Genomic DNA, 112,068 nt, shown 5'->3' with positions numbered 1-112,068 from the left:
TGCTCCGACAACACGCCGACGCCCCCGGACATCCGCCCCGAGAACACCCCGGAACGGGTCGAGACCGGCAACAGCGAGTGGCCGTCCCAGGTCCACAGGTGGATGTCGGTCGGGTCGCCGCCGCTCGCGCTGAACAACACGCTGTCGTGGTCGACGTCGAGCACCGACCGGACCTGGAGCGTGGGCGGCGTGACCGCCCGGTCGCCGACGAACAGCCGGTGGCCGCCCTCCGAGGTGGCCACCCACACCAGCGAGCCGTCGTCGAGGTGGGCGGGCACGCCGGTCACGATGTCGACCCAGGCGGGGTCGGCGTCCTCGCGGACGAGCGTGGAGACGCCGGTCGCCGGATCGACGGAGAACAGCCGCATCGTCTTCTGGTCGCGCGTCAGCGTCACGATCGACAGCGCGTGGTCGTCCCAGGCGGCCGTCGTCAGGTACTCCTCCGCGTACGGCACCGCCACCCGCGACCCGTCGAGCCCCAGCACGAACAGCTCCGTACGGGCGTTGGGCGTGCCGGCCGACGGGTAACGCTGGGCGTTCGCCGGACGGGAGGGGTTGGCCGGGTCGGCGATGTACCAGGTGTCGACCGGCTCCTCGTCGGCCCGCTCGACCAGCAGCGCGTCGCTCGACGGCGACCACCAGTAGCCGCGCATCCGGTCCATCTCCTCGGCGGCGATGAACTCGGCCAGGCCGTAGGTGACGGTCGGCGACTCCGGCGTGGCGAGCACCAGGCCGTGCCCGGAGGCGAGGTCCTGGACGTACAGCGCGCCGCCCGTGACGTAGGCCACCTGCCGGCCGTCGGGGGACAGGCGGGGGTCGATCACCGCGCCCGGCGTCTCCAGCCTGCGGGTCTCGCCGCTGGCCAGCTCGACGACGTAGAGCCCGCCGGACAGGGCGAAGGCGGCCCTGGTCAGGGCGGAGTCGGCGCCGTAGGCCACCACGCCGCCCGCGGCCTCACGGCTGCGCTCGCGCCGCGCGCGCTCCTCCGGAGGCAGGTCCTCCTCGTCGGCGTGGAGGGCGCGGGGGTCGACCACCAGGCGTTCGACGTGGGTTTCGGTGTCGAGCTCCCACAGGCAGGTGACCGGGTCGGTGCCCGACTTGGTCCGCAGGAAGACCACTCGTCCGCCGTCAGGGGAGATCGTGAACCCCCTGGGCACTCCCAGGGTGAACCGGCGGGTCCGTGCCGACAGTCGCGGGAAGCTCTCACTCATGGGCTCAATCCTGCCAGTATCCAGCCATTGTTACGCTCATGACTATGACTGATCGCCGCCTCCTGCTCGTGCACGCCCACCCGGACGACGAGTCGATCGGCACCGGCGCGACGATGGCCAAATACGTCGCGGAAGGCGCCCACGTCACGCTGGTGACCTGCACGCTCGGGGAAGAGGGCGAGGTCATCCCCGCCGACCTCGCCCACCTGGCGGCCGACCGTGACGACCTGCTCGGGCCGTACCGGATCGGCGAGCTCACGGCCGCCTGCCAGGCGCTCGGCGTCGAGGACCACCGCTTCCTCGGCACGCCCGGCCGCTGGCGCGACTCCGGCATGATGGGCGTGGCCACCAACGACCGGCCCAACGCGTTCTGGCAGGCCGACCTCGAAGTGGCGGCCGGCGAGCTGGTCAAGGTCATCCGCGAGGTGCGCCCGCAGGTGCTGGTGACGTACGACGCCAACGGCTATTACGGCCATCCCGACCACATCCAGGCCCACCGGGTGGCCCGCCGTGCCTTCGAGCTGGCCGCCAAGCCCGACTACGTCCCGGACGGGCGTCCCGGCCCCCGCCACGACGAACCGTGGCAGATCGCGAAGTTCTACCACACGGCCGTGCCCAGGTCCGCCATGCGGCGCACGGCCGAGGCGCTGCGCGACTCCGACACCGGCTACCTGGTGGAGGACGTCGACGACATCCCCTTCGGCAGCCCCGACGAGGACATCACCACCGAGATCGACGCCCGGCCCTGGGTCGGGAACAAGCGGGAGGCCATGCGCGCCCACGCCACCCAGATCAGCGTGGCCGGGCCGTGGTACGCCCTGTCCAACAACATCGGCCAGGAGATGCTGGGCGTCGAGCACTTCATCCTGGCCATCGGCGTCCCCGGACAGCCGGTGCCCGGACCGCCCGTCGAGGCCGGCGGGCTCGGCGAGCCGCAGAACCGCGAGAACGATCTCTTCGCGGGCATCCATTAACCTCGTTGCCCATGGAGCATCGCAGCCAGGCGGAGTCGGCGCTGGGAGGGGCGGCGTACGGCATGCTGTTCGTGCTGGGTGTCGTGCTCGGGGTCGTGGGCGGGTTCACGCACGCGCAGGGACCGCAGACCGCCGTGCCGTGGGCCGCGCTCGGGTGGGTGCTCGTGCTGTTCCTGGTGCCGCTGGGAGCGGGCAAACTCATGCGTACGAGGCTCGCGGCGTTCGCGACCGGGCTCGGCTGGCTGCTGGTGACGATGCCGTTCACGCTCCAGCTCAGCGCCGGGGATCTAGTGATCGCGCAGGGTTCGGCGGGGTATGTCTACCTCTATGGCGGATTGCTGGCTCTTGTGGCGGCGTTCATGTTTTCGCCCTCGTCTGGTGGGGGATCTTGGTTGTTGCGGGGATACCCTCCTCCAAAGAATCCGACGTAGAGGCATAAAGTAACGTCGTGCATTCCATAGAGCGGCATGTGGACCCGGGAAACTACCGCAAGGTCGTCGGCCGCTTCGCCACGGGAGTCGCGATCGTCACGACCCGGCTCGACGGCGTGGACCACGCGATGACCGTGAACTCCTTCACGTCGGTGTCGCTCGACCCCCTGCTCGTGCTCTTCTGCGCCGAGAAGGTGGCCCGCTTCCACGACGCCGTGGTCGAGGCCGGGGTGTGGGGGGTGTCGGTGCTCCACGCCTCCATGGAGGACGCCTCCCGCTTCTTCGCCCACCGCGGCCGTCCGCTGAACGGGCAACTGGCCCGGTGGGAACACCATCGCGGGGACTCGGGGGTCGCGCTGTTCACCGGCGCCCTGGCCACGGTGGAGGTCGCTACGACGGCGGTGTACGACGGCGGTGACCACTCGATCGTGGTGGGCGAGGTGACCGCCCTCGCCACCCCGGCGGAAGGCGCACCCCTCCTCTACCACGACGGCCGCTACAAGACCCTCTGACAGACCTGGGTGTTATTCAGCCAGGACGTTGATGACACCGCCGGTCGGGTCTCAGGATTCGGGTTCCGACTGCTTTGAACCCCAGCGGGCCTGCCGCCGGCTGTTCACCGGCAACGACGAGCGCGCCGCCGCCCTCGCTCCGGGCGCTCGACCACTACAACGATCGCCGTCGGCACAGCGCCCTGGGCGGACTCCCGCCGACAGGGACTCCCACCGACAGCACGTGCGCAACCAACTTGTGGGCTGAGTGCACCTCGGCCGCTTGGTCAAGCATGCCCGGCCCCCGGCAGCGCTTCGGGCCAGGCGTCGAGGGCCTGGCCCGAAGCGGGTGGTGGGTTTCGGCTACGGGGTGGGGGTGTCGGTGGAGTCGGACGGGGGCGGCGTGTCCGTGGGGACGCCGGTGTCCGACGCGGTCGGGGTCGGGGTCGGGGTTTCGGAAGGGACGTCCGTCGGCGGCGCGCACGTCGGGATGTCCGTGGGTACGTCCGTGGGCACGTCGGTCGGGACGCCCGTGGGAGTGTCCGACGGGACGTTCGTGGGCGTGTCGGTCGGGACGTCCGTTGGCGTGGGGGTCGGAGTGGGAGTCGGGGTGTCGGTCACCGGTGGGGTGATCTGGGGCTGGACGGAGTCCGAGACCGAAACCGACGGCGTGGCGGTCGGCGGCTCAGGAGGCGGGAGGGTGTCCGTCGGCGGGGCGGGCTGACAGGTGAACGTCACCGTCTCCGTCGGCCCCGGCACGGTCACCGTCGGACCGGGAACGGTCACGGTGGGACCCGGGACCGTCGCGGTCACCGTCGCCTGCTCGGTCACCGTGGTCGTCACGGTCGCCGTCGCGCCCGGCGTCGCCGTGGCGGTCGGGGAGACCGTCACCGTGCGGGTCGGCCAGGGGAGCGGCGTGACCTTGACGGCCGGCTTGCCTCTCGTCTTGTACGTGCCCTTGCCCAGCTTCTTCGTGCTCTGCCCGGCTCCGGTGGTGACGGGGAGCTGCGCGGTGGCGCTCTTGCAGGACTTGCTCCTGCACACCTTCTGCTTCACGGTGAAGCGGGCCGCCCCGTCGTACTTGACGGATACATTCAGGTACGAGACGCCCTTCTTCTTGACCACCTTCGTCGTCGCGGTGTAATCCCCGACCGAGGGCTTCGTCGACGGTGTCGTCGTCGGGGGCGCGGCGACGGGTAACGCCACCTGCGCGCCGGAGGGAGAGTCAGTGGAACGTAGGGGATCGGTTGCCGATGTCTGGGTGATCGCGAACCCGCCGGCTCCTGCCAGTGCGACGGTGCCGAGCAGCGCGCCCAGGATGGAAAATCTCATAATCCTGCTCTTGTGGGAGATTTCAGGACGCAGATCATTATTCCGACTTGTCAAGATTGGTCAAGACTGAGACGCATGAACAGGCGCTATCGGTTCCGGCGGGTGGTGAACTATCTGAACCTCGCCACCCCGTTCGGACTGCTGATCTCGATCATCGGCGGCGCGGCCCGCCGGCCCGGCCCCGACGGGCTCATCCTCGCCTTCGGCTACCGCTACGGATTCCCGATCGCGGGCGCGTTCACGGTGGGGAACGTCGTGCTGACCAGGCACGACTCACTGGACGACCGGCTCATCCGGCACGAAGGACGGCACGCCACCCAGTGGGCCTGCTGCGCCGGGTTGCCTATGCTCCCGCTCTACCTGCTGGCCATGCTCGTGTCGGTCGTCGTGTGCGGTCACCAGGCGTCGTACAACGTGTTCGAGCGCCTGGCCGACCTCGACGACGGCGGCTATCCGCATGCCCCCGTACGGTGGCGGAGGCGACGGCATATCGGCTGACCCAATTTCCGGACCTCAATGTTTCTCCTGGGCACGGCGGGGTCCGACCCGGCCCAGGACGATCGCCGCGATGGCGAGGCCCGAGATCGCCCCGGCCGACAGGACCGACGCCGTGGACGGCCCCACGACCGCGACCCCGGCCACGGCCAGGGCGGAGACCAGCGCGGCCACCGCGACGTACGCCCAGGTCGCCAGGCGTACGGCCCTCAGCCGCGCCGCCTCGGACGGGAGCGTGCGGGACAGCAGCCAGGACAGGGCCGGCAGCAGGAGCACCCCGTGCATGAGGACGGCGTGGGCCGGCTTGAGCGCGGTGGCCACCGTGTAGGCGAGCTGCTGATTGCCCGTCACCACCTGGACCACGCCCCGGGCGATCATGACGCCGCCGAAGACCATCGACGCCAGCAACGTGGCGAACCCGGCCCGCACGGCCAGGCGGGTGCTCGGCGCGACGCCGGGGGCCGGCCGGAAGGCGGCGACCGTCATGGTGATCGCGATGACGATGAGCACGCCGCCGAAACCGGCCAGCGTGCGGGCCACGGCCGTGTCGAAGGGGGTCTCCATGTTGAAGTGGGACGGCACGCCGCGCCGCGCCTGAAGGGTGATCAGGGCCACCTCGAACGTGGAGGCCACCGTGAACGCCCCGAGGACGAAGGCGCGGGCGCGCAGCCGTAACCACTGGGACACCCAGGTCAGGGTCAGCACGCTCAGCCCGAACGACACCCCGAACGTGAACGGCTTGCGCCACGACACGGCGCCCTCCCACGGGCCGCCGGCCACGACGAGCACGCCCAGGTGCACGAGGCCCACAAGCACCAGGAAGGCTCCGACGGAGTACCAGAGGCGGTTCATGCGGCCATGCTGGCAGGGCCGGTGCCGCCGGCGCGTCGGACCACGGGCTGGGTCGCGCCTACAACCACGGTCGTACGCCGCCCCTCGCCCCAGGAGCCCTCAGGGGGACGCACGGCCCCCGGACGGTCTATGGGGACGGGGCGGGGTGAGAGGACGGGTCAGGGGTGAGGGTGAGGGTGTGGGTGGCGGACTTCTTGACGGACTCGGGGTTGGAGTTCATGGGCAGCAGGTCGCCTCGCGCCCACGCCTCCGCCTGGTCCCAGTAGTTGTCGTGGAAGGCGTGCCCGGAGGCGCCCGTCAGGTTGATCCACCGGGACTTGTCCAGGTCCGACAGGTCGACGACCATGCGCATCGACGGCACCGCGGTGACCCCGTACCCCTTCTGCACGTTCCAGCCGGTCGCGTTCACCGCGTCCTTGTTGCCGGGTACGGCGAACGGGCCGCGGTTGAACAGCGCCTCCACCGGCGCCAGGCCCGAGGTGCCGAGCGTGCCGTTGACCAGTTCGAGCCGGTGCAGGTCCCCCCACTTCCAGGACCTGAACTCCGTGCCGAACATGTCCGCCAGCTCCTGGTACGCGGAGGCCATCGCCTGCCGCAGGATGTCGTCGCGGGTCTCGGTGAGGTCCTTGGTGGTCACGTCGTCCCAGAAGGGGTCCTCGGGGGTCGAGAGCAGGCCGGCGACCACGTCGTACCAGCGGTCGCCGCCGCCGGGCCACACCTGTTCGGGCAGGTCGTCGTCGAACGTCAGCATGAGCAGGTGCCGCCAGACCGCGTTGAAGTAGGCGGCGGGCGCGGAGTCGAGACCCTGGGAGTGGTCCCACGTGCGCAGCAGCTCGCGCGCCTCGCGGGCGGGCCCGGCCACGGGCACCTGCAGCAGCTCGGGCACCAGCGTCGCGGCGAACCCGTTGGAGGTGTCCTGCTGGATGTCCGACATCGTCCCGGTGTCGATCTTGCCCTTCCCGATCGCCTGCTTGACGAGCTCGCGGATGCGCTCGGAGCGGTAGCCGTAGGACCAGTCCTTGGTCAGCAGGGGCTTGTAGCGGCGGGGGTCGATGACGGCGTTGTTCGCCGTGACGATGAACCCTTCCGCCGGGTCCTCCACCGTGGGGAGCTGGTCGTAGGGGATGAAGTCGGGCTTCCAGTCGTACTCGCCCGTCCAGCCCGGAACCGGCCAGGTGCCGTCGCCGTTCTCCCGTACGGGGATGCGCCCGGGGGCCTGGTAGCCGATCTTGCCGGTGGTGTCGGCGTAGATCAGGTTCTGGGACGGCACCTCGAACAGCGCCGCCGCCGACCGGAACTCCGGCCAGTTGCCCGCCTTGTTGAGCGCGAAGATCGCGTCCACGGTCTTGCCCGGTGTGAGGGCGGTCCACTGGAGAGCCACGGCGTTGGCCTCGCCGCTGGGCTTGGCGTCCGCCATCACCTCGTTGATCAGCGGCCCGTGCCGGGTGCTCTTGACGGTGATGGTGACGGGGTCGCCGCCCGCGACCTTGATCTGCTCCTGCCTGGTCTCCAGCTTGACCTGCTCGCCCTTGTACAGGTACGTGTCACCGTCCACCTTCTCCAGGAAGAGGTCGGCCACGTCCGGCCCGAGGTTGGTGAACCCCCAGGAGATCTTGTCGTTGTGCCCGATGATCACGCCGGGCACGCCGGAGAAGGTGAACCCCGTGACGTCGTACGGACACTGCTGGGACATCTTCCTGCAGTGCAGCCCGGCCTGGTACCAGACGGACGGCATCTGCGGCGACAGGTGCGGGTCGTTGGCGAGCAGCGGCTTGCCGCTCGCGGTGTGCTGTCCGGAGACCACCCACGAGTTGGACCCGATGCCCTCGCGTTCCTCGCTGCTCATCGTGCTCGGCACGGCGTCCAGCGTCGCGGCGGCCTGGGAGAGCGCGCGCACGCCGCCGACCTGCGGCTCGGCGCGCTGGTCGTAGCGGCCCTGGGAGAGCGCGCCCTCGGTGACGATCGGGGTGTGCCGGTCGTACGGGTAACCGGGGTAGAGCTGGTCGACGCGCTCCTTGGGCAGCTTGGTCAGCGCCAGGGCGCGGTCGATCTCGTCCTCCATGTTGGAGCGCAGGTCCCACGCCATGGCCTTGAGCCAGGCGACGGAGTCGACCGCGGTCCACTTCTCCGGCCGGTACTCGCCGTTCTGCAGCTTGAGCACCGAGTACTCGAGGCTCCGGTCGGAGGCGTTGGGGTTGGCGTCCAGCCAGGCGTTCACACCCTTGGCGTACGCGGCCAGGAAGTCCTGGGTCTGCCGGTCGAGTCCGGGCAGCTCCTGCTCGGCCACCCTGCGCCAGCCCATGGTCCTGAGGGCCTTGTCATTGCCGAGCGTGGCCTTGCCGAACAGCTCGGACAGCCGTCCCGCGGTGGTGTGGCGGCGGAAGTCCATCTCGAAGAACCGGTCCTGGGCGTGGACGAAGCCCTGCGCCATGAACAGGTCGGCCGCGGTGTCGGCGTAGATGTGTGGAATTCCCGATTTATCGCGATAAATCTCCACGTTCCCCGTCAGGCCCGGCAGCCGCAGCGTCCCGTCCACCTGCGGGAACGACTTCCGCACGGTGTACACCAGGACCCCCGCCAGCACGAGCGCCAGCGCGACAAGCACGGTCAACACCCGAGCGAACCACCGCAAAGGCCACGGCATCCACGCAAAGGGTCTCACCGATACCTCCATCTTGCCGAACTTGAACAAGTCTGGCAGCCCTGACTCACTGCTCCGGCCTTTTCAGGTGGTCGGAGGGCCAGGGTGGAGGATCGCCGCGGCTACGCGGGCCGGATCACAGGGCCCAGCTCTGCCCCTCGGGGGTGTCGGTGACGGTGACCCCCAGCTCCGCGAGCTCGTCCCGCAGCCGGTCGGCCGCCGCCCAGTCGCTCGTCTCCCGCGCGCGGGCCCGCCGGTCCAGCAGCTCCCCGGCCCCGGCGGGCAGCACCCGGGGCTTGCCGATCTCCGTGGACAGGTCGAGCGCCAGCACCTGGTCCAGGTGCAGGAACGTCTCGAACTTCGACCCCGGCGCCACCGACTCGTCCTCCTCCAGCTCCCGCAGGATCCGCAGCGCCGCCGGGGTGTCCAGGTCGTCGTCGAAGGCCGCCTCGACGCGTTCGGCGTACGAGGAGGCCATGGGCGCGCTGGGCGACTCCGACCACTCGGCCACCCGCGCCCGCCACCGCCGGACCGTCCGGTCGGCGGCCCGCAGGGTGTCCCACGTGAGGTCGAGCGGCTGCCGGTAGTGGTGTTCGAGGAACGCCAGCCGCACCGCCAGCGGGTCGAGCCCGGCCGCGACCACGTCGGACAGCGGCACCGCGGCCCCCGCATCCCCTGCGGACCCGGCCATCTCGTGCCCGTCGAACAGCACACGCCCGCCGTGCACCCAGTGTCGTACCACCTCGTGGCCGGTCGCCGCGTCGGACTGGGCGCGCTCCTCCTCGTGCTGCGGGAAGAGCAGGTCGGCCGCGCCGACGTGGAGGTCGACGCGCTCGCCGAGGAAACGCAGCGACAGGGCCGAGCACTCGACGTGCGGGCCGGGAAGCCCCCGTCCCCAGGGCGCCTCCAGGCCCGGCTCACCGTCGGCGGGCCGCCACAGGGCCCAGTCGGCATGGAAACGCCCGTGCGGATCGGCGGGTTCGAGCTCGTCCAGACGTTTGCCGGAGATCTCCCCGTACGCCGGGAACGTCCGTACGTCGAAGTACACCGAACCGTCCGGAGCCGCGTACGCGTGCCCGCGTTCGACCAGCTTGGCGATCAGCTCGATCGTCAGGCCGGCCGGCTCGCCCGCGCGCGGCGTGTGCTCCGGCGGCCGGAGGTTGAGCGCGGCCGAGTCGTCCCTGAAGGCGTCCTCGTGACCGCGGTCCGGGCCGCCGGCGTCGGCGTCGATGAGGTTCCGGCAGACCACGACCCGCGTCCGCCGCCGCTCCAGGACCCGCCTGATGAGGTCGGACAACACGTACGTCCGCAGGTCGCCCACGTGGGCCCGGCGGCGGACGGCCGGCCCGCACGTGTACACGCGCACCGCCCGCCCACCTGGGAACTCCTCGATCCGCCCGGCCCGAGTGTCGTAGATCCGCAACATCACCCGAGCCTAGCTCTCACCCGCCCAGGAAACCGAGGATGTCCCTGTCCCCGCGCTCGCGGAGCCTGGCCAGCACCTCCTCGCGCGCGGCCGTGTCGGGCATCCCGATGCGGGCCCCGATCAGCCGCAGCCCCTCCATCTCGGAGTGCACGGGAGCGGTGTAGCCGATCAGGTAGAGGGCCCGGTTCAGCGGCGGCATCGCCACGGCGGCCGCGGGCAGGTAGCGGGTCAGCAGCTCGCCGCCGTCGGAGACGGTCAGGAACACGTGGTCGCCCTCGCTCGCCTTGAAGTCGGCCAGCACGTTGCGGATCGACCCCATGGTCGGCTGGTTGTGCCAGCTGATCACCACGTCGCCCGACGGCGTCGAGGCGGTCAGCGACCCGCCGGGAGCCATCCCCAGATAGGCGGCGAACCCGGTCGGCAGGGGCGAGCCCGACCCGCGCAGGTGCTCGGCGTTGACGTCCACCCGGTGCCACCAGCGGCCGTCGCGGGAGCGGAAGCTGCGCCGCGTCTCCGAGACGTCCTTGCGCGGCTGGTACGGCTCCGACTCGCCGGTCGGCGACGTGCCGGCCACCCTGATCCAGCCCCGCTGCGTGCGCTCGAACCCGGGGCCGCCCGAGTAGGCGCGCACCGAGCTCTCGCTCACGTCGTAGCGGGAGGTCAGGTTGGTCACGATCGTGCTGACCGAGGCCTCGCCGCCGGCCCGCTCGATCTCCCTGGCGATCATCTCCCTGATGCCCAGGTACTCGTCGCCGCCCCACCTGGTCAGCCCGTACTTGTTCCGGTCCACCCGGCGGAAGCGCTCGTCGGCGGTGAGCTGGTTGCGGATGCCGACCAGGCTGTAGTCCTCGCCGATGCGTTCCTGGATCTCCTCGGGAGCCAGCGGGGTGCCCGCCACCGCCAGCACGGCCTCGGCCTTCTCGTTGATGCTGCGCGGCCAGGGCACCACGTGCCGGCCGAGCACACGAAGCTGCGGCACGGCCAGGATCCACCGCTCGGCGACGTCCTCACGCACGCCGAGCTGGGCCACCATGGTCACCGCCTCGTCGAGCGGACGCGGCCCGTCGGTGAACAGTTGCCGCGTCTTCTCCCTCAGCTCGTCGGCCCCGCCGGAGACCAGCCAGCCGTCGGCCTGCTCGTAGCCGCTGAGCAGCGTACGCACGAACCTCCACACGGGGATGCCCAGCGTGCGCAGCTCGCCGCGGTGCCACGGGACGGCGGCCGCGAGGTCGTCGGCCGGAACCGCGGAGCCCAGCCTGCCGCGCAGCCACGACACGTGTGCCGCCAGCGGCGCCGCCTCCGGCGAGCCCAGCCATGCCTCCACGTGGTCGCGCAGGTCCCGCTCGATCTGCCTGATCCGCTCGCGGGTGACCGAGAAGCGCTGCGCCAGCTCGTCGAGCGTGGCGCGCTGCGCCGCGTAGAGCCGGTCGCGGGCGATCGCCCGCTGCCGCTCGTCCAGGGCCGCGAACACCGCGTCGATCAGCTCGGGCAGGGGCTTGTCCGGCCGCGCCGGGACGGGTACGGCGGTGGGCGCCGGTTCGAGCAGCCGCTCGAACACACCGGCGAACAGCTTCTGCACCACGTCCTTGCCCAGCGTCTCCGGCGTGCGCTCGGCCTCGGCGGGGTCGGAGAAACGCAGCAGCGGAAGGATGTCGCCGAGCAGCAGGTGTCCCCAGCAGGCCACGGCCAGGTCGGCCAGATGTCCCGCCACGGTCTGCGTCCCGACGATCGCGCACGCGCGGTCGAGGGGGATCGCCTGCCACCAGGCCTCGGGCAGCTGTGGCTCCTCCACGATCGGCGCGATCTGACCAGGGGAGGTCCAGCGCAGGGGTGGCGCGAGGTCGCTCAGGCTGAGGTTCATTGAGGTCCAACCGGCAAAGGGAAGATATCCGCAGTTCAGACTATGTGATCAGGGGGACAGAAATGGGCTCCCCCTTCCGGAATGCGAGATATAGAGCATGGATCGGGCCCGTGTACAGGCGACGAACAATATGCTCCGCTCGCGTTGCAGCGCCCGAGCCCGCGCGGCGGGCTCCTCGGGCAGCGGTCCGGGCACCACGCCCTCCGCCACGCCGACGAGCGCCACCCGTTCGAACTCCAGCCCCTTGAGGTGCTGGAAGGTCGCCACACGCACGTCCAGCCCGTCCAGCGCCTCTCTGGCGGCGCGAGCCAGCGCGGGAGTGCGCGCCCCGACGGCGATCTCGCCCTCGGGCACGCCCTCCGCGAGCCACGCGCCGACCGTGGCGCGCAGGCCGGCCAGCTCCGACTCGGGCGTGTCGTACGCCCTGACCACCGGACGCCGGCCGTTGTGCGTGGCGCGGAAGCCGTACATCTCGGCCACGCCTCTGACCAGGCCGTTCGCCGGGCCGCCGCCGCGCAGCCGGACCACGAAGGACAGGACCTCCTGCGGCAGCCGGTAGGAGATCCGCAGGTCGTGCCGGGCCGCCGGGATGCCCACGGCGCCGAGCGCCACCCGCGTGTCGGTCACGCGCTGGTGCGGGTCGCCCACCACGAACAGGTCGTCGTACGCGTGCGGCGCCGCCGCCCTCAGCAGCCGCCACTGCGCCGGGCTGATGTCCTGCGCCTCGTCCACCACGATGTGACGGTACGGCTTGCGTCCCGGCTCCACGTCGTCCAGCAGGTCGCCGGTCGTGATCGACAGCAGCCTGATCGCCTCGTCGGTGAGCTGGGCCAGCGACCGGGCCCCCGGGCCGACCAGGGCCGGACGGCGTCCCTCCGCGTCGGTCACGATCCGTACGGCCAGGCGTTCGGCGTTGTCCACCTCGACCCGCTTGCGTACGCTCTCGTCGGCGATCAGCACGTCCAGGCGGTTGGACAGCTCCTCGGCCAGACTCTGCGAGAACGTCACCAGCAACACCGGGCCGCTGCCCCGCGCCGCCAGGTGGGCCGCCCGGTGCAGGGCAATGACCGACTTGCCGGTGCCCGCGCCGCCCACGACCAGCACCGGCTGCTCGTAGCGTCCCGCCCTGGCCAGCCGGTGCTGCGTCGGATGCAGGAACGTGCACCAGTCCGGGGCGCCCAGCACCCGGTCGAGCTCCACCTTGTCGGCGGCGAACACCGCGCGGTCCGGGCTGCGCAGCAGCGCCGCGTGCAGGTCGTCGGGGTCGATCGCGCCGGGCTCGTCGTCCCTGGCCCGCCAGGCGTCCAGCTCGCGCCACGCCTCCGACAGCGTGCCGCCCCTGGCCAGCACGGCCAGCGGCGTGTGCTGGGTGGGCGGCAGCAGCGGTTCGAGCGCGGCCACGTCGGCCTCGGTCGAGATGAGCCTGACCAGGGGGAGCGCGTGCACGTCGATGCCGAGCGCGAGCAGGTCGCCGTCGCAGATCGGGTCGAACAGCCGCGACGGGCGGGCCGATCGGCGTAATGCGGGCTCGACCCGTTCCAGCGCCTCGGCGTCCCACTCCTCGACGACGCCGAGCACGGGGTTGACGCCGTACCGGTGGCGCTGGGCGTACGACCAGGCTTCCGGGTCGGGGCGTACGGACAGCAGCCAGTAGACGTCGTGCTGTCGCACCACCACGCCGCGATGCCCGTCGGCCAGGCGCAACGTGGCGACCCTGCCGTCCCGGCCGCCCCGCACCCGCTCGGGGTGCGGGCCGCCGGAGACGTTCAGCAGGAACCGGCGCAGCGCGACCACGGCGTCCCTGCGCACCGGCTGAGCCAGTGCGCCGAGTTCCCCGGGAAACTCAGGGCCGATCGCGAGCCGCGGCACGGGCGGTCAGTCCAAGAGGGCGAGCAGGTCGCGGTCGCCGCGTTCGCGGAGCCTGGTGAGCAGATCCGGCAGGCCGACCGGGCCGGTCAGGCCGATCCTGGTCGCGATCACCCTGGCCGCCTGGTCCCGGGTGCCGCCCGGCGCCGTGTAGCCGACCAGGCGCAGCGCCTTGGTGATGCTCTCGGCGTTCTGCGCGGCGACCGGCAGGTGGCGGGCCCGCAGCACGCCCTCGTCCGACAGGGTGAGGAACAGGTGGCCGCCCTCCTTGGCGCCGACGTCCACGAGCAGGCGTTCGATGGACTCCAGCACCGGCCTGCCGTGCCAGGTCATGGTCAGCTCGCCCGCGGCGCTCCTGACCGCCCTGCTCTCGCCCGGCGAGAGGCCCAGGTAAGCCGCGAAGCCCGTCGGCAGGGCACACTCGCCGCCGGCCAGCTGCTCGGCGGTCACGTCGATCCGCAACCACCAGCGCCCGTCCGGCTGGCGGAAGCAGCGCCTGGTCTGGGAGACGTCCTTGAGCGGCTGGTACGGCTTGTTCTGCTCCGACCCGCCGTTGGCCTCCTCGGGCGCCGGCGTGGCCGGCGTGAACGCCTGGAACTGCGGCGGCCCGGGTGGCGGACCGGGTGGCGGCGGGGGCGGCTGCGGCACCGCCCCGAACGCCGAGTGCGGCTGCTGGAACTCCGCCGGCGGCTGGGCCGGCGGCTGGGCCGCCCGGGGCTGGGCGGGCATGGTCGCCAGCACGAACTGCCAGGCCGGGACCTCCAGCGCGCGGATCTCCGTGGCGTGCCAGTCGGCCGCGCCGATCAGCTGCTCCTTGGGGGCGGCCGGGCCGAGCGTCCTGCGCAGCTCGTCCAGGTGGGCGCGGTACGGCGCGGCCTCCTCGCTGCCCAGCCACTGGTCGAGGCGGAGGCGGAGGTCGTGCTCGGTGGCGGAGATGTCGGCCGGGGGGACGGCGAACAGCTTGGCGAGCTGGTCGATCGCGGAGGGCTCGTCGGTGAAGATCCGGTTCTGCGCCACGGCCCAGCTCTTGTCGTCGAGCCCGGCGAACGCGGCCTCGATCAACTCAGGCAACTCCTGCTCGGACTGCTCAGGCTGCTCGTCCTGTTCGGACTGCTCGGCCTGCTCACCGTGCGGACCGGCCTCGGCGTGCTCCTGCTCGGCGGGCTCCGACGCCTCGGCGGGTTCGTCCTGCTCGGACGCCTCGGCCTTTTGGGCGGATTCGGCCTGCTGGGCCGCCTCGAAGGCGTTGGCCGCCCCGAAGGCGTGCCCGGCCGCCGCGAAGGCGCCGGCGGGGTGGACGGGTTCGCCCGGTACGGCGGGTTCGTCGTGCTCGTCCGGGGCGGTCGGCTCCCCGGCCTCCGCGACCTCCGCGACCTCGGGGGTCTCCGCGAACGCGGGGGCCACGGGCTCCGGCTCCTGGCCGACACCCTCGGCCTCCAGCGCGGACGCCTCCTCGGCGGCGGGCTCGGGCGCGGGCTCGTCGGCGGCGTCGAGCACGATGTCGGGCTCGGACGGCAGCCCCTCCTCGACGATCGGCTCCACATCAGCGTCGAGCACCGGCTCGTCCTCGCGCCCCGCGGACTCCTCCTCGGCCACGCCCTCCTGGAACGCGCCCTCCTGCGAGACGCCGTCCTGAGGCTCGCCGTCCTCAAGGGCGGCGTCCTGGGAGGCGTCCTCAAGAGCGGCGTCCTGCGAGGCGGGCTCCTGGGGCTCGGCGTCGTAGTGCGCGGGCTCGGGGGCGACGGGTTCGGCGGCCGCCTGCTCGGAAGCCGCGCCGCCGGACACCTGAGGCTCCGGGACGGCGGCCTCGTGGTGGTGGGCCTCGACGTGCCGGGCAGCCGCGTGCGGATGCGCGAGCCGTACGAGAACGGCCGAGAACAGCGTGTTGAGCACCGGGCGAGCCTGGATGAACGGCTGGTCCACCAGCTCCCGCCCGGTCAGCGAGAGCAGCCCGGCCCACGACCCGGCACGGTCGAGCGCGATGGCGACGGCGGGTTCGTCGGCCTCGTCCGGGTCCAGGACGTGCAGCGCCGGCAGGACGTCACCGACGGCGGCGGCCGGCCACTGCTCCAGCGTGATCTCCGTCAGCAGCTCGCCCAGCGACTCCGGGCCGATGGCCGTGAGCACCAGCGGCATGGGCAGGCTTCGCCACCACGCGTCCGGCAGATCCGGTTGCCCGGTCAGTAGCGTGATCGTCGACGCGTCGCTCCACCTCAAGGGTGGAACGAGGTCGCTCAGGCAGAAGTTCATCCCGTTCCGTTCACCAGCCCCTCACGCCGCCGAAGCGGTGCAGCCAACATCTCGCCGCCCACGGAACAGACCATAGTCCGGCAAAACAGCCCTACGCATCATGCACTACGCATCAGCGCCGAACAGCGGCAAAGCGTAGACGCACGTAGTCGGCCATCCACCCCGTCTCCCTGCGCAGCGCGGGTGCGGCCAGTTCGTTGACCCGTCCGAGCAGGGGTTCCACGATCTCCGGCGGCAGTCCTTCGAGCACGGCCGGGGCGAACATGCGCACCCAGTCGGCGGCCCCGCCGGGAGACTCGTCGAGGGGGGTCGGCCGGTCGAAGTACTCCAGCAGCCGGACCACGAAACCCTCCCGCTCCAGCCGGCGCGCGTACTCGGCGGGCGTGGGGAAGTACCAGGGCAGGTCGGGCTCGCGCAGGCCGTACTCGCGCCAGGCGGTCAGCATCGCGGCGGTCAGCTCCGCGCAGTTGCCCGCGCCGCCCATCTCGGCGACGAACCGGCCGCCCGGCTTCAGCGCCTCGCGGACGCTGGCGATCACGGCGGCGGGATCGCGGCTCATCCAGTGCAGGGCCGCGTTGGAGAAGACGGCGTCGTACGGGTCGACCACGGTGAAGTCGTGCCCGTCGCCGATGATGAAGTCGATGCCCGGGTACTGGGCCAGCGCCTTCTCGATCATGGCGGCCGAGCCGTCGATGCCCAGGACGTCCGCGCCCCTGAAGGCGATCTGCGCGGTCAGCACCCCGGTGCCGCACCCGAGGTCGAGCACGCGCTCCCCGGGCTGCGGGTCGAGCAGGTCGACCAGTGGCGCGCCCTGGGTGGAGACGTACCCGAAACTGCTGTCGTAGGCGCGACTGTTCCACCGCTCCAAGCTCGGTGCGTCGTATCGCAAGACGATCAGCTCACATTCGTCAGACATCGGGCCCCCGTGGCCGTGCTGTCCGTTCACTTTAGAGCCTGATCGTCCCTACGACATATCAAGTCACAACGGACTCATCCCACACTCTTGCTCCATTCCCGCTTGAGGTACGCCTTCGCGGCGTCCGTCTGCGGGATCGTCATGAGCACGGGAGGCCCGGCGGCCTTGGGCAACCGGGCGGCCTGCTCGGTGTCGAGCTTGCCCTTCATGAGCATGGCCTCGCCGCGCGCCGGGCGGGCGTAGCCCTTCTGGAGCAGGTTCTGGCCCTCGTCGGAGAACAGGAACTCCTGCCACAGCCGCGCGGCGGCCGGGTGCGGGGCGGCCTTGCTGATCGCCTGGACGTGATAGCCCCCGAACGACGCGTCGCGCGGGATCGTCACCTCCCAGGAGTCGGTGTGGTCGGCGCTGCGGGACGCGTTCAGGTGGTCCCAGTCGATGATCACGTTGGCCTTGGCCGGCTCGGTGAGCTGCCCGGCCTGCTTGAGCTTGGCGAACAGGTCGACACCCTGCCTGGCGTCCGGCGCGGAGCCGCCCTTCATGGACGCGGCCATCACGCCGCCGAACGCCGCCGCCGAGCGCAGCGGGTCGCCGTCCAGCGCGACGCGGTAGCCGGGCTTGAGCAGGTCGGCGAAGGAGGCCGGGGCCTTGACCTCGCGCGGGTCGTAGCCGATCGACATGTAGCTGCCGTACGCGCCGTACCAGGCGCCCTTGGGGTCCTTGACGTCGTCGGGCAGGTCCTGCCAGCCCGTCACCTTGTACGGCGCGAAGTCGCCGGCCCCGTACACGGCCATGTCGAGAGTGAGATCGAACACGTCCGGCTTGAGCTGGTCGGCGGCGTCGAGCTCGCGCTTGCTGCTCGCGTTCGGCTCCAGCTCGTTGACCTTGATGTCGTACTTGTTGGAGAAGGTCTCGATGATCTCGCCGTAGTTCACCCAGTCGTGCGGCAGGGCGATCACGTTGAGCTGGCCCTCGTGCTTGGCGGCCTCGGTGAGGCGGCCCATGGTCCCGAAGCCCTGCTTCAGTGAGGCGGCCCGGACGTTGAGCGGCGGCAGGCTCTTGGCCTCGTCGGACGTGGACTGGGAAGTGGACGCGCCGCATCCGGCGCTGGCGAGAATGGCTGCTGCGGCGGCGCAGGTACGTACGGTCACACAATGAATACTTACCGTTACATCGGCCGAGGTCGAGGAGGCGCGACCGGAACGACCTTGGCCGCGACCAGCGTTTTCTCGTCGATCTCCACCAGGGTGCCGTCCCGCTTGCGAACGCGCAACACGCCGTCCTGCCAGGCTTCGAGCACTCCGACGGCGTCCCGAAAGCCCTCAGATACGCGTCTTCGAGTGGTGATCCGTGCGCCTATGTCCTGAGTTGTGATGGCGATGACGAGGCGTGCGGCCATGAGTTTGCCACCCTCCGTTTCGGCCAGCTGGCAAGCACGGCAATACTAGGGCGTAGCAAACCGCGGTCAGTGTCATGCCATGGTGCGGAGAAAAAGGAGCTCGAGGTGACCTACGTCATCGCGCAGCCTTGCGTGGACGTCCTGGACAAGGCGTGCATCGAGGAGTGCCCCGTCGATTGCATCTACGAGGGCGAGCGCATGCTTTACATCCACCCCGACGAGTGCGTGGACTGCGGCGCGTGCGAGCCTGTGTGCCCCGTCGAGGCCATCTTCTACGAGGACGACCTTCCCGAGCAGTGGAAGGACTTCTACAAGGCGAACGTGGACTTCTTCGAGGACCTCGGCTCGCCCGGAGGCGCCTCGAAGGTCGGCAAGATCGAGAAGGACCACCCGGTGGTGGCCGCCCTGCCGCCGCAGGGTGAGGACCACTAGCGAGTCGCGTACGACACGTGCGCCGGGGCCGTCCACACCGGACGGACCCCGTCCGCACGTGTCCACGTCAGGCGTGTTCGGCCAAGAGCGACCCTGGAGAACCGTGAACAAGCTGCCCGACTTCCCCTGGGACCGCCTCGAACCGTACAAGGAACGTGCCCTGGCGCATCCCGACGGCATCGTCGACCTCTCGGTCGGCACGCCCGTCGATCCGGTGCCCGAGGCCGTCCAGCAGGCGCTCAAGCAGGCCGCCGACAGCCCCGGCTACCCGCTGACCCACGGCACGAACGCCCTGCGCGAGGCCGCCGCGGGCTGGTTGCGACGCCGCCACGGCGTCACCGTCGACCAGCGGGACGTGCTCCCGCTGATCGGCTCCAAGGAGTTCGTCGCCTGGCTGCCCACCTACCTCGGCGCCGGGCGCGTGGTCTTCCCCGAGCTGGCCTATCCCACCTACGACGTGGGCGCCAGGCTGGCCGGCGCGACCGCGACCGCCTCCGACAGCACCCTGTCGGTCGGTCCCGAACACGTCGACCTGCTGTGGATCAACTCCCCGGGCAACCCGACGGGCCGCGTGCTGCCCGCCGAGCACCTGCGCAAGGTGGTCGCCTGGGCCCGCGAGCGCGGCACGGTCGTGGCCTCCGACGAGTGCTACATCGAGCTCGGCTGGGAAGAGCAGCCGGTCTCCATCCTCCATCCCGACGTCTGCGGGGGCTCCCACGAGGGGCTGCTCGCCGTCCACTCGCTCTCCAAGCGCTCCAACCTGGCCGGTTACCGGGCCGGGTTCGTGACGGGTGACCCCGTCCTGGTCAAGCGGCTGCTGGAGACGCGCAAGCACGCCGGCATGATCATGCCGAAGCCGGTCCAGGACGCGATGGCGGTCGCGCTCGGCGACGACACGCACGCCGAACGCCAGCGCGAGCTGTACTCCGCGCGCCGCGCCGTCCTGCGTCCCGCGCTGGAGCGGGCCGGGTGGACCATCGACCACTCGACGGCCGGTCTGTACCTATGGGCGTCGAACGGGCAGAACGCCTGGGATCAAGTGAGTAAACTCTCCGAAATCGGCATTTTGGTCGCGCCGGGAGACTTCTACGGATCAGCTGGTGAACGGCACATCCGCGTAGCCGTCACCGCCACCGACGAACGCATCAGTGCGGCGGTGCGCCGCCTCCAGTAGGATCGCCCGTCGTAACGCACGAACAAATTGATAAAGGCGTCTGCCGAGACAGACCGCGAGTGGAGCGAGCTGATCGATGAGCATGACCTCCATGGTCGTACTCGGGCTGAGCATCGCCACCGTCCTGTTGCTGCTGGGGGCGTTCCTGGCCACCATGCGGCAGGACAGGAGGGGCCGGGCGAGCGCGCCGCCGCCGCCGGTGCCGGTCGAGACCGCTCCGGTCGAGACCCCGCTGCCGGCGCCGGTCGACGCTCCCGGGCATGCCGGCACCGACTACGCCGACCCTCGCACCATCCAGGTCGGCGACCGGATCGAGGTCCACGGCACGCCCTACCGCGTGCTCGGCGCGATGTTCGTCTCCTGGCAGGGCCAGCAGTGGATCGAGTATCTGCTGCGCGACGTCGCCCGCCGCCGCCTGTGGCTCTCGGTCGAGGTACGCGAGGGCAGGGCCGCCGGTGAGGCGTCCCACCTGGAGGTGCTCCTGTGGACCGAGGTGCCCGCACAGGGCATGGTCCCGGCGAAGAGCATGCTGATCATGGAAGGCGTCGAGTTCTTCCCCATCCAGCGGGGCACCGCCGCCTTCAGGAGCGAGGGCGAGACCGACACTCCCGAGCGCGGGCTGCTCGACTTCGCCGACTACCACGCCTCCGACGGGCGCCTGCTCTCCTTCGAACGCATCCAGGGCCACACCTGGAGCGCCAGCTACGCCCAGCCGCTGCCGCCGGGCTCCATCACCATCGTCACCCGCGCGACCTGACGCCCGCCCCTACGACAGCTCGACCGCCGCGTCGCCGGCCTGGCCGGCCTTCTTCCAGCCGTCCGCGTCGACCGCGTTGACCCAGGTCGCGCCGCTGTAGCCGACACGGCGCAGGCGGAACTTCTCCGCATGCGCCACCGACCAGGACGCCACCAGCCAGCCCCGCTTCTTCGTGGTGATCGTCGTGTCGCCGAGCGCCCTGGCGAGCTGCTTGCGTGCCTCGGCGGTCCTGGCCTGCGGCTCGGGCGTCTGCTTGCCCGGCGGGTACCAGCAGTCGACGGCCTTCGGGACGCGGCCGGTGAAGGCGGCGGCCAGGATCTTGGCGTCCTGCTCGTGCTGCGCGTACGCGTAACCGCCCGCCGAGCGCTGCACCGCCTGGGCGGCCTCGGCCATCGGCAGCTTGCGGTAGTTCTTGACCTTGACCAGCGCGGCGAAGAACTTGTTGGTGGCGTAGACCGGGTCCATGAGCTGCTTCTTGCGCCCCCAGCCCTGCGACTCGCGCTGCTGGAACACGCCCACCGAGTCGCGGTCGCCCCAGGCGAGGTTGCGCAGCTTCGACTCCTGCAACGCGGTGCCGTACGCGATCACCACGGCCCGCTCGGGCAGGCGGCGGCGGGCCGCGACGGCGGCGATCGTGGCGGAGATCTGCGCCTGCTCCGGATCGAGGGACAGGGCGCCCTCGGGCGTGCGCAGCGCGCAGTAGGCCTCCGGGAGAACCAGCGGCTTCGCCCGCTTGAGCAGGAGGTAGAGCCCCACGGAGACACCGACGGCGAGGACCACGACGATGATCGCGATGGTGATGACTCCACGGGAGAAGCGCAGGCGCACCCTGAAGAACCTACCCGGCCGGATAAGCTCCGGGGCCATGAGTCACGTGATGTCCCCGGTGGTGGACGAGCTGTGGGAACGACGCGCGGAGCTGTCCCCGGCCGACGTGGAGGCCCGTATCCAGGTGGTCGGCGCGGTCGACCTGCTGGACAGGGGCGAGGTGCGGGTCGCGCGTGTCGTCGGCGGCGAGGTCGTGGTGGACGAGCGGGCCAAACGGGCGATCCTGCTCAGCTTCCGGCTGCTGGGAATGGCACGTTCCCAGGTGGGCGACTTCCAGCACCACGACCGGGTGCCGCTGAAGACCTCCTTCGACGGGGTTCGCGTGGTGCCGGGCGCCATCGCCCGCTGGGGCTCCTACCTGGCGCCGGGCGTGGTGCTGATGCCGTCGTTCACGAACATCGGCGCGTACGTGGACTCGGGGACCATGGTCGACACATGGGCCACGGTCGGCTCCTGCGCCCAGATCGGCAAGAACGTGCACCTGTCCGGAGGCGTGGGCATCGGCGGCGTCCTGGAGCCGCCCGGCGCGGTGCCGGTCGTGGTGGAGGACGACGCGTTCATCGGCAGTCGTTCGATGATCGTCGAGGGCGCCCGGGTGGGCCGGGGCGCGGTGATCGGGGCGGGCACGATCCTGTCCGGCACGATCCCGGTGATCGACGTGCAGACGGGCGAGGAACTGGCCCGGGGAAGGGTGCCCGACTGGTGCGTGGCGGTCGGCGGCACGCGGCAGAAGGAGTTCCCCGGGGGCACGTTCGGATTGCCGTGCGTGCTGGTGATCAAGCGCCTGGAGCCGGAGCAGCGGCACGACAAGGCGGCACTCAACGAGGTGCTGCGCGAACATGGGGTGAACACCTGATGCTGGACCTGACGCAGGACGTACGCGCGCTGACCGCCGCGATCGTGGACATCGAGTCGGTGAGCGGCGGCGAGAAGGCCCTGGCCGACGCGGTCGAGCAGGCGCTCACCGCGCTGCCGCACCTGAAGGTGGACCGGTCCGGCGAGACCGTCGTCGCCCGCACCGGCCTCGGCCGCGCCGAGCGGGTGCTGATCGCGGGCCACCTCGACACGGTCCCGGTCGCCGCCAACCTGCCCAGCCGGGTGGAGGGCGACCTGCTCTACGGTTGCGGCACCTCCGACATGAAGGCGGGCGTGGCGGTTGCGCTGCGGCTGGCGGCCACCGTACCGGCCCCGAACCGGGACGTGACGTACGTCTTCTACGACTGCGAGGAGATCGAGGCCGAGCGCAACGGCCTGACCAGGGTCGCCAGGGACCACCCCGAGTGGCTGGCGGCCGACTTCGCGGTGCTGATGGAGCCGACCGACGGCGTGATCGAGGGCGGCTGCCAGGGCACCCTGCGCGCCGACGTCACCGTGACCGGCAAGCGCGCCCACAGCGCCAGGTCGTGGTTCGGCGTCAACGCCGTCCACGGCATCGAGCCGGTGCTGGCCAGGCTGAACGCCTACGAGGCACGCCTGCCGGTGGTGGACGGCCTCGAATACCACGAAGGGCTCAACGCGGTCGCGGTGCGCGGCGGCGTGGCCGGCAACGTGATCCCGGACGAGTGCGTGGTCACGGTCAACTACCGCTTCGCCCCCGACCTGACGATCGAGCAGGCCGAGCAGCACGTGCGCGAGGTGTTCGAGGGCTACGAGGTGAGCTTCCTCGACGCGGCGCCGGGGGCCAGGCCGGGCCTGACGCATCCCGTGGCCGCCGCCTTCACCGCCGCCGTCGGCGGCACCCCGAGGGCCAAACTGGGCTGGACGGACGTCTCCCGCTTCTCCGCGCTCGGCGTCCCGGCCGTGAACTACGGCCCCGGAGACCCGAACCTGGCACACCAGCAGGGCGAGTACGTGTCGCTGCCGAAAATCGTGGAGAGCGAGCGGGCCCTGCTGGACTGGCTCACAATATGAAAGTGGCTTTCCTCGCCGGCCATTTGGCGGGGAAAGCCACTTTCAGTCCCGAGCAGCACCCTCGGCAGTTAGACGCAGGGGGGTCGAAATTCGGTTCCCTGCTTTTCCCAAGTTTTTTTCGAGGGCTTCATCCGGCCTTCGACCTGGGCGTTCATCCTCAAGGCAGGTGCCTCGGGGGCAGCGGCCGGGGGCGGAAGCGGCGCGTCGGGCCGCGTACGGAGAGGACTAGCGTGACCACCATGGAACAGAAGCAACGAGCCGAACGCCGTCAGGGGCAGGCGGTCGTCCGCGGCAGTCTCGTGCCCAGCTCGACCCACGATCAGCGGCTGCTCGACCGGCAGGGGCCCTCCGACTGGGTGCACATGGACCCGTGGCGGGTGCTGCGCATCCAGGCCGAGTTCGTGGAGGGGTTCGGCCAGCTCGCCGAGCTGCCCGCGGCGATCACGGTCTTCGGCTCGGCCCGCACCCCCGAGGGCACCCCCGAGTACCAGATGGGCCGGCGACTCGGCCGGGCGCTCGCCGAGTCCGGCTACGCGGTGATCACCGGCGGCGGTCCCGGCGTGATGGAGGCGGCCAACCGGGGCGCCGTCGAGGTCGAGGGCGCGGTGTCGGTCGGGCTCGGCATCGAGCTGCCCTTCGAGCAGCGCATGAACGACTACGTCGACCTCGGCATCGAGTTCCGCTACTTCTTCGTGCGCAAGACGATGTTCGTGAAGTACTCGCGCGGCTTCATCGCGCTCCCCGGCGGCTTCGGCACGCTCGACGAGCTCTTCGAGGCGCTGACGCTGGTCCAGACCCACAAGGTCACCTCGTTCCCGGTCGTGCTGATGGGCTCGGAGTTCTGGAGCGGCCTGCTCGACTGGATCAAGAGCACCCTGCTCGGCACCGGCAAGATCGCCCCCCAGGACCTCGACCTGATCTCGGTCACCGACGACCCCGACGAGGCCGTGCGGATCATCGTCGACTCCGACCGGGCCCGCTCCCGGCAGCGGGAGGAGGAGCTGGAGGCCGCCGCCGCCCAGACCGCCGAGCCCCAATAGGCTGTCGGCCCGTGAACATCTGCGTCTTCTGCGCCTCCAGCCTCCGCATCGACAGGAAGTACGTAGACCTGGCCCGGGAGGTGGGCGCCGAGCTCGCCAGGCGTGGCCACACGCTGGTGAGCGGCGGCGCCACGGTCTCGTGCATGGGCGCGGTCACCGCCGCCGCCCGCGCGGCCGGCGGATTCACGATCGGTGTGATCCCGCAGGTGCTGGTGGACATCGAGGTGGCCGACAACGACTCCGACGAGCTGATCGTCACCGCCGGGATGCGCGAGCGCAAGGGCGTCATGGACGCCCGCTCCGACGCCTTCCTCGTGCTGCCCGGCGGCATCGGCACCCTGGAGGAGCTGTTCGAGATCTGGACGGCGCGGGTGCTCGGCATCCACGACCGCCCCCTGGTGATCCTCGACCCGTGGGGCCTGTACGAACCGCTCAGGAAACTCGTCACCGGCATGCACGCCGAGGGTTTCACCCGGGCCGACGTCTTCGACGCCATCTCCTGGACGACCACGGTCGAGGAGGCGTTCGCCCACCTCGAAGCACGTCCCCAGCCCGTACGCCCGAGCATCGCCGAACTGGGCGAGGCCACCGGCTGACCAGCACGCCCCGGATTGGGCGCACTTGTGGTAGATCGCTGAACGTGCTCCGCCATATGAGTACGATGCCAATGTGCTGGTCATACTCGCCATCGCCGCGATCGCCATCCTGGCCTGCGTGGTCCTGGTCTCCCTCGGCAGAGGCGGGGAGCTGACCGAGTTCCCGCCCGACGTGCCGCCGCTCGACCTGCCCGAGGCCGGTCAGCTCACGGCGGTCGACTTCATGGCGCTCCAACTGCCGGTCAACCTGGTCGGCTACCACACGCAGAGCGTCGACGAGACCCTGCGCCGGGCCGCGAACGCCATCAGCGCCCGCGACACCAGGATCGCCGTGCTGGAGCAGCGGGTGTCGGAGCTGCTGTCCAGCAGGCTGCACGCGCGGCAGGAGATCTACGCCGCGCCGGGCGCCGGGCTGCGCACCGACCACGAGCCGGAGGCGCCCACCACGCCGAGAGAGCTGCCCGAGACCGGCGACCCGGTCACGTCGAGCGGCGAGTCGGTGGTGTGGGAGGCCGAGCCCGAGCTGCGCGACCCGTCCGAGGAGCCGGAGTGGCGCCTGCCGGAGGACGACAAGGCCACCGAAGAGCCCGAAAAGAAGGAAGAGGACAAGTCCGAGGCCGAGGACGAGTCCGTGCACGCCACCCCGGCCAAGGACGGGGACGAGCGTCCGTGACCGAACTCATCCGGTGCACCTGGCCGGGCATGGCCGACCCGATGTACATCACCTACCACGACGAGGAGTGGGGCCGTCCGCTCAAGGGTGACGACGAGGTCTTCGAGCGCGTGGCGCTGGAGGCGTTCCAGTCGGGCCTGTCGTGGCTGACGATCCTGCGCAAGCGGGAGAACTTCCGCGCCGCCTTCGACGGCTTCTCGATCGTGAAGGTCGCCGACTACACCGAGCACGACGTCGAACGGCTGCTCGGCGACGCCGGGATCGTGCGCAACCGGGCCAAGATCGAGGCCGCGATCGGCAACGCCAGGGCCGCGCTCGCCCTGCCCGAGGGCCTGTCGGAGCTGGTGTGGCGCTTCGCCGACCCCGACGCGCCGGTGCCGAGGACGATGGCCGACGTGCCCGCGATCACCCCCGGTTCCAAGGCCCTGGCCAAGGAGCTGAAGAAACACGGGTTCAAGTTCGTCGGCCCGACCACCGCGTACGCGCTGATGCAGGCCATCGGCCTGGTCAACGACCATATCGAGGGCTGCCTGGCCCGCTGAGCGCCGCCACGTGCGTACGCCCGGCCGACCCGCCCAGCTTGACGGTGACCCGCGGGCGCGCGCCGGGCGTGACGGTGACGGTGTCGTCGGCCCGCAGCACGCCGTGGGCCGGCAGGCCGAGTGTCAGCGTCACGACCTCCACCGTCCTGCCCGGATCGGCCACGGCGACGTCGATGCGCGTGCCGCGCCGCCGTACCAGGGCCACGCAGGGCGCGTCGGCGGTCAGCACGCCGGCCGTACCGGCCGCCCAGAACGTGGCCGCCCACAGCCCGCCCGCCCGTACTGCCTGCACCAGCGGCGTGTTGGCCAGCACCGCCACCGGCCGGTCCCGGTGGAAGGCGCGGGTGCGCTCGCGCGAGGCGCCGGGCAGCAGCACGTACGCGTACGCGGCGTCGGCCGGGTCGATGCCGTGGTCGTACCAGATCGTCACGTAAGGCCGTGAGACGGGCTCCAGGGCGCCGCCGGTGTCGTCCCCGGAGTTGATGTCGTGCCACCGGCCCGTACGCCTCTCCGTGAGGCTCAGCGGCGTGCCCTCGAACACGTAACCGCCGGTCCCCTCCAGATGCGCCCACCCGTCGGCGAGGAACGGCTCGGCCTCGGTGGCCCGGTTCTCCAGCACGGTCTCGACGGCGTGCCCGCCGGAGCCGCGGATGCCGCTGCCCAGGGCGACCACGGCCGCGTCCAGGCAGAACCACGACTTGCGGGCCCGCGTCGGCACGCCGTCGCCGATCACCTCCATGGAGGCGGCGCCGTACCGGCCCGCCAGCGTCGCGCCGCCGGCCCACGCGTTGTCCGGGCGGCGGGTCGTCCCAGAGCCCGCCGGGCGCCATGCCGGTCAGCATGGACGCGGCCCGCCCGCCCAGCCTGCGCACCGGGGCGGCACGAGCCGGGTCGTCGAACCCGCCGCCCGTGAGCAGCGTCGTCGCGGTCGCGCGCAGCGCGTCGAAGTCCGGCACGCCGCTCAACGCCCCCGGAACACCGGCCGTTCCTTGGCCAGGAAGGCGCGGGTGGCGTCCTGATGGTCCTGGGTGGCCACGCACGCGTCCTGGAGGTCGGCCTCCAGCGCGAGGGAGTCGGCCAGCGAGTGGGTGGCGGCGTGGGCCAGCGCGCGTTTGGTGGCGGCGTAGGCCGCGGTCGGACCGGCGGCCAGGCGTACGGCCAGCTCGTGGGCGGTCTTCAGCAGGTCGTCGGCGGGGACCACGCGCGTGACCAGGCCGAGTTCGAGCGCCCGGGGCGCGTCGAGCGGCTCGCCGAGCAACATCAGCTCGGTGGCCCGGCCTCGGCCGACCAGCCGCTGGAGCGTCCAGGACGCGCCGGAGTCGGGCGCGAGGCCGATGCCCGCGAACGCCAGCGCGAACTTGGCCCGGTCGGAGGCGACCCGCAGGTCGCAGGCGAACGCCAGGGCCGCGCCCGCACCGGCCGCGACGCCGTTGACCGCCGCCACGACCGGCTTGGGCATGGTCGCGATCAGCTCGACGACGGGGTTGTAGTGCTCGCGCACGGTGTTGGCCAGCCCGCGGCCCGCCGCCAGGTTGTCGGCGTGCTCGCGCAGGTCCTGGCCCGCGCAGAAGGCCCGGCCCGAGCCGGTGAGCAGGACCGCTCTGACCTCGGGGTCGGCCGCCGCCCTTCCCACCGCCTTCAGCAGCGCGGCCTTGAGTTCGGCCGTGAGCGAGTTCATCGACTCGGGCCGGTCGAGGGTGAGGGTGGCGACGGCGTCGGCCATGTCGTAGCGGATCACATGAGCTCCCTGTCGACGAACGCGGCGGCTGCGGGCAGCAGCCTGGTGGCCTCCTGCTCGAAGAACGTGCGGGCCTTCTCGCCGGGCCAGCCCGCGGGCAGCAGCTCGGCCGGCAGCCCGGGATCGCGGAACAGGAAGTTGCGCCAACCGTGCACGAGCCTGCTCCTGGTCGCGAACACCCGGTCGGGCGGCGCGTCCTCGGGCAGCGTGCTGATCAGCGTGACAGCTTCGGTGTGCCAGTGCTCGTACGCCTCGCCGATGGCCCGCAGATCCCAGGCCCGCGCCACCAGCTCGCGCGGGTCGCCCTCCAGCGCCGCGTCGAACCGGTCGGCCCGCACGTCCTCGCTCTCCAGCAGGTTGTCCAGCTCGGCGGAGGAACGCGGCCCGATCCACGTCGTCTCCGACAGGCAGGCGTAGCCGAGGAAGGTGAGGTCGGCCCTGATCCGCTCCCTGCGCTGGCGCTCCCTGACCGGCTCGAAGACGATCATGTGCCAGCGGCCGTGCCAGGCGAGTGTCCCTGATCGGTAAATTCTCAGCGCTGCCTCATCAAGGCGCCTGACACACTTCGGGGTGAGGCCGTAGCCGGCTCCCTGGGGGAGCCGCAGCGGGCGCAGCCAGCCCTGCCGGACCATCCGCGAGACCGCCGTGCGGACGGCGGGAGCCGCTATTTCCAGGGGCTTCATGAGCCGTACGAGCGCGGCCACGGTCGCCTGTCCACCGCGCGAACGCAGGTGGTCTCCGTACAGATCGAAGAGAGCGGCGCGAGCGTGCACGAAGTCCAGTTTGGCCGCCATCGCCTGCCTCGACAACGCATTCTGGGAGGAGATCGTTACCCATGAGGGCTCTCGATGCGGGAGAATAGGACATCACAGAAGACGTGAATGCGCCGACCACCCCCTCGGGCGGTCGGAAATCGCGGGCCGCGGGAGCCCAAGGCAGGAAGGGATGCACGCATGGCGGCGATGAAGCCGCGGACCGGCGATGGTCCGCTCGAGGTCACCAAGGAAGGGCGCGGCATAGTCATGCGGGTCCCTCTCGAAGGTGGCGGCCGGCTCGTCGTGGAGATTTCCGCCGACGAGGCGAAGGCTCTCGGCGAGGCGTTGAAGAACGTCGTCGGCTGAGAGCTCCCGAGACAACCTGATCCTCCGACCCTGGCGTAAGTCCGGCGCCAGGGTCGCCGACGTTTGGAGGGATTGCCGTGCCCATCGAGACCACCACCTCTGTGGTCACCGAGGTCCCCGAAGGTGCCGAGCTGCTGGCCGTGCCCTACACCGCCGACCTCAGTCCCGCGGTCGAGCTGCACCTGCCGGTCGCCGACCTGCTGGCCCACTACGAGGCCAAGGGGGAGGCGGGCGAGATCGTCGAGGTCCCGGTGGCACGGGCTGACGGGATCGGGCGCGTGTTCCTCTACGGCGTGGGCGACGGTTCGCCGCGGGCGCTGCGCAGGGCCGGCGCGGCGCTGGCGCGCAAGGCCAAGGGGCGCGACACGCTGACCGTGGTCCCGCCTGAGGGTGACGTCGCGGCGTTCGCCGAGGCCGCGCTGCTGGCCGCGTACACCTTCAAGATCGGCAAAGAGGGTCGGAAGAGCGTGCGGGCGATCGTGCTCGCGGGCGCCGACGAGGAGCAGGTGAAGCGGGCCGAGGTCGTGGCCGGGGCCGTCGCGCTGGCCCGCGACCTGGCCAACATGCCGTCCTCGGTCAAGCATCCCGCCTGGCTGGCCGAGCGGGCCGCCGAGCAGGGCCTGCCGGTGCGGGTGTGGGACGAGGAGCAGCTCCAGGCCGAAGGGTTCGGCGGCATCCTGGCCGTCGGGCGTGGCTCGGCCCGGCCGCCCCGGCTCATCCAGCTCTCCTACACCCCCGACGGACCGGCCGACCGGCACGTCGTGCTGGTGGGCAAGGGCATCACGTTCGACTCGGGCGGCCTGTCGCTCAAGCCGACCGAGAACATGAAGACCCAGAAGACCGACATGGCGGGCGGCGCGGTGGTGATCGCCGTCCTGCGCGCGCTGGCCGCACTCGGCGCCCCCGTACGCGTCACGGGCCTGATCGCCGCCGCCGAGAACATGCCGTCCGGCACCGCCCAGCGTCCCAGCGACGTCATCAGGCACTACGGCGGCCGTACGGTCGAGGTGCTGAACACCGACGCCGAGGGCCGGCTCGTGCTGGCCGACGCCCTGGCCTACGCCGACGCCGAGCTCGACCCCGACGCGGTCGTGGACATCGCCACCCTCACCGGGGCCATCTCCGTGGCGCTCGGCAGGAACGTCGGCGCCGTCTACGCCTCCGAGGACGACCTGGCCGCCGAGCTCGTCGCGGCCGGCGAGAGCAGCGACGACCGGCTCTGGCGCATGCCGCTGATCGACGACTACGCCCCCGCCCTGGAGTCGTCGATCGCCGACCTGGCCAACGTCGAGAGCGGCTCCCGCTACGGCGCGGGCTCGATCACGGCGGCGCTGTTCCTGCGGGAGTTCGCGGGCAAGCGCCCGTGGGCGCACCTCGACATCGCCGGGGTCGGCCGCAGCACGGTCGACGAGGGCGTCCTGACCAAGGGCGCGACCGGATTCGGCGTACGCGTGCTGCTGGAGTGGCTGACCCGCGGAGCTACTGAGCGATCTTGACGGCGGCCAGCAGGCCGTCGCCCAGGGGCATGAGCACTGAGCGCAGCCGGTCGTCGCCCTGCACCAGCTTGCCCAGCTCGCGCAGCGAGACCGTGTCGGGGTCGCGTTGCGCGGGGTCGGCCACCCGGTCGTGCCACAGCGCGTTGTCGAAGGCCACCACGCCGCCCACGCGCAGCAGGCGCACCGCCTCGGCCAGGTAGTCGGCGTACTCCTGCTTCGCGCCGTCGGCGAAGACCATGTCGTAGCCGCCGTCGGACAGCCGGGGCAGCACGTCGAGCGCCCGGCCGGAGATCAGCCGCACCCGCCCGCCGGAGAAACCCGCCTCGGCGAACGCGTGCCGGGCCAGGCGCTGGTGCTCGGGCTCGACGTCGACGCTGGTCAGCGTGCCGTCGCCGCGCATGCCGCGCAGCAGCCACAACCCCGAGACGCCGCAGCCGGTGCCGATCTCGACGACCGACTTGGCGTTGACGACGGTGGCGATGAAACTGAGCGCCGCCCCGCCCCCGGGAAGGATGGGCACCGCACCCATCTCCAGCCCGCGCTGACGCGCCGCGTGCAGGATCTCATCCTCGTGATGGAACTGCTCCGCATAGGCCAGAGTGGCCTCCACCGGACTGGTCATCGGCCTCCTCCCCCCACTTTCGTGCGATTGGTCACCGATCGCAGCCTAGGGGAGACACGCCTGCACGGGAACTCAGGAGGGGCCGACGGCGTTGCAGGTTTAAACGGGCTTTGCCGGTCCGGAAGGCAGGCAGTGCGCACGAAGGGACGAAACCAGGCACTATGGCGGTAGCGGTGGTCCCAGAGAGAGGAGTGCTGGTGGACGAAAGCGACCACCAGGCGGATACTCCCGTGTCGTCTGATTGGACTCCTCCCACATGGGAGGAAGTGGTGCGGACTCACTCCGCGCGTGTGTACCGGCTGGCGTACCGGCTTACCGGCAATGTCCACGATGCCGAGGACCTCACGCAGGAGGTCTTCGTCCGGGTCTTCAGGTCGCTGTCGAGCTACACCCCCGGCACGTTCGAGGGGTGGCTGCACCGGATCACGACGAACCTGTTCCTCGACATGGCGCGGCGCAAGCAGCGCATCCGGTTCGAGGGACTGGCCGACGACGCCGCCGAGCGGCTGCGCGGCCGTGAGCCGTCGCCGGCGCAGGCGTTCGACGACGCCCACCTCGAGCCCGATATCCAAGCCGCCCTCGACGCGCTCGCCCCCGAGTTCAGGGCCGCGATCGTGCTGTGTGACATCGAGGGCCTGTCTTACGAGGAGATCGCGGCCACGCTCGGCGTCAAGCTGGGTACGGTCCGAAGCCGTATTCACCGTGGCCGGGCGCAGTTGCGGGAGGCGCTCGACCACCGAGCCCCCCGTACTACCCAACTCCCCCCGACCGTGATCCGTGGGGAGGAAGTCTGATATGGCTCATCTTGGAGAACGTGTTTCGGCGCTGGTCGACGGAGAGCTGAACCACACCGAGCGCGATCGCGCGCTCGCCCACCTGACCTTCTGCGCTGACTGCCGGCGAGAGGTCGAGTCGATGCGGGCGCTGAAGTCGCGCCTGCGTTCGCTCGACGGCCCGGCGATGCCGGCCGATCTGACCATGTCGCTGCTGCGCATGGCGGAGCCGGGTGGTCCGTTGCCGCCGAGGGAGCGCCCTTTCCCTTCCCGTACGTTCGGGGGGGTGCCCATTCCTGGGCCCCACAGCATCGCGCCCCTGGACAACCGCCCGCGCAGGGACGCCACCGGTGGGGCTTCGGGCCCTGGCCGGGGCGGTAGGCGGCGCGGCGCGTACGTCGCGGTGGGCGTGGTGTCCGCCGCCGTGGCGCTCGGCACCTTCTTCGCGGTCTCGGGCACGGGGGCCCACACCCCGCCGCCGGTCGAGCTCTGGCGGGTACAGCAGTCACCGGTCACCAGCGCGCCGCCGACCGCCACGCCCTGAACCTGGGATTCGCCTGGGATACTCGGGTTGGCGTAGTCGACGATGCTAGGGGCATACGATCTGGGTTCGGTATTTGTCGCAAACAAAGCCTTTTATGACCCTCGTATGCCGCAAGAGCGAAGATTGCGGTGGCCGAGCAAGGAGTGGTGAGACGTAGATGACCGACGAGACGCGCCCCGGAGAAGGACGCACAACGTCGGACTTCCCCGAGCCACAGGGGCGGCCGGAATTCCTGCCCGCCGAGGAGTCGGGCGAGCACGCGGACCGGCGGTCCGACCCGCCCGCCTCGTTCGGCGCGTCCTGGGGCGACCCGTCCGGCCGCGCCGAGCAGCCGGGCCACTCCGAGCCTGGCGCGCCGCCGTACCAGCCGCAGGGTCCTTCCGAGCCCTCGGGCCCGTCGCCGTACGAGCCGGTGGGGCGTTCCGAGGGGGCGTCGCCGTCGCCGTACGAGAGCGGTGGGCCGTCCGGGGCGCAGGGGGGCGCGCGGGCCTATGAGGGGCCCTCCTTCGAGAGCCCCGGCGCCTTGCGGGGGAGCGAGGGGCCGTTCTTCGAGACTCCCGGGGGCACGCGGGCCTACGAGGGGCCGTTCTTCGAAAGTCCAGGGGGCACGCGGGCGTACGAGAGCCCGTCCTTCGGGCCTGCGGAGACCGGGCCACGGCCGCCGCAGCCGCCGCCGTTCATGGGGGCCTACGGCGGGCACCAGCCGCCGCCCCCGCGCCAGGCCATGGGCATGGGCCAGGGCTGGGCGCCACCGCCGCCCGGCGCGCCCGGCGCGGGCACGCTGCCCAGGCGCGGCCTCAACACCGGCGCCCTGATCGCGATCGCCGTGGCCATCGCCCTGGTCGCCTCCGTGCTCGGCAGCCTCGGCACGTACCTGCTCACGCGCACCGGCAGCAGCGGCACCGACCCCTCCTACAGCCTCGGCCCCGTTCCGACGGGCGCGACCAACAGGGCGCCCGACTCGGTGGCCGGCGTGGCCGCGCGGGTGCTGCCCAGCGTGGTCTCGCTGGAGGTCGGCAACGGCGCCAACACCGAGGGCGCGTCCGGCTCCGGATTCCTGATCAAGAACGGCTACGTGGTGACCAACAACCACGTGGTCGCCATGGCCGCCAAGGGCGGCGAGATCCGGATCATGTTCAACAACCGCAAGACCACCGCCGCCCGCATCGTCGGCCGCGACCCGGGCTCCGACCTGGCCGTGGTCAAGCCCGAGGAGACCTTCGGCACGCCCGAGATCACCCTCGGCAACTCCGACCAGGTCGTGGTGGGCGACCCGGTGATCGCCATCGGCTCGCCGCTCGGCCTGACCGGTACGGTGACCACCGGCATCGTCAGCTCGCTCAACCGTCCGGTCATCGCCGGCGACGAGACAGGCGCGGCCACCGAGGAGCCGGCGTACATCAGCGCCATCCAGACCGACGCCGCCATCAACCCCGGCAACTCCGGCGGCCCGCTGGTGAACGGCAGGGGCGAGGTCGTCGGGGTCAACTCGGCCATCGCCACCCTGAGCCGTTCGGTGGGCAGCCAGAGCGGCAGCATCGGCCTCGGCTTCGCGATCCCGGTGAACCAGACGCGCCGCGTGGCCGAGGAACTGATCACCACGGGCAAGGCCAAGCGTCCCAAGATCGGCATCGTGCTGGACAAGGACTACAAGGGACAGGGTGTGCGCATCGCGTCCGAGCCCGCCGAGGGCCGCCAGCCGGTGGACGCCAACGGCCCCGCCGACAAGGCCGGTCTGAAGGCGGGCGACGTCATCATCGAGGTCGACGGCCTGACGCTGCAGGACGGCAACGAGCTGATCGCCCTGATCCGCAGCAAGGCCCCGGGTGCCAAGCTCACGGTCAAGTACCAGCGCGCCGGCCAGGAACGCACCGCCACCCTGACCATCGTCGCCGACGAGCAGCCCGCGCCCACTCCGTCCTGAGAGATCTCTCCTGAGTGATATGACCCAGGGGAGACGGTTCAGCCACGGGCTGGAGCCTTTAGTCTGTGGAGAGGATTGTGGACTGCGGGTAGGAGCGTACGGTGTTCGGACTCGGGTGGATGGAGGTCGGAGCGCTGATCGTCATCGCGCTCCTGGTCTTCGGTCCTGACAAGTTGCCGCAGGCCGCCTCGCAGGCGGGCAAGACCCTGCGCAACCTGCGGCGTATGGCCAACAACGCGCGCGACGACCTGCGGGCGGGCCTCGGGCCGGAGTTCCAGAACTTCGACCCCGCCGACCTCAACCCGAAGAACTTCGTGCGCAAGCACCTGCTCGACGACATCGAGGACGACTGGAACGGCCGGCCGAAGGACCTGGAGCCGGCCGCCGTGGGGTCGTCCTACGACGCGCCTGAGCCGCCGGTGGAGCTGGCCTATGGGGAGTTGCCCCCCTACGACTCCGAGGCCACCTGATCCGCCCTGCAGACGCGAAACGGGCCCGCTCAGCTTTGCTTGAGCGGGCCCGTTCGGCGTCAGGGGTCAGGAGCGGTTGGGCGCGAGGCCGAGCTGCATGCCCTTGAGGCTGGAGGAGCGCTTGCTCAGACCCGCGGCGATCTTCCGCAGCTCCGCGGCGGCGGGCGAGTCGGGGTCGGTCAGCACCAGCGGCTTGCCCTCGTCGCCGCCCTCGCGCAGACGCAGGTCGATCGGCACCTGGCCGAGCAGCGGGACGCGGGCGCCCAGCGTACGGGTCAGGGCGTCGGCGACGGTCTGGCCGCCGCCCTCGCCGAACACGGCGACGCGCTCGTCGCAGTGGGGACAGGGCAGCCAGGACATGTTCTCGATCACGCCGGCGATCTGCTGGTGGGTCTGGGCGGCGATCGAACCGGCCCGCTCGGCCACCTCGGCGGCGGCCTGCTGGGGCGTGGTCACGACCAGGATCTCCGCCGACGGGAGCCGCTGGGCCACCGAGATGGCGATGTCGCCGGTGCCCGGGGGCAGGTCGAGCAGCAGGACGTCGAGGTCGCCCCAGTAGACGTCGGCCAGGAACTGGTGGAGCGCCCGGTCGAGCATCGGCCCGCGCCAGACGACCGGCGTGTTGCCCTCGGGCTTGAACATGCCGACCGAGATGACCTTGATGTCATGCGCCGAGGGCGGCATGATCATGTCCTCGACCTTGGTGGGACGCTCGGCGGCGCCCAGCATGCGAGGAATGCTGTGACCGTAGATGTCGGCGTCGACGATGCCGACCTTGAGGCCGCTGGAGGCCATGGCGGCGGCCAGGTTGACGGTCACCGACGACTTGCCCACGCCGCCCTTGCCGCTCGCGACGGCGAAGACGCGGGTCAGCGAGCCGGGCTGGTTGAAGGGGATCTCCTTCTCCGGGCCGCGGTTGCCCCTCAGCTTGGTCTGGAGGGTCTTGCGCTGCTCGGTGCTCATCACGTCGAGCTCGACCTGGACGTCCGTCACGCCGCCGACCTTGGCGACCGCCGTCTTCACGTCGCGGGTGATGGTGTCCTTCATCGGGCAGCCCGACACCGTGAGATAGACGCCCACGCGCACCGCGCCGTCCGGGGCGATCTCGATGTTCTTGACCATGTCGAGATCGGTGATCGGGCGGCGGATCTCGGGGTCGATGACGGTGGCGAGGGCGGCCGTCACCTGTTCCTGGGTTGGTGCCATCGAAGTCTCGGCACGAGGGAGTGCCGTCCCTCCTTAGTCGTCTATGTGTGACAGGCGCTGAAAGCCAGTGAGGATGCCCCTCCATGGTATGAACCAGGGGAGCCGCTGAGTTAATCCGCGCTGTTAGGTGTCTGTGCAACAACGTCTAAGGTTACTGCGTGACTCTTCTGCGCGACGAGGGGCTCACCGCCGAGGAGCTGGCGGTCTGGCGGACGTTGCAGCGGGCCCAGGTCCGCATCGCCCGCCGCCTGGAGACCGAACTGCTCGTGGCCCACGACCTGCCGCTGGCCTCGTACGAGGTGCTGGCGCGGCTCGCCGAGGCGCCGGGGCGGCGGCTGCGCATGAACGACCTGGCCGACCGCGTGCTGCTCTCCCGCAGCGGGCTGACCAGGCTGATCGACCGGTTGCAGCGCCACGGGCTGGTCGGGCGGGAGGCGTGCTCAGATGACGCCCGCGGGCTGTTCGCGGTGCTGACGGAGCCGGGGGCCGAGCGGCTGGCCGAGGCCACGCCCACCTACCTGCGCGGGGTCAAGAGCCAGTTCCTCGACCTGCTGGGCGCCGGCGACATCGGCGAGGTGCGGGCGTTGCTGGCCAGGCTCGACGTCACTGACGTTTGTTGAGCTCCTCCAGCAGCCGGTTGAGCTCGGCGCGCAGGTAGTCGCGGGTGGCGACCTCGTTCAGGGCCAGGCGCAGGCCGGCGATCTCGCGGGTGAGGTATTCGATCTCGGCCTGGTTGCGGTCGGCGGTCTCGCGGTCCTGTTCGTACTGGATGCGGTCTCTGTCGTCCTGGCGGTTCTGGGCCAGCAGGATGAGCGGCGCGGCGTAGCTGGCCTGCAACGACAACATCAGCGTGAGGAAGATGAACGGGTACGGGTCCCATTTCAGCGCCGGGGGCGCGGCGACGTTCCAGATCACCCAGATCGCCACGAACACCGTCATGTAGACGATGAAGCGGGCCGTGCCGAGGAAGCGGGCGATGCGCTCGGACAGGCGGCCGAACGCCTCGGGGTCGTAGTGCGGACGCAGCGAGCGGCGCAGCGCCCGCGGCTGGTCGAGTCGTTCAGTGGTCACGGTCGTCCCCCTCACGCCAGTCATCGGGAAGCAGGTGGTCGAGCACGTCGTCGACGGTCACCGCCCCGACCAGTCTGCCCAGTTCGTCCACGACCGGCGCGGCGACCAGGTTGTAGTTGGCCAGGAAGGCGTGGACCTGGCGAAGGGTGAAGTCGGGCCTGATCGGGTCGAGCGAGGGGTCGAGCACGCGGCCGAGCAGCGTCGAGGGCGGCTCGCGCAGCAACCGCTGGAAGTGCGAGACCCCCAGGTACGTGCCCGTCGGCGTCTCGGTGGGCGGCCTGGTCACGTAGACCTGGGCGGCGACGGCGGGCGGCAGGTCCTGCTGCCTGATGTGGGCCAGCGCCTCGGCCACCGTCGCGTTGGGCGGCAGGATGACGGGCTCGCTGGTCATCACGCCGCCCGCGGTGTCGTCGGCGTAGGTCAGCAGCCGCCGCACCGGGGCCGCCTCGCCGGGCTCCATGAGCGCCAGCAGCCTGGCCGCCTGCTCCTCGGGCAGGTCGTGCAGCAGGTCGGCGGCGTCGTCGGGGCTCATCTCCTCCAGGACGTCGGCGGCCCGCTCGGGTTCGAGGGTGCCGAGGATGCCGATCTGGTCGTCGAGCGGCAGCTCTTCGAGCACGTCGGCCAGGCGGTCGTCGGTGAGCTCGCGGGCGATCTCGATGCGGCGCTTGCTGGGCAGCTCGTGCAGCGCGCTGGCCACGTCGGCGGCGCGCAGCGACTCGAACGCGGCGATCAGGCCGGCCGCGCCCTGGTCCTTCTGCAGGGTGTCGAACCCGGACACCTCGCCCCAGTCCACCGTCCTGGGCTCGCGTCGGCGGCCCTTGAAGAGCGCGACCTTGGTGATCTCCCACCGGGAGGGCAGGCTCTCCTCCATGGCGACGTCGTAGACCGTCATGGGCTCGTCGCCGACCCGTACGGACAGGTCGAGCACCTCGCCGATCACCAGCGTCTCCGTGGCGCGCTGTTCGAACCGGCGCATGTTGAGCCGTCCGGTGAACACGAGGGCGCCCGCCTCGATGCGGCGTACGCGGGTGATCGGGAGGAACACCCGGCGGCGCGGCTGCACCTCGACGACCATCCCGTGCACCTGCGGATTCCCGGTGATGCGCAGGCCCACCACGACGTCCCTGACCCGGCCGATCTGATCGCCCGTGGGGTCGAAGACGGGGGTCCCCGCCAGCCGGGCCACGAAGATCTTCACGTTGGTCAGGCTAACAGTGAGACGCCGTTGCGCCCCGGATGCCTGGCATGTCAGTATCAAACGCGTTAAACGCTGATTACTGGTCTGTAGGGGTAGCGATGAGGTTGACGGGGCTCGCACTGGCATTCGTGTCGTCGTGTTGTTTCGCGTTCTCCGGGCCGATGGCCAAGTACCTCATCGCGGCCGGGCTGGCGCCGATCGAGGCCGTCTGGACGCGGATGGCGGGCGCCGGGCTGCTGCTGGTCGCGGTGCTGGCGGTGGTGAGACCCCGGGCGCTGTACATCCCGCGCGCCCGGCTGCCGTTCCTGGGGTTGTACACGGTGATGGCCGTCGCGGGTGTGCAGTCGCTCTACTTCGTCGCGATCACCCGGCTGCCGGTGGGGATCGCGCTGCTGCTGGAGTTCATGGCGCCGGTGATGGTGGTGGCCTGGGTCCGGTTCGTCCGCAAGGTACGCCTGGCCAGGGCCGCGTACGTCGGCGCGGTGGTCGCGTTCGCCGGCCTCGCGATCGTCGTCGAGGCGTGGCAGGGCATGCGGCTGGACGCGCTCGGCCTGATGCTCGGGCTGCTGGCCGGGGCGTGCTGCGCCGGGTACTTCCTGATGGGCGACAGCCTCGGCCCGGACATCGACCTGCTCGGCCTGGTCGCCTGGGGGATGGTCGGCTCGGCCGTCGTGCTGATCCCGTTCGCGCGGCCCTGGGACATCCCCTGGGACGCCTTCACCCGTTCCGTGGCCCCGCAGGGCGGCACGACGTTGCCGGTGCTGGGGGCGTACCTGTGGCTGGTGCTGGTGGCGACCGCGCTGGCGTACATCCTGAGCATGAACATGCTGAAGCGGCTGTCGGCGGCGGTGGGGGCGACGGTCGCCTCGCTGGAGGTCATCGGCGGCGCGGTGGTCGCGTGGGCGCTGATCGGCGAGAGGCTGGGGGCGTTCCAGATCGTCGGCGGGCTGATCGTGCTCGGCGGCGCGCTGCTCGCCCAGACCGCCACCGCGGGCGGCCGGCCTCAGCCCGTCCCGGACCGGCCCGTCGAGGTCACCGCCCAGGTGTGAGCCCGCTCGTCCCGGAGGTCAGCGCTCCGGGGTGAGGCGCAGGACGGTCGAGTCGTCGGCCCAGCGCCGGGTGAGGTGCTCGCTGTCGGGGGCGTTCAGCCGCTCCTTGGCCAGCACCGCGACGGCGTCGGGCGCGGCGGCCTGGTCGACGACCGAGACCGCGGCGTCGAACTCCACCAGCCGCGCGCCGTTGTCCTTGCTGCGCAGCGTCACGTGCACCCGGTCGAGCGCGTCGAGCCCCGGCAGGTGTTGCTCGCCGCCGCCGGTCACGAGGTAGATCGCGCCGTCGTGCCAGGCGTGCCAGGCCAGGCGCGGGCGGTCGAGGGTGAGCCAGAGGATGCCGGACTTCTTGGCGCCCTCCTCGATGGCCGCGTTGTCGTCACTCACGATCAGACTGTAACCCTCGAACCGCTCGGGGCCCGCGCGCGTTTCACCGGTATGCGGTCGATCATCCTTCTGCTCGTCCTCGTCGCGGGGTGCGGCGTCGCCGGACCCGAGCCGCCGCCCGCGTGCGCGAGCTCCGCCCGTACGGGCCCGCTGGACACGCGCGTCCTGCGGCAGGTCGTGTACGACTACCCCGCCTCCCCGTCGCCCGAGGCGCTCGCCGGGAAGGTGAAGACCGTCGTCACCGGCCACGTGACGGGCTGGATCGCCGGGCCCGTGGTCGAGGAGGGCATCCCGGGGGACCGTACCCGGTACGTCCTCATGCGCACCCAGGTCGGGAAACGGCTCAAGGGCGCCGCCACGGACGTCGTGGACGTCGCCTTCTACCAGGGAGCGGCGCTGGACGACGAGGGCACGCCCGTCCACAGCGTGGCCGACTTCGCCCGTGCCGTGCCCGCGGGCACCCGGGTGCTGCTGTTCATGAACGACGCCAGACCGTCCGGCACGGTCGTCGAGGGACGTCCGGTCGTCCACTCCACGCCGCCGCAGGGCGTGATCCTGCACGAGGTGACCGACGACCCGGGAGGCCGGGCCGTCGGAGGCAAGGACGAGATCTTCTCCTCGCCCGGCTGGAACCAGCCGTGCGGCATCGACGGCCTGATCGCCCGCCTGTACGCCCACGGATTCACCGGCTGAACACTTTGCCCTTTTCTGGTGTCCGCCGGGTGCCGTGCCGGGGAGAACCGGGTTCATGGGGATCGTCTCGCGCGGGTTCGCCGGCAAGCACTTCCGGCGTCCGCGGCCCGAGCTGGCCGGGCGGGTGCCGCCGGGGCAGTACCTGGCGGAGGGGTTCCCGGTGCTCACCGCGGGAGCGACGCAGCACATCCGGACCGAGCGGTGGTCGTTCACCGTCAGGGGCGGCGCGGGGGAGCCCACCTGGACGTGGCCCGACCTGCTGTCGCTGCCCGCCGAGCACATCACCGTGGACATCCACTGCGTCACCCACTGGAGCAAGCTCGACACCACCTGGACGGGCGTGTCGCTGGACCGGCTGCTGACCGGGGCCGACCGGGCCGCCGGTTACGCGCTGGCCGTCAGCTACGGCGGTTACGCCACCAACCTGCCGGTCCCGGAGATCGTGGACGGCAAGGCGTGGCTGGTCTACGCCTACGAGGGCGCGCCGATCCCGCCCGAGCACGGCGGCCCGGTACGGATGCTCGTGCCGGCCCACTACCTGTGGAAGAGCGCCAAGTGGATCCACGAGCTGTGGCTCATGGACGAGGACCGCCCCGGCTTCTGGGAGCGGTCCGGCTATCACAACTTCGGGGACCCATGGCGGGAACAGCGGTACTACGACGACTGACCTGGCAGCCGGCCACGATCGCCGAGGTCGTCCCCGAGACCGACCAGACGCGTACGCTGCTGCTCGACGTGCCCGGCTGGCCGGGACACCGCGCCGGCCAGCATGTGGACGTGCGGCTGACGGCCGACGACGGCTACCAGGCGACCAGGGCGTACTCGCTGGCCGGCGCGCCCGGCGAGCGGCCCGCGCTCACCGTGGCCAGGGTGGAGGGCGGCGAGGTGTCGCCGTACCTGGTGGACGTGGCCGGGCCGGGCGACCAGGTGGAGGTGCGCGGCCCGATCGGCGGCTACTTCGTGTGGGAGCCGACTCCGGAACGGCGGCCGTTGCTGCTGGTCGCGGGCGGATCGGGTGTCGTACCGCTGCGGTCGATGCTGCGCCACCGCGCCCGGCTCGGTGACGGCACCCCGGTACGCCTGCTCTACTCCGCGCGCGACCCGGGCCAGGTCGTCTACCGGGACGAGCTGGAGGCCGCCGACGGCGAGGTGACCTTCGTCTACACCCGCTCGGCCCCGACCGACTGGCCCGAACCCGTGGGCCGCATCGACCGCTCGCAACTGGCCCGGCTGGCCTGGCCGCCCGCCCACGAGCCGCTGGCCTACGTCTGCGGGCCCACCGCGTTCGTCGAGCACGTCGCCCAGATACTCACCGCCCTGGGCTACCCGCCCACCGACATCCGCACCGAGCGGTACGGCTAGGAGAGACACCATGCACCACCCCGTGGACGGCAACGCCGCGGCGGGCCCGCTGGCCCAGTTCTTCGGCAGGGACATGACGGCGGCCCAGGGCGTCTGCGCGCAGTGCGGCATGAACGGCCCGCTGGCCGAGGCCACCGTGTACGGCCCCGCCCCGGGCACCGTGCTGCGCTGCCCGAACTGCGACAACGTGCTCATGACCCTCGTGGAGGCGCCGGGCCGGATGATGGGCACGATGCCGGGCCTGCGCCTGCTGGAGACGCCCGTCCAGGTAGGGCGGTGACCGTGCCCGTCGTCTCGAAGGGGTTCACGGGCCGCGGCGGGCACGACGACCGCCTGCCGCCCGGCCAGTACCTCACGACCGGGTTCCCCGTGTTGTCCGCGGGCCCGACGCCGCGCCTGGACACCCGCGACTGGACGTTCACCCTGGTCACCGAGACCGGCCGGGAACGTACCTGGACCTGGGGCGAGCTGCTGGACCTGCCGCAGAGCGCCCCGCGCACCGACATCCACTGCGTGACCGGCTGGTCCAAGTTCGACACCGACTGGCAGGGCGTGTCGGTCGACGTCCTGCTCGACGACGTGGACACCGACGCCGGGCACGCGGAGGCGTACTGCCATGGGGGTTACACGACCAACCTGCCGCTCGCGGACCTGCGCGGCGGCAAGGCGTGGATCGTCCACACCTTCGACGGCGACCCGCTGCCCGCCGAACACGGCGGCCCGGCCCGTCTGCTGGTCCCGCACCTGTACTTCTGGAAGTCGGCCAAATGGGTCAAGGGCCTGCGCCTGCTCGACCGCGACCGGCCCGGCTTCTGGGAACGGGCCGGGTACCACAACCACGGCGACCCGTGGCGCGAGCAGCGGTACTGGAACAGCTGATCGCCCCCATAGACGGGGGACGGCTGCCGCGGCGGCGGGGCGGGCCGTTAGCGTGGGCGCATGCGCTCACGTCGTTCCGTGCTCTCCGTGCCGGGCAGCAACCCGCGTTTCCTGGAGAAGGCCCAGACACTGCCCGCCGACGAGGTCTTCCTCGACCTTGAGGACTCCGTCGCGCCCCTGGCCAAGGACGAGGCCCGCAAGAACGTCGTGGCCGCGCTGCGCGAGGGCGACTGGACCGGCAGGACCCGGGCGGTCCGGGTCAACGACCTCACCACGATGTGGACGTACCGGGACGTGATCGAGGTCGTGGAGGGCGCGGGGGAGTTCCTCGACTGCCTGATCCTGCCCAAGGTGCAGGACCCCACCGAGGTCATCTGGCTCGACACCCTGCTGACCCAGATCGAGAAGGCCATGGGCTACGAGATCGGCCGCATCGGCATCGAGGCGCAGATCGAGAACGCCCGCGGCCTGGTCAACGTCGACGCCATCGCCGGGTCGTCGAGGCGGCTGGAGACCCTGGTGTTCGGGCCGGCCGACTTCATGGCCTCGATCAACATGCGTACCCTCGTCGTCGGCGAACAGCCGCCCGGCTACGTCGAGGGCGACGCCTACCACTACATCCTCATGCGCCTGCTGATGGCCGCCCGGATGCACGACCTTCAGGTGATCGACGGCCCCTACCTCCAGATCAAGGACGTCGAAGGCTACCGGCGGGTCGCCCGCCGGGCCGCAGCGCTCGGGTTCGACGGCAAGTGGGTGCTGCACCCGCTGCAGGTCGAGGCGGCCAACGAGGTGTTCTCGCCCACCCAGGAGGACTACGACCACGCCGAGCTGATCCTGGAGGCGTACGAGCACTACACCACCGTCGAACGGCGCGGCGCGGTCATGCTGGGCGACGAGATGATCGACGAGGCCTCCCGAAAGATGGCGCTCGTCGTGGCCGCCAAGGGCAGGGCGGCCGGTCTGTCCAGGACGACGTCCTTCACACCTTGACGCCCACCACCGTGAAGAACCAGAACGACGAGGTCAGCCAGAGCCCGACCAGCGCCGTGAACGCCAGCCCGCCGAGCACGGGCAGCGTCCAGCCCGGCGCGTCGCGCTTGGGCAGCGCCAGCATCTTCGCGGTGAACACGCCGTAGAAGAAACAGCCGAGCAGCGAGTGGGCCAGCACGCGCGGCACGTCGTACTGCAGGCCCAGGGCGTACAGACAGTGGAAGGCGACGGGGATCGTGAGCAGGAACGCCAGCCGCCCGGACCACCGGTGCACGCCGTCCGGGATCTCGACGCCGAGCCTGCCCCACATCGACAACGCCGAGACCACCTGGACGATCGCCAGCACGAACGCGCCCGTCGTCAGCCACGCCTTCATCGGCAGCGCGGCGGAGAACCCGGCCGGGCCGACCGCGAACCCCGTGGGCGTGTGCGCCCGGCCGTAGACGCCGAGCGCCAGCGCCGCCAGGCCGCCGGCCAGCAGCGGGAGCAGGAGAACTGTCGCCGTCCCACGGGACGGTTGCTGGAGGGTGGTCATCGCATCTCCTCGATGAAGGCGTCGACGTCCTTGGGGGAGACCGCGGTGCCGGCGACGGTGACCGGGGTGTCCGGGCGCTCGTCGTCCAGCTTGGGGATCGGCACCTGGTCCTGGCCCACGAACGCGGCGCCGACCTGGTCGTAGCCGCCTCCCGGGCGCGGGACGCGGATCCAGCCGGCCCGCAGCTTCGCGCCCCTGACCAGCGCGGTCGCCCGGTAGAGGCCGGACGGCCGGACCACCGCGGGGGCCGTGAAGCGCCACTTCCCGCCGCCGACGGACAACCAGCCCCTGGCCCGTCCGTCGCCGAGCGTGGCCGTCGCGCGGGCCGTGCCGAGGCCCTTCAGCACGACCTTGCCGCCGGCCTCGCCGCCCTTGAACCAGGCTTCGGTCTTCCCGTCGCAGAAGTAGCCGACGGCCTTGCCGTCGCGGACGGAGATCGCTATCAGGCCGCCGTTGCCTTTGACGTACCCGCCGTAGTCGGCCTTGGGGATCGTCGTGGCCTCGGTCTTGTCCGGAGTGGGGGACGCGGTGGCGGTGGTCTCCGCCGCCGAGGGCTCCTCGGGGGCCGGGACCGCGGCGGTCGTACCGGCCGCGGTCTTGGGCGCGGGTGTCGCGGTGACGCTGGCGACACCCAGCCCCGCGGCGAGGACTGCGCCCGCCGCCAGGGTGATGAAAGGTCCCAGCCTTGACATGGACTGCTCCCAGGGTCGGAATCCCGTACGAATCCGAGCATCCGCCCAAAGAGGTGGGCCGTCTGTGAACTTATGCTCACCCGGCAGACAGAATGTATGGATGCAGGAGAACCCTGGACCGAATCCGCCATATGGCAGCCAGCCGCCCGGGCCGCCCGTCTATCCTTACGCGCCGCCGCCCGTGCCGCAGCGACGGTCCTGGTTCCTGCCGACGCCGCATGGGGTGCGTTTCGACCATCTCGCCCGTACTCCGGCGAACGAGCCGTGGCGGGCCATCGTCGGGACGATCATCGTCGGCCTCGGGTTCTTCGTCATCGGCACGGGTGTGCTGCTCGTGGGCAAGGCGGTCGAGCTGATCCTCGGCCTGCCCGCGCCGTCCGACCCCGCGCAGATCTTCGGCGACCCGGTGTTCGGGCTGGTCATGGTGCTGCTGTCGATCGCGGCCGTGCTGCCCCTTGTCTTCGGTACGGCCGCGCTCGTCCAGCACCGCAGGCCCGGCACGTTGTCGTCGGTGGCGGGACGGCTGCGCTGGCCGTGGTTGCTGCGCTGCGCCGGACTGGCCGTGCTCGCGCTGCTGCTGGGCCAGATCGCGCAGGTCGCCGCCCTGTCGATGTCCGGCGAGGAGTACTCCGACCTGTTCGGGTGGGTCGGCTGGCCGCGGTTCCTGCCCGCCCTGCTGGTGATCGTGTTGCTGGTGCCGTTCCAGGCGGCGACCGAGGAGTACATCTTCCGGGGATGGTTCGTCCAGGCGGTCGGCGTGCACGTGCGCAATCCGGTGTGGGCGATCCTCATCGGGTCCCTGCTGTTCGCGTCCCTGCACGGCTACTCGTGGGTGGGGCTGCTCGACGTGTTCGCGTTCGGCGCCGTCATGGGGTGGCTGGCCGTACGGACCGGGGGGCTGGAGGCGCCGATCGCCCTGCACGTCATGAACAACATGCTGGCCTTCGGGCTCAGCGCGGCCTCGGGCAGCCTGGAGGACGCCCTGGACCAGGGCAAGACGCCGATCCCGTGGCAGGCGTTGTCGGGGACGGTCGTGCAGCTCGGGGTGTATGCGATTGGTGTCTTGTATCTATCCAAAAAGCGGTCAGTAAGCACTATTTCTGGATAAATCAGGCGAGGGGTGCGGGAAATCTCGCTAGAGAGGTCTCGCCAATCCGGCTTTGGCATGTTGGTCTGGTTCCTGTGGGACAGGCGAGGGCGTCACGGAGGTGATCGTTTTGCTGGGACGGGGTACAAAATAGGCGCATAAAGTGGGACAAGATCTGTGGAACGGTCCGCAATGTGCGACCGTCCGCTCACCGTTCTTCCGCTCTTCCGCGCAACCCGGGTTGACCAGTCCGATTCGACGAGTTCCACCTGTACGACGAGTTCGACTAGGAGGTGCGGCGCGTGGCCTCCGGCCCCAGCGATCCGCCACGGCGAGCGCCGGACGACGACGACCCGCGTCCTGAGGACGCCTCGGAGCCTCCCTCTGCCGAGGAGCCCAGGATCCGCCACTCCCCGCCCGGTCCCACGGACGATCGGGCCCGGGGCTTACCCCTGACCTCCCCTTGGGGCATGCCGCCGTTCGCGTCCCCGATCCCGGAGGAGTCACCCCAGGAACCGCCCAAGGGGCGCAGGCCGTACAGCTCGCCGACGGCCGAGCCGGAGACCGAGCCCCGCCGCCGCCCCAGGCGCGTCGTCAACCGCCCCGACAAGCTCGTGGCCGGCGGCCCACCCCGCCCGGAGCCGCCCGCACCCCCTCCCGCCGAAGGCCCCCAGGATGCTCCTGAGGGGCCGCAGGACGCGACGGCCCCCGCCCAGCCCTTACATGAGCCCCCGTACCACCTCCCGATCCCCGCCGACGAGGCCGCGGAAGAGCCGGAGACCGCCGAGCCTCCAAAGACCCCAAAGACCCCAAAGACCCCAAAGACCCCAAAGACCCCAGAGACCTCCGAGGTCCCCGAGTGGGACGAGGGCGAGCAGGAGGATCCCGAGGTCCGGCGGGTCGGACGTCCTCCCGGCGGACGTCCCACGAGACCCGACCTGCTGGTCGCGACGGGCCCGCCGCGTAACGCCGGCTCCGGCGGCCGCCACCACAGAGGCCCGGCCCCCGCCGCCGTACGCAGGTCCAGCCCCGTACGGCGCGGCAGCAGGATCACCCCGATCGCCCTCACCATGGCCCTGGCGCTCCTCGTGACCACCGGCGTGCTCGTCGTGTGGCGGTGGAACGGCGCCGACCCCACCGGCCTGCGCCTGGAGGCGGGCACCGGCCGTTCGGGGGACGAACTGTTCACCGTCCCCGCCGCGGGCGTCGGCACCAACCAGAAGCTCAACGACATGGCCTCCGTGGGCCGCGCGGTGGTCGCCGTCGGCAGCGACACGACCAGCCCGACCCCGCGCCCGCTCTTCCTGTTCTCGTCCGACGGCGGCAAGCACTGGCAGCTCGGCCAGGTGAGCGGCGCCTCCACACCCACCGTCCAGCGCGTGGTGGGCGGCGGCGGACGCTGGCTGGCCAGCGGCGGCGACGGCCTGTCGGGCGAGCGTGGCCTGTGGACCAGCACCGACGGCTCCAGCTGGACGACCGTCGACGCGACCGGCATGGCCGCGTTCCGCCCCGGCGACCAGGTCTACGACATCGCCAGGACGGCGTCGGGCTTCGTCGCCGTCGGCGCCGCGGTGGGGGAGGGCGGCTCCGGCCCCGCGGCCTGGCACTCGGCCGACGGCCGCGCCTGGGAGCGCGTGGAGACCAAGGGGCTCGACGTCCAGGAGATCAGGGCGGTCGTCGCCCAGGGCGACACGGTCGTGGCCATCGGCCGCCCGCTCGACGGGACCGGCTCGCGGGTGCTGCGCTCGGCCGACGGCGGACGCCGCTGGCAGGCGACCGGCTTCCAGCTCCCCGAGGCCGAACCGCGTACGGGCACGGTGGCCGTGCTGCCCAAACGGTTCGTCCTGGTGCCCACCAGGCAGCGTACGGTCGCCGGCGACGTACGGGTCTACTGCTCGCCCACCGGGGCGCAGTGGGCGCAGTGCGGCTCCATCGGCGGCCTGAGCGGCGAGAGCCCCGGCGTGGAGTCGCTGATCTCCTACCCGTCCGGCGTGGCCGCGATCAGCCAGGCCACCCTCGGCAAGTACTCGGTCCTGACCAGCACGGACGGACGCGGCTGGGCCAAACGGGCCGACCTCGGGGACCTGTCGGGCGCCACGCTGCGCGGGTTCACGATCTCCGACGGCGGCACCCTGTTCGCCGGCGGCGACCGGGCGGCCTCCGACGTGGACAACCAGCTCGTGCTGATGAGCGCGCCGCCGCGCGGCAACGCCTCCCGCGTCCAGCTCGGCCAGGTCGAGGGCCTGACCAGGGTCTCGCGCGAGACCACCAGGCTGGCGGCCGACGGCGGCAGGTACGTCGCGGTCGGCTCCGCCTCGGGCGACGCCGGCCTCTGGACGATCAAGAACTGGCAACGCTGGAAGTCGATGAGCCTGGGCGGCCCCGGCAGGCAGATCCTGGAGGACGTCGCCCACGGCGGACGCGGCTGGCTGGCGGCCGGCAGCACCCAGACCACCATGGCCGTCACCGACCCCCTGCTCGTCACCTCCGGCGACGGCGAGACCTGGCGGCGCGTGCCGGTCTCCGGCGACCTGGCCCGCGACCGCGACCAGCCCTTCCTGGACACCCACGCGGTCGCCGCGGGCAAGAAGGGGTACGTGCTGGCCGGCGAGTCCCGCGATCAGGCGGGCTCGGCGGCCGCCGCCATGTGGTTCACGCCCGACCTGCGCAAGTTCACCCGGTCGAAGAAGTTGCCCCAGGGCGGCTCGGGCGTACGGATCCACGACGTGATCGCGACCTCGGACGGCTACGTCGCGGTCGGCGGCTCGGGGAGCTCCGACCGGGAGGGCAGCGTGGTCTGGTTCTCCGACGACGGCGTGAACTGGAGTGCCCGCAAACGCCTCACCCCGCCGGACTCCACCTCGGCCGGGCTGCGGCAGGTCACGACGTACCACGACAAGCTCGTCGCCATCGGCACGGCCATGACGAACGGCTCGCGCCGCGCCTTCTCGGCCGTGTCCGACGACGACGGCGAGAGCTGGACGACGGCGTGGCTGCCCGCCGACCAGGCGGCGGCCGTGCACGACCTGGCCGCGGCCGACCAGGGCCTGGTGGCCGTCGGCTGGCACGGCACCCCCGGCGAGGGCGACAGCGCGGCCTGGGTCTCGCAGGACGGCCTGTCGTGGACCCGCATGACCCTGACCAAGGACCGGCTCTCGGGCCTCGGCACGCAGGCGCTGACGGCCGTGGCCATCAGCGGCACGGAGGTGGTGGCGCTCGGCCGGTCCACGACGTACGACACCGACCACCTGATCCTGTGGACCTCCAGCCTCACGGAGAACCGGTGAGCACGCCCCACTCCGTCAGGCAGCCGAGCAGCCCCTCGGTCAGCGGGAGGAGCGCCAGCTCGGCGGTGGCGCACCAGCGCAGGTCGGCCGCGTCGTCACCGGCGGCGGGCACGCCGCCGGTGACGGTCGCCAGATAGTCGCGGATCACGTACGTGACGCCGCCCGGCCCGGGACGCTCCACCGTGCCCGCCAGGCGGCCCACCTCGACGCGCAGCCCGGTCTCCTCCAGGATCTCCCGACGCAGGCCCGCCGCGTCGCTCTCGCCGGGCTCCAGCCGCCCGCCCGGGAGCGACCACAGGCCCATGCCTGGCGGATGGCCCCGCTGGACGAGAAGGAGCCGGTCAGAGGCGTCGAAGATGATCGCGCCGACACAATTTACGCGCACATGGCCAAGATTACGACGGGATAACGGATACCGGTCTTGACGCGACCGTGCCGGAGGAAGCACCGTGGGTAGCTGTGAGAGCGGCTCCTACCTGCCCAAGGTGCTTCGGCCCGCTTCACGGGTCGAGCGCCGTGTCGAGTGCGTTTCATTGCGATACGCACGGCGACGTCCTGCCGTACCAGCCTCCGAGACCGCCCACGGGTGAGTCGCTGGAGGCCATGCGGAAGCGCTCGGTGGTGCCCGTGTGGCTGCCGTGGCCATTGCCGCCCGGCTGGACGGTGACCGGGTTCGGCGAGGCCGGGGACGAACGTACCGGCTCGCGGGCCAGCGTCGTCGCGCTCAGCGGGCCCTCGCCGATCGAGGGGCCGGCCGACCTGCTGGTCATCTCCGAGGAACCGGGCGTGGGGCTCGGGGCGACGTTCGCCGGGCTCGACGGGCCCGACCCGGGCGAGGGGTTCGACTCCGGGCCGCCGAACGCGAAGATCGAGGTGCTGGGGCATCCCACGGCGCTGTGGTGCCTGGCAGGCATCGACGACCGGGCCGTCTACGCCGGCGAGGCACTCGGCAACTGGTTGTGGACCATCGCCTGGCCCGCCGAGGCCGGCTGCATGATCGCGATGGCCGAGCTGTCCCTCCAGGACGCCCGTGACCGCGACTTCGAGGTGCCGTTCGGCGGGTTCTCGCCGCTGCTGGAAGACTGAGCACACAGGTTCGCCTCCCCCGGGCGGCCGGTTGGGGGAGCGGTGTCGGGGGTCAGGTTCTTCGTCGAGGCGTTCGTGACGATGTTCGTGATCATGGATCCGCCCGGCGTCATCCCGCTCTTCCTCGCCTACACCTTCGGCCGTACCACCGCCGAGCGCAGGCGCATCGCCTGGCAGGCCGCGGTGACGGCGTTCTGCCTGGTGGTGGTGTTCGCCGTGTTCGGGCGGGCCATCCTGTCGTACCTGCACGTCGAGGTGCCCGCCATGCAGATCGCGGGCGGGCTGCTGCTCCTGCTGGTGGCCCTGGAACTGCTGCGCGGCGCGGCCGAGCCGCGCGCCGACACCGTACGCTCGAACGTCAACGTCGCCCTCGTCCCGCTCGGCACGCCGCTGCTGGCCGGGCCCGGCGCGATCGTGGCGACCATCGTCTTCGCCCAGCAGGCCGAGGGACGCGCCGACGGGCTGGCGGCGCTGATGCTGGCCATCGCGGCCGTGCACATCCTGCTGTGGCTGTTCATGCGCTTCTCGGTGTCCATCATCCGCGTCATCAAGGAGAACGGCGTGGAGCTGGTCACGAGGATCGCCGGACTGCTGCTCTCCGCCCTCGCGGTGCAACTCATCATCAACGCGATTCGCGCTCTCATGCAGACGGGCTAAAGTTCGGAAGCGTGACAGCGCGTATCGAGCGAGTGGTGACCGAGGGCGTCGTCGACATCGACGGCACCGAGCACAAGGTCGAGAACAACACCTGGATCGTCGGTGACGACGACGAAGTGATCGTCATCGACGCGGCGCGGGACGCCGAGAAGATCCTCGAACAGGTCGGCGAGCGGGAGGTGCTGGCCGTCATCTGCACCGCCGGCCTGCCCGACCACGTCGGCGCCGCCATCGAGGTGGCCAGCAGGGACGAGGCGATCGTCGCCCTGCACCCCAAGGACAAGCCGCTGTGGCGGGAGACCTGGCGGGAGACCTGGCCCGACATCGACATGGAGGACGACGGCGTCTTCGGCGTCGCCGACGTCCAGCTCGACGTCATGGAGACGCCCGGGGTCAGCCCCGGCGGGGTCTCGCTCTACTGCGAGGCGCTCGGGGCGGTCTTCACCGGCAAGGCCCTTCAGGCCGACGGGCCCGGCAAGCTCGGCGGCGAATACCCGGCGCTGGCCGACCAGCTCACCTCGATCGGCGGCCGGCTGTTCACGCTGCCGGCCGACACGCGGGTGCTGGCCAACCACGGCGACGAGGTCACCGTGGGCGACCTTGAGCCCCACTTCGACGACTGGGTGTCGGGCTCGCTGACCCGCGACCCCGCAGCCGGTGGCGACGCCGACCAGGGTCCGCTGACCGACGGCACCAAGATCTCGGGCATCAAGCTCGGCCCCGGCGACGAGTAGGTGTACGACCAGCTTCCGCTGGACGGGATGCCGCGGCGGCTCTACGCGTGCACGCCGTCGCGGTTGAACACCTGGCTCGACTGCCGCCGCCGCTACCGGTTCACCTACCTGGACCGGCCGCAGCCCTCCAAGGGGCCCGCCTGGGCGCACAACAGCGTCGGGGCCAGCGTGCACAACGCGCTGGCCGGGTGGTGGCGGGAGCCGTACGAGCGGCGCACGCCGCTGACGGCTGCCCTCCTGCTCACGAACGGGTGGATCACCGAGGGCTTCAGGGACGCCGCGCAGTCGGCCGAGTGGCTGGGGCGTGCCCGCGACCTCGTGTCCGGATACGTCTCGACCCTGGATCCCGCCGACGATCCGGTCGGCGTCGAGCGTACGGTCGCCACGCGCACCAAGGTGATCGCGTTGTCCGGGCGCATCGACCGGCTCGACCGGCGCGGCGACGAGCTGGTCGTGGTCGACTACAAGACCGGCCGCCGCCCGCTCACCCAGGACGACGCCCGCGCCTCCCTCGCCCTGGCCACGTACGCGATCGCGGCCTCGACGATGATGCGTACACCGTGCCGCGCGGTCGAGCTGCACCACCTGCCGACCGGCGAGATCGTCGAGTGGCGCCACACGGACGAGTCCCTGGGCCGCCACCTGACCCGCGCCGAGGAGATCGCGGTCGAGGCCGCCACGGCCGACGAACGTTACCGCGACACGATGGGCGCCCCGGCCTCGGCCAAGCGGTCCGCCTCGTCCTCCGGCCGGCGGCCGGGCGCGGGGGAGCGGCCCACGGTCGGCCCGGCCGAGGTGCCCGCCGAGCTCGACGCGGTGTTCGCCCCCAGCCCGGGGCCGATCTGCTCGTGGTGCGACTTCCGCCGCCACTGTCCCGAGGGCCAGGCGGCCGGCACCGAACGCAACCCCTGGGACGGCCTCGCCGACTGACCCGCCCCGCCCCGCTGGTCAGGCGGCCGGAGCCGCCGGCCAGCGACGGGGATCGGTCAGGCCCTTGAGCCCCTTGCTCACGTCGTAGCCGGCCGCGCCGAGCCGGGCCCGCGCGCCGGCCAGCATCGCCCGCGTGGACGGCATGAACGCCCGGTCGTGCACCGGCTCGGGCAGCGTGTTCATGCCCAGCCTGAACGCCTTCAGCGCCGCGGTCACCGTCGCCGCGGGCACCTCGGGGAGCACGCCGTACATGCGCCTGGCCCACTCGGGGAGCGTGTAGTAGCAGAGCGCGCCGAACGGGAAGTAGGCCGGTTTGCCCGGCGACAACCTGCGCAGCTCGTACGGCAGCCGGGGCCACAGCAGGAACCGCACCGTCGCCGCGGCCTCCTCGGTCACCCGCAGGGCGGGCCTGGCCTGCTTGAAGTAGGCGTCCATCTCGGCGCACGAGCCGGGGACGTCCTCGGGGTGCAGGCCGACGTAAGCGGCGCTCCTGCGCTGCTCGCGCAGGTAGCGGTCGGCCTGCCGCTCGTTCAGCCCGAGCCCGCCGCGCCTGGCCACCTCCAGGTACGACGACACCTCCGCGCAGTGGACCCACAGCAGCAGCTCGGGGTCGTCCACCCGGTGCGTGCGGCCGGTGCTCGGATCGGTGATGCGCAACGCCTTGTGGATGCCGCGCACCCGCCTGCCGATCTCGTCGGCCTCCGCCGGGCTGCCGAACGTCACCCGGCCCACGAAGTCGGCCGTGCGGCGCAGGCGGCCGAACGGGTCGTCCTGGAACGTGGAGTTCTGCCAGACGCCGAGCATGGCCAGGGGGTGCAACGCCTGGAGCATGAGGCCGCGTACGCCGCCCACCCACATCGAGCGGTCGAGATGCACCTGCCAGGTCGCGCTCCGCGGCGCCTGGACGACGATTTCGTCCGTCATAGTAAGTAAATGATTACATGGCATTGGACCTTGTGTCCAAATAGTGCTTCTCGGCCGCGTTCCAGAACCTGACCAGCGCCGCGGCCGTCGTCTCCGGCGCCTCCACGGCGGGCGAATGCACCGCGCCGGGCACGACCACGCACTCCGCGCCGAGCCGCGCGGCCGTCTCCGACTGTGTCTCGGGCGACCAGCCGTCGTCGTGCTCGCCGTAGAGGACCAGGGTGGGGATCTCGATCTGGCGCAGCTCGTCGGTGCGGTCGTACATGCTCAGCACCTGCTCGGCCATGCAGGCCAGGCCGGTGGGGGAGTTGGTCAGCAGCCGCTTGCGCAGGAACGCCAGGATCTCGTCGGAGACGTCGGCGGCCAGCGCGTCGGGCTCCATCCGGTGGTGCCAGAGGTGTTCGAGACCCAGCGTGGGGATCTCCTCCATGATCTGCCGGCCGTTGCGCGCCCGCCGGCCCTCGACGCCCGCGGGACCGGAGCTCATCAGCGTGAACGAGGCGAACCGCGTGCGCCCGTCGATCACGGCCTCGCGCGCGACCAGGCCGCCGAACGAATGGCCCACCAGGTGGACGGGGTCGCCGCCGCCGATGGCCTGGGCGAGCAGGTCGACGTCGGCCCCGAGGGCCGCGCACGTGTAGGCGGCGGGGTCGTCGGGGCCCGGGGTCTCGTACTGGCCACGCAGGTCGACGGCCACCACCCGGCGGCCGGACTGGGCCAGGGTCATCAGGACCGCGATGAAGTCCTCCTTGCTGCCGGTCAGGCCGGGGACCAGGAGGGCGGGCCAGCGCTCGACCACTCCGCTGACCGGAAGCGCCTCCAGAGCCGCGAACGCACCCTGGGGCGTTTCGAGCTTCTGCGGCGTCACGCCGGGTGGCAGGTCGAGGAATCGCGGCGTACTCACGTGGGGCAACAATACCCAGAGGTCAGCGCCTCGACACCGGCAAACCCACTACGCTGGTGCGAGTTCTGGGGAGTTGTGAGCTATGCGTGATCTCGATGTCCGGCCGGCGACCTCGTGGGCGGACGTGCTCACCGTCTTCGGGACCAATGGGGCCTGTTCCGGCTGTTGGTGCATGTGGTTCAGAACGACGGGGGCGGAGTTCCGTTCCATGGAGCCCGGCGAGCGTCGTGACCGCCTCCAGGGGCTCGTGGACGGCCCTGAGACGGCCCCTGGGGTCCTGGCGTACCTGGACGGGGCACCTGTCGGGTGGTGCGCCGTGGGGCCGCGTGAGGAGCACGTACGGCTCGTCCGCTCGTCCGTCACCAGGCCCGCCGATCCCGGGGAGACCGGCGTGTGGTCGGTGACCTGCTTCTACGTGGCCCGCGCCGGACGCGGCCAGGGCGTCGCCGGGGCGCTGCTCGCGGGCGCGGTCTCGTACGCGGTGGCGCAGGGGGCGCGGGTCGTCGAGGGGTACCCGTCGGACTCCGGCAGGAGGCTCCAGGCGTCCGAGCTCTACCACGGCTGGCGCTCGCTCTTCGAGGACGCGGGCTTCACGGAGGTCGCCCGCAGGTCGCCGACCCGCCCGATCATGCGCCTGACGCCGGGATAGACCGCCGTACAGACGGAAAGGCGCGCACCCCCACTGGGGTGCGCGCCTTTCCTGCCGCTGGTGCTAGCCCGCGCGGCGGCGGTTGCCGCCGCCGCCACCACGGGCCTGGCGGCGCTGCTGCTTGCGCTCGGTCGCCGCGGACGGCGCGATGTCATCGTCGTCCGAGGCCAGGTCGGGTGACTGGAAGATCACCGCGAACGGGCTCGGCGGGATGATCCGCTCCGGCTCCCGGTGGACCGGCGGCGGGGGCGTGGCCAGGAAGCTCGGCTCCGGCACGCGCTCCACGACCGGCTCCACCGGCGCGGCCTCGGCCACGCGGGTGCTCACCGGCTCCGCGGGCGGGGCCTCGGTCGCGCGGCTCCTCGCCGGCGCCTCGGCGGCCTCCTCGCGGGAGCGCGTCTCCGGGGCCTGCGACTGGTCGGCCTTGCGGGTGCGGGTCCGCTTCACCGGGGCCTCCGGTGTCTCGGCCAGCGCCTGCTCGATGGCCGACGAAGCGGCCCCCCTGCCGCGGACGCGCGTGCGCTTCGGCTCGGCGGCCACGGGCTGGATCTCGTCGGGCGTGAAGATGGCGGGAGTCTCCTCCGTCTTGGCGGCCACGAGCTCGACCTCCGGCGTCTCGGCGGGTGCGGTTTCGGCCAGTTCCCTGCCGCCGCGGGTGCGGCGACGCTGGCGCGGGGCGCGGGCCGGGCGCTCTTCGCGCTCCTCGCGGCGGCGGTTGCCGCCACGGTTCCTGGCCCGGCCGGTCTCACCGAGGTCCTCGATGCGCTCCGCGGACAGCCCTGCACGCGAACGGCTCGCGTGCGGCAGGACGCCCTTGGTGCCCTCGGGGATGTTCAGCTCGGTGAAGACGTGCGGCGAGGTGGAGTAGGTCTCCTCGGGCTCGGCGAAGTCGAGCCCGAGCATCTGGTTGATCATCTTCCAGCGGGTCAGCTCCTCCCACTCCACGAAGGTGACCGCGATGCCCGTGCGCCCGGCCCGGCCGGTACGGCCGATGCGGTGCACGTACGTCTTGTCGTCCGTGGGGCAGTCGTAGTTGACCACGTGGGTGACGTCGTCGATGTCGATGCCCCGGGCCGCCACGTCTGTGGCCACCAGGACGTCGATCTTGCCGTTGCGGAAGGCGCGCAGAGCCTGCTCGCGCTGGCCCTGGCCGAGGTCGCCGTGGACGGCCGCGACCGCGAAGCCGCGTGTGTCGAGCTGTTCGGCGACCATGTCGCAGGCCCGCTTGGTCTCGCAGAAGACCATGGTGAGCCCGCGGCCCTCGGCCTGGAGCAGCCGGGCGACGATCTCGATCTTGTCCATCCGGTGGGCGCGCCAGACGATCTGCCGCACCTGCGGGGTGGCCTCACCCTCGCCGCTCTCCATCTCGGCGCGCACGTGGGTGGGACGGTTGAGGTATTTGCGGGACAGCGTGACGATCTCGCCCGGCATGGTGGCCGAGAACAACATCGTCTGCCGCTCCGCGGGGATCAGCTTGAAGATCCGCTCGATGTCGGGCAGGAAGCCCAGGTCCATCATCCGGTCGGCCTCGTCGAGCACGAGGGACGTGACCTGGCTGAGGTCGAGGTGCTTCTGCTTGACCAGGTCGAGCAGACGGCCGGGGGTGCCGACGATGACGTCGACCCCGGCCTTGAGCGCCTCGATCTGCGGCTCGTACGCCCGGCCGCCGTAGACGGTCAGGACTCGGGAGCCGAGCTTGCCGGCCGCGGTGACCAGGTCTTCACTGACCTGTACGGCCAGCTCACGGGTCGGCACGACGACCAGCCCGCGGGGCTTCTTGCGGTTCTTGCGCGGCTTGCCGATGCTCTGGAGCATCGCGATGCCGAACGCGTAGGTCTTGCCCGTGCCCGTGCGCGCCTGGCCGATGAGGTCCTGGCCGCTCAGGGCGAGCGGGAGCGCCATCTCCTGGATGGGGAACGGTGTGACGATACCCTCGGTCTCGAGGGCATCGGCGATCTCTGGTGTGACTCCGAGGTCTCGGAAAGTCGTCAGCGTGGCCTGCCTCAGTCTCAAATGAAGGCGGGCCTGCCGGGACCGACGGGCGGAAAACAGCCCCCGTTACGTGGGTCCTCGCGGTAGAGCCAGCCCTCTCGCGTCATCGCGACCGCGCACCCGGGGAATCGGGGGTTATCGGGGGAATCCCCCGAACTAACACAGTGCGGTCGCACTTTCACAGAGCAGTGTACTCGATACCACAACGCAGGCCGAGCTCGCTTATGTTCCCGAAGATTTCGCGAAGTACGCTGCCCCCATGAAGGAGTCTCCTGGAGTCGTCGACCTGCTCGCTGTTCTAGCTTACGCGGAACTCAGCGCCTACGCCCGGATGACCGAGGACGCCACCACATTGGCGCCCTCGCTCGCCGACCGGGCCGCGCTCAGCGAGCTGGCCGTGGCCGAGTACGCCCATTTCCGCCTGCTGCGCGACCGCCTGGCCGAACTGGGGGCCGACCCGGGGGAGGCCATGGCGCCGTTCGTGGCGGCCCTGGACGCCTGGCACGCCCAGACCAGGCCGGCCGACTGGCTCCAGGCCCTGGTCAAGACGTACGTGGGGGACGGGATCGCGCTCGACTTCTACCGGGAGGCCGCCCGGCACCTGGAGCCGTCGATCGGCAAGCTGGTGGACGAGGTGCTGGTGGACGAGGCACGGTCGCGGTTCGCGGTCGAGCGGGTCAGGGCCGGGATCGAGGCCGATCCGACGGCGGGCGGGCGGCTGGCGTTGTGGGCGCGACGGCTCGTCGGCGAGGCGCTGAGCCAGGGGCAGCAGGTGGCGGCGGCGCGGCCGGAGCTGGCGATGTTGCTGGTGGAGTCGGCGACGGCGGGCGGGGAGACCTCGGACATCTCGCGACTTTTCGCGACCCTGACGGAGGCGCACAACAAGCGGATGGCCGCGCTCGGCATCTAGGCCGCCACGTGGGCAGGTACGCCATCGACGTTCACCAAGCCGGAGCCCCGTTGGCCTTGGAACGGCGTCGACCACCCTTGACCGCCCTCGGCGGCGCTCTCCTGAGCGGTGCTCTCCTGGGTTGTGCCGATGCCGCCGGGACGTCGCCGGGGCACCCTTGCGGTGCCGCTCGCCGTGCGTGACGGGTGGGGCGGATACGGCCTGTGGGGCTCGTGAGGGTACGGCTGGTTGTGGGCCGTACCCCCGTTGTGGGCCGCGGGTGTCTAGAGGGTGCCGCCGAAGCCGACCGGCCTGGATTCGTCCTCGCCGATCTCGACGAAACCGAGCGAGGCCACCGGCACGACCACGCGGCGGCCCTTGACGTCGGTGATGGCGAACACGCCGCGATCGACCGACATCGCGTTCCTGATCTCTTCTTCGACCTGCTCGGCGGAAAGGTCGGTCTCGACAATGAGTTCGCGGTGTACCGAGCGTACGCCGATCTTGACTTCCATCGTGGCTCCCTAGTCGACTGGGCTAGCGCTCAGGTCCATCGTCGCCGCTCCGAGCCCCGGACACGGTGAATGATCGCGCCCAGCGAACGGGTTATGCCGTACGCGGAAAACCGCTGATCCCCCGCCAGGCGAGCCGCGCCATGAGCTGCTCGGCCGCGTCCTTGGGGATCGAGCCCTGCGTGGTGACCCAGTAGCGGGCGCTCACCTCGGCCATGCCGACCAGGCCGACGCCGAGCAGGTGGGCCTCGTCGCTGGTGCAGCCGGTGTCCTCCTGGATGACCGCGCTGACCATCTCCGCGCACTCGCGCAGCGACCGCTCCACCCGCTGGCGCACCGGCGCGACGTTGCGCAGGTCGGACTCGAAGACGAGCCGGAACGCCTCCCCCTGCGTGGAGACGAAGTCGAAGAACGCGCTGAACGTGGCCTGCACCCGCAGTTTGTTCTCGTGGGTGGAGGCCAGGGCCTCGCGGCACCGGTTGACCATGTCGTCGACGTGCAGGTCGAGCAGCGCGAGGTAGAGCTCAAGCTTGCCGGGGAAGTGCTGGTAGAGGACCGGTTTGCTGACGCCGGCCCGATCGGCGATCTCGTCCATGGCGGCCGCGTGGTAGCCGTTTTCCACGAACACTTCCTGCGCGGCGCTCAGCAGTTGCCGGCGGCGGGCCAGTCGGGGCAGCCGGGTGCCCCGGGGCTTGGCGTCCGGGGTTGCGGTCACGCGGGTCTCCATTGGTCTCTCAGCTGGTCTCTCAGCGAACTGTGCCGACATCCTACGTGCGAGTAGGCAACACCTCGGTGGTCATCGTCATAAGGGTTCGGTCTGTCTCGGTCTGTCCGGGGTCTCGCGCTCAGCGGTAGTCGTCGTCGTCGTAGTCGACGACGCGGTCCTGATCGGTGGCGTCGGCGGGATCGACGTCGAGCGGCAGCTCATGGCGCGGTCTGTCCTCGTCCTGGCGCATCTCGCGATGCTGCTCGGCGGCGTCGGCCTCGGGCGTCTCCGGCGACAACTCCTCCTCCTCGGCTTCCTCGTCGTAGACGCTCTCGCCCCCGCGGGTGTCCATTTCCGACATCTTCGGTCCCCCTCTTGGTGTGGACGGATCCAGACTACGCCCGGCCGAAAAGGTCGCCGTGTTCTTCCACGCGGGCGAGTACGTCAGGAGCGGTGAACACCAGGTCATCGGGGTGTTCACAGTCCTCGACCTCCTTCCACGACAGCGGCGTCGAGACCGTCGGCCGCTCCCTGGCCCGCAGCGAGTACGGCGCCACGGTCGTCTTGGCCGGGTTGTTCTGGCTCCAGTCGATGAACACCTTGCCCGGCCTGGCCTTCTTGGCCATGACGCTGACGATCTCCTTGGGATGCTCCTTCTCCAGGACCTGGGCCAGCCTCTTGGCGTACGCGGACGGCTCCTCGCGGCAGTCCCAGTCCGCGTAGAGCTGCATGCCCTTGTTGCCGCTGGTCTTGGGCCGGGCGGTGAGCCCTTCGTCCTTCAGCGCCTCGCGCAGCATGAGCGCCACCCGGCAGCACTCGACGATGGTCGCCGGTGCGCCGGGGTCCAGGTCGAACACGAGCGTGTCGGGCGGCAGCGCCGTGCCGTCCGCGTCCACGCGCCACTGCGGCACGTGCAGCTCCAGCGCGGCGAGGTTGGCGTAATAGACGAGCGTCGGCAGGGCGTCGATGACGGCGAAGTCGATGCTCTCGCGGTTCTTGGAGCTGCCGGGGGCGGGCAGGTTCACCTTCCTGATCCAGCCGGGGGTGTGGTCCGGCGCGTTCTTCTCGAAGAAGAACTGGCCGGTGACGCCGTTGGGGTAACGCTTGACGGTCAGGGGGCGGCCCGCGAGGTGCGGCAGCAGGACGGGCGCCACGCGACTGTAGTAGTCGATGACCTCGGCCTTGGTGAAGCCGATCTCCGGGTAGAGCACCTTGTCCAGGTTGCTGAGGGTCAGCTCGCGCCCGTCGACCCTGACCGGCACCTTCTTCATCACGTCACCTCCGCTTCCACCACGTCACCTCCGGCTTCACAGCGTCACCTCCGCGGGGATCCTGTCGGCACGCAGTCCGCGCCACACCGGGTGTCTCAGTCGCAGCTCGTCGGTCCACATCGTGTAGGCCACCTCCCCGACGAGATCGGGCCTAACCCACCGGTTCCTCCACGGAACCTCGTTCGCGAAGGGACTGTGCGGGATCTCCAGCGGCTCCAGCATGTGGTGGAGGTCGTCCAGGATGGCGTCGGTGAACCCGGTTCCCACGTGGCCGACGTACGTCAGCCCTTCACCGGTGAAGACGCCCATGACGAGCGAGCCGACGCCGCCCGCCCTGCGGCCCTTGCCGGGTTTCCAGCCGCCGATCACGACGTCCCTCGTACTGAGGTGCTTCACCTTGATCCACCACGGCGAGCGCACGCCGGGGCGGTAGGGGGAGTCGAGGCGCTTGGCCACCACCCCCTCAAGGCCCTGCTCGCGCGTGGCGCCGAGCAGGTCGGAGTCTCCGGGGAAGTACGGCGGCGCGCCGATGTCCAGTTCGTCGAGGAGGGCGCGGCGGTCGCGGTAGGACAGGTCGAACAGCGGCATGCCGTCGAGGCAGAGCAGGTCGAAGGGCATGTACGTGACGGGGTAGAGCTCCAGCACGGCCGGTTCCGGATCGGTCAGGTGCATCCTGTGCTGGAGCCGTACGAAACTGGGCCTGCCGCGCGCGTCCAGCGCCACGACCTCGCCGTCGATGACGGCGTTCTTGATCCCAAATCCCGAGATCTCGGGATATCGCCGGGTGTACTCCACACCGTGCCGTCCCGTCACCCGCACCCCGCCGTCGAAGTGCACGAGGGCCCGGATGCCGTCCCACTTGACCTCCAGGCCGTATCGGTCGCGATCGGACGGTAGTTCCCCAGGTACGGCCAGCATTGGTTCGATCGGGTATGGCATTGGTTGCCCCATGACGGGTATGTGCCCATATGGTGAGCCCGCTACTGCTTTGGAGTGCCCATGCGCAGCATCTGGAAGGGTGCGATCTCCTTCGGGCTGGTCACGATTCCGGTGAAGCTGTACTCGGCCACCGAGCAGAAGGACGTCAGCTTCCACCAGGTCCACCGGGACGACGGCGGCAGGATCCGCTACAAGCGCGTGTGCACGATCGACGGCGAGGAGGTCCCGTACGCGGATATCGCCAAAGGGTACGAACTGGCCTCGGGCGAGATGGTGGTGCTCACCGACGAGGACTTCGAGGACCTGCCGCTGAGCACGTCGCGGCGGATCGACGTCCTTCAGTTCGCCCCTGCTGAGCAGATCGACCCTATTTACTTTGCCAAGTCGTACTATCTGGAGCCCGACGCCCAGGGCGCGAAGCCGTACGTGTTGTTGCGCAACGCCCTGGAGAGCTCTGGGCAGGTCGCGGTGGTCAAGGTGGCGCTGCGGCAGCGGGAGTCGCTGGCCACACTGCGCGTACGGGACGGGGTGTTCGTCCTGGAGACCATGTTGTGGCCGGACGAGATCCGCACCCCGGACTTCGGCTTCCTGGAGGAGGACATCGAGGTCCGGGCCCAGGAGTTGAAGATGGCCGAGTCGCTGATCACCACGATGGAGTCGGACTTCGACCCGGGCGAGTACCACGACACGTACCGCGAGGCGTTGCAGCAGGTGATCGAGGCGAAGGTGGCGGGCAAGGAGGTCATCGCGGCGCCGGAGGAGGAAGAGGCCGGGCCGGCGGTGGACCTCATGGCCGCCCTGCGTGCCAGCGTCGAGGCCGCGAAGCGGGAACGTACGGGGGAGCCGGCCAAACCGAAGAAGGCGACAGGCGGCGGCAAGTCCTCCAAGGAGGCCAAGGAGCCTAAGGAGGCCAAGGAGGCCAAGGAGGAGGAGGCCAAGGAGGAGGAGAAGGCCCCACCCAAGCGCAAGGCCCGCAAATCCGCCTGACCGGCCCGACTCCTTCTCACGGGCCGGCCCTGGCATCCACTGGCGACCACCAGGACGCCCAAGGCGAACCAGACCACCGTGGCCGAGCCTTGGTCCCCACCGACCGGCCCGCCCGCCGCACGCCCCCCCGCTGTTCCACCGCGAGTACGCCCCCCGCTGTTCCACCGCGAGTACGCCCTGTTCCACCGCGATGACGCCCGCCGACGTGGCCGGCAGACCGCCTGGCGAGGGCATGAACGCCTTCTCGGCCCTCCTGGAAGCCGCCGAGGTCGACGGCCGACTGCACCATGAGCCCCGAAGAGAGTGACCACGCTCACGTTCTTGACGGCGGTCAGGGCGATGAGCGGCAGGACACCCCCGTAAGCCGACCGCCCGCAGCTCGTCCGCCAGGCCGCCGCGGATTGGCCGAGGACCGATGCAGCACCCGGCCCAGGGCGACGGCGCTGAACCCGCCGACGGCGGAGGCGCTGAGCACAATGACGGCGGCGAAGGTTCACCCGCGTCCCGAGGTGTCGGCCGATGAGGGTGCCCAGCGAGGGCCATGCAGGCGGCTGGGGAGATCGCGACGGCGAATAAGCCGGTCGCCACCGGCTCGGCCACGAACTGCTCGGCCAGGAGAACCGGTTCGGTGGGCGCAAGGGGCCGAGGTGGCGTTCACGACGATAGAGGCGGTGATGAGCCCTAGGATGCGCGGCCGGCCCGGGGCCTGACCGGTGTGGTGACCGCCCGCCCTTCGGCGATCACGCTGTGGCGTAGGTGCTTCGCTGACGGAACGGATATCCGGGCAGGATCCGGCAACGCTGAAGAGCACCAGCATGAGAGAGATGGCGGGAAGCGGCGTGGCATCCCCCAGATGGCTCGGACTCGCACGATCCGTGTCGGCGCGGAGGCTGTGGCTCACGAGCTGGGGCTGATCCCGGCCCAGGTGATCGCGTTGTGACCGGCTGCGGGTGAGGTCAAGCAGATCGTGCTCATGACGGTGGGCACGCGTGTCGGGGTGGCTGAACGTACGTGCGCTCGCCGCCGGCCGGGCTCGGCGGCGTGCGGCAGGAGTCGCTGTGGGACTGCTTCAGGCTCTCGTCGATTGAACGTGTCTCCTGCTCGGGCCAGAGGCGGTGCGAAAGGCGCGGTTCACCGCGGTTCGCCATGGCTGACGTGGCTGCCCCTGGTCGGCCGCCCCCTGTTTCGGCTGTCTCCATGGTCCCCGCGCTTCTGCGGTCCGCGGGGTATACAGGCTGGTGGCACATAACGGCTATTAGCCATAAAGCGGACATTATCTTCATATCGCAATAAGCGGCACTAATTGCCTGGTGTAAATCGGTTGATCACCGGCACTCCTGACCGATCAAGGGGGGAGTTGGGCTTCCGGATCGGCCCAACCGTGCTCGTCAACCCCCTTCTCGGCGATCATGATAGATTCGGACATATCATGGCATATCAGTCAATAATTGTTTAATGCAAGCAATAAGGCTGTTAATGCATAGCAAAAAGGCGGCGGTTCTGTGTTGCCGTGCCCGCGTCCAGGAAATGACATTTCACGGATGGCTCATCACAGGTCGTCCAAGGGCAGTTCCCTGGCAACCGGGGAGCGTTGAGAACGGGGCAACCAATCCTTTAGGGGGAAACGCAATGCCCAAGCTCAAGAGTATTCTCGCAGGCCTCGCCGTCAGCACCGCCATGAGCGGCGGTGTCATCGCGCTGGGTGCGGCGACCACCGCGACCAGCGCCGACGCCGCCACTGTCGGTGCCGCCACTTCCACCGGTGTCCAGGCCGGCTGCTTCCGCCGACTCCGCTGCGGCGGCGGCTGGGGCGGCGGCTGGGGCTGGGGCGGCGGCGGCTGGGGCTGGCGCCGGAACAACGGCAACCGCGTGGGCAGGGTGAAGGTCAGCATCCACAACCGCAACTTCAACCGTAACCGGGTGACGGACACGGAGACCGTGCGGCCGAGGCACCACGACCACGACCACGACCACGACGACTGGCGCTGACGACGAGGACGGAACCGTCATCCTCATGAAGGCGGTGCCGCGCTGAACAAGACCGCCGGGTACCGGGCTCGGGCGACGGTCTGAATTCGGCTCAGCGCGCCGGAGGATTCATTCTCTCCGTCTCTTCGGAAATTCTGGTGAGGGCTCCATCGGCATCGGCCGGGGAGCCCTCACTTGCGTTTTCTACGCGACTCGCCATATGGATCTGTGTATACCGGCAAAAGTGGACAATTGCGGTTTGCTGGTAATTCAAGGGGATATATCAACGTCATGGATGGTAGGCACGGCAAGCCGTACCGTCCACGTCGTTTCCTGGGAATCCGGAAGCGTCGAGAAACGGGGCATCCAAACCTTTAGGAGGAAACGCAATGCCCAAGTTCAAAAGTGTTATCGCCGGCCTCGCCATGAGCACGGCGCTGAGCGGCGGCGCGATCGCCCTCGGTGCGGCGACCACGGCCACCAGCGCCGAAGCCGCCACCAACGTCACCGCCGCGGCGACCACCACCACTCTGTCCGGCTGCTTCCGTCGCTCGTGGTGCGGCGGCGGCTGGGGCTGGCGCAACAACTGGCGTCGTCACCGGCTCCCCAGGATCCGCATCATCATCGTCAACCGCAACCGGAACCACGACGTGATCGCGCAGAACGCTCGCCAGCACGTGCGCGCTGACGACGCCGAGCGTGACTGGAGCTGACCGGAAGCTCTCGAACCGGGGCGCGAACCGCGATCGCGCAACTGAGTGCCCGCATCCCACCAGATCCTCGTTCCCGCCGGGAACGAGCTCCTGGCAGGGGATGCGGGCACTCACTCGTTTCACCTTCTTGTCCGTACGGTCTCGGGACCGGGCGGCGATCCCGTAGGGAGGGCCCCTGGACGACGTCCGGAGGGGCCAGGAATGGCTGGAGACAAGGTGAGTGCCCGCATCCGGGGGGCGATCCCCGCTCTGTCGGGAGCGGGGTCGGCCGGATGCGGGCACTTCACTGTGTCGGCGTGGTCTCACTTCTCAGGCGAGCTCTCGCTGTGCGGGCTCTCCCCGGGGTGAGACTCCCGCCTAGTCGTCCTGGTGCTCGCGCTCGTCGTGCCGCTGCACGTTGTTGTTGTTGTGGTTGCTGTTGTGGTTCGAGTTGTGGATGACGACGCGGACCCGGGGGGCGTTGTTACGACGCCAGCCCCAGCCGCCGCCGCGACCCCAGCCCCAGCCTCCGCCGCGGCCCCAGCCCCAGCCGCCGCCGCAGCGGCGGTGGCAGCCGCCGCCCCAGCGGTTGCCCCAGTTGCGGCCCCAGCCGCCCCAGCCGCACCGGGTCTCCCGGAAGCAGCCGGCGAGGGTGGCCGCGGTGGCCGAGCCGGTGACGCTGGCGGCGTTGGCCCCGGTGGCGGTGGTCGCCGCGCCTACGCTGACCACACCGCCGGTGAGCGCGGTGCCCATGGCGAGCCCTGCGATAACACTTTTGAGCTTGGGCATTGTGTTTCCCCCTAAAAGGATTGATTGCCCCGTACTCGACGCTCCGGCGAAATCCGAGCCTTCCGAATTTCTTTGGAGCGGCGTGGATGCCCGCTAGCGAACATCCATGCTAGGGATATATCCCACCGAATGCCCCACAAACGGACATTGTCCTCTCTTATCCGACACTATGCCGCATCGTGGTGCATAATCGGACATTTCGGACTCATTGGGGTGAGGGGATTCGGGCTGATCCCGCATTCAACGGCGGATTTCGCATTCAGGGGCGGATCCGTATTCAGGGGGAACGCAGTGAAGGCCCCACCGGCAGAATGCCAGTGGAGCCTTCACCGGGAATTGCCGCGGTGACAGAAGAGAAAGGAAACTCAGGCGGCCCCGCAATGTCCGGGTGCGGTCACTTCCTGAGAGCCCAGTACTCGCCGGTCGGATTCACTTCGCCGTGAAGAGCGACCATCCATGGACTACGGGCACCATTCCCGCGCGATCAGTCCTCGCGGTCGAAGCGCGCCCGGCGGTCCTCGCGCAGCTCGTTGTTGGTCCTCGTGTCGGTGTTGTCGTTCGTGTTCTCGTTGAAGATCTTGACGCAGACGCCGCCGCCGCGGTGCCGGCGCCAGCCGCCACCCCAGCCGCCGCCGCCCCAGCCGCCGCCGCCCCAGCCGAAGCCGCCGCCGCCGCCCCAGCCGTGGCGGTTCCTGTTGCAGCGGTGGTGACGACGGTGCCACCAGCCGTGGCCGTCTCCGTCGCCCCAGCTGAGGGTCGTCGGGCTGGTGAGGTTGTTCGCGGTGCTGGCGTTGGCGGTGGTCGTCGCGCCCAGGCTGACCACGCCGCCGGTCAGCGCGGTGCTGACGGCGAGACCTGCGATAACACTTTTGAGCTTGGGCATTGCGTTTCCCCCTAAAGGATTGGTTGCCCCGTTCTCGACGTTCCCGAGAGACCCGGGAACCAGGTCTTGAACGACTAGCTGATGAGCCATCCACGAAAAGTCATTTCCGAGACAGAGCTACAGCAAACAGGAGTGGCCCTATTTTGCTATGCATTAGCAATCTTATTGCTTGCATTACAGCTCTATCGAATGAAATGCCATGATATGTCCGATTATGTACATATGACGGACCGCCCATCACAGCGGGTTCCGGCAGCGCCGGCCCTGCTTTTCTCATGGAATGACGACATGGCCGTACGTGCCGGAAGGCAGTGGTCATGCGTGCATTCACGGCTCGCCGAAAAGCGTGCCGAGTCACACTGATGCGCCAGGCATGAGAAATGCGAGTCGATGTTGCCGTCGGGATTGTTCGGGGAATGGAATTACGCTTCCCCGATGGATTCTCAGTGGCTGCGACGATCTTTCTGTTGACGGAGAGTGTCGAGAAAGTCGCACACTGTATCCGCTTCTCATGCTTACCCGTGCTGACCCTGATAAACGGTGACGGACAGCTTTTGCCGCACACTTAAGCTGGCATGAGATCCATTAGATCTCTATGTGCCGCGATAGTCGGAAATGTCGGACTCGCCACCATCAGACGGAGGCCCGGCGCAGCCCGTACCTCGGGAAACGGACAGGCCGAGCCCCGGAGAGACGAACCAGGGGAGGGGGCGGGCTGCCGAGGGGACTAATGCCGGCGGAACTTCTTCAGGTAGTGGGAGAAGCTGTACCCCCGGCGGCCGTGCTCGGTCCCGTGGGACCTGCGCCACCCGTCGAACCTCCGGCAGCTTCCCCGCGAATGGTCCCCCGGGTAGAGCTTGTCGACGATCCGCCCCCGCGGCACGGCACGTACGTTGAGCCAGGTCCTGACGTGCACCACCCGGTACTTGCAGGCGGGGGCCCGCAGGACCGACGCGGCCGCGCCCGGCGCGGCGAGCCCGCCTCCGGCCGCGACCACCGCCGCGGCCAGGAGCCCCGCGGCGACGCGCCGGACGGCACCGATGCGCCCGACAGCGCCGATGCGGCTGAAGAGCATGACGTCCCCCCTCACGTCCGTGTTTAGGGCTGTATGTCCATCGATGCTCTGATAAGTCAAATAAAAGCAGTGTCTGTACGGAATGCAGACCCCGACCAGGCGCGCTGGTTATCGTGGAACGAGCGACAAGGAGGACGTATGACAGCGGCGGACCCGATCCCTCACTGGCCAGGACGCATGATCGGCCCGGTGCACGTCCGGTCCACCCCGCACGGCCCGCGCGAGCAGGCCGTGTTCGTCCACGGGCTGGCGGGCTCGGCCACCAACTGGACCGACCTCATGGACGAGCTCAAGGACACCGTCACCGGCCACGCCCTCGACCTGCCCGGCGCGGGCTTCTCCCCGGCGCCGGAGGACGGCGACTACACGGTCGCCCACCACGCCCGGTCGGTGGTCGAGCTGATGGAGCACACCGGCCCGGCCCACCTGTTCGGCAACTCGCTGGGCGGCGCGGTCGCGGTACGGGTCGCCGCGGCCCGGCCCGACCTGGTCCGCTCGCTCACACTCATCTCACCCGCCCTGCCCGACCTGCTGCCGAGGTACGGCCCGGTCCGCGTGGCCGCCGCCGCCGTGCCCAGGGTGGGCGAATGGTTCGCGGGCAAGCTGCGTCTGCTCCCCGCCGAGCAGCGCATCAACGCCTCCTTCGCCATGGTCTGGGCGAACATGAACGCCGTCCACCCCGTACGCCTGGCCGACGCCGTCGAGGAGCTGCGCCGGCGCGACGACGTCCCGTACGCGGGCGCGGCCATGATCGGTTCGGCCAGGGGCATCGTGGCCGAGTACTTCCGCAGGGGCGAGGACAACCTGTGGCGCCAGGCGGCCCGGGTCGAGGCGCCGACCCTCATCGTCCACGGCCGGCACGACCGTCTGGTGCGCCCGGCGATGGCGGCGAAGGCGGGCCGTACGTTCCGCCAGGTCAGGCTCGTGCTGCTGCCGACGGCGGGACACGTGGCGATGATGGAGATGCCCCGCGTGGTGGCCGCCGAGGCACGCCGTCTGATCAGTGAGACGAGATTGGGGAATGCCCCACTCGCGAAGTAGGTTTCAGCTAGAGATGTGACCCCCTGAAACGGGAGCGTAGAACGTGTCGTTGCCACCGCTGGTCGAGCCGGCCACAGAGCTGACCGTAGATGAAGTGCGCCGCTACTCGCGCCACCTGATCATCCCCGATGTCGGGATGGCCGGGCAGAAGCGGCTGAAGAACGCCAAGGTGCTGTGTGTGGGCGCCGGGGGCCTGGGCTCTCCGGCCCTGCTGTACCTGGCGGCGGCGGGTGTCGGCACCCTCGGCATCATCGACTTCGACGTGGTCGATGAGTCCAACCTGCAGCGCCAGGTCATCCACGGCCAGTCCGACGTGGGCAGGCTGAAGGCCGAGAGCGCCGCGGCGTCGGTCCGCGAGATCAACCCGCTGGTCGAGGTCGTGATCCACAACGCGACCCTGACCACCGAGAACGTCATGGAGATCTTCTCCGCCTACGACCTCATCGTCGACGGCACGGACAACTTCGCCACCCGCTACATGGTGAACGACGCCGCCGTGCTGCTCGGCAAGCCGTACGTCTGGGGTTCGATCTACCGCTTCGACGGCCAGGCCAGCGTGTTCTGGGCCGAGCACGGGCCCTGCTACCGCTGCCTCTACCCCGAGCCCCCGCCTCCCGGCATGGTGCCGTCGTGCGCCGAGGGCGGCGTGCTCGGCGTGCTGTGCGCGTCGATCGGCTCGATCCAGGTCAACGAGGCCATCAAGCTCCTGACGGGCATCGGCGACCCGCTGGTCGGCCGCCTGATGATCTACGACGCCCTGGAGATGAAGTACCGGGACGTCAAGGTCCGCAAGGACCCCGAGTGCGTGCTGTGCGGCAAGAACCCGACGGTCACCGAGCTGCTCGAGGACTACGAGGCGTTCTGCGGCGCGATCTCCGACGAGGCCGCGCAGGCCGCCAGCGGCTCCACGATCACCGCGCAGGAGCTCAAGTCCATGATGGACAAGGGCGACAACATCTACGTGGTCGACGTCCGCGAGATCAACGAGTACGAGATCGTCTCCATCCCGGGCGCCACGCTGATCCCCAAGGGCGAGTTCCTCAACGGCTCGGCCCTGGAGAAGCTGCCCCAGGACAGGCGCATCGTGCTCCACTGCAAGTCGGGCGCGCGCTCGGCCGAGGCGCTCGCGATCGTCAAGAACGCGGGCTTCTCCGACGCCGTGCACGTCGGCGGCGGGGTGCTGAGCTGGGTCAAGACCGTGGACCCGAGCCTGCCCAGCTACTGAGGCGTTTTCCCGGGATCATCCCGCCGAGGCGCTTAAGGTCGGTGTCGTGAACCACGCCCGCCCCTGGCCCACCCTGGTGGTCTCCTCCGCGCTGACACTGGTCTGCGCGGTGGCCGCCGGGGTGGCCGGGAGCGCGGCGGGCACCGAGCTGACCCGCGGTCCCAGCGCGGCCGAGCTGCGCACGGCCGCCATCCGCGAGGTCGCCGAACGCTGGCGTTCCTGGCCCGCCGGACGCGTCTTCCCCGCGGCCCTGCCGTACGCGGCCGAGCAGGGCGGGCAGGAACGCGCCGAGCGCATCGGCATCTCACCCCACACCGGCTGCGGCGCGGAGACCGTCGACGCGAAGGCCGCCAAAGCGCTGCGCGAGGCCGGGTGCAGGGGTGTGCTGCGGGCCACCTACATCGACGCGCTGCGCGGGGTCCTCGTCACCGTGGGCGTGGTGGCGCTGCCCGACGAGTCGCACGCCGTCCGGGCCAGAGGGGTGTTCGCCGACAACGGCAAGCCCGTGCCCGGCCTGCGGCCGCTGGCCTTCCAGGGCACGGTCGCCGAACGTTTCACGTCGCCCATGCGGCAGGCCGGGTCGGTGCGCCAGGCGGGCCCGTACGTGGTGCTGACCACGGCCGGGCAGGTGGACGGGCGGCCCGCGACCGCGACGGGCGAGTCCCGGCCGGCCATCTTCGCCTTCGCCACCGAGTTGTCCGAACGGGTGCTGCTCGGCCTGAGCACACCCCGGATGCCCGACTGCGCCTCGAAGGAGTGGCGATGCTGAGGCGCGGCGCCGCGACGGCGCTGACCGGGGCGCTGCTCTTCGCCGTCGTGCCCGTGGTGCCCGTCGCGCCCGCTCTGGCCGAACACGCCGAACACGCCGACCACGCCGACGATGCCGGTGGCGCCGACGACGTGCGCGGCGGGCAGCGGGCGGTGATCGAGACGCTCGACCTGCCCACGGCCTGGCGTACCAGCAAGGGCGCCGGGGTGACGGTGGCCGTGCTCGACTCAGGGGTCGATCCGGACCACCGCGACCTGGCCGGCTCGGTGACCGTGGGCCGCGACTTCACCGAGGGCGCCAACCCGCCCGGGGTCGGTCCGCTGCGGCTGCACGGCACGTACATGGCCTCGCTGATCGCCGGGCACGGCCACGGGCCCGGCGGGAAGAAGGGTGTCATCGGCGTCGCGCCCGAGGCCGGCGTACTGTCGGTGAGGGTCATCCTGGAGGACGAGGAGCCGGGGTTCAGGGAGTTCAACTCGGCCGAACGCTTCGAGAACGTGGTGGCCAGGGGCATTCGCTACGCGGTCGACGAGGGGGCGGACGTCATCAACATGTCGATCTCCAAGGAACTCGCCACCAGGGAGGAACGGGCGGCCATCCGGTACGCCATCTCCAAGGGCGTCGTGCTGGTGGCCGCGGCCGGCAACGACGGCGACAGGAAGACCGGCGGGGACTTCGCGCCCTACTCCTACCCGGCCGCCTTCCCCGGCGTGGTGTCGGTGGGGGCGACCGACCGGCGGCTGCGGCGGGCCACGTTCTCCAACTGGAACTCCTCGGTGCTGGTGGCCGCGCCGGGCGTGGACATCATGGGCGCGGGGCCCGGCGACGAGTACTGGGTCGGCAGGGGCACCTCGCAGGCCACCGCGCTCGTCTCGGGGGTGGCCGCCCTCATCAAGGCCAGGTTCCCGCGGATGTCGCCGCCGCTGGTGGTCCAGGCGCTCGCCGACAGCGCCGACGACCGCCCGCCGGGCGGCTACGACACCGGCACCGGGTTCGGCGTCGTCAACGCCGCGCGGGCCCTGTCCGAGGCCGCCCGCCTGGCCACGCACACCGAGACCGCGACCGGCCCGCAGGCCCAGGACCCCGACGTGCCGCTGGCGGGCGGCCCGGCCGGGCCCATCAGGGTCACCACGAGGGACCACCGGCGCGTGACGGTCTACGCCGCCGTCGCCGCCGCGGCGGCTGCCGGGGCGCTCGCGTCGCTGGGAGTCATCTTCTTCCTGGTCAGGCGTGTACGGCGGGACCACAGCTCACAAGACGCATGATCCGCCTCCTAACGGGGACGAATGAGACAGGGACCGATCGCGGGAACGAGGCCAGGTGGTGAAGGCACGTAGGTCGACCTCAGGGCTACCGCGCGCCGACGAGGCCACACCGGGACGGAGCAACCCGCTCGGGGCGTCCACCGGCCGCCGGTCCCGCGTGCGCGCCTGGCCGGGGGCCAACTCCCGGACGCGCGCCGCGGCCAAGGAACGCGCCGAGATGGTCGCGCTCCAGCAGGGCATCCGCTTTCGGCGCATCTTCGTCACGCTGGTCGGCGCCGTCGTGGCCGTCTCGGCCCTCGTGGTGCTGCTGGGCACGATCGGGTTGCTGAACGAGACCCGCTCCCGCCCGCTGACCCCGGCCGAGCAGAACACGTACAAGCAGGAGGAGATCGCCCGGCGCTGGCAGGCGTGGCCGGCCACGGGCGTCTTCCCGGAAGAGGTCAAGTACCTCGGGCTGGACCGGGCCCAGCAGTACGCCAGGCGGGTCGGCATCGCCCCCGAGACCGCGTGCGGCAAGGCCGTGGACGCCTCCGTCGCCGGGCTCCTCGACAGCCACGGGTGCGTCACGATGTTGCGCGCCACGTACGTCGACCAGACGTCCACCTTCGTGATCACCGTCGGCGTGGCCGTGCTGAAGGACGAGGAGTCCAGGGTGTCGGCGAGCGAGCAACTGGGCCAGGACGACCGCGTGGGCGTGCTGCCCGTGGCCTTCCCCGGCACCGTGACCGAACGGTTCGGCACCGAGCAGCGCCAGCGCACCGGCTGGGTGGGCGCGGGGCCGTACATCGTCTTCTCCACCGCCGGGTACGCCGACGGGCGCACCAGGGCCGCCGTCCCGCCGGAGGAGATCCTGCACAGCGAGCTGTGGCCGGCGGCCAAGTCCATCGGCAACCAGATCGCCTACTTCCTGGCGGATCCCCCCAAGGTCCCGCCGTGCACGCAGGGGAACGTGTGCTGACCGCCGTACGGGCGCTCACGGCCACGCTGCTCGTGCTCCTCGGGCCCACGGCCTCCCCGGTCAGGGACGAGCAACAATGGGTGCTGGACGCGCTCAACGTCGAGCAGGCGTGGAACGTGACCAAGGGCAAGGGCGTCACGGTCGCCGTCGTGGACAGCGCGGTGGACACCGGGATCAGGGAGCTGAAGGGCCGGGTGACGGCCGGGCCTGACATGAGCTCGGGCGCGGTGGCCCGCGAGGTGCGGCCCGGCCGCCACGGCACCGCCATGGCCGCGCTGATCGCCGGGTCCGGCGCGGACGACGGGCTGATCGGCGTCGCGCCCGAGTCACGCATCCTGTCGCTGCCCCTGGCCACCGACGACGAGCCGGATTTCGACCTGGTGCCGCCCCAGGACATCCAGTCGCCCGAGAGCTCGCTGGCCCGCGCCCTGCGGTACGCGGCCAACCACGGCGCCCAGGTCGTCAGCATGTCGATCGGCTCCTACGGCCCGGTCAGGTCCGAGCGCGAGGCGGTGTCGTACGCGCTGGGCAAGGGCGTCGTGCTGGTGGCGGCCGTGGGCAACGACGGCCAGACGCCGTACGCCAAGGAGAAGGGCACCTCGTTCTGGAGTTTCCCGGCCGGGTACTCGGGGGTGATCGGCGTCGCGGCGACCGACAAGCAGGGCAGGAAGGCCACGTTCAGCAGCGACAACCTGTCCGTCCTCGTCGGCGCGCCCGGCGTGGAGGTGCCCGTGGTCAAGCGTCCCAAGGGCTACGAGTTGTCCGACGGCACCAGCTCGGCCGCCGCGCTCGTGGCCGGGGTGGCCGCGCTGATCAAGTCGCGGTACCCGCAGTTGCCGCCCGAGCAGGTGGCCCAGGCGCTCGCCTCCAGCGCGCGCGGCCGTCCCGCCGCCGGCTACGACGACAACACCGGGTTCGGCGTGGTGGACGCGGCCGCCGCGCTCAACGCCGCCGACCGGCTGACCGGGCAGCAGCGCAGCGTGGCCGCGTCCGGGAAGGAGCACTTCGGCCAGGGCGAGGACTCCCCGGTGCCCACCCGTCCCGGGCCCGATCCGTGGCGGTTGTGGCTGTACGGAGGGGGTGTGCTGGTCGCGCTGGTGACCTTCTGCGGGGCGATCATTGTTCTCAATCAACGCAAGTCGTGATGAACCGCTCGTACTTCGTCCGCGTGGACGGTAAAGATCCGCTATGGTCGCGCGTCATGGGATACGAGCTGCGGGTGGTGCGTGAATCGCCACTCGCCTTCGCGGAGCTGGCGAAGGCCATCGCGCCGGCAGGTTTCGAGCTGCGCGGATCTGAGGAGATCGTGGCCGGACACGGCGGCGGCAGGCACACGGTGGCGCGCTGGCAGGGCCAGGTCGTCGGCGAGCCCGGCTCCGACTGGCAGGTGGCCCAGCTCCTGCGGCTGTCCGCCGCACTGGGCGCGCGCCTGGTGGGCGAGGACGGCGAGGTCTACGCCGTACGCGACGGCGTGATCGAGGTGCTGTCCGGCGGCACCGCGATGGAGATCGGCAAGTTCGACGAGATCATCGACGCGGGCCCGGCCGCATGGACCCCCTGAACCCCTTCGCCGAACGCGTGCTCGACCTGGTCGAGCGCATCCCGCCCGGCAAGGTCATGGCCTACGGCGACATCGCCGAATACCTGGGCGAGGGCGGCCCCCGCCAGGTGGGCAAGGTGATGTCCACCTGGGGCGGCGGCGTTCCCTGGTGGCGGGTCGTGCACGCGGACGGGAGCGCCGCCGCCCCCGACCACCTGCGACGATGCCTGACTCACTGGCGCGAGGAAGGCACCCCGCTGCGCGGCGAACGCGCCGACATGCGTCAGGCGCGCTGGGACGGGCGTTCAGCCGATTTTCAGTAAGGGGCCTGACCTGCGGTTTCCCCATTGGGGCGATTCTGTGACATGTGACTCCCATTACCATGGGCAGAACACTGACAGGCGGCCCGAAAGGCGGTGCCTCCCCGATGGCCACCGGCGTCACAGCCCAGAGCCACAGCGGCGACGCGGTCGCCGACCGCCTCAAGGCTGTCCATGATCTTTGCGACCGTGGCGAGCCTCTTGAGGCCGTCATGCGTGCCGTCGGGCCCGGCGGCCGCGATGCCGCGTTCGACACCGAGGTGCTCAGCGGGCCTCTGGGCTCGCGCATCGACCTCGCGGTCAAGCGCGGCCCGGCGCGGCGCCGCGAGCTGCTCACCCTGGTTCGTCCCTATCTGGCCGGCGTGGCCGCGGAGGTCAAGCGTGACCTGCCCGTCGCCCGCCGCGTCATCTCCCACCTGATCGAGCACCGGCCCGACGACGAGCTGGTCGACGGCGAGACGCTGGTCAAGGTCGTGACCGCGGCCGCCGAGCCGTCCAAGCGCATCCGCAAGGGCCTGAGCTGGTACGCCGACCTGCCCTTCCGCGACGAGCTGCCGCCCGACCTCTACCGGCTGCGCCGCGCCGACCTGGTGCCGGTGACCCACATCGACGACATCGTGTGGGTCGACGGCAGGCTGCGCGTCACCGGCTTCGCCTACCTGGCGGGGTTGTCGGTGCGCAGCCGCCGGTTCAACCGGGCGACCGTGGTGCTGCGCGGGCCGCGCTGGTTGCCGCCGATCCGCATGCGTACCAAGCGGGTGCTCGCCCCCGAGGCCACCCACGGGGCGCGCGAGCCCGGCTGCAACTACGACTGGTCCGGTTTCTCCGCCGAGCTGAGCCCGTGGCCGCTGCGCTGGCGCGGGGCCGTGCGGGGCGTGGTCCACGCCGTACGGCGGCGGTTGCGCCACCGTCCGGGCGTGCCCGACGCGACGACGTGGCGGGCCGAGATCGTCTTCTGGAGCCGGGGCGCGCGGGCGACCGGCCTGCTGCGCGGCTCGGCCATCGGCCGTCCCGAGCGGCCCGCCGGGCTCAAGCTGCGGCCCGGCTGGTGGGCGCGTCCCGTCTGGACGTCCGACCGCGCGCTGCAGATCGTGCTCCAGCCCAACAGGGCCGAGCTCACCGGCGTGTCGGTCCAGGACGAGCGCCTCGAACTCAAGATCTTCCTGCCCGGCCGCACGGTGACCAAGGGTCACGCGAGGCTGGGCGGCCACCGCATCGCCGCCGACTTCACGCCGTCCGGCGGCGGCACCGAGGTACTGATCGGCCTCGCCGTGCCCGCGCTGCTCCAGGAGAAGGACGGCCGGCGGTTGTGGGTCGAGCCCAAGGGCGACCCGGCGGCCTCCGTCATGCTCGCCGACCTGGTCGAGACGCGCACTCCGGTGGGCGACCGGGAGATCACCGTGCTCGGCGACCGGCGCGACCGGGTCGTGGTCTCGGCCCACCGCATCCGGCCGGCCATCACCTCCGCGGTCTGGGAGGGCTCCACGCTGGTCCTGCGCGGCAACTACCCCGACGCGCCGGGCCCCCGGGTGCTGACGCTGCGCCACCGGTCCGGGTTGTCGTACTCGCTGCCCATGGAGCGTTCTGGCGACGACTTCTCCGTACGGGTGACGCCCGCGTCGATGGACCGCTTCGGCGAGTCCGTACCGTTGTCCTCGGGTACGTGGAACATGTCCTTCCGGCACCCGTCCGGGGAGATCGTGCCGTTCCGCATGGACCACGCCGCCCTGCCGGGGCTCGACGAGGAGCCGCGTACGGTCGACAGCCGGGCGTACCGGATGATCTCCACCCGGTTCGACGTGCCGGTGATCACGGTCGAGGAGGAGCGCCCCAACGACGAGCGGGGCGTGGCCGGCACCCACGTGCTGCGCCGCGTCTTCTACCCGGCCCAGCGCAGCGAGCCGCTGCACGACGCGACCGTCTACGTCGTCAACGACGGCCGGCTCTACGCCGACAGCGTGCGCGCGATCTACGAGGAACGGCTGCGCAGGGGCGACGACCGCGAGCACATCTGGGTCGTCAAGGACGCCGCGTTCGTGCCGCCGGGCGGCGCGCGGGCCGTGCGCGCGGGCAGCCGCGAGCACCACGCCGCGCTGGCCCGCTCCAGCCACATCGTCACCAACTCGTTCCTGCCCGCCTGGTTCCGCGCCCGCGAGGACCAGGTCGTGCTGCAGACCTGGCACGGCACCCCGGCCAAGCGCATCGGCAACGACCAGCCCCACATGGCCCGTGATCCCCGGCCGCCGATCTGGCACCGGCAGGCGGCCGAGGTGCGCGGCTGGGACGTGCTGCTGTCGCAGTCGCCGTGGGCCACCACCGTGCTGCGCAGGGCCTTCGGCTACAAGGGCGAGATCCTGGAGAGCGGCCTGCCGCGGAACGACGTGCTCGCCTCGCCCGAGCGCGAGACCCTGGCCGCCGCGGTGCGCGAGCGGCTCGGGCTGGTCGAGGGCAAGCGGGTGGTGCTCTACGCGCCGACCTGGCGCGACTACGACCGCAAGAACGCCATGGTCAAACTCGACCTGGCCAAGGCCCGCGAGGCCCTGGGAGCCGACCACGAGATCCTGGTACGCGCCCACCCGATGCAGGCCATGCCCGCCGTCCCCGACATCGCTCACGACGTCACGACTTATCCGGACATGGCCGATCTGCTGCTCGTCGCGGACGTCCTCGTGACCGACTACTCCTCGGTCATGTTCGACTTCGCCGCCACCGGCAAGCCCATCGTCTTCTACGGCTACGACCTGGCGAAGTACGCCTCCAAGCGGGGGATGTACATCGACCTGCCCGAGCAGGCGCCCGGTCCGGTGTTGCCGACGTCGGCGGAGGTGATCGACGCGCTGCGTTCCATCGACGAGGTGGCCGCCGCGCACGCCGACCGCTACGAGGCGTTCCGCGCCACGTTCGCGCCCAAGGACGACGGCAAGGCGACGGCCCGCGTGGTCGACCACCTGTTCTCCTGAGCCCTGCTCTCCCGAGCGGGGCTCAGCGGTCGATCGGCAGGTCCGACAGCAGGAAGGGCTTGGCGGGGTCGTACCCGAAGGGGCGCGGCGCGGCGGGAGGCCGCTCCACGAGCAGGTAGAGCAGCACGGACAGCGTCGTGCCGCACACGATCTCGCCGGCGTCGACCAGGCGCCGGATGCCCGACAGGTGCACCCACTCGATCCGCTCGGCCTCCCACGGGTCGGTGGGCGGGCCGATGTGGGTGGCCGAGTCGGCGCGGTAGACGTGGTTGAGGCTGTCGGTGAAGCCGTTGGTGGGCTGGATGGACAGCAGCGGGCGCAGCGGCCCGGGGCGCCATCCGGTCTCCTCCTCGACCTCCCGGGCGGCCGCGACCATCGGCATCTCGCCCTCGTCGACCTGGCCGATCGGGATCTCCCAGCCCCAGCTGTCGGTGATGAAGCGGTGGCGCCAGATGAGCAGCACCCTGTCCTGGTCGTCGGTGACGACGGCGCCCGCACCCGGCGCGGTGCGGACGAGCCGATGATCGAGATGGCGCCCGTCGGGCAGCTCCACATCCGCGATCCGGATGTCCAGCCACTGGTCGGCGTAGAGCGACGTTTCGGAGTGGACCTGCCAGCGCATGTGACCAACCCCCAACAGAGGCACGGGTATCAACCCAACGTTACAGGAGCCCACTCTCCGTACGGGCGGGAATCGTACTGATCCTTACCGCTCCTGGGGGCGGCGGAACGCCGACGGCGAACATCCGGCCCGGCGTGTCGCACGATATTCGGATATTTGCCTCGATACGGTGGGCGGATCGCACGGGAGACCGGGCAAGACGGCACGATCTGTCCCTGTGGTCTGGTGGAATCTAGTGCTGTGAGTGGTCAGACCTGGCGGTTGGTGCGGCGTGGCAGCGGGAGCCCTGTTGGGCCTCCTGTGCTGGATGAACACCAGCGTGCCGTGGTCGAGCACCGGAGCGGCCCCCTCCTCGTCCTCGCGGGCCCGGGCACGGGCAAGACGACGACGATCGTCGAGAGCGTGGTCGAGCGTATCGAACGGCGCGGGGTCGACCCCGAGCGGGTGCTCATCCTCACCTTCAGCCGCAAGGCCGCCGAGGAGCTGCGTCAGCGCGTCACCGGCCGGCTGCGGCGCACCACCCGCTCGCCCCTGGCGCTGACCTTCCACTCCTACGCCTACGCGCTGCTGCGCCGCGAGTCCGTGCTGGAGGGCAAGGCGCCGCCGCGCCTGCTGACCGGCCCCGAGCAGTTGCTGGAGATCCGGCGGCTGCTCCACGGCGAGCTGGAGAACGGCGCGCTCGACTGGCCGCAGTCGCTGCGCGAGGCGCTCAAGACCCGCGGGTTCGCCGAGGAGGTGCGCGACTTCCTGTCCAGGGCCGCCGAGCGCGGCCTCGACGGCGAGCGGCTGATCGCGCTCGGCCGGCGACACGGCAGGAGCGACTGGATCGCCACCGGCCGGTTCTACGAGCGCTACCAGGACCGGTTCGACCTCGACCCCGAGGAGACCTACGACTACGCCGAGCTGATCGGAGCCGCCTCGGCGCTGCTGACCAGGCCCGAGGTGCGCGAACGCGAGCGGGCCGCGCACGACGTGGTGTTCGTGGACGAGTACCAGGACACCGACCCGGCGCAGGAGTACCTGCTCACCCAGCTCGCCGGCGACGGGCGCGACCTGGTCGCGGTGGGCGACCCCGACCAGTCGATCTACGGGTTCCGGGGCGCCGACGTCCACGGGATCATGCAGTTCCCCGAGCGCTTCAGGACGCTCGGCGGGCGGGAGGCGCCGGTGCTGGCGCTGCGCGTCTGCCGCCGGAGCGGGGCCGACCTGCTGGAGGCCACCCGCCGGGTCGCCGCCCGCCTGCCGATCGCCCCGGCCCCCGACCACGACCAGCGCCACGGCCACCGCGACCTGGTCCCGCTGCCCGACGCCGTCCCCGGCGACGCGCGGGTCCTGCTGGCCGACAGCACCAGCCAGGAGGCGGCGATCGTCGCCGACACGCTCCGGCGCGCCCACCTGATCGAGGGGGTGCCGTGGCACCGCATGGCGGTGCTGGTGCGTTCGGCCAAGCGCCAGGTGCCGCTGCTGCGGCGGGCGCTGGTCAACGCCGGGGTGCCGACGATGATCGCCGGTGACGAGGTGCCGATCGCCCAGGAGCCGGGGGTGCGGCCGCTGCTCACGATGTTGCGGGTGGCGCTCGACCCGGCCCAGCTCGACGAGGGGGTGGCCGAGGAGCTGCTGACGGGCCCGCTCGGGGGCACGGACATGATCGGCGTACGCCGCCTCCGCCGGGCCCTCAAGATCGCCGAGAACGAGGCCGTCGCCGCGACGTCCGCCGAGGACGACCCGCCGCCCGCCGGGGAGCCGGACGAGGAGCCTGCGGGGCGCGGGCCGGGGGAGGCGCGGTCGTCCGGCGAGCTGCTGGTGGCGGCCGTCCAGGACGCGCGGGAGCTCACCCGCGTCGAGCCGCACGTCGCACTCCCCGCCGAACGCGTCGCCAAGCTGCTCGCCGTCGCCCGCGAGGCCGCGGCCCAGGAGGGCACCGCGGAAGACCTCCTGTGGGCGGTCTGGCACTCCAGCGGCCTGGCCGGGCGCTGGACCGACCAGAGCCTGTCCGGCGGCATCCGCGGCGCGCAGGCCGACCGCGACCTCGACGCGGTGGTGGCGCTGTTCGACCACGCGGCCAAGTTCGTCGACCGCATGCCCAAGGCGGGCCCCGAGGTGTTCCTGGACAACCTGGCCGCCCAGGAGATCCCGGGCGACACGCTGGCCGACCGCGCGCCCGACGGCGACGCGGTGCGGGTGCTGACGGCCCACCGCTCCAAGGGCCTCGAATGGGACATCGTGGTGGTGGCGGGCGTACAGGAGGGGGTCTGGCCGGACCTGCGGCTGCGCGGGTCGCTGCTGGGCGCCGACGACCTGGTCGAGGTGGTCGAGGGGGCCGAGCCGAGCGCCGCGTCGCTGGCCTCCAAGCTGCTGGCCGAGGAACGCAGGCTGTTCTACGTCGCCGCCACCCGGGCCCGGCGCAGGCTGGTGGTCACGGCGGTGGGCGGCGAGGACACCGACGAGCGGCCCTCCCGGTTCCTGTCGGAGCTGATGCCGGGCGAGGTCGAGTCGGCGACGGTCGACGACCGGGCGCGCTGGCTGACCATGTCGGCGCTGGTCGCCGACCTCCGCAGCGCGGTGACCGACCCGACCAGGCCGGCCAAGGTACGCCACCGTGCCGCGCGGCAGCTCGCCCGCCTGGCCGCCGCCGGGGTCCAGGGCGCCCACCCCAACGACTGGTACGCCCTCACCCCCATCACCGACGACCGCCCGCTGAGCTGGCCGGACGACATCGTCAACATCTCCCCGTCCGCGGTCGAGAGCTTCACCAAGTGCGGCCTGCGCTGGCTGCTGGAGACGGCGGTCGGCGCCGCGGGCACCAGCACCGCCCAGGGCCTCGGCAACGTCATCCACGCCCTCGCCATGCTGGCCGCCACCGACCTGCCCAGCGAAGACCTGCTGGGCGAGCGGCTCGACCAGGTCTGGAACGAGCTCGACTTCGGCGGCGTCTGGTACAACCGCAAGCAGCGTCAGGTCGCCGAGCAGATGATCGGCAAGTTCCTGCGCTGGCAGAAGGACAACCCGCGCGAGCTGGTCGCCATCGAGGAGTCGTTCGTCGCCATGGTCACCGAGGGCGTGCAGATCAAGGGCCGGGTCGACCGCGTCGAGCGGGACGACGACGGCCGGGCGGTGATCATCGACCTCAAGACCGGCGGCTCCAAACCGAAGGCGGGCGAGCTCGACCGGCATCCGCAGCTCGGCGTCTACCAGCTCGCCGCACTGCTGGGCGCGTTCGCCAGGCACGGCATGACCGAGCCCGGCGGCGCCGCGCTGGTCCAGCTCGGCAAGGCGGCCGGCAAGAACGCCGCCACCGAGCAGAGCCAGGGCGCGCTGGCCGACGACAAGAACCCCGGCTGGGCCGCCGACCTGGTCGACACCGTCGCGACGGGCATGTCCGGCCCGTTCTTCCAGGCCAAGGTGAACGACGGCTGCCGCACGTGCGCGGCGCGGGCGAGCTGCCCGGTCAACGACAACGGGGGCCAGGTGTGCTGAACCCGGTCGAACTGGCCGACAAGCTCGGCATCCTGCCGCCGACGGGCGAGCAGGCGACGGTCATCGAGGCCCCGCTCGAACCGATGGTCGTCATGGCGGGCGCGGGCTCGGGCAAGAGCGAGACGATGGCCGGCCGCGTGGTCTGGCTGGTGGCCAACGGCCTGGTCAAACCGGAGAACGTGCTCGGCCTGACGTTCACCCGCAAGGCCGCCGCCGAGCTGGCCGTCCGGGTCAGGGAACGCCTGGCCGGGCTCGCCGAGGCCGGCCTGGTCGCGCCGGGCGCGCTCGACAACGAGCCGACCGTCTCCACCTACCACGCCTACGCCGCCCGCCTGGTCACCGACCACGCCCTGCGTGAGGCGCTCGAACCCACCATGCGCCTGGTCACCCCGGCGGTGTCGTGGCAGCTCGCCTCGCGGGTGGTGGCCCTGTACGACGGCCCGATGGACAAGATCGAGCTGGGCCCGCCGTCGGTCACGGCCGCCCTGCTCGAACTCGCCGGCGAGCTGTCGGAGCACCTGCGCACCCCCGGCGACGTACGGCGGATGGGCGACTGGCTGGAGGCCCGGCTGGCCGCGCTGCCCGGCCGTACGACGGTCGCCCAGCGCAAGCCGGTCGGCGTCCAGACGGCCAGGGAGCAGTTGCTGCCGCTGGTGGAGGCGTACGAACGGCTCAAGCGCCGGCGCGAGGTCATCGACTACGGCGACCAGATGTCGCTGGCCGCCCGGATCGCCGCCAACCACAAGGAAGTGGGCGAGATCGAACGGTCGCGGTACTCGGTGGTCCTGCTCGACGAATACCAGGACACCAGCCACGCCCAGCTCGTCCTGCTGCGCTCCCTCTACGGCGGCGGCCATCCGGTCACCGCCGTGGGCGACCCCTGCCAGTCCATCTACGGCTGGCGCGGCGCCTCCGCGGGCAACCTGCGCCGTTTCCCCCGCGACTTCCGCACCCGCGCCGGCGAGGAGGCTCCGGTCCGCCAGCTCAGCGTCAGCTTCCGCAACGGCGACCGGGTGCTCGACGTCGCCGCCCGCGTCCAGCTCCCGCTGCGCATGGAGGCCCGCGAGGTCCCCGTCCTGGTGCCGGGGCCCAACCGGATCGACCGGGGCCGCGTCACCTGCGCCTTCCACGAGACCGCCGAGGACGAAGCCAGGTGGATCGCCGACGGCGTCGCCCGGATCCTCGGCCAGGAGAGCGCGCCCGACGGCCTGCCGTGGGGCGAGAAGGAGCGCAAGAAGACGCTCGCCGTCCAGCCCCAGGACGTCGCGATCCTGGCCCGCAAACGTTCGCAGTTCCCCGCGTTGCGCAAGGCGCTGGAAGACCGTGACATCCCGGTCGAGGTGGTCGGCCTGGGCGGCCTGCTGACCGTGCCCGAGGTCAACGACATCGTGGCGACCCTGCGCGTGCTCTACGACGCGACCGCCGGCGACGCGCTGGCCAGGCTGCTGGCCGGGCCGCGCTGGCGGATCGGGCCGGCCGACCTGCGGGTGCTGGGGGAGTACGCCAGAGAGCTGGCCCGCGAGCTGAGCGACAGCCACCGGGCCGACGACCCGCTCGACCAGGTGGTCGCCGACCTGGCCGAGGAGAGGGGCAGCCTGGTCGACGCGCTCGACGAGCTGCCCGACCGGGCCGAGTGGCTGGAGTCGTTCTCGCCGCTGGCCCGTACGCGGCTGGTCGCGCTCGCCCAGGAGCTGCGCCACCTGCGCGGCCACACCGCCCAGCCGCTGCCCGACCTGGTCACCGAGGTCGAACGCCGGCTCGGCCTCGACATCGAGGTGGCCGCCCGCAGCGGCACGGCCGGGGCGTTCGCCGCGCGGGCCGACCTCGACGCCTTCATCGACGCGGCGTCCAGGTTCGCCGGCGACGCCGAGGATCCGACGCTGGGCGCGTTCCTGGCCTATCTCCAGGCGGCCGAGAGCGAGGAGTTCGGGCTGGAGGCGGGCCGGGTCGGTGAGAGCAACAGCGTCAAGCTGATGACCGTCCACGCCTCCAAGGGCCTGGAGTGGCCGATCGTGGTCGTGCCCGGCCTGTCGCAGCTCGTCAGCTCCAAGGGCACGATCGCGACGGGCAGCGTGTTCCCCGCCACGCCGGTGATGAACAGCCGCTGGACCGACAACCCGCGCAAACTGCCCTACCCGCTGCGCGGCGACGCCGCCGACCTGCCCCGGCTGGGCGGGCTGAGCAAGGACGAGCTGGCCGCCTTCGACGAGCAGTGCCGCGAGCGCGACCTGATGGAGGAGCGGCGGCTGGCGTACGTGGCGGTCACCCGCGCCCACTACCACCTCATCGCCTCCGGCTACCGCTGGGGCACCGCCACCAAGCCGCTGGAGCCGTCGGAGTTCCTGCTGGAGATCCGCGACCAGGCCGACCGGGTGTCCCACTGGGCCGACGACGTCGCCGAGGGCGCCACGAACCCGCTGCTCGCCGAGCCCGCCGAGGCCATCTGGCCGGTCACCCCCGAGGGCCTGCGCTACGAGTCCGTGCTCGACGGGGCCAGGCTGGTCGAGGACGCCCTGGCCGGCAACCTCGCCGAGGAGGACGACGAGCCGCTGCGCTCGTTCGAGGAGGAACGCCTGCGCGCCTGGGACCGCGACACCGACCTGCTGCTGCGCGAGCGCGAGCTCAACCGGCGCAGGCCCGCCACCACCGTCGAGCTGCCGTCCAAGCTGACCGTCTCGTCGCTGGTCACGCTGGCCACCGATCCCCGCGAGCTGGCCCGCAGGATCCGCCGTCCGGTCCCGCGCAAGCCCGCGCCGCTCGCCCGCCGCGGCACGTCGTTCCACAAGTGGCTGGAGAGCCGCTGGGACCAGCAGCGGCTGATCGACGACTTCGAGCTCAACCCGCTGGACGAGCCGGAGGAGGCCGACGTGCGGCTGGCCGAGCTGCAGGAGCGGTTCGAGGAGAGCGAGTGGGCCGACCGGCGGCCGGTCGACCTGGAGGTGCCGTTCGAGACCATGATCGCCGACCGGCTGGTGCGCGGGCGGATGGACGCCGTGTTCGAGCGGCCCGACGGCGGTTACGAGGTCGTCGACTGGAAGACCGGCGTACCGCCCAGGGGGAAGGCGGCCAGGACGGCGTCCGTGCAGCTCGCCGCGTACCGGCTGGCGTGGTCGCACCTGGCGGGGGTGCCGCTGGAGAAGGTGAGCGCGGCCTTCCACTACGTACGCGCCAACAGGACCGTACGCCCGGTCGACCTGCTTGACGCCGACGGGCTGGTCGCGCTCGTCGAGGCGGTGCCGGCCGCGGAGTCGTAGCGCCGCGACACCGTAATCGGCGGCTAAGCACGAGGTCATAGGATGACAAGGACTTGGGGAAGGGGCGGCCTGTGCACAACACCGCGGAAGAGCAACTCATCGGCCCACTGCTCCTGGCACGGGGGACCATCGACAGATCGTCGGCGCTGCGTACCGACGAACGCTGGCTGGAGAAGGCATGGGCCGACCCCGACACCAGGGTGCTGGTGATCGACGACGGCCACACTCTCGTGCGGCGGTCCGGGGACGAGGTGCACGCGGTGCTCTACACGCCCGCGCAGGCGCCGCCGGGTGAGCGCTACCTGCTCGGCGTCGAGGACGGCACGGCCTACTTCGCGGTGGCCGCGCCGCTGCCCGGCGCGCCGGTCGGAGACCTCAACGGCCGCGTGACGATGCCGATGAGCCTGCGTGACACGCCGGAGGGCCGTCCGGTGCCGGCCGGGCTGCGCCAGGTGGGCGGCCTGCTCGGCGACCGCGACGCGGGCCTGCTGGTCTACGCGGTGGCCCTGGAGGCCTGGCACGCCTCCCACGAGTTCTGCCCCCGCTGCGGCACCCGCACGCAGGTGCGCGCCGGCGGCCACGTCCGGGTCTGCCCACAGGACTCCAGCCAGCACTTCCCGCGTGTCGACCCGGCAGTGATCATGCTGGTCCGCGACGAGGACGACCGCTGCCTGCTGGCCCGCGGCCCGCAGTGGCCGGAGGGACGGTTGTCGATCCTGGCGGGGTTCGTGGAGCCGGGCGAGTCCCTTGAGTACGCGGTGGTCCGCGAGGTCGCCGAAGAGGTTGGCGTCACCGTCGTCAACCCGCGCTACCTGGGCAGCCAGCCCTGGCCGTTCCCGCGCAGCCTCATGCTCGGCTTCTTCGCCGACGCCACCACGACCACGCTGATCCCCGACGCCGAGGAGATCGCCGAGGCACGCTGGTTCTCCCGCGAGGAGCTGCTGGCCGCGCTTCGGGAGGGCACGCTGCGCCTGCCGCCCCCGGTGTCGATAGCCCGCCGCCTGATCGAGACGTGGTACGGCGGCGAGCTCACCGGCGACTGGTGATCAGGCCGCTTCGAGCAGGGCCTTGACCTCGCGAGCGGAGGGGTTGGTCCGGACGATCCGGCCGTGGGAGGTCTCGATCACCACGGTCGGCACGGTCTGGTTGCCGTTGTTGACGCTCATGACGAACTCGGCGGCGGCGGGGTCGCGCTCGATGTCGATCTCTTTGAAGCTGATGCCCTCGCGGGCGAGTTGCGACTTCAGCCGCTTGCAGGGGCCACACCAGGTAGTGCTGTAGACCGTGAGCGCCATGTCGGGTTGTCCCTCCAAGGTCAGGAAAATCAGGCGCTCGGTGCAACAACGTGGAGGCGCCCGCTTAATCCCTACCCGAGGGCCACTAGCCGATTCGCTCGGCGATCCACGCCTGCACCCGCTCGGCCACGCCCGGCTCCCGGTAGAGCGGGGCGCTGTGGTTGGTGCCCGGGGCGGTCATGATCGTCATCGGCACGCCCACCTGGCCGAGCATCTGCTTGAGCAACTGGCTCTGCGTCGGCGGCACGAACTCGTCCTCGGAGTGGACGGTCAGCATGGGCGCGTCCTTGGCGCTGGCGTGCCAGGCGACCTCCATGCTCGCCCAGATGCGCGAGCACTTGCCCTTGGGCTCGCAGCCGCCGGCCAGCCGGATGGCGGCCTCGCGCAGCTTGCGCTTGTCCAGGTTGGCGGTCTTCTCGCCGTCGGAGTACGCCCGCAGCGGCGAGATGATCGGCGAGAGCCCGACCACGCCCTTCAGCCCGGCGATGCCGTTGCCGTACGTGCCGACCGAGGCGGCGATGTGCCCGCCGGCCGAGAAACCGACGACGACGTACTTGCCGGCGTCGAAGGACCACCGGTCGGCGTGCTTGCGGGCCGTGGCGATGGCGGTCAGCGCGTCGGTGCGCTGCGCCGGCCAGGGGGCCGCGCCGGAGAGGCGGTAGTTGATGTTGAAGACCGTGTACCCGAGGTCGGCGTAGCTGCGGGTGATCTCCTTCATGTACTTCTTGTCGCCGCCCGACCACCAGCCGCCGTGGATCAGGAAGACGCCGGGCCGCTTCTGGCCGTCGGGCGTCCACCAGACGTCCATGTCCTGGTGCTGCTGCGAACCGTACGAAAGGGTCTCCGTGGCCAGGCCGCCGAGACCGTCGGGGTCTGTGGGATTCGTCACCACGGGGACCGGCGGCTCGGCCGCGAGCGCGACAGAGGGTGTGAGCGCCACGGCAGCGAGCACGAGCGCGCTCACGGAAACCGCTGTTCGCACGGCCTTCCTTTCCCCCATGCAGCATGGTCGGCCCCATTGTGGGGGAAGAGACCAGTTCTTTGCATCTCGGTGACTATGAACATACGTCGGGCCGCATGTTGCCAGAATAAAGTGCTTCGGCGCCACTTGGTGGGAGAGGAAGATCGGGTGAACAGCGTGGATGACGTCCTGAGCGGCCTCGACCCCGAGCAGCGGGCGGTCGCCGAGGCGGTGCGCGGCCCCGTATGCGTGCTCGCGGGCGCGGGCACGGGCAAGACCAGGGCGATCACCCACCGCATCGCCCACGCGGTGCGCAGCGGGGTGGTCGACGCGTCCAGCGTGCTGGCGGTGACGTTCACCACGCGGGCGGCGGGGGAACTGCGGCAGCGGTTGCGCGCGCTGGGGGCTCCGGGCGTCCAGGCCCGTACGTTCCACGCGGCCGCGCTGCGCCAGCTCACCTACTTCTGGCCCCGGGTGATCGGCGGCGAGGCCCCTTCGGTCATCGAGTCGAAGTTGCCGGTGCTGATCGAAGCCTGCCGCCAGATCCGGAAAAATCCCGACCGGTCCGAGCTGCGGGACATCGCGGCCGAGGTCGAATGGGCCAAGGTCTCCCAGATCGGCCCCGAAGACTACGTGGCCGCCGCCGCCAAGCACCACCGCACCCCACCTGGCTCCCCGGAGGAGGTGGCCCGGCTCTACGACGCGTACGAGCGCGTCAGGCGCGAACGCCACCTGGTCGACTTCGAGACCATCCTTGAGCTGACCGCCGCCGTGATGACCGAGCACCAGGAGGTCGCGGCCCAGATCCGCCAGCAGTACCGCTACTTCGTCGTGGACGAGTTCCAGGACGTCAACCCGCTGCAGAAGCTCCTGCTCGACACCTGGCTCGGCGGACGCGACGACATCTGCGTGGTCGGCGACCCCAACCAGACCATCTACTCCTTCACCGGCGCGAGCCCCCGCTACCTCACCAACTTCGCGGTCGAGCACCCGAGCGCCGCCGTCATCAAACTGGTGCGCGACTACCGTTCCACCCCCCAGGTCGTGAACCTGGCCAACCTGGTCATCGCCAAGTCCAAGTCCCCCAACCGCCTCGAACTCATCGCCCAGCGCCCCGACGGCCCCAACCCGGTCTTCTCCGACTACGACGACGAGCCCGCCGAGGCCGCGGGCGTGGCGCGGGCGATCAGGAAGCTGCTGGACAAGGGCGTGCTCTCGCGCGAGATCGCCGTGCTGTTCCGGGTCAACTCCCAGTCGGAGTCGTACGAGGAGGCCCTGTCCAAGGCCGAGATCCCGTACGTGCTGCGCGGCGCCGAGCGCTTCTTCGAGCGTCCCGAGGTGCGGCAGGCGGTCGTGCTGCTGCGCGGCGCCGCCCGGTCGGCCGCGGGCGAGCCGCTGGCCTCGGAGGTGCACCACATCCTGTCCGGGGTCGGCCTGACCCCCAACCCGCCCGGCGGCGGCAAGGCGAGGGAGAAGTGGGAGTCGCTGAAGGCGCTGGCCGACCTGGCCGAGGACATGGCCGCCGAGGGCGCCGACCTGCCCGCGTACGTCGCCGAGCTGGAACGCCGCGCCTCCGAGCAGCACGCGCCGCCGGTGGAGGGCGTCACGCTCGCCTCGCTGCACGCCGCCAAGGGCCTGGAATGGGACGCGGTGTTCCTCGTCGGCCTCACCGACGGCATGCTGCCGATCATCTACGCCGAGACCCCGGAACAGATCGAGGAGGAACGCCGCCTGCTCTACGTGGGCGTCACCCGCGCCCGCGAGCACCTGTCGCTGTCCTGGGCGCTCGCCCGCGCGCCCGGCGGGCGCAAGGGCCGCCGGCCCTCGCGTTTCCTCGACGGGCTGACCGGCCGCGCCTCGACGCCCCCGCGCGTGACGACCCCGGCCGGCGAGCGCCGCAAGGTCGCCGCGCCGGTGAGCTGCCGCGTCTGCGCCAAGACGCTGGTGGCCGCGACGGAGCAGAAACTCGGCCGCTGCGCGACCTGTCCCGCGGAGTACGACGAGGCCCTGCTCGAACGCCTCAAGTCCTGGCGTACGGCCACCGCCAAGGAGGCCAAGATCCCGCCGTACGTCGTCTTCACCGACGTCACGCTGCAGGCCATCGCCGAACGTGCGCCGGCCACCGAACAGGAGCTGCTGTCGATCGCCGGCATCGGCCGGGTCAAGGTCGACCGCTACGGCGAGGCCGTCCTGGCCCTGTGCCGCGGGTGAGATCCCTCACGTACGGCCGGTCCCCGCGCGCGTGAGTTCCTTCTCCACCGGGCGAAACAGCGAGATGGGAGCATTCCGCCAACGCAGGGCGGGTTTGGGGGAACAAGCGTGGCACGTCAGACTTGTCCATGGAATATTCGTCTGTGAGGGGGCCCTGTGAACGAGGCGCTGAAAGAGCTGCTCGATCTGCTCGACCTTGAGCAGATCGAGCTGGACATCTTCCGGGGGAGAAGCCCGGAGGAACGCATCCAGCGCGTCTTCGGCGGCCAGGTGGCGGCGCAGGCCCTCGTGGCGGCCGGCCGCACCGTCCCCAAGGACCGGCACGTCCACTCCCTGCACGCCTACTTCATCAGGCCGGGCGACCCGTCGATCCCCATCGTCTACAACGTCGAGCGCCTGCGCGACGGCCGTTCGTTCACCACGCGCAGGATCGTCGCCGTCCAGCACGGCAAGGCGATCTTCACGATGTCGGCCTCGTTCCACATCTTCGAGGAGGGCGTGGAGCACCAGGCGTCGGTGGCGCCCGTCGTGCCCGCCCCCGAGACGCTGCCGACGTTCCAGAACAGGATGTCGGAGGTGCTGGGCGACCACCCCGAGCTGCGGGAATGGCTCTCGCGCCCGCGACCCGTGGACGCGCGCTACGTCTCGCCGCTGACGTGGGAGGCGCACCTGAACCCCGAGCTGCGCAGCGCCCAGACCAACGTGTGGTTCCGCTACGACGCCGACCTGCCCGACGACCCGCTGCTGCACGTCGTGCTGGCCGCGTACGCGTCGGACTTCACGCTCGTGGACACGATCCTGCTGGCCCACGGGATGGCCTGGGGAGCCTCGAACGTCATCGGCGCCTCCCTGGACCACGCGATGTGGTTCCACCGCCCGTTCAGGGCCGACGACTGGCTCCTGTACGCCCAGGAGGCGCCGTGGTCGGCGGGCGCTCGGGGGCTCGCGCGCGGCGAGATGTTCACCGCGTCGGGCGAGCTGGTCGTCTCCGTCGTCCAGGAGGCGATGATCCGCGTGGCGAAGTAGCACCGCTACGGACGCCGTCACGTGAGCTGTCACAGGCGCCGTCGCAGACGCTGTGTGACTGTCGCTGCTTGAGCGTAGTTGTGTCACAAAATCGCAGGTAGAAAATATGTTGCCCCTTCCCGGCTTCCCGGTTTAGGGTCATGGACAAGCGAGTCGGACACTCCTGTTTCCGACGATCTGATGAGTGGAGGTGAGCCCCGGTGATGAGCATCAAGATGACGACCACGCAGTGGCTCGCTTCCGCATGCCGTGACTCGGTGAGGCTCGCTGATGGGCCGGCCAAGCTGCGGCGGGAGAAGTCTGCCCGTATCCAGGCCGCCGCCTTCCGTGCGCGAGCCCACGTGGCTGTCGCCGTTCCGCAAGGCGCTCCTGTCTATGGCGCAGGTATCGCTGTCCCGACCAACCAGCTCACCAAGGGTGGACTGTGCGGTCCGCAACCCTGGAGGGATGCTCCGGTCATAACCTGACCGGCACATAGCAGCCCCCAGGCCGCGGATCCGCACACAGGATCCGCGGCCTCTTTGTTTTGTCCGCGGTCCCCGATCCCCTCCGAGGTGCCAGACCAAGATCAAAAAGATCGATCAAAAGGAGAAGCAGATGGGGGCGAAGACGATCATGGACCTGATCGACGAAGCCAAGATCCCCTGTCGTACCGACCCTGACCTGTGGTTCGCAGAGTCACCCGAGGACGTCGAGTTCGCCAAGGCTCTCTGCGGCGGCTGCCCGATCCAGCAGGCCTGCCTGGCCCGCGCGCTTGAGCGCGAGGAGCCGTGGGGCGTCTGGGGCGGCGAACTGATCCTCAGGGGAACGGTTGTTCCCCGCAAGCGTCCGCGCGGGCGTCCCCGCAAGCACCCGGTCGCTGCCTGACCACCATCGTCCGACCCTACGAGCGAGAGAGAACCGAAATACCCATGAGCACTCATTCCACCAGGAGCCTGGCCGTGCCGTATCTTTTTCATGACTTGGTAAACGACCGAATACAAACTCTCCACCGCGAGGCGGAGGAGCAGCGTCTCATCTTGCGCATCAGCCGCGTACAGCGGGCGCGACGCGAGGTCAAGCGGGCCAACGACCGCTTGCGAAAGGCGCTGAGCCGGCAGGTGTGACCCGGGAGGTCCTGCCGCCGGCGCAGGATCTCCCGATCCCCACCTGACAGAAAGAGCCGGGCGCACCCAGCGCCCGGCTTTTCCCTTTTCCCCGGCAACCCGCCGCGATCTCCCGCCCCGCCCTCACGGACGAGGCCCCCGGCCCGGGCCGCGTCTCCCTTGCGAGACACCCTCCCGGCGCGCCCTCACAGGCGAGGAGCCCCGCCCCTCCTTGCGAGGCGCCTTCCTGGGCCATCCCCCCTACGAGGCACCCTCCCGGCCTGCCTCCACGAGCGAGGCGCCGCCCCAACCGCGAGCCGGCCTCCCACCGCACACGTCGCCCAGGCCCTGGCCCGCGTGCCATACGTCCGCCGCTCGTGTCGCCGGTGCCCGTTGTGCTGCCGCCTGTGCTGCGGTGACGCCTGCTGTGCGGAGAAGGGCGCGCCGCGGCGGGCGGTCCCGTCGTACAGAGAGCTGCGGGGAGCAGGGGCATCGATCCGCGTACGCTGCGGAAGCCAGGTGGTCGGCGGTGCCGGGCGGCACCCGGGCGACGTACGATGGCGCATGTGACCAGCAGACCCGCCGAAGCGCAGCACCTGCGTGACCTCGCCCTGCTGCGCCGCGTACGCGACCGCATCGACCGTGACTACGCACAACCACTGGACGTGGAAGCCCTGGCCCGCGGCGTGAACATGTCAGCCGGCCACCTCAGCCGCGAATTCCGCCGGGCCTACGGCGAGGCCCCGTACGGCTACCTGATGACCCGCCGCATCGAACGCGCCATGACACTCCTGCGCCGCGGCGACATGAGCGTCACCGAAGTCTGCTTCGCGGTCGGCTGCTCCTCGCTGGGCAGCTTCAGCACCCGCTTCACCGAGCTGGTCGGCGTGCCACCGAGCGTCTACCGCCAGCGGGCGGCGAGCGCGACCGCCGGCATGCCGTCGTGCGTGGCGAAACAGGTGACCAGACCCATCAGGAACCGAGAGACCGCGCTTACCTAGCCCCAATTAGCGTGACTTCCATGGACATCACCATCCACTCCAGCTTCCTCCCGCACACCGATCCGGAAGCCTCCCTGGCCTTCTACCGTGACGCCCTCGGCTTCGAGGTACGCAACGACGTCGGATACAAGGGAATGCGCTGGCTCACGGTGGGCCCCGCCGGCCAGCCGGACACCTCCATCGTCCTGCAGCCGCCGGTCGCCAACGGCTACGGCATCACCGACGACGAACGCCGTACCATCACCGAGATGATGGCCAAGGGCACCTTCGCCGGCGTGAACCTCGCCACCACGGACCTCGACGCCACCTTCGAACGACTGAAGGCCAGCGGCGCCGAGATAGTCCAGGAGCCGATGGACCAACCGTACGGAGTCCGCGACTGCGCCTTCCGCGACCCCGCAGGCAATCTGATCCGCATCCAGGAACAGCGCCCCTGACCAGCGAGGCGATGCCCCACCGGACACCTCCCCCTACTGGGCGGATGGCACGAACCAGGACAAGCGGTCAGCAGCCCGAAGCCGCGCCCCACCCTTCAAGCCATCACCCGATCCCCGATCACCTGATCGCGAGAGCCTCGTCGTTCGGGTCGTCGTAGAAGCCCGGTACCCAGCGGATCACCTCGTCACGGAAACGAGCCGTCGTGCCCAATTGGCACAGGACGCCGACGCCCGCCGCGTGCACCCGGTGGATGAGCACGTACGACGGCGGCAGGTTGAGCTGGCGGACCACGTTCGTCGGACGGAGATCGGTGACGCTGGCGGCCTGGGCCTGCAACCACTCGCGGCTGAAGGTGAACTCCTCCACGGCCGTCGGCTCCACGTACGGGGCGAGGAAGGCTCGCAGGGCGTCGGGGTCGATGTCGAAGTCCTGGCGGATGAAACCCTCTTCGCGGAGACCGGTCATCACGGTGTCCATGTCGCCCTGGTTGAAGATGCGCGTGAGCTGCCCGAAGACCTTCGGGTAGCCGCCGGGCAGCCGGTTGACCGCGCCGAAGTCGAGCACCCCGAGCTTGCCGTTGGCCAGGACACGGAAGTTGCCCGGATGCGGGTCGGCGTGCAACATGCCGACCCGGGCGGGCGAGCTGAACAGGAACCGGACGAACAGCAGCCCCGCGTGGTCGCGTTCCTCCTTGGTGCCCTCGGTGATGACACGCGACAGCGGAGTGCCGTCCATCCACTCGCTGACCAGCACCATCTCGTTGGCCGCCACCACGTCGGGGACGTGGAAGTCGGGATCGCCGTTGAACTCCAGCGCGAACGCGTGTTGTGCCTCCGCCTCGCGCAGGTAGTCGAGCTCCTCGGCGATCCGTTCGCGCAGCTCGGCCAGCAGCGACTTCATGTCGAGGCCGGGCAGCAGCGCCCCGAACATCTTGCCCAGCCGGGCCAGCTGGGTGAAGTCGCCGAGCAGCGCCTTGCCCGCCCCCGGATACTGGATCTTGACGGCCACCTCGCGCCCGTCGTGCCAGACGGCCTTGTGCACCTGGCCGATCGAGGCGGCGGCCGTGGGCCGGTCGTCGAACGAGAGGAAGTGTTTGCGCCAGTCGTCCCCTAGCTGCTCGGTGAGCACCTTGTGAACGGTGGCGACCGGCAGCGGAGGCGCGGCGTCCTGCAGCTTGGTCAACGTCGCGCGGTAGGGGCCGACGATCTCCGGCGGGAGCGCCGCCTCGAAGATCGACAGTGCCTGCCCGAGCTTCATCGCCCCGCCCTTGAGCTCGCCGAGCACCTTGAAGATCTGCTCGGCGGTACGCTGCTGAACCTCCTGGGCCACGATCTCGGCGGACTTGCCGCCGATGCGCTTGCCCAGCCCGAGGGCGGCCCGCCCGGCGAACCCGAGCGGGAGGGTGGCCAACTTGGCAGAACGGGTGACTGCCCGCCGCGGAAGATCGCTCACACTCATGCGCGGAACCTCTTCCGAGATGCCGCTTCCCCCCTTCATGGTCGTCCCCTGAGCACGTCAGTCGCTGGTAGGTGACATGACCATTGTTAGCGAATATGGATTGTTTCGCATACAACGACATTGCGGATGGCTGCTCCACGAGCGTGTTTTCCAGCACCAATCAGGCATTACGTCCAATGTGCCGTTCGTCACAGAGGGCGTACGGCCTTCCAGATGAGCAAGCGCATGGCCGGTCGCCTCGGCCGCGACGAGCGTGGCGAGGGTCGTGTCGCAGGCGATCTCGCCGGGGGGATAGCCGCCGAGCCTGGCGGTGACCATGGGCCAGGTCGGGTCGTGATCCCGGCGTGTCAGGTCGAGGCAGTGGAGGCACGCCGTCTCCCCCGGAAGCACCAGCGGGCCGACGGACCCGTGACCCTCGAACGCCGACACCAGCAGATGCGGGATGCCGAAGTCGGCCAGCTCGTTGACCAGCACGTTGTCCAGCGGCCCGACCGGCGCCAGGATCGCGAGGTCGGGGCGCGCGGTCCCGTCCCCCAGATGAGGAGCCCCGGCCAGGACGTTCGAGGAGGGGACGACCTCCGGCCCTTCTTCCTCACGACTCGATCGCGGCTCAGGACCGACCGGAGGGACACGGACGGCGGCGGCAGGCGGCGAGGAGCCGTTCGATCGCACCGGCCGCGCGCCGGTGCCGCCGGAGGGGGCGGTGGTGGCGCGGGCGTTCTGCGGGGGCGGGGTGCGGGTCGGAGAGCGACGGGTTCGTGCAGGTGGAACGGGGGCGTTCTTCGGAGGCGGTGAGGTGACTCGTCTGGCCACGGCCGCCGCACCCTCCTCCCGGGACAGACCCAGCTCGGCCCACGTCAGGCCGCCCGGAGTGAGGTCGCCCGGCCGGACCGGCCCCGGATCGACCACCCGGATGTCGCCGACCCCGCCGGCCGCGAGCAGGGCGACGATCTGGGCGCCGACGCGACCGGCCCCGTAGACGCGGACCTTCGCCTCCCGCCGGCGTCGCAGCAGCTCGACGCCGCCCTCGGGGGTGTTGGAGGCGAGGTCGAGCGCGTCGAGGTCGGGCTTCAGCCGATCTCTCTCGGCGAGGGAGAGCTCGCGCAACGGCTCAGGGAACGGACCCGCGTCGTGGAGCGCGCCGCGAGTGGTGAGGTAGTCGAGCAGGGCTTGGGCGCAGGGCTCGTCGAGACCGGCGGCCGCCGCGTCACGCAGCACGCGGCGCAGATCGCGGGTGCCGTCGAGCCCCTCGATCCACTGGCGCACCGATCTGGTCAGGCCGGTCAGCGTGACCGCCCGGAGGGGGTGCACGCCGTACTGCAGGGTGTGCTCGTCGCGGAGGATTCGCCGGAGGGCTGGCTTCAGACGTGGCCTCATGGCCGGAAGGTTCGCACGTCCGACCAAGATCCCGAGCCCGTTCCGCCCCGCCTGTGGACAACGCCCGGCCGAGGTGCGCCACCCTGTGGACAACCCCGTGAGCCCGCCGTGGAAGGCATCGAGGGCGTTACGCTTCGCCGCATGAGCGAGCTCTTGGTCGACCGCAATGACGACGGAGTCGTCGTCCTCACCCTCAACCGCCCCGAACTCCGCAACGCCATGACCGACGCCATGACGGCCGAGTGGCGCGAGACCATGACCGCCCTGGCCGCCGACCGTGACCTCCGCTGCGTGGTCGTCACCGGCGCGGGCAGCGCGTTCTCCTCCGGCGGAGACCTGTCGTGGATCGGCGAGCGGGGTGCCGAGGCCGTGCCGCCGCTGCGCGACCGCATGCTCGCCTTCTACCGCACCTGGCTCATGATCGCCGAACTGGAGGTGCCCACTGTCGCCGCCGTCAACGGCCCCGCGGTCGGCGCCGGGCTCTGCGTGGCGCTGGCCTGCGACCTCGTGTACGCCGCCCACGACGCCAAACTGCTGGCCCCCTTCACCCGGCTCGGCCTTCACCCCGGCATGGCGGCCACCTACCTGCTGCCCAGAAGAGCCGGCACGTCACTGGCCCGCGAGATGCTCCTGACAGGTCGCATGCTGACCGGAACGGAAGCGGCAGATAAAGGCTTGGTAAATCAATCTTTCCCCAACAATGACCTCATCCCAGAGGTTTCGGCCATCGTTCAGAAGATCGCTCAGATGGGTCCAGTTGCCACAAGACTCACAAAGGTTGCCCTGAACCAAGAGCATCAAGACCTGGAAGCCGCCCTGAGGTGGGAATCCTTGGCCCAGCCCGTGACCATGGCATCGTCCGACCTGCTGGAGGGCCTGGCCGCGCATCGGGAAAGGCGCATGCCCAAATTCACCGGCTCTTAATCATCTGACCAGCAGAAACAACGTCCACCCTCTGTGGAATTTCGTCAGTCTCGGCTAACGTGCATATGTGCCCCCCGAGACAGTCGAGGTCCGTCGCAGTTCTCGTCGCCGGCGTACGGTCTCCGCCTACCGCGACGGCGACAAGACGATCGTGCTCCTGCCAGCCTGGCTGAGCGGCGAAGACGCGGATGAATGGGTGAGCCGGATGCTCGACCGGCTGGCCGCCAAGGAACAACGGAGAAGGCCGACCGACGAAGCCCTGCTCGAACGGGCGAGGGAACTGGCGGCGAGGTACCTCGACGGCGAGCCCGATCCGGTGAGCGTGCGATGGGTCGACAACCAGCAGCACCGCTGGGGCTCCTGCACCCCTGAGAACGGCACGATCAGGATCTCGACCCGGCTCAAGGGCCTGCCCGAGTGGGTCATCAACTACGTCATCATCCACGAGCTCGTACATCTGATCGTGCCGAGCCACGGGGCCAGGTTCTGGGCGCTGGTAGAACAGTATCCGAAGGCGGAGCGGGCGCGCGGGTTCCTCGAAGGATTCTCCGCGGCGGCCCACACGGCACCGGAGGAATGTTGACGCGCATCGTCGCCGTCCTGGTACACGACCACATGGCCCAGGCCGCGCCCCCCGGCGTCGACCCGCGGGAGTTCCTGGAAGCGGTGGCCGAGGACACCTACGAGTTGGTCGCCGGCTTGGAACTCGTCACCCCCGTGCTGATCACGTCCGTACCCGGCCTGGAAGAGATCGTCTGGCCCGGCACGGAGATCATCACGATCGAGCCCGGCGAGCCGCTGCGAGCCGTGCTCGGCCGTCTGCCCGGCGACCAGGCCGCGGTGATCGGCGCCGACGCGCCCGATCTGCCTCCGCTGCTGGTCGGCAAGCTGTTCAGGGAGCTGGGCCGGGCCGAGATCACGGTCTGCCCGGCAGAGGGCGGGGGAGCGGTGGCGCTGGCCTGTTCCCTCCCGCTCCCGGGCTGGGCCGATCCCGACCTTGATGATCCCGACGTCGTCGCCACGCTCCGCGCCCAGGCCCCGGGCCCGCGCCGGGTCGCCACCACCCCCGGCTGGCACCGCCTGCGCACGTTCGGCGACGTCGAACGCCTCGACCCCGGTCTCGAAGGCTGGGACAACACCCGCGCCCTGATCGCCGCCCGCTGAACGCCGTTCAGGGGACGGTGAGCTCGGCCAGCACGGCCCGGTGATCGGTGCCCGGCACGTCGCGCACGCTGACCTCCCTGACCCCCACCCGCTCGTCCACCAGCACGTGGTCGATGGTGATGATCGGCGGCACCCGCTTGTTGGCCGGCCACGTGGGGATCAGCCCCGCGCCCACCTGGTCGGCGGCGTCCTTGTACCCCCGTGACAGCAGCCTGCGCAGCGAGGCGTGGTCGAGCGAGGCGTTGAAGTCGCCGGCGAGGATCCGGACGGTCTCCCGGTCGGCGGAGGGCAGCGCGGACAGCGCCTCGTTCCAGTTGACCACGGCGGAGCCGAGCGGCGGGTAGGGGTGGACGTCCACGAACTCGATCGGCTTGCCGCCGGGCAGCGATACCATGGCGGCGGGCATCTTGTGCCCCACCGGGGGGACCAGGTCCCAGAGCGGCTGGAGCGGATGCCTGGAGTAGAGCCCGCTTCCGCCCGCGTCCCATTCGTCCTCGAGCATGCGGTGGGGCATGAGCTCCTTCAGGCCGGCCGCGTCCATCTCGGCCACGGCGCTCGGGGTCAGCTCCTGCGTGCTCAGCACGTCGGGCCGGAACTCGCGGACCAGGTCCACGATCACCTGTGGGTCGGCCCGGCCGAACAACATGTTGATGGTCATGACCTTGAACGGCCGGCCGGTCGTGGCCTCGGCCGTGCCCAGCGCGCGGGGCAGGACGCTGAACCCGAGCGCGGCCGTGGTGAGCAGCGCGACGGCCGTGGCGGCCTTCTTGCGTCCGACCGCGGCGATCAGGAGGGGGACCAGCGACCCGGCCGCCGCGTACGGCGTCGCCGTCATGATCTGCGTGGGCAGCGAACCTCGTTCCAGCCCGGCCACCCTGGCCACGGCCCAGGCCGCGAAGGGTGTCACAGCCAGCCAAGTCAGGACGTTTCCGGGCAACTTTCGCGGCTTGCGGCCAGGCGTCACAATCGTGCCGCCAACGGCAGAAGTCTCCACGAGGCCCCCCTTGGAACGTTGCGAAGGACTCTAGCCCAGCGAACGTGAGCGCGAGCCGAGCGCGGCGCGTCCGCGTGCGGCCAGCCGGCGCGTGGCCTCGTCGGACAACTCCGGGATCTCGTCGACCGGGAACCAGCGCAGGTCGAGCGACTCGTCGCTCATCACGGCCTCGGCGCCGGGAGGGGCCACGGCGGCGTACTCGACGTCGAGGTGCCAGCTGCGCGGCGGATGGCACCAGACCTCGTGCTTGTCCACGGCCAGCGGCCCGGGCAGCAGCTCAAGTCCGGCTATCCCGGACTCCTCGGTGGCCTCGCGCAGCGCCACCGCCTCCAGCGAATCGTCGAAGTCCTCGCAATGGCCGCCCATGGGCAGCCATTGCCCGGCCTTCGGATGCAGCGTGAGCAGCACCTGAGTGCCGTCGTGGCTGAGCACCGCCGTGGTCGCCGTCAGGTGGCCGGGCGCGCACGCGCGCCACATGGCGTCGTCGTACGCCCGCAGGTGCCCGAGGAACTCGACGCGCAACGCCTCCTCCTCGGGAGTCGGCGCGGTCCACGAGGACAGCACCGCCACCGCGTCGTCGTGCAGGGTCACCGGCCGCCGTCCTGGTCGCCGCTCTGGTCCCCGTCCTGGTCGCCGTCCGTGTCGCCGTTCGTCTTGTCGGGCCCGGCCTCGAAGTGGGAGATGTCCCAGGCCGCCTCGCCGCGTACGAACGCGTCGGGGTCGTCGAGGTCCTCGGCGGTCGGCATGAGGTCGGGGTGGCCCCACAGGGCGTCGCGCCCGTCGACCCCGCGCTCGCTCTCCAGCGCGCGCCACAACGCCGCGGCCTCGCGCAGCCGCCGGGGCCGCAGCTCCAGCCCGACCAGCGTGCCGAACGTCAGCTCCGCCGGCCCGCCGGTCGCCCGCCGCCTGCGTACGGTCTCGGCCAGGGCGACGGCCGAGGGCAGCTTGCCGTCGGCGGCCCGGTCGACCACGGTGGCGACCCACCCCTCGACCAGGGCGAGCATCGTCTCCAGGCGGGCCAGGGCGGCCTTCTGCCGCTCGGTCTCCTCGGGCTTCAGCAGCGCGCCGCCGCTGAACGCCTCCTGGATCGCCTCGGGGTTGTTGATGTCGAGGCCGCGGATCTGCTCCTCCAGCGCGGAGGTGTCCACGGTGATGCCCCTGGCGTATTCCTCGACGGCCCCGAGCAGGTGCGAGCGCAGCCACGGGACGTGCTGGAACAGCCTGTGGTGTGCGGCCTCGCGCAGCGCCAGGTAGAGCCTGATCTCGTCGGAGGGGATCTCCAGGCCCTCGCTGAAGGAGGCGATGCCCCCCGGCAGCAGCGCGGCGGTGTCGGACAGCGGCAGGCCGATGTCGGTCGTGCCGATCACCTCGCGGGCCAGCGAGCCGAGCGCCTGGCCGATCTGCTGGCCGACCATCATGCCGCCCATTTGCTTGAGCATGCCCATCAGCGGCCCGGCCATCTGCTGGGCCTCGGGAGGCAGCCCGGAGCCGCCCAGCGCGCCGCCCATGGTCTCGACCATGCGTTCGGCGATCGGTTCGCAAAGCTTCCGCCAAACCGGGACCGTGTTCTCGATCCACTCGGACCGGCTCCAGGCTTGCGGGTTGGACACGCCGCTCGGCAGCGTCGTCGCCTCGTTCAGCCACAGGTCGGCCAGGCTCAGCGCCTCGACGATCTGGCGGCGCTCGCCTTCCATGACGCTCGGATCGCCTTGGGCGACCACGGCGTGTCGTGCGATGTTCTTGGCCATGTCCCAGTTGACAGGGCCTGAACCCTGGGGCGCCGACAACATGTCGGCGAACTGGCGCATCGCCTGAGCCATCTGCTCAGGGTTGCCGAACATGGCGAACGGGTTCTCGTTAGGGTCGTTTTCGCGACCTGGCAGGTCAGTCACCGCTCTACCTCGTGCAGGATGGAGGAGTCCACATCCGCCACGTTAGTCGTCCTACGGCGGATCAGTGCAAAGTGAGGACCTGGTGCCTACCTCGAAACGCCCGCGCCAACCCGTCGTCGCCGTGACCGGCGCCGCCTCCGGCATCGGCCGCGAGTTGCTCGTGAGGCTCGCATCCACCGCGGATTTCCGCAGAGTGGTGGCCATCGACGAGGAGCGCGGCGACGTTCGGGAAGCCACGTGGAGAGTGCTCGACGTACGGGATCCGCTCTTGGCGAACCGGATCTCCGACATCGACGTCCTGGTCCATCTGGCCGGTGACTACGCCGTCGACTCCGACCCGGGGGAGCGGCGCGCGTACAACCTCAGAGCCGCGCAGACGGTGCTCACCGCCTGCGCCGCCGCCCGCGTGCGGCGGGTGATCCTGGTCACCAGCGCCATGGTGTACGGCGCCGCGCCCGACAACGAGGTGCCGCTCCCGGAGGACTCCCCGGTCGCCGCCGAGCCCGACACCGGCGTCGTGGGCGACTACCTGGAGATCGAGTCGCTGGTCCGCAGGTCCCTGCGCAGCCACCCGGGCCTGGAGGTCACGGTGCTGCGCCCGGCGGCGGTCGTCGGGCCGGGCGTCGACACGGTCATCACCCGGCACTTCGAGTCGCCGAGGCTGCTCACGGTCAAGGGCTGCAGCCCTCATTGGCAGTTCTGCCACCTCGACGACCTGATCTCGGCGCTGGAGCTGGCCGCCAAGGGCGCCGTCAGCGGAGTGGTGGCCGTGGGCTCCGACGGCTGGCTGGAGCAGGAGCAGGTCGAGGAGCTGTCCGGCATCCGCCGGTTCGAGCTGCCCGCCGGGCTCACGTTCGGCACCGCGCAGCGTCTCCACCGGCTCGGCATCACCCCCGCGCCCGCCACCGACCTGCACTACGTCGTCTACCCGTGGGTCGTCGACTGCTCGACGCTGCGCGAGGCAGGCTGGAAGCCCGCGTGGACCAACGAGGCGGCCTTCCAGCAGCTGCTCGAACTGCGCGAGAACCGGACCACCGTGGTCGGCCGGCGGCTGCCGGTCAAGGAGGCGACGCTCACCGCGGCCGGCGCCACCGTCGCCGTCATCGGCACCGCGGCGATCGTCCGTCAGGTACGCAAAAAGCGTCGTCAGTAGGAACGTGAGGTTAGGCTCTTTCCGTGGACGTCATCCGGTTGCTTGGCATTCGTGACACCCCGCTTTCCGTGGACGAGGTTCTGGCCGCGGTGGGAGACCACGCGGCGGGCGGCACCGCGATCTTCATCGGCACGGTGCGCGAACAGGACCACGGCAAACCTGTGACCCGGCTCTCCTACTCCGCCCACCCGTCGGCGGCCGACGAGCTGCGCCGCGTGGCCGAGAAGGTCGCGGCCGACTTCCCGGTCACCGCGATGGCCGCCGTCCACCGGGTCGGCGACCTCGGGCTCGGCGACACGGCAGTGATCGTCGCCGTGGCCTCGCCCCACCGCGACGAGGCGTTCAGGGCCTCGCGCAGGCTGATCGACGACCTCAAGGCTCAGGTCCCCATCTGGAAACACCAGGTGTTCGCCGATGGCGCGACCGAGTGGGTCGGCGCCTGCGAATAAGCTCACTACCATGTCACGACGCGTCCTCACCCTGCTGCTCGCGGGCTTCTTCGTGCTCGCGCTGGGCGTCGTGGGCGCGTTCAGGCCGGTCCCGTACGTCGTGCTGAGCCCCGGCCCGACCGAGAACACCATCGGCGACATCGACAAGAAGCCGGTGATCTCGATCAGCGGCAGGCAGACCTATCCCACCAGCGGCGCGCTGAGCCTGGTCACGGTGGCCTACCAGGGCGGCCCGGCCGCCCAGATCGACCTGCTGACCGCGTTGCGCGGCTGGATCGACCCGACCGTCGCGGTGGTCCCGCAGGAGACCATCTTCCCGCCCGGCCGCGACGCGAAGAAGGTCGACGAGGAGAACGCGGTCGAGATGACCAACTCCCAGGACTCCGCGAAGGCGGCCGCGCTCAACGAGCTGAAGATCCCCTATGAGCGGGTCGTCACGGTCCTGTCCACCGAACAGGGCAAGCCCGCCGACGGCAAGCTGCAGAAGGGCGACCAGATCAACTCGGTCGACGGCAAGCCGGCCACCGACTCCCAGTTCGTCGGCGACACGGTCAAGGCCCACAAGCCGGGCGAGACCGTGACCTTCAACGTGACCAGGGGCAGCCAGAAGCTCGACGTCTCCCTGCAGCCGATCGCCAGCAAGGACGGCAAACCCCTCGTCGGCGTGCTCATGCAGGAGAAGTTCAAGTTCCCCTTCGACGTCACGATCAACGTGGGCGACGTCGGCGGGCCGAGCGCCGGGCTGATGTTCTCGCTCGGCATACTCGACAAGCTGACCCCGGGCGAGATCACCGGCGGCAAGCGCATCGCCGGCACCGGCACCATCGACACCGAGGGCCAGGTGGGGCCCATCGGCGGCATCGCCCAGAAGATGGTGGGGGCCCGCGACTCGGGCGCGACCGTCTTCCTCACCCCCGCCGACAACTGCGCGGAGGCCATGAAAGCCGTGCCCGAGGGCCTGCGGCTGGTCAAGGCCGACACGTTGCACGACGCGGTGCTCGCGCTCGACGCGCTGCGCACCGGAAAGGGCATTGTGCCCGCTTGTGAGGCCGGATGAAACTTCCGGCGGGCGCCGTGCGTTAGCCGTACGGCTGGCGCTGCGGTGTAAGTTGCCAGACACGGACCGTTTCTTCATCACGACGAGGGGTTGGCCTTGAGCTTCCGGACCCCAGGAGCCGGCAGGGCGATGCGCCTGCCACGCCGGCCGCGGCTGCTTCTGCCTGTGGCCATCGCGCTGGTCGCGATTGTGGCCCTGTTTTTCCTCTTTTCTGGGATTTATACCGACTATCTGTGGTTTGACGCGACCAACTACACGTCGGTCTTCTCCGGGGTGCTGCTGACCGAGATCGTGCTGTTCCTCGTCGGAGCGGTGCTCATGGTCGGCATCGTGGGCGGCAACATGCTGCTGGCCTTCCGCACCCGGCCGATGTTCGGCCCCGCCGTGTTCGGCGGCGGCAGTGGAGCAGACCGCTATCGCATGGCGCTCGACCCCCACCGCAAGCTGATCTTCATCGTCGGCATGGGTCTGATCGCGCTCTTCTCCGGCTCCTCGCTCGCCGGGCAGTGGAAGACGTGGCTGGAGTTCGTCAACGGGGCGGCCTTCGGCAAGAAGGACGAGCAGTTCGGCATCGACATCTCGTTCTTCATGTTCGACTACCCGTTCATCAGGATGGTGCTGAACTTCCTGTTCACCGCCGTGATCATCTCGATCGTCCTGGCCACGATCACCCACTACCTCTACGGCGGATTCCGGCTCCAGTCGCCGGGCGTGCACGCCTCCAGAGCCGCGCGGATCCACCTTTCCGTGCTGCTGGGCGTGTTCGTCCTGCTCAAGGCCGTCGCCTACTACATCGACCGGTTCGGTCTGGTCTTCTCCGACCGCGGCTACGTGCACGGCGCGTCCTACACCGACATCAACGCCGTGCTCCCGGCCAAGAACATCCTCGCGATCATCGCGCTCATCTGCGCCGCGCTGTTCTTCGCCGGAGTCGTACGCCCCGGCGGCATGCTGCCCGGCGTCTCGTTCGGCCTGCTCGTGCTCTCGGCCATCCTGATCGGCGGCGTCTACCCGGCGCTGGTCGAGCAGTTCCAGGTCAAGCCCAACCAGCAGGGCAAGGAAGCCCTCTACATCGACCGGAACATCCAATCCACCCGATCAGCCTACGACGTGCAGAACGCCGAAGTGATCGACTACAACGCCCAGGCCGACCCCACCAAGGTCAGCGCCGGCGGCGACGAGTCGGTGACCGGCGTACGCCTGCTCGACCCGGCGCTGGTGTCGTCCACGTTCGAGCAGACGCAGCGCATCCGTGGCTTCTACGGCTTCCCCGACCAGCTCGACGTCGACCGCTATCCCGGCAAGGACGGCAAGCTGGTCGACCACGTGGTGGGCGTCCGCGAGCTGCTCGGCCCGCCCGCGCCCCAGAACAACTGGATCAACCGCGCGCTGGTCTACACCCACGGCTACGGCTTCGTCGCCGCGCCGGGCAACGAGGTTGACGCGGGCGGCCTGCCCGCCTACGACAGCAAGGACATGCCGGTCACCGGCGACCTCGCGGCCAGCACCGGCCTCAAGGAGCCGCGCGTCTACTTCGGCGAGAACCCCGGCTCCAGCGAGTACGTCATCGCCGGCGGCAACCCGAAGACCCCGCAGGAGCTCGACTACCCGGTCTCCGGCGGCCAGACCGGCCAGCAGAACACGACCTACACCGGCAAGGGCGGCGTGCCGATCGGCTCGGCCCTCAACCGGCTGGTCTACGCCGCCAAGTACGGCGAGATGAACATCCTGCTGTCGGGCGACGTCAACGAGAACTCCAAGATCCTCTACGTGCGCAACCCGCGGGAGCGGGTGGAGAAGGTCGCGCCGTTCCTGACCCTCGACGGCAACCCCTATCCGGCGATCGTCGACGGCCGCATCACCTGGATCATCGACGGGTACACGACCTCCAACGCCTACCCGTACTCGCAGAGCGAGAGCCTCGGGGACATGACCCGCGACCTGGCCACCGACCGCCGTGTGGTCGCCCAGCAGCCGCAGGACGAGATCAACTACATCCGCAACTCCGTCAAGGCCACGGTCGACGCCTACGACGGCACGGTCACGCTCTACGCCTGGGACGGCAACGACCCGGTGCTGAAGACGTGGTCCAACGCCTTCCCCGGCACGATCAAGCCCGCCGCGGAGATGAGCCCCGACCTCCAGGCGCACATCCGCTACCCGGAAGACCTGTTCAAGGTGCAGCGCTACATGTTGTCGCGCTACCACGTCACCAACGCGGCCGCCTTCTACAGCGCCCAGGACTTCTGGAACATCCCCAGCGACCCCTCGCAGGGCAACCAGTCGGTCAAGCAGCCGCCGTACTACCTGACGGCGACGATGCCCGACGAGTCCGAGCCGTCGTTCTCGCTGACCACGACGTTCGTCCCCCGTGAGGGCCCCAACCTGGCGGCGTTCATGGCGGCGGGCTCCACGGTGGGCAAGGACTACGGCAAGCTGCGCATCCTGCGCATGCCGTCCAACACCACGGTCCCCGGCCCCGGTCAGGCCCAGAACAACTTCCAGAACAAGTTCTCGGGTGAGCTGGGCCCCCTCGGCCTCGGCCAGGCCAACGTCAGGTACGGCAACCTGCTGACCCTGCCGTACGCGAGCGGTCTGATCTACATCGAGCCCGTCTACGTGCAGACCAAGGCCGGCACCGGCCAGGAGCCCTACCCGATCCTGCGGCGGGTGCTGGTGGCGTTCGGCAACAAGGTCGGCTCGGGCGACACGCTCGACCAGGCGCTGGAACAGGTCTTCGGCGGCGAGCAGCAACAGCCGAACACCCAGCCCGAGCAGACCACGCCCAACCAGGCCAACACCTCGGCGCTGAACACCGCCATCTCCGACGCCAAGAAGGCCTACGAGGACGCCCAGAAGGCCCTCCAGGCCAGCCCCCCGAACTGGGACGAGTACGGCAAGGCGCAGAAGCGGCTGGAGGAGGCGCTCAAGCAGATCGAGAGCGCCAACGTGAAGCCGACCGCGACCCCGTCGCCTTCGGCCTCCCCGTCGGCCTCCCCGTCGGCCTCCCCGTCGGCCTCACCGTCCGCCTCGCCGCCGGCCACGGCCACGCCGACCCCGACACCATCGGGTTCGCAACCGGGAGGCACGACGTAGCCCATTCAGTTTGCGCCCACCGCCCGTCGCCGATAGTCTTTAGAAGCAAGACAGCGACGCGGGGTGGAGCAGTTCGGTAGCTCGCTGGGCTCATAACCCAGAGGTCGCAGGTTCAAATCCTGCCCCCGCTACCAATATCCGAGGTCCTGGCCAACGGCCAGGGCCTCGTTGCTTTTCCGGAACCGGGATCTCTGGCCGGCCCGCCGCGAAATCCCCGGCCGGGTCGGAGCACTCCGGAGAGACGGTATAGTTAATAACGACACACCGACGCGGGGTGGAGCAGTTCGGTAGCTCGCTGGGCTCATAACCCAGAGGTCGCAGGTTCAAATCCTGTCCCCGCTACCAATCCAAAGTCCCTGGTCGCTCTACAGCGACCAGGGACTTCGTCGTTTCCGGAGTTGTTCCCGGAGAAGACCATCCCAAGTGCCGGACTCCGACCTTGTCGTACGCCGTCAGTGCTGATTACATGATTACATGACCGACAAAGACGTTCCGACCCTCTATGAGTGGGCGGGCGGCACCGAGGCGTTCGAACGACTCACCACGACGTTCTACCGGACCGTCGTCAAGGACGACCTGATCGGGCCGTTGTTCGCCCACATGGACCCCGACCATCCGAAATACGTGGCGATGTGGCTCAGCGAGGTCTTCGGCGGCCCTGACCGCTACACCCACGAACGCGGCGGATATTCCCACATGCTCGCCCACCACCTCGGCAGGGCGATCAGCGAGCCGCAGCGCCGCCGCTGGGTGAACCTCCTCATGGACGCCGCCGACGAGGTCGGCCTGCCCGACGACCCCGAGTTCAGGGCCGCGTTCGCCGGCTACATCGAGTGGGGCACCCGCCTGGCCGTGCACAACTCCCAGCCCGGCGCCACTCCGCCGCCGGAGGCCCCCGTCCCCCACTGGGGTTGGGGAGTCGCCCCGCCATACCAGCCGTAACCTGGAGGAATGGGAAGCACGTCGCGCGGACGGCTGCGGGTGTACCTGGGCGCCGCGCCTGGCGTCGGCAAGACGTACGCCATGCTCGGCGAGGCGCGCCGGGCCAAGGAGCGCGGCCGTGACGTGGTCGTGGGGCACGTCGAGACCCACGGCCGCGACCAGGTCGCCCGCCTGCTCGACGGCCTGGAGGTCGTGCCGGGACGCACTCTCGTCCACCGCGGCGCCACCTTCACCGAACCCGACGCCGACGCGATCATCGCCCGCCACCCCAAGACCGTGCTGATCGACGAGCTGGCCCACACCAACGCACCCGGCTCCCGCCACGCCAAACGCTGGCAGGACGTCCAGGACATCCTCGACGCCGGCATCGACGTCGTCTCCACGCTCAACATCCAGCACCTGGAGTCCCTGCGCGACGTGGTCGAGCAGATCACCGGCCTGCCGCAGCGCGAGACCGTGCCCGACGACTTCGTACGGCGCTCCGACCGGCTCGAACTCGTCGATATGTCACCCGAGGCCCTGCGCCGCCGCCTCGCCCACGGCAACGTCTACCCGCCCGAACGCGTCGACGCCGCCCTCGCCAACTACTTCCGCGTCGGCAACCTGTCCGCTCTGCGGGAGCTCGCCCTGCTCTGGGTGGCGGACAGGGTGGATCGGCAACTCACCGCGTACCGGGCCGACCACGACATCGCGCGTACCTGGGAGGCCCGCGAGCGCGTGGTCGTCGCCCTGACCGGCGGCCCGGAGGGCGACACCCTCGTACGCCGCGCAGCCCGCATCGCCGCCAGGACCAAGGGCGCCGACCTCCTCGCCGTGCACGTCACCCGCGCCGACGGCCTGTCCACCTCGGGCGACCCCGCCAACCTGGTACGCCAGCGCAAGCTCGTCGAGGACCTCGGCGGCACCTACCACCAGGTCGTCGGCGACGACATCCCGCGCTCGCTGATCGAGTTCGCCCACGGCGTGAATGCCTCCCAGCTCGTCCTCGGCGCCTCCCGGCGCGGACGGCTCGCGCCGCTGTTCGGCCGCGGCGTGGGCATGACGACGACGGCGCTGTCCGGCTCGATCGACGTGCACATGGTCACGCACGAGGCCACCAGGAAAGGCTCCGGCCGGCCGCAGTCCGGAGGCGCGCTGACCCGTACGCGAAGGTTGTCCGGCTGGGCGCTGACCCTGCTCGCCATGCCGTCGCTCACCGCCGTGATCGCGCCGCTGAACCTGAGCCTGCCCAGCGAGATCCTGCTCTTCCTGCTGCTGGTCGTCGGCGTCGCGCTGGCGGGCGGGATGTGGCCGGCGCTCACGGCGGCGGTGCTGGCGTTCGGCCTGCTCAACTGGTTCTTCACACCGCCGGTCCACACCCTGACCATCTCCGAGCCGGAGAACGTGCTGGCGCTGGCGATCTTCGTCCTGGTCGCGGCCATGGTCAGCACGGTCGTGGACCTCGCCGCCCGGCGCAGCAGGGAGGCGGTTCGCTCAAGGGCCGACGCCGAGGTGCTCTCCACGCTGGCGGGGCACGTACTGCGCGGGGAGTCGGCGCTGGCCTCGCTGCTCGGACGGTTGCGCGAGACGTTCGGGCTGACCGCCGTGACCCTGCTCGAACGCGAGGACCCGTCCGGTGAGTGGCGAATCGTCGCCACGTCCGGCGGCCCGCCGATCACCAGCCCCGGCGCAACCGATGGCGGCAGCGACGTCGTCGCCATCGACGACCGGCTCGTGCTCGCGACCCGCGGCCGGGTGCTCGACGCCAGCGACCGGCGCGTTCTGGAGGCGTTCGCCGCGGAGGCCGCCGTCGCCCTGCGCCAGGAACGCCTGCGCGAGGCGGCCGAGCGCGCCGAACCCCTCGCCGAGGCCGACCGCATGCGCACCGCGCTGCTCGCCGCCGTCGGCCACGACCTGCGCACCCCCCTGGCCTCGGCCATGGCCTCCGTGGAGAGCCTGCGCAACACCGACATCGCCTGGTCGGCCGACGACCGCGCCGAACTGCTGGCCACCGCCGACGAGTCCCTGATCAAACTGAACCGCCTGGTCTCGAACCTGCTCGACATGAGCCGCCTCCAGGCCGGCGTCCTGGGCGTCACCCTGCGGCCCGTCGCCGTGGAGGACGTGCTGCCCCGCGCGATCGACGACCTCGGCCCACTGCGCGACCGCGTCGAGGGCGACCTCCCCGCCGACCTCCCGGAGTTCCAGGCCGACCCGGCGCTGCTCGAACGCGTCCTGGTCAACCTGATGACGAACGCCGTCCGCTACAGCCCCGACGGCGAGCCGGTGCTCGTCACCGCGAGCTGGCACGGCGAACACGTCGAGATGCGCATCGTGGACAGGGGCCCAGGAATCCCCCCGGAGGCACATGAAAGGGTGTTCCTGCCCTTCCAACGGCTCGGCGACCGCGACAACCACACCGGCGTGGGCCTCGGCCTCGCGCTCTCGCGCGGTCTCACCGAGGCGATGGGCGGCACGCTGCTCCTTGAGGACACGCCCGGAGGAGGGCTCACCATGACCGTCTCGCTGAGGAGGGCCCCGTGACCCGCGTGCTCGTCGTCGACGATGAGCCCCAGATCCTGCGTGCCCTGCGCATCAACCTGGCGGCCAGGCACTACGAGGTCGCGGTCGCCCCCGACGGCGCCTCGGCGTTGCGCCAGGCCGCCGACTGGCATCCCGACCTGGTCGTCCTCGACCTGGGCCTGCCCGATCTCGACGGTGTGGAGGTCATCCAGGGACTGCGGGGTTGGACGAAGGTGCCGATCATCGTGTTGTCGGGGCGTACCGACAGCATGGACAAGGTGGACGCGCTCGACGCCGGCGCCGACGACTACGTCACCAAGCCGTTCGGCATCGACGAGCTGCTGGCCCGCATCCGCGCGGTGACCCGCCGCACGAACCAGCACGAGGAGGAGCCCGCGACGGTGCGGCTGGGCGACCACGTGATCGACCTCGCGGGCAAGACGATCTCAGGCGGGGTACGGCTGACGCCGACGGAATGGCACTTCCTGGAGATCCTGCTTCGCAATCCCGGCAAACTGATCAGCCAGCGGCAGTTGCTGACCGAGGTGTGGGGGGTCAGCTACCTCAAGGAGACCCACTACCTGCGCCAGTACATGGCCCAACTGCGCCGCAAGCTCGAACGCGACCCGGCCCACCCGGTGCACCTGCTGACCGAACCCGGCATGGGGTACCGGTTTCAGCCCTCCTGATCCCGGACCATGACGATCGCCTTCAACACGGCCCACCCGAACAGCAGGACCCCGAAGAGCACCTGAGCGACGCGCACCCACATCGAAGACGTCTGGTCCGCATAGATCACAACACCGATCCACATCAGACCAAATATCCCGACCAGGATGATTGCCGACCAGTTCAGCCCCCGTTGCCACATACGCGCAGTCTTACAGCCGGGTGCCCAAGGCCGGGTATGGCCACAGTCGTCATCAGGTCGAACCCTCGACACACCTGCCCCCCATCAGCCGGAGGGCGGGGGGAGGATCAGCGGGGGAGTGTCCGGTGCGCGCCGACGCACCGCCGCAGGCGCATGCCGCGCATCCGCACGACCGGCTGCGGTTGCTGCTGCTCCTCCTGAAGGCAGGCGTGCAGCGCCTCAGCCGTACGGGCGTCGGACAGGATGCGCTGCACGGCCTCCGCGTCCTCGGGCAACTGGCCGCGCTCGGCCAGTTCGTGCGTGACGAACGCGAGCGGGTCGGCCGCGCCTGCCATGTCCGCCGCCACCGTCGCCCGCGCCGCGGTGAGCAACCGCAGGTAATGGGTACGCAGGACGGCCTCGCGTATGCGTGCGTGTTCGAGGTCGTCGGTCAGCGTCCGGGCGACTCGCAGGAGGTCTCCCGCATGGGTCGCCGGATCGGCGAGGAAGGCACGGATGTCGTCGAACTCCGAGCGGGTCATGGCGGACACCTCCGAGAGCGCAGTCTGCTCGTGGCTACCTTCGTACCGAGGCACGATTGCGGATGACTTGCTGACGGCTTGACTGCGGGTGTCGTACAGGGGGACATGGCCAGGGTTTGAAGATCTTGTGGCCAGGGGAGGACCTCACGATTACCTGTGTGGCGCGAAGTGGGTGCGGGAGACTGCTAGAGTTGCTTCGCGCAGGGCGGCCGAGAGGTTCGAAAGAGCCTCCGGAGAACCCGGCAAATCCCACTACTTTTGGTTCATCCCGGACGGTACAAAGCTGTCTGAACGAACTGGTAAGTTAGAGGGGTTGTCCCGGAAGCGGGGCGCGACTTAATTCCAGCAGGTCGAGCAAGTCCGGTCAATTTGACAGAGACTTGAACGGCTGAAAGAATTAAGACACAACGA

At 70.7% G+C, this 112,068-nt stretch carries 109 protein-coding genes, 2 tRNA genes and 1 pseudogene (1 of these 112 only partly in view); 67 read left to right on the top strand and 45 right to left on the bottom strand.

What is annotated here, in order from left to right; genetic code table 11:
- Positions 1-1,211 carry the 5' portion of a S9 family peptidase gene (locus tag IEZ27_RS43070; RefSeq protein ID WP_189652525.1) on the bottom strand. It extends 856 nt beyond the left edge of the window, so 1,211 of the gene's 2,067 nt are visible here — the first part of the coding sequence; its start codon is at positions 1,209-1,211; its stop codon lies beyond the left edge, outside the window.
- A gap of 44 nt (positions 1,212-1,255) precedes the next feature.
- On the opposite strand from IEZ27_RS43070, the gene mshB reads away from it, so the two are divergent.
- The 3 genes from mshB to IEZ27_RS43055 are packed head-to-tail and all read left to right on the top strand — an operon-like array spanning position 1,256 to position 3,128.
- Positions 1,256-2,185 (top strand): N-acetyl-1-D-myo-inositol-2-amino-2-deoxy-alpha-D-glucopyranoside deacetylase, encoded by a 930-nt coding sequence (gene mshB, locus IEZ27_RS43065; RefSeq protein ID WP_125636753.1) that lies wholly within the window; start codon positions 1,256-1,258, stop codon positions 2,183-2,185.
- Between the two features lie 11 nt (positions 2,186-2,196).
- Positions 2,197-2,616 carry a DUF6113 family protein gene (locus tag IEZ27_RS43060; RefSeq protein ID WP_189652524.1) on the top strand — a complete coding sequence of 140 codons (420 nt, stop codon included), beginning with the start codon at positions 2,197-2,199 and terminating at the stop codon, positions 2,614-2,616.
- A 17-nt stretch (positions 2,617-2,633) separates the two neighbouring features.
- Positions 2,634-3,128: a flavin reductase family protein gene (locus tag IEZ27_RS43055; protein WP_229824847.1), complete on the top strand. Its 495-nt coding sequence runs from the start codon at positions 2,634-2,636 to the stop codon at positions 3,126-3,128.
- A 342-nt stretch (positions 3,129-3,470) separates the two neighbouring features.
- Here the strand turns inward: IEZ27_RS43055 and IEZ27_RS43050 are convergent, their stop codons facing one another.
- Entirely contained in the window at positions 3,471-4,439 is a 969-nt protein-coding gene (locus tag IEZ27_RS43050; protein ID WP_189652523.1) for a hypothetical protein, read from the bottom strand.
- A gap of 75 nt (positions 4,440-4,514) precedes the next feature.
- Here IEZ27_RS43050 and IEZ27_RS43045 point away from each other — a divergent pair, with 75 nt between their 5' ends.
- On the top strand, positions 4,515-4,937 hold the full coding sequence (locus IEZ27_RS43045; protein WP_189652522.1) for a hypothetical protein: 423 nt from the start codon (positions 4,515-4,517) through the stop codon (positions 4,935-4,937).
- A 15-nt stretch (positions 4,938-4,952) separates the two neighbouring features.
- Here IEZ27_RS43045 and IEZ27_RS43040 read toward each other — a convergent pair whose 3' ends face one another.
- The 9 genes from IEZ27_RS43040 to IEZ27_RS43000 form a co-directional block, all read right to left on the bottom strand.
- Positions 4,953-5,786 carry a hypothetical protein gene (locus IEZ27_RS43040; RefSeq protein WP_189652521.1) on the bottom strand — a complete coding sequence of 278 codons (834 nt, stop codon included), beginning with the start codon at positions 5,784-5,786 and terminating at the stop codon, positions 4,953-4,955.
- A 127-nt stretch (positions 5,787-5,913) separates the two neighbouring features.
- Positions 5,914-8,430 (bottom strand): penicillin acylase family protein, encoded by a 2,517-nt coding sequence (locus tag IEZ27_RS43035; protein WP_229824850.1) that lies wholly within the window; start codon positions 8,428-8,430, stop codon positions 5,914-5,916.
- 133 nt (positions 8,431-8,563) lie between these two features.
- Positions 8,564-9,853, bottom strand: coding sequence for a CysS/YqeB C-terminal domain-containing protein (locus IEZ27_RS43030; RefSeq protein WP_189652519.1), 1,290 nt, complete (start codon positions 9,851-9,853; stop codon positions 8,564-8,566).
- Between the two features lie 16 nt (positions 9,854-9,869).
- Positions 9,870-11,714, bottom strand: coding sequence for a sigma factor-like helix-turn-helix DNA-binding protein (locus tag IEZ27_RS43025; protein ID WP_189652518.1), 1,845 nt, complete (start codon positions 11,712-11,714; stop codon positions 9,870-9,872).
- Between the two features lie 48 nt (positions 11,715-11,762).
- Positions 11,763-13,523 (bottom strand): UvrD-helicase domain-containing protein, encoded by a 1,761-nt coding sequence (locus IEZ27_RS43020; RefSeq protein WP_229824846.1) that lies wholly within the window; start codon positions 13,521-13,523, stop codon positions 11,763-11,765.
- Between the two features lie 66 nt (positions 13,524-13,589).
- Positions 13,590-15,716: a hypothetical protein gene (locus tag IEZ27_RS43015; protein ID WP_189652516.1), complete on the bottom strand. Its 2,127-nt coding sequence runs from the start codon at positions 15,714-15,716 to the stop codon at positions 13,590-13,592.
- A 226-nt stretch (positions 15,717-15,942) separates the two neighbouring features.
- Complete coding sequence (locus IEZ27_RS43010; protein WP_189652515.1) at positions 15,943-16,719, bottom strand: class I SAM-dependent methyltransferase; 777 nt, start codon at positions 16,717-16,719, stop codon at positions 15,943-15,945.
- Between the two features lie 101 nt (positions 16,720-16,820).
- Positions 16,821-17,894: an ABC transporter substrate-binding protein gene (locus tag IEZ27_RS43005; protein ID WP_229824845.1), complete on the bottom strand. Its 1,074-nt coding sequence runs from the start codon at positions 17,892-17,894 to the stop codon at positions 16,821-16,823.
- 17 nt (positions 17,895-17,911) lie between these two features.
- A complete protein-coding gene (locus IEZ27_RS43000) occupies positions 17,912-18,142 on the bottom strand; it encodes a putative acetyltransferase (protein WP_189652514.1) in 231 nt (76 codons plus the stop codon).
- A gap of 105 nt (positions 18,143-18,247) precedes the next feature.
- Here IEZ27_RS43000 and fdxA point away from each other — a divergent pair, with 105 nt between their 5' ends.
- The 3 genes from fdxA (at position 18,248) to IEZ27_RS42985 (ending at position 20,505) form a co-directional block, all read left to right on the top strand.
- Positions 18,248-18,574 carry a ferredoxin gene (gene fdxA, locus IEZ27_RS42995; RefSeq protein WP_106240826.1) on the top strand — a complete coding sequence of 109 codons (327 nt, stop codon included), beginning with the start codon at positions 18,248-18,250 and terminating at the stop codon, positions 18,572-18,574.
- Positions 18,575-18,677: 103 nt separating this feature from the next.
- Complete coding sequence (gene dapC / locus IEZ27_RS42990; RefSeq protein ID WP_189652513.1) at positions 18,678-19,748, top strand: succinyldiaminopimelate transaminase; 1,071 nt, start codon at positions 18,678-18,680, stop codon at positions 19,746-19,748.
- 76 nt (positions 19,749-19,824) lie between these two features.
- Entirely contained in the window at positions 19,825-20,505 is a 681-nt protein-coding gene (locus IEZ27_RS42985) for a DUF4178 domain-containing protein (RefSeq protein WP_229824844.1), read from the top strand.
- A gap of 9 nt (positions 20,506-20,514) precedes the next feature.
- Here the strand turns inward: IEZ27_RS42985 and IEZ27_RS42980 are convergent, their stop codons facing one another.
- Complete coding sequence (locus tag IEZ27_RS42980) at positions 20,515-21,372, bottom strand: hypothetical protein (RefSeq protein ID WP_229824843.1); 858 nt, start codon at positions 21,370-21,372, stop codon at positions 20,515-20,517.
- Between IEZ27_RS42980 and IEZ27_RS42975 the strand changes: the two genes are divergently transcribed.
- From IEZ27_RS42975 to IEZ27_RS42950, 6 genes are all read left to right on the top strand, one after another.
- Complete coding sequence (locus IEZ27_RS42975) at positions 21,371-22,189, top strand: 2,3,4,5-tetrahydropyridine-2,6-dicarboxylate N-succinyltransferase (RefSeq protein WP_189652512.1); 819 nt, start codon at positions 21,371-21,373, stop codon at positions 22,187-22,189. The two genes, IEZ27_RS42980 and IEZ27_RS42975, sit on opposite strands and share 2 nt — an antisense overlap.
- Positions 22,189-23,244 (top strand): succinyl-diaminopimelate desuccinylase, encoded by a 1,056-nt coding sequence (gene dapE / locus IEZ27_RS42970; RefSeq protein WP_189652511.1) that lies wholly within the window; start codon positions 22,189-22,191, stop codon positions 23,242-23,244. The genes IEZ27_RS42975 and dapE overlap by 1 nt, the downstream gene beginning before the upstream one ends.
- A 239-nt stretch (positions 23,245-23,483) precedes the next feature.
- Positions 23,484-24,284 carry an LOG family protein gene (locus IEZ27_RS42965; protein WP_189652510.1) on the top strand — a complete coding sequence of 267 codons (801 nt, stop codon included), beginning with the start codon at positions 23,484-23,486 and terminating at the stop codon, positions 24,282-24,284.
- An 11-nt stretch (positions 24,285-24,295) separates the two neighbouring features.
- The gene (locus IEZ27_RS42960) at positions 24,296-24,880 is read left to right on the top strand and encodes an LOG family protein (RefSeq protein WP_189652509.1); all 585 of its coding nucleotides are present in this window, start codon (positions 24,296-24,298) and stop codon (positions 24,878-24,880) included.
- Between the two features lie 73 nt (positions 24,881-24,953).
- Positions 24,954-25,553, top strand: a complete 600-nt coding sequence (locus tag IEZ27_RS42955) for a hypothetical protein (RefSeq protein ID WP_189652508.1) — start codon at positions 24,954-24,956, stop codon at positions 25,551-25,553.
- Between the two features lie 29 nt (positions 25,554-25,582).
- Positions 25,583-26,095 carry a DNA-3-methyladenine glycosylase I gene (locus IEZ27_RS42950; protein WP_308427350.1) on the top strand — a complete coding sequence of 171 codons (513 nt, stop codon included), beginning with the start codon at positions 25,583-25,585 and terminating at the stop codon, positions 26,093-26,095.
- Here the strand turns inward: IEZ27_RS42950 and IEZ27_RS55175 are convergent.
- The 4 genes and pseudogenes from IEZ27_RS55175 to IEZ27_RS42935 all read right to left on the bottom strand — a co-directional run bounded on the left by IEZ27_RS55175 (position 26,061) and on the right by IEZ27_RS42935 (position 28,627).
- Entirely contained in the window at positions 26,061-26,408 is a 348-nt protein-coding gene (locus tag IEZ27_RS55175; protein WP_268246120.1) for a polysaccharide lyase beta-sandwich domain-containing protein, read from the bottom strand. The genes IEZ27_RS42950 and IEZ27_RS55175 overlap by 35 nt on opposite strands.
- Positions 26,409-26,462: 54 nt before the next feature.
- Positions 26,463-26,885, bottom strand: a pseudogene (locus IEZ27_RS55170) (polysaccharide lyase family 8 super-sandwich domain-containing protein); the annotation flags it as partial.
- Between the two features lie 171 nt (positions 26,886-27,056).
- A complete protein-coding gene (locus IEZ27_RS42940; protein ID WP_189652545.1) occupies positions 27,057-27,818 on the bottom strand; it encodes an enoyl-CoA hydratase-related protein in 762 nt (253 codons plus the stop codon).
- An 11-nt stretch (positions 27,819-27,829) separates the two neighbouring features.
- Complete coding sequence (locus IEZ27_RS42935) at positions 27,830-28,627, bottom strand: PaaX family transcriptional regulator (RefSeq protein WP_229824842.1); 798 nt, start codon at positions 28,625-28,627, stop codon at positions 27,830-27,832.
- A 159-nt stretch (positions 28,628-28,786) separates the two neighbouring features.
- Here IEZ27_RS42935 and IEZ27_RS42930 point away from each other — a divergent pair, with 159 nt between their 5' ends.
- Positions 28,787-28,954, top strand: a complete 168-nt coding sequence (locus IEZ27_RS42930) for a DUF3117 domain-containing protein (protein WP_020545024.1) — start codon at positions 28,787-28,789, stop codon at positions 28,952-28,954.
- 77 nt (positions 28,955-29,031) lie between these two features.
- A complete protein-coding gene (locus IEZ27_RS42925; RefSeq protein WP_189652506.1) occupies positions 29,032-30,450 on the top strand; it encodes a leucyl aminopeptidase in 1,419 nt (472 codons plus the stop codon).
- Here the strand turns inward: IEZ27_RS42925 and IEZ27_RS42920 are convergent.
- Entirely contained in the window at positions 30,434-31,072 is a 639-nt protein-coding gene (locus IEZ27_RS42920; RefSeq protein ID WP_125636772.1) for an O-methyltransferase, read from the bottom strand. The genes IEZ27_RS42925 and IEZ27_RS42920 overlap by 17 nt on opposite strands.
- 161 nt (positions 31,073-31,233) lie before the next feature.
- On the opposite strand from IEZ27_RS42920, the gene sigE reads away from it, so the two are divergent.
- The 4 genes from sigE to IEZ27_RS42900 all read left to right on the top strand — a co-directional run bounded on the left by sigE (position 31,234) and on the right by IEZ27_RS42900 (position 34,783).
- Complete coding sequence (gene sigE, locus IEZ27_RS42915) at positions 31,234-31,866, top strand: RNA polymerase sigma factor SigE (protein ID WP_125636773.1); 633 nt, start codon at positions 31,234-31,236, stop codon at positions 31,864-31,866.
- A 1-nt stretch (position 31,867) separates the two neighbouring features.
- On the top strand, positions 31,868-32,389 hold the full coding sequence (locus IEZ27_RS42910) for an anti-sigma factor family protein (protein ID WP_189652505.1): 522 nt from the start codon (positions 31,868-31,870) through the stop codon (positions 32,387-32,389).
- A 157-nt stretch (positions 32,390-32,546) separates the two neighbouring features.
- A complete protein-coding gene (locus IEZ27_RS42905; protein WP_189652504.1) occupies positions 32,547-34,313 on the top strand; it encodes a trypsin-like peptidase domain-containing protein in 1,767 nt (588 codons plus the stop codon).
- A 101-nt stretch (positions 34,314-34,414) separates the two neighbouring features.
- Positions 34,415-34,783 (top strand): sec-independent translocase, encoded by a 369-nt coding sequence (locus IEZ27_RS42900; RefSeq protein WP_125636776.1) that lies wholly within the window; start codon positions 34,415-34,417, stop codon positions 34,781-34,783.
- A 66-nt stretch (positions 34,784-34,849) separates the two neighbouring features.
- On the opposite strand, the gene IEZ27_RS42895 is transcribed toward IEZ27_RS42900, so the two are convergent.
- Positions 34,850-35,989, bottom strand: coding sequence for an Mrp/NBP35 family ATP-binding protein (locus IEZ27_RS42895; protein WP_189652503.1), 1,140 nt, complete (start codon positions 35,987-35,989; stop codon positions 34,850-34,852).
- Between the two features lie 158 nt (positions 35,990-36,147).
- Between IEZ27_RS42895 and IEZ27_RS42890 the strand changes: the two genes are divergently transcribed.
- Entirely contained in the window at positions 36,148-36,609 is a 462-nt protein-coding gene (locus IEZ27_RS42890; protein ID WP_189652502.1) for a MarR family winged helix-turn-helix transcriptional regulator, read from the top strand.
- On the opposite strand, the gene IEZ27_RS42885 is transcribed toward IEZ27_RS42890, so the two are convergent.
- Together IEZ27_RS42885 and IEZ27_RS42880 are read right to left on the bottom strand one after the other, a co-directional pair.
- Positions 36,593-37,060, bottom strand: coding sequence for a DUF1003 domain-containing protein (locus IEZ27_RS42885; RefSeq protein ID WP_229824841.1), 468 nt, complete (start codon positions 37,058-37,060; stop codon positions 36,593-36,595). The genes IEZ27_RS42890 and IEZ27_RS42885 overlap by 17 nt on opposite strands.
- The gene (locus IEZ27_RS42880) at positions 37,050-38,258 is read right to left on the bottom strand and encodes a magnesium transporter MgtE N-terminal domain-containing protein (RefSeq protein ID WP_229824840.1); all 1,209 of its coding nucleotides are present in this window, start codon (positions 38,256-38,258) and stop codon (positions 37,050-37,052) included. The genes IEZ27_RS42885 and IEZ27_RS42880 overlap by 11 nt, the downstream gene beginning before the upstream one ends.
- 98 nt (positions 38,259-38,356) lie before the next feature.
- Between IEZ27_RS42880 and IEZ27_RS42875 the strand changes: the two genes are divergently transcribed.
- Complete coding sequence (locus tag IEZ27_RS42875) at positions 38,357-39,307, top strand: EamA family transporter (protein WP_189652499.1); 951 nt, start codon at positions 38,357-38,359, stop codon at positions 39,305-39,307.
- 18 nt (positions 39,308-39,325) lie between these two features.
- On the opposite strand, the gene IEZ27_RS42870 is transcribed toward IEZ27_RS42875, so the two are convergent.
- The gene (locus IEZ27_RS42870) at positions 39,326-39,694 is read right to left on the bottom strand and encodes a hypothetical protein (protein ID WP_189652498.1); all 369 of its coding nucleotides are present in this window, start codon (positions 39,692-39,694) and stop codon (positions 39,326-39,328) included.
- Between the two features lie 51 nt (positions 39,695-39,745).
- Here IEZ27_RS42870 and IEZ27_RS42865 point away from each other — a divergent pair, with 51 nt between their 5' ends.
- Genes IEZ27_RS42865 through IEZ27_RS42840 form a run of 6 tightly spaced genes read left to right on the top strand, consistent with a single transcriptional unit; the run spans position 39,746 to position 43,621 of the window.
- Positions 39,746-40,387, top strand: coding sequence for a hypothetical protein (locus tag IEZ27_RS42865; protein ID WP_189652497.1), 642 nt, complete (start codon positions 39,746-39,748; stop codon positions 40,385-40,387).
- A 55-nt stretch (positions 40,388-40,442) separates the two neighbouring features.
- Complete coding sequence (locus tag IEZ27_RS42860) at positions 40,443-41,054, top strand: molybdopterin-dependent oxidoreductase (protein WP_189652496.1); 612 nt, start codon at positions 40,443-40,445, stop codon at positions 41,052-41,054.
- The gene (locus IEZ27_RS42855) at positions 41,024-41,749 is read left to right on the top strand and encodes a ferredoxin reductase (protein ID WP_125636784.1); all 726 of its coding nucleotides are present in this window, start codon (positions 41,024-41,026) and stop codon (positions 41,747-41,749) included. Before IEZ27_RS42860 ends, IEZ27_RS42855 begins: the two co-directional genes overlap by 31 nt.
- Positions 41,750-41,759: 10 nt before the next feature.
- Positions 41,760-42,029 (top strand): DUF6510 family protein, encoded by a 270-nt coding sequence (locus IEZ27_RS42850; protein WP_189652495.1) that lies wholly within the window; start codon positions 41,760-41,762, stop codon positions 42,027-42,029.
- The gene (locus tag IEZ27_RS42845; RefSeq protein ID WP_446686183.1) at positions 42,026-42,628 is read left to right on the top strand and encodes a molybdopterin-dependent oxidoreductase; all 603 of its coding nucleotides are present in this window, start codon (positions 42,026-42,028) and stop codon (positions 42,626-42,628) included. The genes IEZ27_RS42850 and IEZ27_RS42845 overlap by 4 nt, the downstream gene beginning before the upstream one ends.
- 60 nt (positions 42,629-42,688) lie before the next feature.
- The gene (locus IEZ27_RS42840; RefSeq protein ID WP_189652494.1) at positions 42,689-43,621 is read left to right on the top strand and encodes an HpcH/HpaI aldolase/citrate lyase family protein; all 933 of its coding nucleotides are present in this window, start codon (positions 42,689-42,691) and stop codon (positions 43,619-43,621) included.
- Here IEZ27_RS42840 and IEZ27_RS42835 read toward each other — a convergent pair.
- Both IEZ27_RS42835 and IEZ27_RS42830 read right to left on the bottom strand, forming a co-directional pair.
- Positions 43,611-44,156: a DUF6529 family protein gene (locus IEZ27_RS42835; RefSeq protein ID WP_125636788.1), complete on the bottom strand. Its 546-nt coding sequence runs from the start codon at positions 44,154-44,156 to the stop codon at positions 43,611-43,613. The two genes, IEZ27_RS42840 and IEZ27_RS42835, sit on opposite strands and share 11 nt — an antisense overlap.
- A complete protein-coding gene (locus IEZ27_RS42830; protein ID WP_189652493.1) occupies positions 44,153-44,848 on the bottom strand; it encodes a hypothetical protein in 696 nt (231 codons plus the stop codon). Before IEZ27_RS42830 ends, IEZ27_RS42835 begins: the two co-directional genes overlap by 4 nt.
- A gap of 223 nt (positions 44,849-45,071) precedes the next feature.
- Between IEZ27_RS42830 and IEZ27_RS42825 the strand changes: the two genes are divergently transcribed.
- Both IEZ27_RS42825 and IEZ27_RS42820 read left to right on the top strand, forming a co-directional pair.
- Positions 45,072-45,956, top strand: a complete 885-nt coding sequence (locus IEZ27_RS42825) for a CPBP family intramembrane glutamic endopeptidase (RefSeq protein WP_189652492.1) — start codon at positions 45,072-45,074, stop codon at positions 45,954-45,956.
- A gap of 449 nt (positions 45,957-46,405) precedes the next feature.
- Complete coding sequence (locus IEZ27_RS42820) at positions 46,406-49,222, top strand: sialidase family protein (RefSeq protein ID WP_189652491.1); 2,817 nt, start codon at positions 46,406-46,408, stop codon at positions 49,220-49,222.
- Here IEZ27_RS42820 and IEZ27_RS42815 read toward each other — a convergent pair.
- Complete coding sequence (locus IEZ27_RS42815) at positions 49,206-49,607, bottom strand: NUDIX hydrolase (RefSeq protein ID WP_189652490.1); 402 nt, start codon at positions 49,605-49,607, stop codon at positions 49,206-49,208. The two genes, IEZ27_RS42820 and IEZ27_RS42815, sit on opposite strands and share 17 nt — an antisense overlap.
- A 47-nt stretch (positions 49,608-49,654) precedes the next feature.
- Between IEZ27_RS42815 and IEZ27_RS42810 the strand changes: the two genes are divergently transcribed.
- The 4 genes from IEZ27_RS42810 to IEZ27_RS42795 are packed head-to-tail and all read left to right on the top strand — an operon-like array spanning position 49,655 to position 52,629.
- Positions 49,655-50,308, top strand: coding sequence for a DUF6758 family protein (locus tag IEZ27_RS42810; protein ID WP_308427348.1), 654 nt, complete (start codon positions 49,655-49,657; stop codon positions 50,306-50,308).
- A 42-nt stretch (positions 50,309-50,350) separates the two neighbouring features.
- Positions 50,351-50,965, top strand: coding sequence for a MarC family protein (locus IEZ27_RS42805; RefSeq protein ID WP_125636794.1), 615 nt, complete (start codon positions 50,351-50,353; stop codon positions 50,963-50,965).
- An 11-nt stretch (positions 50,966-50,976) separates the two neighbouring features.
- A complete protein-coding gene (locus IEZ27_RS42800) occupies positions 50,977-51,699 on the top strand; it encodes an MBL fold metallo-hydrolase (RefSeq protein WP_185844790.1) in 723 nt (240 codons plus the stop codon).
- 27 nt (positions 51,700-51,726) lie between these two features.
- Positions 51,727-52,629, top strand: a complete 903-nt coding sequence (locus IEZ27_RS42795; RefSeq protein WP_189652543.1) for a RecB family exonuclease — start codon at positions 51,727-51,729, stop codon at positions 52,627-52,629.
- An 18-nt stretch (positions 52,630-52,647) separates the two neighbouring features.
- Here the strand turns inward: IEZ27_RS42795 and IEZ27_RS42790 are convergent, their stop codons facing one another.
- Both IEZ27_RS42790 and IEZ27_RS42785 read right to left on the bottom strand, forming a co-directional pair.
- Positions 52,648-53,553, bottom strand: a complete 906-nt coding sequence (locus IEZ27_RS42790; protein WP_229824839.1) for an oxygenase MpaB family protein — start codon at positions 53,551-53,553, stop codon at positions 52,648-52,650.
- A 13-nt stretch (positions 53,554-53,566) separates the two neighbouring features.
- A complete protein-coding gene (locus tag IEZ27_RS42785) occupies positions 53,567-54,457 on the bottom strand; it encodes an alpha/beta fold hydrolase (protein ID WP_189652488.1) in 891 nt (296 codons plus the stop codon).
- A gap of 172 nt (positions 54,458-54,629) precedes the next feature.
- On the opposite strand from IEZ27_RS42785, the gene IEZ27_RS42780 reads away from it, so the two are divergent.
- The gene (locus tag IEZ27_RS42780; RefSeq protein WP_189652487.1) at positions 54,630-55,106 is read left to right on the top strand and encodes a GNAT family N-acetyltransferase; all 477 of its coding nucleotides are present in this window, start codon (positions 54,630-54,632) and stop codon (positions 55,104-55,106) included.
- Positions 55,107-55,169: 63 nt separating this feature from the next.
- Here IEZ27_RS42780 and IEZ27_RS42775 read toward each other — a convergent pair whose 3' ends face one another.
- Positions 55,170-57,008, bottom strand: coding sequence for a DEAD/DEAH box helicase (locus IEZ27_RS42775; RefSeq protein ID WP_189652486.1), 1,839 nt, complete (start codon positions 57,006-57,008; stop codon positions 55,170-55,172).
- A 349-nt stretch (positions 57,009-57,357) separates the two neighbouring features.
- Between IEZ27_RS42775 and IEZ27_RS42770 the strand changes: the two genes are divergently transcribed.
- Positions 57,358-58,008 carry a ferritin-like fold-containing protein gene (locus IEZ27_RS42770; protein ID WP_189652485.1) on the top strand — a complete coding sequence of 217 codons (651 nt, stop codon included), beginning with the start codon at positions 57,358-57,360 and terminating at the stop codon, positions 58,006-58,008.
- A gap of 263 nt (positions 58,009-58,271) precedes the next feature.
- Here IEZ27_RS42770 and IEZ27_RS42765 read toward each other — a convergent pair whose 3' ends face one another.
- The 5 genes from IEZ27_RS42765 to ligD (IEZ27_RS42745) form a co-directional block, all read right to left on the bottom strand.
- A complete protein-coding gene (locus IEZ27_RS42765; protein WP_189652484.1) occupies positions 58,272-58,502 on the bottom strand; it encodes a DUF3107 domain-containing protein in 231 nt (76 codons plus the stop codon).
- Positions 58,503-58,593: 91 nt separating this feature from the next.
- Positions 58,594-59,214 carry a TetR/AcrR family transcriptional regulator gene (locus tag IEZ27_RS42760; RefSeq protein WP_221762272.1) on the bottom strand — a complete coding sequence of 207 codons (621 nt, stop codon included), beginning with the start codon at positions 59,212-59,214 and terminating at the stop codon, positions 58,594-58,596.
- A 130-nt stretch (positions 59,215-59,344) separates the two neighbouring features.
- Positions 59,345-59,557 carry a hypothetical protein gene (locus tag IEZ27_RS42755; protein ID WP_189652483.1) on the bottom strand — a complete coding sequence of 71 codons (213 nt, stop codon included), beginning with the start codon at positions 59,555-59,557 and terminating at the stop codon, positions 59,345-59,347.
- Between the two features lie 43 nt (positions 59,558-59,600).
- Complete coding sequence (gene ligD, locus IEZ27_RS42750) at positions 59,601-60,476, bottom strand: non-homologous end-joining DNA ligase (RefSeq protein WP_189652482.1); 876 nt, start codon at positions 60,474-60,476, stop codon at positions 59,601-59,603.
- A 36-nt stretch (positions 60,477-60,512) separates the two neighbouring features.
- On the bottom strand, positions 60,513-61,394 hold the full coding sequence (gene ligD, locus IEZ27_RS42745) for a non-homologous end-joining DNA ligase (protein WP_229824838.1): 882 nt from the start codon (positions 61,392-61,394) through the stop codon (positions 60,513-60,515).
- An 81-nt stretch (positions 61,395-61,475) separates the two neighbouring features.
- Between ligD (IEZ27_RS42745) and ku the strand changes: the two genes are divergently transcribed.
- The 3 genes from ku (at position 61,476) to IEZ27_RS42730 (ending at position 65,083) form a co-directional block, all read left to right on the top strand.
- Positions 61,476-62,402 carry a non-homologous end joining protein Ku gene (gene ku / locus IEZ27_RS42740; RefSeq protein ID WP_189652480.1) on the top strand — a complete coding sequence of 309 codons (927 nt, stop codon included), beginning with the start codon at positions 61,476-61,478 and terminating at the stop codon, positions 62,400-62,402.
- A gap of 1,629 nt (positions 62,403-64,031) precedes the next feature.
- Positions 64,032-64,391, top strand: a complete 360-nt coding sequence (locus IEZ27_RS42735; RefSeq protein WP_189652479.1) for a hypothetical protein — start codon at positions 64,032-64,034, stop codon at positions 64,389-64,391.
- Positions 64,392-64,759: 368 nt separating this feature from the next.
- A complete protein-coding gene (locus IEZ27_RS42730) occupies positions 64,760-65,083 on the top strand; it encodes a hypothetical protein (protein WP_189652478.1) in 324 nt (107 codons plus the stop codon).
- A gap of 357 nt (positions 65,084-65,440) precedes the next feature.
- Here IEZ27_RS42730 and IEZ27_RS42725 read toward each other — a convergent pair whose 3' ends face one another.
- The 3 genes from IEZ27_RS42725 to IEZ27_RS42715 all read right to left on the bottom strand — a co-directional run bounded on the left by IEZ27_RS42725 (position 65,441) and on the right by IEZ27_RS42715 (position 67,809).
- Positions 65,441-65,851: a hypothetical protein gene (locus tag IEZ27_RS42725; RefSeq protein ID WP_189652477.1), complete on the bottom strand. Its 411-nt coding sequence runs from the start codon at positions 65,849-65,851 to the stop codon at positions 65,441-65,443.
- Between the two features lie 484 nt (positions 65,852-66,335).
- A complete protein-coding gene (locus tag IEZ27_RS42720; protein WP_189652476.1) occupies positions 66,336-66,734 on the bottom strand; it encodes a hypothetical protein in 399 nt (132 codons plus the stop codon).
- A gap of 727 nt (positions 66,735-67,461) precedes the next feature.
- Positions 67,462-67,809 carry a hypothetical protein gene (locus IEZ27_RS42715; RefSeq protein ID WP_189652475.1) on the bottom strand — a complete coding sequence of 116 codons (348 nt, stop codon included), beginning with the start codon at positions 67,807-67,809 and terminating at the stop codon, positions 67,462-67,464.
- Between the two features lie 138 nt (positions 67,810-67,947).
- On the opposite strand from IEZ27_RS42715, the gene IEZ27_RS42710 reads away from it, so the two are divergent.
- The 9 genes from IEZ27_RS42710 (at position 67,948) to IEZ27_RS42670 (ending at position 77,887) form a co-directional block, all read left to right on the top strand.
- The gene (locus IEZ27_RS42710) at positions 67,948-68,850 is read left to right on the top strand and encodes an alpha/beta fold hydrolase (RefSeq protein WP_189652474.1); all 903 of its coding nucleotides are present in this window, start codon (positions 67,948-67,950) and stop codon (positions 68,848-68,850) included.
- A gap of 43 nt (positions 68,851-68,893) precedes the next feature.
- A complete protein-coding gene (gene moeZ / locus IEZ27_RS42705) occupies positions 68,894-70,075 on the top strand; it encodes an adenylyltransferase/sulfurtransferase MoeZ (RefSeq protein WP_189652473.1) in 1,182 nt (393 codons plus the stop codon).
- A gap of 46 nt (positions 70,076-70,121) precedes the next feature.
- Entirely contained in the window at positions 70,122-70,844 is a 723-nt protein-coding gene (locus IEZ27_RS42700; protein ID WP_229824837.1) for a hypothetical protein, read from the top strand.
- On the top strand, positions 70,838-72,109 hold the full coding sequence (locus IEZ27_RS42695) for a S8 family serine peptidase (RefSeq protein WP_189652472.1): 1,272 nt from the start codon (positions 70,838-70,840) through the stop codon (positions 72,107-72,109). Before IEZ27_RS42700 ends, IEZ27_RS42695 begins: the two co-directional genes overlap by 7 nt.
- A 58-nt stretch (positions 72,110-72,167) precedes the next feature.
- Positions 72,168-73,067, top strand: a complete 900-nt coding sequence (locus IEZ27_RS42690) for a hypothetical protein (protein WP_229824836.1) — start codon at positions 72,168-72,170, stop codon at positions 73,065-73,067.
- Complete coding sequence (locus IEZ27_RS42685; RefSeq protein ID WP_229824835.1) at positions 73,043-74,212, top strand: S8 family serine peptidase; 1,170 nt, start codon at positions 73,043-73,045, stop codon at positions 74,210-74,212. Before IEZ27_RS42690 ends, IEZ27_RS42685 begins: the two co-directional genes overlap by 25 nt.
- Positions 74,213-74,268: 56 nt before the next feature.
- Positions 74,269-74,628, top strand: a complete 360-nt coding sequence (locus tag IEZ27_RS42680; RefSeq protein WP_125636812.1) for a hypothetical protein — start codon at positions 74,269-74,271, stop codon at positions 74,626-74,628.
- Positions 74,616-74,930 (top strand): MGMT family protein, encoded by a 315-nt coding sequence (locus IEZ27_RS42675; RefSeq protein ID WP_125636813.1) that lies wholly within the window; start codon positions 74,616-74,618, stop codon positions 74,928-74,930. The genes IEZ27_RS42680 and IEZ27_RS42675 overlap by 13 nt, the downstream gene beginning before the upstream one ends.
- Positions 74,931-75,139: 209 nt before the next feature.
- On the top strand, positions 75,140-77,887 hold the full coding sequence (locus IEZ27_RS42670; RefSeq protein WP_189652471.1) for a CDP-glycerol glycerophosphotransferase family protein: 2,748 nt from the start codon (positions 75,140-75,142) through the stop codon (positions 77,885-77,887).
- Between the two features lie 22 nt (positions 77,888-77,909).
- On the opposite strand, the gene IEZ27_RS42665 is transcribed toward IEZ27_RS42670, so the two are convergent.
- Entirely contained in the window at positions 77,910-78,509 is a 600-nt protein-coding gene (locus tag IEZ27_RS42665; RefSeq protein WP_189652470.1) for an NUDIX hydrolase, read from the bottom strand.
- Between the two features lie 300 nt (positions 78,510-78,809).
- Here IEZ27_RS42665 and IEZ27_RS42660 point away from each other — a divergent pair, with 300 nt between their 5' ends.
- The 3 genes from IEZ27_RS42660 (at position 78,810) to nudC (ending at position 86,286) form a co-directional block, all read left to right on the top strand.
- On the top strand, positions 78,810-81,986 hold the full coding sequence (locus IEZ27_RS42660) for an ATP-dependent helicase (RefSeq protein WP_189652469.1): 3,177 nt from the start codon (positions 78,810-78,812) through the stop codon (positions 81,984-81,986).
- Entirely contained in the window at positions 81,980-85,240 is a 3,261-nt protein-coding gene (locus tag IEZ27_RS42655; RefSeq protein ID WP_189652468.1) for an ATP-dependent helicase, read from the top strand. Before IEZ27_RS42660 ends, IEZ27_RS42655 begins: the two co-directional genes overlap by 7 nt.
- Before the next feature lie 71 nt (positions 85,241-85,311).
- Entirely contained in the window at positions 85,312-86,286 is a 975-nt protein-coding gene (gene nudC, locus IEZ27_RS42650) for an NAD(+) diphosphatase (protein ID WP_189652467.1), read from the top strand.
- Here the strand turns inward: nudC and IEZ27_RS42645 are convergent, their stop codons facing one another.
- Positions 86,287-86,535 carry a mycoredoxin gene (locus IEZ27_RS42645; RefSeq protein WP_125636819.1) on the bottom strand — a complete coding sequence of 83 codons (249 nt, stop codon included), beginning with the start codon at positions 86,533-86,535 and terminating at the stop codon, positions 86,287-86,289.
- A gap of 85 nt (positions 86,536-86,620) precedes the next feature.
- Positions 86,621-87,517 carry an alpha/beta hydrolase gene (locus IEZ27_RS42640; RefSeq protein WP_229824834.1) on the bottom strand — a complete coding sequence of 299 codons (897 nt, stop codon included), beginning with the start codon at positions 87,515-87,517 and terminating at the stop codon, positions 86,621-86,623.
- 156 nt (positions 87,518-87,673) lie between these two features.
- On the opposite strand from IEZ27_RS42640, the gene IEZ27_RS42635 reads away from it, so the two are divergent.
- The 5 genes from IEZ27_RS42635 (at position 87,674) to IEZ27_RS42615 (ending at position 93,256) form a co-directional block, all read left to right on the top strand.
- Positions 87,674-89,707 (top strand): ATP-dependent DNA helicase UvrD2, encoded by a 2,034-nt coding sequence (locus IEZ27_RS42635; protein WP_308427349.1) that lies wholly within the window; start codon positions 87,674-87,676, stop codon positions 89,705-89,707.
- A gap of 156 nt (positions 89,708-89,863) precedes the next feature.
- Positions 89,864-90,733 (top strand): acyl-CoA thioesterase, encoded by an 870-nt coding sequence (locus IEZ27_RS42630; RefSeq protein ID WP_189652464.1) that lies wholly within the window; start codon positions 89,864-89,866, stop codon positions 90,731-90,733.
- 597 nt (positions 90,734-91,330) lie between these two features.
- Positions 91,331-91,600 (top strand): WhiB family transcriptional regulator, encoded by a 270-nt coding sequence (locus tag IEZ27_RS42625; protein WP_125636897.1) that lies wholly within the window; start codon positions 91,331-91,333, stop codon positions 91,598-91,600.
- Between the two features lie 775 nt (positions 91,601-92,375).
- On the top strand, positions 92,376-92,819 hold the full coding sequence (locus IEZ27_RS42620) for a helix-turn-helix transcriptional regulator (protein WP_229824833.1): 444 nt from the start codon (positions 92,376-92,378) through the stop codon (positions 92,817-92,819).
- 20 nt (positions 92,820-92,839) lie between these two features.
- On the top strand, positions 92,840-93,256 hold the full coding sequence (locus IEZ27_RS42615; protein WP_189652462.1) for a VOC family protein: 417 nt from the start codon (positions 92,840-92,842) through the stop codon (positions 93,254-93,256).
- A 118-nt stretch (positions 93,257-93,374) separates the two neighbouring features.
- Here IEZ27_RS42615 and IEZ27_RS42610 read toward each other — a convergent pair whose 3' ends face one another.
- Together IEZ27_RS42610 and IEZ27_RS42605 are read right to left on the bottom strand one after the other, a co-directional pair.
- Positions 93,375-94,715: an ABC1 kinase family protein gene (locus IEZ27_RS42610; RefSeq protein WP_446686184.1), complete on the bottom strand. Its 1,341-nt coding sequence runs from the start codon at positions 94,713-94,715 to the stop codon at positions 93,375-93,377.
- 57 nt (positions 94,716-94,772) lie between these two features.
- Positions 94,773-96,092 (bottom strand): ThiF family adenylyltransferase, encoded by a 1,320-nt coding sequence (locus IEZ27_RS42605; RefSeq protein WP_189652461.1) that lies wholly within the window; start codon positions 96,090-96,092, stop codon positions 94,773-94,775.
- A gap of 141 nt (positions 96,093-96,233) precedes the next feature.
- On the opposite strand from IEZ27_RS42605, the gene IEZ27_RS42600 reads away from it, so the two are divergent.
- The 3 genes from IEZ27_RS42600 (at position 96,234) to IEZ27_RS42590 (ending at position 98,180) form a co-directional block, all read left to right on the top strand.
- Complete coding sequence (locus tag IEZ27_RS42600; protein ID WP_189652460.1) at positions 96,234-97,016, top strand: enoyl-CoA hydratase/isomerase family protein; 783 nt, start codon at positions 96,234-96,236, stop codon at positions 97,014-97,016.
- A 67-nt stretch (positions 97,017-97,083) separates the two neighbouring features.
- On the top strand, positions 97,084-97,599 hold the full coding sequence (locus IEZ27_RS42595; RefSeq protein WP_189652459.1) for a M48 metallopeptidase family protein: 516 nt from the start codon (positions 97,084-97,086) through the stop codon (positions 97,597-97,599).
- Complete coding sequence (locus IEZ27_RS42590; RefSeq protein WP_189652458.1) at positions 97,593-98,180, top strand: glycosyltransferase family protein; 588 nt, start codon at positions 97,593-97,595, stop codon at positions 98,178-98,180. The genes IEZ27_RS42595 and IEZ27_RS42590 overlap by 7 nt, the downstream gene beginning before the upstream one ends.
- A gap of 7 nt (positions 98,181-98,187) precedes the next feature.
- Here the strand turns inward: IEZ27_RS42590 and IEZ27_RS42585 are convergent, their stop codons facing one another.
- The 3 genes from IEZ27_RS42585 to IEZ27_RS42575 all read right to left on the bottom strand — a co-directional run bounded on the left by IEZ27_RS42585 (position 98,188) and on the right by IEZ27_RS42575 (position 101,015).
- Positions 98,188-99,087, bottom strand: coding sequence for an endonuclease/exonuclease/phosphatase family protein (locus IEZ27_RS42585; protein WP_229824832.1), 900 nt, complete (start codon positions 99,085-99,087; stop codon positions 98,188-98,190).
- A gap of 117 nt (positions 99,088-99,204) precedes the next feature.
- Entirely contained in the window at positions 99,205-99,765 is a 561-nt protein-coding gene (locus IEZ27_RS42580) for an NUDIX hydrolase (protein ID WP_189652456.1), read from the bottom strand.
- The gene (locus IEZ27_RS42575; protein ID WP_229824831.1) at positions 99,762-101,015 is read right to left on the bottom strand and encodes a zinc-dependent metalloprotease; all 1,254 of its coding nucleotides are present in this window, start codon (positions 101,013-101,015) and stop codon (positions 99,762-99,764) included. The genes IEZ27_RS42580 and IEZ27_RS42575 overlap by 4 nt, the downstream gene beginning before the upstream one ends.
- A gap of 130 nt (positions 101,016-101,145) precedes the next feature.
- On the opposite strand from IEZ27_RS42575, the gene IEZ27_RS42570 reads away from it, so the two are divergent.
- From IEZ27_RS42570 to IEZ27_RS42530, 9 genes are all read left to right on the top strand, one after another.
- Entirely contained in the window at positions 101,146-102,219 is a 1,074-nt protein-coding gene (locus IEZ27_RS42570; protein WP_125636901.1) for an NAD-dependent epimerase/dehydratase family protein, read from the top strand.
- A gap of 23 nt (positions 102,220-102,242) precedes the next feature.
- The gene (locus IEZ27_RS42565) at positions 102,243-102,668 is read left to right on the top strand and encodes a molybdenum cofactor biosynthesis protein MoaE (RefSeq protein ID WP_125636829.1); all 426 of its coding nucleotides are present in this window, start codon (positions 102,243-102,245) and stop codon (positions 102,666-102,668) included.
- A 10-nt stretch (positions 102,669-102,678) separates the two neighbouring features.
- Positions 102,679-103,725, top strand: coding sequence for a YlbL family protein (locus tag IEZ27_RS42560; RefSeq protein ID WP_125636830.1), 1,047 nt, complete (start codon positions 102,679-102,681; stop codon positions 103,723-103,725).
- 129 nt (positions 103,726-103,854) lie between these two features.
- Positions 103,855-106,821, top strand: a complete 2,967-nt coding sequence (locus IEZ27_RS42555; RefSeq protein ID WP_189652454.1) for a UPF0182 family membrane protein — start codon at positions 103,855-103,857, stop codon at positions 106,819-106,821.
- 57 nt (positions 106,822-106,878) lie between these two features.
- A tRNA-Met gene (locus IEZ27_RS42550) sits at positions 106,879-106,955 on the top strand.
- A gap of 134 nt (positions 106,956-107,089) precedes the next feature.
- Positions 107,090-107,166: transfer RNA gene (locus IEZ27_RS42545), tRNA-Met, on the top strand.
- A 129-nt stretch (positions 107,167-107,295) separates the two neighbouring features.
- On the top strand, positions 107,296-107,763 hold the full coding sequence (locus tag IEZ27_RS42540; protein WP_189652453.1) for a group II truncated hemoglobin: 468 nt from the start codon (positions 107,296-107,298) through the stop codon (positions 107,761-107,763).
- 9 nt (positions 107,764-107,772) lie between these two features.
- A complete protein-coding gene (locus tag IEZ27_RS42535) occupies positions 107,773-110,286 on the top strand; it encodes a DUF4118 domain-containing protein (protein ID WP_189652452.1) in 2,514 nt (837 codons plus the stop codon).
- Entirely contained in the window at positions 110,283-110,954 is a 672-nt protein-coding gene (locus IEZ27_RS42530) for a response regulator (RefSeq protein ID WP_125636834.1), read from the top strand. The genes IEZ27_RS42535 and IEZ27_RS42530 overlap by 4 nt, the downstream gene beginning before the upstream one ends.
- Here IEZ27_RS42530 and IEZ27_RS42525 read toward each other — a convergent pair.
- Both IEZ27_RS42525 and IEZ27_RS42520 read right to left on the bottom strand, forming a co-directional pair.
- A complete protein-coding gene (locus IEZ27_RS42525; protein ID WP_125636835.1) occupies positions 110,942-111,136 on the bottom strand; it encodes a hypothetical protein in 195 nt (64 codons plus the stop codon). The two genes, IEZ27_RS42530 and IEZ27_RS42525, sit on opposite strands and share 13 nt — an antisense overlap.
- A gap of 107 nt (positions 111,137-111,243) precedes the next feature.
- Positions 111,244-111,657, bottom strand: a complete 414-nt coding sequence (locus IEZ27_RS42520; RefSeq protein ID WP_189652451.1) for a hypothetical protein — start codon at positions 111,655-111,657, stop codon at positions 111,244-111,246.
- Between the last annotated feature and the right edge of the window lie 411 nt (positions 111,658-112,068).

The organism is Nonomuraea spiralis, from assembly GCF_014648435.1.
Taxonomy (GTDB): domain Bacteria; phylum Actinomycetota; class Actinomycetes; order Streptosporangiales; family Streptosporangiaceae; genus Nonomuraea; species Nonomuraea spiralis.
Note: the sequence above shows the minus strand (reverse complement) of the source record. Positions and strands in the feature narration are given on the sequence as shown.

Excerpts from the sequence above, each read along its gene's own strand:
- IEZ27_RS42575 (WP_229824831.1), bottom strand. The coding sequence starts at position 101,015 with ATGTTCGGCAACCCTGAGCAGATGGCTCAGGCGATGCGCCAGTTCGCC.
- IEZ27_RS42535 (WP_189652452.1), top strand. The coding sequence starts at position 107,773 with ATGGGAAGCACGTCGCGCGGACGGCTGCGGGTGTACCTGGGCGCCGCG.
- IEZ27_RS43000 (WP_189652514.1), bottom strand. The coding sequence starts at position 18,142 with ATGGCCGCACGCCTCGTCATCGCCATCACAACTCAGGACATAGGCGCA.
- IEZ27_RS43015 (WP_189652516.1), bottom strand. The coding sequence starts at position 15,716 with ATGCCGCTGGTGCTCACGGCCATCGGCCCGGAGTCGCTGGGCGAGCTG.
- ligD (WP_229824838.1), bottom strand. The coding sequence starts at position 61,394 with ATGCTGGCCGTACCTGGGGAACTACCGTCCGATCGCGACCGATACGGC.
- IEZ27_RS42830 (WP_189652493.1), bottom strand. The coding sequence starts at position 44,848 with ATGTCAAGGCTGGGACCTTTCATCACCCTGGCGGCGGGCGCAGTCCTC.
- IEZ27_RS42540 (WP_189652453.1), top strand. The coding sequence starts at position 107,296 with ATGACCGACAAAGACGTTCCGACCCTCTATGAGTGGGCGGGCGGCACC.
- IEZ27_RS42840 (WP_189652494.1), top strand. The coding sequence starts at position 42,689 with ATGCGCTCACGTCGTTCCGTGCTCTCCGTGCCGGGCAGCAACCCGCGT.
- IEZ27_RS42910 (WP_189652505.1), top strand. The coding sequence starts at position 31,868 with ATGGCTCATCTTGGAGAACGTGTTTCGGCGCTGGTCGACGGAGAGCTG.
- mshB (WP_125636753.1), top strand. The coding sequence starts at position 1,256 with ATGACTGATCGCCGCCTCCTGCTCGTGCACGCCCACCCGGACGACGAG.
- IEZ27_RS42560 (WP_125636830.1), top strand. The coding sequence starts at position 102,679 with ATGTCACGACGCGTCCTCACCCTGCTGCTCGCGGGCTTCTTCGTGCTC.
- IEZ27_RS42905 (WP_189652504.1), top strand. The coding sequence starts at position 32,547 with ATGACCGACGAGACGCGCCCCGGAGAAGGACGCACAACGTCGGACTTC.
- IEZ27_RS42940 (WP_189652545.1), bottom strand. The coding sequence starts at position 27,818 with ATGGCCGACGCCGTCGCCACCCTCACCCTCGACCGGCCCGAGTCGATG.
- IEZ27_RS42590 (WP_189652458.1), top strand. The coding sequence starts at position 97,593 with ATGTTGACGCGCATCGTCGCCGTCCTGGTACACGACCACATGGCCCAG.
- IEZ27_RS42520 (WP_189652451.1), bottom strand. The coding sequence starts at position 111,657 with ATGACCCGCTCGGAGTTCGACGACATCCGTGCCTTCCTCGCCGATCCG.
- IEZ27_RS42615 (WP_189652462.1), top strand. The coding sequence starts at position 92,840 with ATGGACATCACCATCCACTCCAGCTTCCTCCCGCACACCGATCCGGAA.
- ligD (WP_189652482.1), bottom strand. The coding sequence starts at position 60,476 with ATGAAGAAGGTGCCGGTCAGGGTCGACGGGCGCGAGCTGACCCTCAGC.
- IEZ27_RS42670 (WP_189652471.1), top strand. The coding sequence starts at position 75,140 with ATGCGTGCCGTCGGGCCCGGCGGCCGCGATGCCGCGTTCGACACCGAG.
- IEZ27_RS42965 (WP_189652510.1), top strand. The coding sequence starts at position 23,484 with ATGGAACAGAAGCAACGAGCCGAACGCCGTCAGGGGCAGGCGGTCGTC.
- IEZ27_RS43035 (WP_229824850.1), bottom strand. The coding sequence starts at position 8,430 with ATGCCGTGGCCTTTGCGGTGGTTCGCTCGGGTGTTGACCGTGCTTGTC.
- IEZ27_RS42725 (WP_189652477.1), bottom strand. The coding sequence starts at position 65,851 with ATGCCCAAGCTCAAAAGTGTTATCGCAGGGCTCGCCATGGGCACCGCG.
- IEZ27_RS42920 (WP_125636772.1), bottom strand. The coding sequence starts at position 31,072 with ATGACCAGTCCGGTGGAGGCCACTCTGGCCTATGCGGAGCAGTTCCAT.
- IEZ27_RS42775 (WP_189652486.1), bottom strand. The coding sequence starts at position 57,008 with ATGGCGCTCCCGCTCGCCCTGAGCGGCCAGGACCTCATCGGCCAGGCG.
- IEZ27_RS42835 (WP_125636788.1), bottom strand. The coding sequence starts at position 44,156 with ATGACCACCCTCCAGCAACCGTCCCGTGGGACGGCGACAGTTCTCCTG.
- IEZ27_RS43030 (WP_189652519.1), bottom strand. The coding sequence starts at position 9,853 with ATGTTGCGGATCTACGACACTCGGGCCGGGCGGATCGAGGAGTTCCCA.
- ku (WP_189652480.1), top strand. The coding sequence starts at position 61,476 with ATGCGCAGCATCTGGAAGGGTGCGATCTCCTTCGGGCTGGTCACGATT.
- IEZ27_RS42935 (WP_229824842.1), bottom strand. The coding sequence starts at position 28,627 with ATGGCGGCCAAACTGGACTTCGTGCACGCTCGCGCCGCTCTCTTCGAT.
- IEZ27_RS42790 (WP_229824839.1), bottom strand. The coding sequence starts at position 53,553 with ATGACGGACGAAATCGTCGTCCAGGCGCCGCGGAGCGCGACCTGGCAG.
- IEZ27_RS42875 (WP_189652499.1), top strand. The coding sequence starts at position 38,357 with ATGAGGTTGACGGGGCTCGCACTGGCATTCGTGTCGTCGTGTTGTTTC.
- IEZ27_RS43050 (WP_189652523.1), bottom strand. The coding sequence starts at position 4,439 with ATGAGATTTTCCATCCTGGGCGCGCTGCTCGGCACCGTCGCACTGGCA.
- IEZ27_RS43040 (WP_189652521.1), bottom strand. The coding sequence starts at position 5,786 with ATGAACCGCCTCTGGTACTCCGTCGGAGCCTTCCTGGTGCTTGTGGGC.
- IEZ27_RS42865 (WP_189652497.1), top strand. The coding sequence starts at position 39,746 with ATGCGGTCGATCATCCTTCTGCTCGTCCTCGTCGCGGGGTGCGGCGTC.
- IEZ27_RS42755 (WP_189652483.1), bottom strand. The coding sequence starts at position 59,557 with ATGGACACCCGCGGGGGCGAGAGCGTCTACGACGAGGAAGCCGAGGAG.
- IEZ27_RS42855 (WP_125636784.1), top strand. The coding sequence starts at position 41,024 with ATGGCGGGAACAGCGGTACTACGACGACTGACCTGGCAGCCGGCCACG.
- IEZ27_RS42645 (WP_125636819.1), bottom strand. The coding sequence starts at position 86,535 with ATGGCGCTCACGGTCTACAGCACTACCTGGTGTGGCCCCTGCAAGCGG.
- IEZ27_RS42780 (WP_189652487.1), top strand. The coding sequence starts at position 54,630 with ATGTGGTTCAGAACGACGGGGGCGGAGTTCCGTTCCATGGAGCCCGGC.
- IEZ27_RS42950 (WP_308427350.1), top strand. The coding sequence starts at position 25,583 with ATGGCCGACCCGATGTACATCACCTACCACGACGAGGAGTGGGGCCGT.
- IEZ27_RS42735 (WP_189652479.1), top strand. The coding sequence starts at position 64,032 with ATGCCCAAGCTCAAGAGTATTCTCGCAGGCCTCGCCGTCAGCACCGCC.
- IEZ27_RS42765 (WP_189652484.1), bottom strand. The coding sequence starts at position 58,502 with ATGGAAGTCAAGATCGGCGTACGCTCGGTACACCGCGAACTCATTGTC.
- IEZ27_RS42850 (WP_189652495.1), top strand. The coding sequence starts at position 41,760 with ATGCACCACCCCGTGGACGGCAACGCCGCGGCGGGCCCGCTGGCCCAG.
- IEZ27_RS42680 (WP_125636812.1), top strand. The coding sequence starts at position 74,269 with ATGGGATACGAGCTGCGGGTGGTGCGTGAATCGCCACTCGCCTTCGCG.
- IEZ27_RS43045 (WP_189652522.1), top strand. The coding sequence starts at position 4,515 with ATGAACAGGCGCTATCGGTTCCGGCGGGTGGTGAACTATCTGAACCTC.
- IEZ27_RS42795 (WP_189652543.1), top strand. The coding sequence starts at position 51,727 with ATGCCGCGGCGGCTCTACGCGTGCACGCCGTCGCGGTTGAACACCTGG.
- IEZ27_RS42720 (WP_189652476.1), bottom strand. The coding sequence starts at position 66,734 with ATGCCCAAGCTCAAAAGTGTTATCGCAGGTCTCGCCGTCAGCACCGCG.
- IEZ27_RS42555 (WP_189652454.1), top strand. The coding sequence starts at position 103,855 with ATGCGCCTGCCACGCCGGCCGCGGCTGCTTCTGCCTGTGGCCATCGCG.
- IEZ27_RS42625 (WP_125636897.1), top strand. The coding sequence starts at position 91,331 with ATGGGGGCGAAGACGATCATGGACCTGATCGACGAAGCCAAGATCCCC.
- IEZ27_RS42620 (WP_229824833.1), top strand. The coding sequence starts at position 92,376 with ATGGCGCATGTGACCAGCAGACCCGCCGAAGCGCAGCACCTGCGTGAC.
- IEZ27_RS42525 (WP_125636835.1), bottom strand. The coding sequence starts at position 111,136 with ATGTGGCAACGGGGGCTGAACTGGTCGGCAATCATCCTGGTCGGGATA.
- sigE (WP_125636773.1), top strand. The coding sequence starts at position 31,234 with ATGGCGGTAGCGGTGGTCCCAGAGAGAGGAGTGCTGGTGGACGAAAGC.
- IEZ27_RS42975 (WP_189652512.1), top strand. The coding sequence starts at position 21,371 with ATGAGTCACGTGATGTCCCCGGTGGTGGACGAGCTGTGGGAACGACGC.
- IEZ27_RS42710 (WP_189652474.1), top strand. The coding sequence starts at position 67,948 with ATGACAGCGGCGGACCCGATCCCTCACTGGCCAGGACGCATGATCGGC.
- IEZ27_RS43025 (WP_189652518.1), bottom strand. The coding sequence starts at position 11,714 with ATGAACCTCAGCCTGAGCGACCTCGCGCCACCCCTGCGCTGGACCTCC.
- IEZ27_RS42730 (WP_189652478.1), top strand. The coding sequence starts at position 64,760 with ATGCCCAAGTTCAAAAGTGTTATCGCCGGCCTCGCCATGAGCACGGCG.
- IEZ27_RS42665 (WP_189652470.1), bottom strand. The coding sequence starts at position 78,509 with ATGCGCTGGCAGGTCCACTCCGAAACGTCGCTCTACGCCGACCAGTGG.
- IEZ27_RS42930 (WP_020545024.1), top strand. The coding sequence starts at position 28,787 with ATGGCGGCGATGAAGCCGCGGACCGGCGATGGTCCGCTCGAGGTCACC.
- IEZ27_RS42715 (WP_189652475.1), bottom strand. The coding sequence starts at position 67,809 with ATGCTCTTCAGCCGCATCGGCGCTGTCGGGCGCATCGGTGCCGTCCGG.
- IEZ27_RS42820 (WP_189652491.1), top strand. The coding sequence starts at position 46,406 with ATGCCGCCGTTCGCGTCCCCGATCCCGGAGGAGTCACCCCAGGAACCG.
- IEZ27_RS42770 (WP_189652485.1), top strand. The coding sequence starts at position 57,358 with ATGAAGGAGTCTCCTGGAGTCGTCGACCTGCTCGCTGTTCTAGCTTAC.
- IEZ27_RS42985 (WP_229824844.1), top strand. The coding sequence starts at position 19,825 with ATGAGCATGACCTCCATGGTCGTACTCGGGCTGAGCATCGCCACCGTC.
- dapE (WP_189652511.1), top strand. The coding sequence starts at position 22,189 with ATGCTGGACCTGACGCAGGACGTACGCGCGCTGACCGCCGCGATCGTG.
- IEZ27_RS42980 (WP_229824843.1), bottom strand. The coding sequence starts at position 21,372 with ATGGCCCCGGAGCTTATCCGGCCGGGTAGGTTCTTCAGGGTGCGCCTG.
- IEZ27_RS42675 (WP_125636813.1), top strand. The coding sequence starts at position 74,616 with ATGGACCCCCTGAACCCCTTCGCCGAACGCGTGCTCGACCTGGTCGAG.
- IEZ27_RS42895 (WP_189652503.1), bottom strand. The coding sequence starts at position 35,989 with ATGGCACCAACCCAGGAACAGGTGACGGCCGCCCTCGCCACCGTCATC.
- IEZ27_RS42605 (WP_189652461.1), bottom strand. The coding sequence starts at position 96,092 with ATGAGGCCACGTCTGAAGCCAGCCCTCCGGCGAATCCTCCGCGACGAG.
- IEZ27_RS42610 (WP_446686184.1), bottom strand. The coding sequence starts at position 94,715 with ATGAGTGTGAGCGATCTTCCGCGGCGGGCAGTCACCCGTTCTGCCAAG.
- IEZ27_RS42860 (WP_189652496.1), top strand. The coding sequence starts at position 40,443 with ATGGGGATCGTCTCGCGCGGGTTCGCCGGCAAGCACTTCCGGCGTCCG.
- IEZ27_RS43060 (WP_189652524.1), top strand. The coding sequence starts at position 2,197 with ATGGAGCATCGCAGCCAGGCGGAGTCGGCGCTGGGAGGGGCGGCGTAC.
- IEZ27_RS42600 (WP_189652460.1), top strand. The coding sequence starts at position 96,234 with ATGAGCGAGCTCTTGGTCGACCGCAATGACGACGGAGTCGTCGTCCTC.
- IEZ27_RS42695 (WP_189652472.1), top strand. The coding sequence starts at position 70,838 with ATGCTGAGGCGCGGCGCCGCGACGGCGCTGACCGGGGCGCTGCTCTTC.